The organism is Streptomyces sp. NPDC050528 (genome assembly GCF_044457795.1).
Lineage (GTDB): Bacteria > Actinomycetota > Actinomycetes > Streptomycetales > Streptomycetaceae > Streptomyces.
This window is the reverse complement of sequence record NZ_JBITHH010000001.1, coordinates 1-109,877: the sequence shown is the minus strand read 5'-3', so window position 1 is coordinate 109,877 and position 109,877 is coordinate 1. Positions and strand designations below refer to the sequence as shown.

Here is a 109,877-nt window from a genome sequence, read left to right as displayed (position 1 = left end):
TCTCGGTCAGGCCGTAGCCCTCGAAGATCTCGATGCCCGCGCCGGCGTAGAACGCGGCGAGCCGGCGGCCCAGCGGGGAGCCGCCGCAGATGACGTAACGGAGCTTGCCGCCAAGGGCGTTGCGGATCTTCCGGTAGACCAGCGGGTCGTAGAAGGCGCGGGCGGTCTTCAACGGGCGGGTCGGGCCCGGTCCCTTGCCGGACTGGCGGGCCTCCAGCGCCTCGCCGTAGCGGCGGGCGACGCTCGTCGCGCGGTCGAAGACCTTGCCCCGGCCGCCCTTCTCGGCCTTCGCCCGGGCGTTGTTGAAGACCTTCTCCAGCATGTACGGGATGGCCAGCAGGAAGGTCGGCTGGAAACTCGCCAAGTCGGCCAGCAGGTCTTCGGACTTGAGGCTCGCGGCATGGCCGAGGCGGACCCGGGCGCGGATGCAGGCGACCGCGACCATCCGGCCGAAGACGTGGGAGTACGGGAGGAAGAGGAGGGTGGAGGGCTCCTCGTCGGCCTTGTTCTTGAAGACGCCGTAGAGGAGTTCGATCGCGTTGTCGACCTCCGCCAGGAAGTTGCCGTGCGTGATCGCGCAGCCCTTGGGGCGGCCGGTGGTGCCCGAGGTGTAGATGACGGTGGCGAGCGTGTCGGGGAGCAACACCCCACGCCGTACGGCGACTTCGGAGTCCGGGACGGTCCGGCCCAGCTCGGCCAGCCGGTCCAGGTGGCCCTTCTCGAAGACCCACATGTGCCGCAGGTCGGGCAGCCGGGGCGTCTCCGGACCCAGCGCCGCCGCCTGGGCGACCGTCTCGGCGGCCATCGCCACCGCGCCCGAGTCCTGGAGGATCCACCGGATCTGGAAGAGCGACGAGGTCGGGTACACCGGCACGGTCACCAGCCCGGCGGCCCACGCGGCGAAGTCGAGGAGCGTCCACTCGTACGACGTCCGGGCCATGACCGCGATCCGGTCGCCCGGCGCGAGCCCCTCCGCGATCATCCCCTTGGCGACGGCCTGCACCTGCTCGGCGAACTCCACCGCCGTCACGTCATGCCAATTCCCGTCCTGGTCCTGCCTGCTGAGGACCCGGTGCTCGGGCGCCGCCGCCGCGTTCTCGAACGGCAGGTCGGCGAGCGAGCCGTGGGTCGCCGGCGGCACCAACGGCGGTACGGACACCTCCCGCACCACACCGTCCAGCCGCCGGATCTCGGGCTCGACGAGTACGGGCACGCCGTCGTAGTCGTAGCCGGGCGAGTAGGCGAGGGACATGGCAGCTCCTGTGGCGTGCAGCTTGTACCGCTCTGCTGCATTAGGTACGCATGGCGCGTACCGAGGCGTTCATCCCGGCCCGCGGCCGGGGTGTTACCTCGGGTTAGGTCGAAGATCGTACGGTGCCCTCGTGGGGGCTTCGTGCGGGTTCGGGGGTGGTACGGAGCCGGGCCTGTGCAACCTCGGCGGGTTCAGGACGCTTTGTCAGCCATACGTCGGCCGTGCGTCACCTCTGCGTCACCCATGCACCCGCCATGGACCGCCCGGCTCGCCCCACTTGGCCTTACCTGCGGTAACCTTACTGCGAAGTAAGCCGAAAAGAGCCGCCCAGGACGCCACCCGGGAGTGGGACATGGCCAACCCCTATCCGCCTCTCACCGACACCCCCGCGCTCACCCCGCTCCTCCTCCGCGGCGCCCTCCTCTCCCCCTTCAAACGGCCCCGCCCCGACGCCGAGTTCCCCCGCACCCGTCTGGTCCTGCCCGGCGTCCGCGTCGACCTGGCGAAACTCGCCGCCTACGAACGCGTCTGCGGCTTCGCCACCGGTGACGACGCCCTCCCGATCACGTATCCCCATGTCCTCGCCTTCCCGTTGGCCATGCGCCTGATGAGCTGCCGCGCCTTCCCGCTCCCGCTCCTCGGTCTGGTCCACACGTCGGTGGACATCACCCGGCACGCGGCGGTACCGGCCACAGGGGACCACGAACTCACCGTCTACGTCGAAGAGTTGGCCCCCCATCGGCGTGGCACGGAGGCGACGGTCACGACGGAGATGCGGGTGGGGGGTGAGGGCGTCGGCGGGGGTGGTGGCGGTGGCGGCAAGGTCGTATGGGAGTCACGGAGCACGTACCTCGCCCGGCACCCCCGCGCCGACATGCGGGAGGCGGGAGAAGCAGGGGAAGCGGGGGAAGCGGGCGAAGTACGGGAAGCGCGTAAGCCCTTGCCCACGATCGCCGAGTGGCGCCTCGCCGAGGACGTGGGCCGGCGCTACGGCTCCGCGTCCGGCGACCGCAACCCCATCCACCTCTCCCCGCTCACCGCCCGCCTCTTCGGCTTCCCCCGCGCGATCGCGCACGGCATGTGGACGGCGGCCCGGTGCCTGGCGGCGCGCGGTACGCCCGAATCGGCTTACGTACGGGCCGAGTTCAGGGCGCCGGTGCTGTTGCCCGGGGTGGTGGAGTACGCGGCGGAAGGCGACCGTTTCCAGCTGCGCAGCGGCAACCGCACACACGTGGACGGCGTCGTCCGACCGCTCCCTTTATGAACTCGATGAGCTGATGGGCGTTATGAGCTCGGTGAACCGATGAGCGCTACGGCGTCCACGGCCGCCCCTCCATCAACTGCCCCAGCCCCGCCCACGCGAAGTTCATCAGCGTCGCCGCCGCCTGCTTGGCGGTGACGCCCGGGGTGGCGTTCGACCAGGCGGCGAGGGACTCGGCGGCACCGACCAACGCCTCGACCAGACCGGCGACTTCATGCTCGGGGAGGTCGGGGTCACGATGCGCCTCGCGGGCGGCGACCGCGATCAACTCGGTGACGAACGCGACGAGTTCGGCGCGCATCGCGGCCACCTCGGCGGCGAAGGGCTCGCCGTGCGTACGGGCCTGGAGGTGCAACACGGCCCAGCCGTCCGGGTGTTGCGCGGTGTGCGTGAAGAACGCCCGCAGCCCGTCCCAGAGTTGGCGGTCGGCGGGCGCCCCCGTGTCCACGCCGGCCCGTACCGCCTCGGTGAGCGCCTGGCCCTCGCGCCGGATGCACGCGGTGAACAGGTCTTCCTTCGAGTTCAGGTAGAGATACACCAACGGCTTGGAGACACCGGCGAGTTCGGCTATCTCGTCCATCGACGCGGCCATGTAACCGCGCTGCCCGAAGGTCTGCACGGCGGCATCGAGCATCTGCTGCTCACGGACCGCCCGCGGCATGCGCTTGGTCTTCACGGCACCCATGGGGGCAAGGGTAGTTGGGCCCGGGGGTACCGCTGCCGACAGAACTTCTAGGAGGCCTGACCCTGCGGGTGGGACGTCGGCTGGGCAGCCGGCTGGGCGGCGTCCACCGTCTCGTCCTCCTGGTTGCGGTTGGCCTCCAGGTTGGCCTTCATCCGGTCGACCCGCTCGACGATCTGCACCGAGGCCCGGTCCCGCACCCCGCGCAGCACCACGAAGCTGATCGGCGCCGAGATCACCAGCGCCAGCAGCACGATCCACATGCCGTTGGACTCGCCGAAGCCGCGCGGGAAGACGCCGAGATAGACGAGGCCCCAGACGACGCCGAGGCAGCCCGCGAAGACTCCGAGGCGCCACAGTGTGTAGCGGAACATCTCAATCCACTCTTCCGTAACGAACAGACTTAACCGAACAGACGCAACCGAACAGTCCTACTCAGTGAAGCACGCGCCCCCACCGATCTTCGGGCGGGGTCGGCGGCTCACAGCAAGGGCAGCAACATGAAGATGTCGTCGCGATCGTCCCCGGGGGCGACCCGGATCGCGCCGGGCACCCGCCCGACCTCCTTGTAGCCGCAGGAGCCGTAGAACCGCTCCAGGCCGTGGCCGCCCCGGCAGGTGAGGCGGATCGCCTCGATGCCGTCGATGCCGCGGGCGGCCTGCTCGGCGGCGGCGAGGAGGTCGCGGCCGTAGCCCTTGCCCTGGTGGCGGGGGTGGACCATCACCGTGTAGAGCCACAGCCAGTGCAGCATCAGGCGGTGCGTGTTGAACGCGAGGAACACGGTCGCCGCGACCGTGCCCGTCTCGTCCCGGCCGACCAGGAGCCGGGTGCGGCCCTCCGCCATGGCGACGAAGTGCCGGACCAGTTCGGGCCGTATCTCGTCGACCGTGACCGGTGCGACGAAACCGACCGAGCCCCCCGCGTTGGAGACGTCCGCCCAGAGGGCGAGGATCTCCTCGCGCAGGGCGGGGGTTATCGCGGGGTCCAGTTCAAAAGTCAGTGACATGTCGGAAAGCCGTGATCGTTTCGGAAAGCCGTGATCGTTTCAGAAGGTGGTCGTCAGACCCGCATCGGCTGCGGGGACTCGCGCCGCGCCGGGTCCGGGCCGTCGTACTCGCGGATGATCTCGTACCGCGTGTTCCGCTCGACCGGCTGGAAACCGGCGTCGCGGATCAGGTCGAGGAGGTCGTCGCGGGTGAGCTTGTTCGGTGTGCCGTAGTTGTCGGCGTCGTGCGTGATCTTGTACTCGACGACCGAGCCGTCCATGTCGTCCGCGCCGTGCTGGAGGGCGAGTTGGGCGGTCTGGACACCGTGCATGACCCAGAAGACCTTGACGTGCGGGACGTTGTCGAAGAGGAGGCGCGAGACCGCGAAGGTCTTGAGAGCCTCGGCGCCCGTCGCCATCTGGGTCCGCGCCTGAAGGCGGTTGCGGACCTTCCCGTCCTTCATGTCCACGAAGTCGTGCTGGTAGCGCAGCGGGATGAAGACCTGGAAACCGCCGGTCTCGTCCTGGAGTTCGCGCAGCCGCAGCACGTGGTCCACGCGGTGGCGCGGCTCCTCGATGTGGCCGTAGAGCATGGTGCACGGGGTCTTCAGACCCTTCTCGTGCGCCAGCCGGTGGATGCGCGACCAGTCTTCCCAGTGCGTCCGGTGGTCCACGATGTGCTGGCGGACCTCCCAGTCGAAGATCTCCGCGCCGCCGCCGGTGAGGGATTCGAGCCCGGCGTCGATGAGCTCGTCGAGGATCTCGCTCGCGCTCAGCCCGGAGATGGTCTCGAAGTGGTGGATCTCCGTGGCCGTGAAGGCCTTGAGGGAGACCTCCGGGAGGGCCTTCTTCAGCTCGCTCAGCGACCGGGGGTAGTAGCGCCAGGGGAGGTTCGGGTGCAGGCCGTTGACGATGTGCAGCTCGGTGAGGTTCTCGCCCTGCATCGCCTTCGCGAGCCGGACGGCCTCCTCGATGCGCATCGTGTACGCGTCCTTCTCGCCCGGCTTGCGCTGGAACGAGCAGTAGGCGCAGGACGCGGTGCACACGTTGGTCATGTTCAGGTGGCGGTTGACGTTGAAGTGGACGACATCGCCGTTCTTCCGCGTCCGCACCTCGTGCGCGAGTCCGCCCAGCCAGGCCAGGTCGTCCGACTCGTACAGCGCGATGCCGTCCTCACGGGACAGCCGCTCACCGGAGCGGACCTTCTGCTCCAGCTCGCGCTTGAGCCCGACATCCATGCCCATACCTCTTCCTAAGACAGCTTGCTAAACGGTACGCCTATGCCGCTACGCCTCTTCGGGCAGCTCTCCGACCCGGTTCTCCCACTTCGTGGAGAGCACGATCGTGGTACGGGTCCTGGAGACTCCCTTGGTCCCGCTGAGCCGCCGGATGGTCTTCTCCAGGCCGTCCACGTCAGGTGCCCGCACCTTCAGCATGAACGAGTCCTCGCCCGCGATGAACCAGCAGTCCTCGATCTCGCCGAGGTCCTTCATGCGGCGCGCGACGTCCTCGTGGTCGGCGGCGTCGGAGAGCGAGATGCCGATCAGGGCGATGACGCCGAGGCCGAGCGAGGCCGAGTCGACGGTCGCGCGGTAACCGGTGATGACGCCGGCCGCCTCCAGCCGGTTGATGCGGTCGGTGACACTGGGTCCCGACAGGCCGACGAGGCGCCCCAGCTCCGCGTAGGAGGCCCGGCCGTTCTCTCTCAGGGCCTGGATGAGCTGCCTGTCCACCGCGTCCATGCGATCGATTGCCTTCCGGTGATGACGATGTCGATGAAGTTGCCGATGAAGCTGAATGAGTGGGTGCTGTAAGTCAGTCGGCGGTGCGGAAGCCGGCCCCGAGGTCGCCCTTCCACCGCCGGTACAGATCGTGTTCGACCCCCGCCGAGTCCAGGACCCGCCCGGCGACGAAGTCCACCAGGTCCTGGATGTGGGTGGCGCCGGCGTAGAACCCGGGCGAGGCGGGCACCACGGCCGCCCCCAGGTCGTCCAGGGTCACGAGGTGCCGCAGCGTCTGCCCGTTCAACGGCGTCTCGCGTACGGCGACCACCAGCTTGCGCCGCTCCTTGAGGGTGACGCTCGCCGCCCGCTGCAACAGGTCCTTGCTCAGCCCGAGGGCGATCCCGGCGACGCACGCGGTCGACGCGGGCACGACGATCATCCCCTTCGAGGGGTACGACCCCGAGGACGGCCCCGCCGCGAGGTCGCCCGCGCTCCAGTGCCGTACGCCATCGATGTCGGGATGGAAGGTGCCGGGCTTGCCGTCGGCGCCGCGGGCCAGCCATTCCCGCAGGTCGTCCTGCCAGTGCGCGTCCCTGAACGCGATCCCCGTCTCGTCGAGCAGCGTGAGCCGGGACGCGCGGGACACCACGAGGTCGACGCTCTCGCCGGCGTCGAGGAGCGCGCGCAGGACGGCAGCCGCGTATGGGGTGCCGGAAGCGCCGGACACCCCTACGATCCAAGGCGTACGCGGCGTCTCTCCTGGCTTGACTGGGTTCACGACACCGAGCCTAGCTGGCGTCGCGGGGCGGGAACCGGCCAAGGGTGCCGGGGCGTTCTTCTGTGAGGACGCGTGGACTGTGGGGGGTGCCATGTCCGGTACGGAGTTGGAGTGGTCGCAGGGCGACCGCGCGAAGGCCGCGGCCAAGCTGATGGTGGGCTGGGTCGCGCTGTTGTGGCTGCTCGAAGTGGTGGACGTGGTGTCCGGCCACGCCCTCGACAGCCTCGGAATCGTCCCGCGCGAGCCGTCCGAACTGATCGACGTCGTCCCGGCCGCGTTCATCCACTTCGGCTTCGCGCATGTCGCGGCGAACAGCGTCCCGCTGCTGGTGTTCGGCTTCCTGGCGGCACTGGGCGGCATCCGCCGCTTCGTGCTGATGTGCGCGCTGATCATCGTCGCGGACGGCCTCGGCGTGTGGCTCATATCCCCGGCCCACACGAACACGGCGGGCGCATCGGGCCTGATCTTCGGCCTCTTCGGCTTCCTCCTGGTGAGCGGCTTCGCGGAACGCCGCCCACTGGGCATCGTCGTAGGCCTGCTGCTCGGCGCGGTATGGGGCGGCTCGATCCTGTTCGGCCTGGCACCCACGCAGTCGGGGGTCAGCTGGCAGGCGCACCTGATCGGGTTGGCGGCGGGGGTGGGGGCGGCGTTCGTGTTCCGGCGGCGGCCCGTCGGACGTGGGGTGGTTCAGGCCTGACGGCGGGCTTTCGGGTCCACCGGGAGGTGAGCTGTGGGGATCGTCAGCTTGCCCAGGGGGGAGTCGACGGTCAGGTCGGGGCCGTAAGGGGCGATGTCACGACCCCGGTAGCCGTCAAGGCCTGGGTTCCACATCATGACCGCGTGGCCCTGCAAGGGGTCGAGAATCACGTAATTGGCGATGCCCCGGGAGGCGTACCAGCGGGGCTTGATCTCGTAGTCGCGACGGACGCTTTCCGGCGACACCACTTCAGCCACGAACTCGATCAGATCAGCCGGGTAGGAGCTGCGATTCTCGTCCTCCGCCTCGGCCGGGATGACTGCGATGTCCGGGCAGAACTCGTTGGCCTCGTCGAAGGGGAACGCCACATCGCTCACCAGCGCCCACTCCGGCGGAAGCTGTCCCTCAAGGCTCGCTGACACCCTCAGAATCGTTTTCCCGTGGAACGGCCTGACCGGGTTCATCACGATGCTGCCCTCGACAATCTCCGTCAGATAGCCGGGGAACATGTCCTCCAGCTTGCTGAGCTGCGAGTGCAGGCGGTCAAGGTCCGAGACGGTCACGGTGGCCTCCCTGGGGTCCTGCCCTCGATGGTAGGCCGCACGCTACTCACACGGTCAGACCCCGAACCAGAAGATCGAGAAGCGCGCACACGAACAGGGCAATCCCGATGAACCCGTTGACGCTGAAGAACGCCCGGTTCAACCGCGAGAGATCATGGGGCCGGACGATCGAGTGCTCGTACAGGAACGCGCCCGCGACGATCAGCAGGCCGAACCAGTAGAAGGCGCCGGCGCCGGTCGCCGCGCCGTACCAAGCCAGCAGGGCCGTCGTGATCGTGTGGCAGACGCGGGCGCCCCAGATCGACGCCGGGATGCCGAAGCGGGCCGGGACCGACATGACGCCGATCTCGCGGTCGGTCTCGATGTCCTGGCAGGCGTAGATCAGGTCGAAGCCGCCGATCCAGATGCCGACGGCGAGACCGAGGATCACCGCGTCCCAGGACCACTCGCCGGTGATCGCGAGCCAGCCGCCGATCGGGCCCATCGCCTGGGCGAGACCGAGGATGGCCTGGGGAAAGTTCGTGAACCGCTTGCCGTACGGATAGACCACCATCGGGATCACCGCGATGGGCGCCAGGGCCAGGCAGAGGGGGTTCAGGAGCGCCGCCGAGCCCAGGAAGACCACCAGGGCGACGAGCGCGCCCGTCCACGCGTGCTTCACCGACATCGCGCCGGTGACCAGCTCGCGGTGGGCGGTGCGCGGGTTACGGGCGTCGATCTCGCGGTCGATGATCCGGTTGACCGCCATCGCGAACGTCCGCAGGCCCACCATGCAGATGGTGACCAGCAGCAGCCGCCCCCAGTGGATGTTCCCGTCCAGCTCGAACATCGCGGTCAGCGCGGCGATGTAGGCGAAGGGCAGGGCGAAGACGGAGTGCTCGATCATGACGAGACGTAGGAACGCCTTGGTGCGCCCCGGCTGCGGGATCGCGGCAGACGCGCTGCTCACAGTCCGTACTCCTTCCACCGGCGGTCGACCTTCGCCGCCGTCTCCGGGTCGGACAGCACCATCTCGGGCCAGCCGCCGTCCCGCGTGTAGCCCTCCTCGGGCCACTTCCTCGTCGCGTCGATCCCCGCCTTGCCGCCCCAGAACTGCTGGTAGGAGGCATGGTCGAGATGATCGACGGGTCCTTCCACGACCGAGAGATCGCGGGCGTAGTCCGTGTTGCCGAGGGCCCGCCACGCGACCTCGTGCAGATCGTGGACGTCGCAGTCGGCGTCGACGACCACGATCAGCTTGGTCAGGGACATCATGTGCGCACCCCAGACCGCGTGCATCACCTTCTGCGCGTGCTTCGGGTACTTCTTGTCGATGGAGACGATCGCGCAGTTGTGGAATCCGCCCGCTTCGGGCAGGTGGTAGTCCACGATGTCCGGCACGATGATCTTCAGCAGGGGGAGGAAGAAGCGCTCCGTCGCCCGCCCCAGCGGTCCGTCCTCCGTCGGAGGCCGGCCTACGACGATCGACTGAAGCAACGGCCGCTTCCGCATCGTGACGCAGTCGATGGTGAGGGCCGGGAAGGGCTCCTGCGGCGTATAGAACCCGGTGTGGTCCCCGAACGGCCCCTCCGGCAGCATCTCGCCGGGCTCCAGCCACCCCTCGATGACGACCTCGGCCTGCGCCGGCACCTGCAACGGCACGGTCTTGCAGTCGACCATCTCGATCCGCTTGCCCGCGATGAACCCGGCGAAGAGGTACTCGTCGATGTCACCGGGAAGGGGCGCCGTCGAGGCGTACGTCACGGCGGGCGGACACCCGAAGGCGATCGCGACCGGCAGCCGCTCCCCCCGCCTCGCGGCCACCTGGTAGTGATTCCGGCTGTCCTTGTGGATCTGCCAGTGCATGCCGATCGTGCGCTTGTCGTGCCGCTGGAGCCGGTACAGCCCGAGATTCCGGACCCCGCTCTCCGGGTCCTTCGTATGCGTGAGCCCGAGATTGAAGAAGGACCCGCCGTCCTGCGGCCAGGTGAAGAGCGCGGGCAGGTCGTCGAGGTCGACGTCGTCACCCGTGAGCACCACCTCCTGCACCGGCGCGTCCTTGACCTTCTTCGGCGGTACGTGGGTCATCGACCCGAGCTTCCCGAAGGCGTCCCGCACGCCCACGAACCCCTGCGGCAGTTCGGGCCGCAGCAGCCCGCCGATCTTGTCGGAGATGTCGCCGTACGACTTCAGCCCGAGGGCCTTCAGCAGCCGCCGGTCGGTCCCGAACACATTCATGGCGAGGGGCATCGACGACCCCTTCACCTTCTCGAAGAGAAGCGCGGGTCCGCCGGCCTTCTGCACCCGGTCGACGATCTCCCCGACCTCCAGATAGGGGTCCACCTCGGCCTTGATGCGCTTGAGGTCTCCCTCGCGCTCCAGTGCCCTGAGCAGGGAGCGAAGATCGTCGTAAGCCATGTGTCCAAGTATCTGCCACCCGCTAACCTGACCCCGTCACCGGGGCCGTCTCACCCATCAGGAGAATCTCGCCGCCATGCTCAGGTATCTGCCCTTCCTGCTGGTCCTGGCCCTGTGGATCTACGCCTTCGTGGACTGCCTGAACACGCCCGAGGAGGACGTGCGGGGCATGCCGAAGCTCGCGTGGGTGTTCGTGATCCTGCTCTTCGGCGAGGTGCTGGTCGGCCCGATCGCATGGCTGATCGCGGGCCGGGCGCGCCGCACCGGGGCCGAGGCGACGGCCGCGCCGGGCCGGTGGATCGCGCCGGACGACAACCCCGAGTTCCTGAAGTCCCTGAACAAGGACGACCTCAAGGACGACCCGAAGGCCGAGTGACGCGAGGCGATACGTGCAGGTTGTACGCCGGTGAGCGGCCCGGTACGGACAATGCGCCTCTGGGCCCGGACCGGCAGGAACCGGACACTTACCTCGCATGACGACTGCTCCCGCCGAATCGACCGGCACCCTCGCCCCCGAATACGGTGACAAGGTCATCGCCGTAGAGACGGCCGGTGCCGAGCCCATCCCCGACGCCGAACGCCACGGCAGCCCGCTCCAGCTGCTCTGGACCTGGGCCTCCCCGAACATCGAGTTCGCGACCGTCTACATCGGCGTGATCTCGGTCCTCTTCTTCGGCCTGTCCTTCTGGCAGGCGACCGCGGCGATCGTCCTGGGCACGGCCCTCGGCGCGATCACGCAGGGCTTCCTCTCCCTGGACGGCCCCCGCTTCGGCGTCCCGCAGATGGTGATCGGCCGCTTCTCCTTCGGCTTCCGCGGCAACATCCTCCCGTCGGCGGCCAACGGCCTTGTGGCGGGCGTCGGTTGGTTCGCGGTGAACAGCGTGAGCGCGGCGTTCGCACTGAACACACTGACGGGTCTACGTCCCCTGCCGTCGCTGTTGCTCGTAGTAGTCGCGGAGATCCTGATCGGCTTCATCGGCCACAACTTCGTGCACACCTTCGAGAAGTACGCGTTCCCGGCGCTCGCGCTGATCTTCGTGCTGGCCGGCATCTGGACGTTCAAGGACGCACACCTGGGCGGAGGCGGCACGGGCGGCGGCGTAGGCGGCTTCCTCCTCGCGCTCAGCGCGGCGTGGGGCTACGCGGCGGGCTGGAACCCGTACGCCACGGACTACTCGCGCTATCTCCCCCGCACGGCGAACAAGTTCAGGACGATCCTGTACCCAGCGCTGGGCCTGTTTGTGTCGGTGACGTTCGTGGCGGTGATGGGAGCGGCCTCGGCAACACTCCTGGCCCCCAAGGACGCGACGCCCACGGCGGCCTTCACCGGCCATCTCCCGTCCTGGCTCGGCAACTTGGTGCTGATCGCGATCATCCTCGGCGCGATCTCGGCGAACGCGCTGAACGTCTACTCCGGCGCGATCTCCCTCACGGCGCTCGGCCTGAAGCTCCCGGCATGGCTGAACCGCAGCGTCCTGGTCGTGGTGTCCGGGGTCGCCGGTACGGCGGCGGCGTGGGCGTCCCTGTCCGACGCGGGTTCGGCGTACGAGGCGTTCCTGCTGGTGATCGCGTACTGGGTGGCGCCGTGGCTGGGCGTGGTGCTGGTGGAGCGCTGGTACCAGTCCCGCGGCACGACGACGACGGAGCAGCTGGCCCCTCGCCTGACCGACCCCACCTTCACCAACTGGCCCGGCCTGGCAGCCCTGTTGATCGGCATCGGGGTATCGGTCCCGCTCTTCTCCAACCAGGAGGACTACGTCGGCTACGTCCCGAAGCACTGGCCGTCGTTCGGGGACAGCACGCCGATCGTGGGGTTCGTGCTGAGCGCGGTGCTGTACGTGGCGTTCACGCGCATCGCCGGCCGGACCGCTCAAGCCAACGAGGCCTGACGGTTGTAGAACGCGACGGTCCGGTCCCACTCCTCGCGCAGGTTCTTCTCCATGGAGCTCTCCAGCAGGCCGCCTACGCCGAAGATCTTCGCCTCATAGGTGAGTTCGACGCGGAGGCGGCTGCGGACGGCGTCGCTGTCCTCGGCCGTCAGATGGCCCTCGTGGCGAATCTTGTCCGCCAGACTGCTCGGCGTGACCTTCCAGGTCCACAGCCGGTCGGCCTTCTCGAAAGTCCCGTCCTCGGCCTCACTGAAGTTGGCGCCGAGCAACTTGGCGACGGGGGGCGGCAGTTGCAGTGACCGCTGGAACACGGTGCGCCGGACCACCCGCTCCTCACTCTCACGCCGCCCCGACATCGAGTAGCCCTTGTACGCCAACTCGCCCTTGTACAAGTCCTCTTCACGCGCCGAATCAAGAAACCAGGCGAAGAACCCGTCGGGAGCACCGGCCACGTCATAGGTCAGGGTGAACTTCATACACGCAAAGTATCAGCCTGGCCACTCCCTGTAATCACCCTTCAACGTACGCCAGAACAACCGAAGTTGACGCCGGAGCAGGGGCGGTGACGCCGGAGCGGGCAAACGGGTTCAGGCCCGGCCGTCCTTCCGCAGCACAAGGTCCAGCAGCCCGGGAAACCGACCCTCGAACTCCGCCCTTCGCAGCCGGTTGACCCGCCTCGGCCCTTCGTCACGCTGCTCCACGATCCCCGCGCCGCGCAACACGGCGAAGTGATGACTCAGCGCGGCCTTGCCGACGGGCACGTCGAAGCTGCCGCAGGTACGGGTCCAGTCGGCGGACCCCGCCAACTCCCTTACGAGGGTGAGGCGTACGGGGTCGGCGAGCGCGGCGAGGGCGAGCTGGACGGGGACGTCGTCGGGGTGGGCGTGCTCGGGCGCGGCCCGATGACTTCCGGTGGTGCCGTCTCGCTGCGCCATGCCGACCTCCGCTCCCTCTTACCCGCTTACTCGTTCTCGCGCGATCCCACTCGATCCCACTCGCTCCCGCTTGCGGGGTGTTCGATGAAAACCATACACTCGCGAGTGTTCGCTTTTCATTGAACAGTCGAGCGGGGAGTCCGGCATGCGCGCGGTCGAGATCCAGGAATACGGCGGCCCCGAGGTCCTGAAGGTCGTGGAGACGGAGACACCGCGCCCCGGCCCCGGCCAGGTGAGCGTGGACGTGGCGTACAGCGGGGTGAACTTCGCCGACCTCAAGGCGCGGGGCGAGGGATACCGGGTGCCAAGTCTCCCTTTCGTACCGGGACTTGAGGTATCGGGCCGGGTACGGGAGATCGGCCCCGGCGTCGAAGGTCTCACCGTGGGCCAGGAGGTGGCGGCCCTGACGGCGGGCGGCGCGTACGCGGAAGTGACCGTCACCGACGCGACGACCGTCTTCCCGCTCCCCGAGGGCGTGGACCTCCGCACGGCGGCCACACTCCCCACGGTCCTCCCGACCGCGTACGCCCTCGTCCACACCGTCGGCCGCCTCCAGCCCGGCGAGACGCTGCTCGTGCAGGGCGCGGCGGGCGGAATCGGCACGGTGGTGGGGCAGTTGGCGCGGGCGGCGGGGGCCGGGGCGGTGTACGGGGTCGTATCGAGCGCGGGGAAGGCGGAGTTCGCGCGGCGGTACGGCTACGACGCGGTGTTCGTGGGCGAGTTCGAGACGCCGGTGCGGGCGGCGACGGCGGGGCGCGGGGTGGACCTGGCCCTGGACCCGGTCGGCGGCGAGACGTTCCGCGCCGGTCTGGCCTCCCTCGCGACCTACGGCCGCCTGGTCTCCTTCGGCAACGCGAGCGCGGCGAGGCCGTGGCAGGTGGACCAACCTCAGCTGTACGCCGGCGCCCTGTCCGTCTCCGGCTTCTCGATCCTGACCCTGGCCCAGAACGACCCGGCAGCCCTACGAGCCCTGACCGAGCGGGCGTTCGCGACGGTGGTCGCGGGCACGGTGTCCTTGCCGGTGACGGCGGAGTTCGGGTTGGAGGAGGCGGCGAAGGCGCATCGGGTGATGGGGGCGCGGACGAGTACGGGGAAGTTGTTGATCAGGGTGGCGGATTGAGGGTTGTCCGTCTGCGGGCTGGTGGGGGCTGGTCGCGCCCGCGCGGCGGAGCCGCAAATGTCTCAGCCCCGCGCCCCTAGAGGGTGCCTCACTGACCCCACTCAGCAGCCGAACCCGTTGTCACGGACGGTCGACACAAAAGCCGACCAGGCGGAACGGGTGATCGTCAGCACGGGGCCGTCTACGACCTTGCTGTCACGTACGGGTACGACGGGGAGAGCGGGGGCGATTTCCACGCAGTTGCCGCCGTTGTCGTCGCTGTAGCTGCTCTTGACCCAAGTCACCGGAGCGTCTCCGTGAACGCGGACCAAGCAGCGCGAGTGACGACCAGCACCGGGCCCTCGACGACCTTGCTGTCACGCACCGGCACCACGGCGGGGAAAGCGGGGGCGATTTCGACGCAGTTGCCGCCGTTGTCGCCGCTGTAGCTGCTCTTGATCCAGGTCGCCGCGCCGAGTTCGTGCGTGTTCATGGTGCTCGTAACCCTCCATCACGTCGCTGATCAGAGCGGCGGATTCGCGGGCTGACGGGATGTCCGCCCTGAGCACATCATAGGCCTGACTGTGGCGCGCGAAGATGGCCGGATCATTGTTGAAGTGGCCGCTATCCAGGGACTCCGAGTACACCCAGCGCCCATCCGGCAGCTCGATCAGCGACATCGAGTTGCGGGGGCGGATGATCCCAAATAGACCCGCCGGAGCCACCTGGATACGGATGTTGGGGCGCTGTCCGACAGTCAGCAGATGAGCGCACTGGTCCCGCATGGCCTCCGGACTGCCCACGACGTTACGCAAGCAACTCTCGTCCAGAACCGCGACGTAGAGCGGCCCGTCGTCGGCCAGGAAGCGCGGCTGACGACTCAACCGGGCCCGGACCCGCGACTCGACCTCATCAACGTCCGTACCGCTACGGCTGAACAGCGCATGCGCATAGCCCGGCGTCTGCAACAGGCCCGGGATGACCTGGTCCTGATACTCCCTCAGGGCGACAGCCTTCGCGTCCATCTCAGCGCGCCGCTCGAACCAATCCGGATGCTGAACCTCGGGGTACCAGTCGATCTGGCGCCACATCCGCCGCAACGCCCCACCCGTGCGCAGGATTTCGTCGCAGTTCTTCGCGAACGACTCCTGCGGGACCCGCGTCCCCGCCTCGATCTTGGCCACATGCGAACGGTCGCAGTGGAGTTGGCGGGCCAGCGCCTCCTGCGTGAGCAACTCGGTCTCTCGATAGAACCGGAGTAAGTCACCGAACAGCACCGCGTTACTGACCCCGCCCGTGGCCTCCGCATTGCGATAGGTCACCGAACTCGCCTCCCCTCCGTGGCAATAGCCCAATGGCACGCGCCAGGCATTGATACGGACCGTTCCCCTAGGCGACTCTCAATACACCCAGAGTGATGAAGTGGCCCCGGAGTGAACATGGTTGAGCCGATCCCGAACCAGATCGAACAAGGAACGCTCGTCTACGACATCAGTACGAACAGGGTGGGTGAGTACCGAGGCAAGGCAGGCCCCTACGCGATGCTGCGCCCCCTCGGCGGTGGCCGCGAATGGGAAGCCGCCCCGCAAGCCGTACGCCCGGCAACACCCCAGGAACGCCTGATCGCCAACGTGAAGGCCGCCAACTCCCGCTCCTGGGTGGGCAATTCCGTCCCGTACGACATCACCACACCCCCCTCCCCCATCCCCGACTGCCAGCCCTGTGCCCACCTCGCCGACCTCCGGGACGACGCCCGCGCCCGCAACGACGGCACCGCCGAAACCGACGCGAACGTCCTGCTCCGCCGACACCAGCACCGCGACCACGAGGTCCAACACCGCCGCGTCTTCCGCTACGTCCCGTACGCGATCGTCCAAGACCCCACGGCTGAACCGGAATACGAGGCCCGCTGCGTCTCCGGCGACGACTCCGACTGCGACGCCACGTCTGGGCCGTACGGCAACCCGGGCGACGTAGAGGAATGGCAACGCAAGCACACGCAGGAGACCCGGCATACGCGTTACCGCCGCAGCTTCGCGGATTACGCGGTGTTGGAGCCGCAGGGCTAGAAGTGGGCGCCTATTGGTACGTGGACGTTGGACCACTCGCTTCTTTGCCAGTGTCGGGCTTCCACGGCCCGAAAGAACGGGTGCCCAGGTGTGAACTCCCTTGCCTGTATTGCGTTCTGGGCCGGTGTGAGGGGTGCGGGGGCGGGCCGCCGCCGTCGGGGATCATCGGGGTCGTCTCCGTAAAGGGTCAGTCGGGTGGGCCGGGTGAGCCGCGCGGACCGGTGAGCCGGATGGGCCGGGTGGGCGTCAGGCGTCTGCCGTGATGACGATCTTGCCGCTGGGCAGTGCGCCCGCTGCGGCCTCGGCGTGCACGGTCGGCAGCTCGGCCAGGGGCACTCGCCGGGCTACCTCGACACGCAGCTCGCCGCCGTCGACCAACTCCACCAAGCGCGACAGTTGCTCCGCGTCGCTGCGGACGAACAGGTCGATGCCGCGTACGCCGCGCTCCTCGTCGGTGGGCGCGGGCATCCACACCGTGGTGTTGACCAGGACACCGCCGGGGCGGATCAGGCCGAGGAGTGCGGCCAGTTGGGCCGGTTCGACCGGGGCGAGGTTGAGTACGACGTCGACCGGATCGCTCACCGCCGTGACGACGTCGGCGGTGGTCGTGTGGTCGATGACCTCGTCCGCGCCCGCGGCCGTGACGCGCAGGCTGCTGCGCGGGCCGGCCGTGGCGATCACGTGGGCGCCCGCCTGCTTGGCCAGCTGCATGGCGTAGCCGCCGACCGCTCCGCCCGCGCCGTTGATCAGCACGCGCTGCCCGCTCGTCAGCTCGGCGTGCTCGAACAGTGCCTGCCACGCGGTCAGGCCCACCAGCGGCAGCGCGGCCGCGTCGGACAGCGCGACACTCTTGGGCGCCGGCGTCAGGGCCTCGGCCGGTGCCACGACGTACTCCGCGGCGGCGCCCGGTCCCGCCATCGGCAGGAAGCCGACGACCTGGTCCCCGACCTGGATGCCGGTCACGCCCTCGCCGAGCTCGTCGACCGTGCCGGCGACGTCGATGCCGGGGGTGTGCGGCAGCGTCACGGGGATCGGCCCCTGCATGAAACCCGCGCGGATGTTGGCGTCGACCGGGTTGAACGACGTCCCCGCGACACGGACCCGCACCTGCCCGGTGCCGGGGACCGGCTGCTCCACGTCCTCGAAACGCAGGACATCCGGGTCGCCGTACTGGTGGAAACGCACTGCCTTCATAGTTAGTTCTTCTCACTTTCGCCCGCGGGGGCACGGTCGGCAGGCGGTAGATCGTTGCGGAGGTCGAAGCGCCACCCAGCGTAGGAACAGGCGTACGAGGAGCGGGTGTACCTTCGCGACGCGGAATGGGATTCCGGCGACATCCTCATCGGGCGGAGGACACATGACGAGCAGGCCGAGTTTCCGTGGCCCGGGCGGCAAGGTGGGCACGTTCAGTGTCGACGCCGACTCCACGGGCCCCGGCCGGGGAACGTGGGAGCCGTTCATCGAGACCTGGAACGACCGGATGGGAGACCAGTACCCGCTGCCGGAATTCAGCGCCTCCACGGTCGACGGCTTCCAGGGAACGATGCGCTCGGTGGCCCTGGAGGACACCGCCGTCAACGAAATGTGGGCATCCTCAGCCGTCAGCACCCGGGCGGTCGGAACGCACGAGCACGACGAGATCAGGCTGTACGTCGGACTGCGCGGCGCGGTGGCCTTGCAGGACCCGCACGATCAGGGCGGTGACGCGTACGTCTCGGCCGGCACCTACTTCATGCACCACGTCGTGACGGAGAACCACTTCCACACCACCCCCGTGATCGGCACCCGCATCTTCATCTTCCCCGGCGACGCCCTGCGCTCCCTGGTCGCCGGGAACCCGCGCACCGGCCGCGCCACCTCCCCCGCCGCCCAGATCCTCATGGCACACACCAGCGCGGTGCAGCGGACGGTGGGCGACCTGGGCCCGGCGGCCGCGCACGCATCCCGCAACGCCCTGCTCGAACTCGCCAAAGGCCTGATCCTCGACCACTTCGACGACCACGAGCCCACCTTCACCCCGGCCCTCGCCCAAGCGGCCAAGGACCTCGCCGACGCCCAACTCACCAACGCCGACTTGTCGCCGCCCGCGATAGCCGCACAACTACACGTCTCCGTACGCACCTTGCAGCGAGCCTTCGCAAGCCTGGACGAGTCGTTCAGCACCTACATCCGCCGCCGACGCCTGGAAGCAGCGGCCGAGGCACTCACCACCCCCGGATCACAGCTCACCATCTCCGAGGCCGCCGCACGCTGGCACTTCACCGACAGCAGCCACTTCATCCGCGCGTTCAAGAACCAGTACGCCGCAACCCCAGCCCAATTCGCACGCCACCGCCGGGCGTAACAGCCCAGGGACCTCCTGGCCAGGGCGCCTCCTGGCGAGTGCCCCTCTCTGGAAGCCGGGGTCATTTCTAACCGGTCAACGGTCGCGACGGCGGTTAGTTTCACCCCCAGCTTCCAGCAACTACCCACCCAGGGTTGGCCGCTGAGCCGACCCGGCGTGCTGGCGAGACGCGACCGCAGGGAGCGCCCTTTACTCGGGCCGCGGAAGCCCGACACTGCCAAAGAAGCGAGTGGCCCAACGCCCACGCCTCCAACCACCGTGACACCAACAAGCCCCCGAGTCAGGGCAGAGAACCAGCAAGGACGCAGAACTCGTGCCCTTCCGGATCGACCAGACACGTCCACGGAACATCACCCTGCCCGAGATCGAGATCCCTCGCCCCAAGCCCCTTCAACCGCTCCACCTCCGCCGCCTTGTCGTCACCGGGATACGGCATCAGATCAAGATGGACGCGATCAGCCACGGCTTTGACACCAGGCACGCGAAGGAACTCCAGATACGGCCCGACCCCCGCGGCGGAACGCAACGAGGCCTGGTCGTCGGAGACTTCAAGAACATCCCAGTCCATCGCCTCGCCCCAGAACCGCGCCATGCCCCGAGGATCCACACAGTCGACGACCACCGCAGCGATCGGCCCGGTGTCCCGATAGATCTCCCGAGGCTCCAGCACACAGAACTCGTTGCCTTCCGGATCACCGAGCACGGTCCACGGCACATCCCCCTGCCCCACATCGACGGGCGTCGCGCCGAGGGACCGTAGACGCGCGATCAAGTCCGCCTGGTGCGTGGCGGACGTGGTGGCGAGATCGAGGTGCAGCCGATTCTTCGTAGAGGTCTTGGACTCCGGAACCGGCACGACGTCGATACCAAGGCCGACCGGCTCGGGCCAGACACGACCGCCACCGGGCCCGACGTAGGTGGTCACACCGGGGCTGAAGACACTCCAGCCGAGCGCCTCCCCCCAGAACCGCCCAACCGCCAAGCCGTCAACTGCCTTGATATTCACCTGAACCGGACGCAACGCCATGCCGCCGATCCTATGCACCCCCACACAAAACCCACCGCACAAAGCCCACCGGACCCACGGCCATCCGTATCCCCCGAGACGGACGGACGCGGGCCCGGCTACCACCAAGTCTGGACCGCCGGATGACCAGACCGGAAGAGGATTCCAGAAATCTGCTCTAGAAATTCACTCTAGAACCGAGTTCCCAATAAGCTGCCCCGCATGAGCCCCAAGCAACAACGCGGCGAGGTCACCGCAGACCTGCTCCTCGACGCCGCGCTGCGCCTGTTCGCGGAGCAGGGCGAGCAGGGCCTGACCGTGAACGCCGTGACCAAGGCCAGCGGTGTCAGCCTCGGCAGCCTGTACCACCACTTCGGCAGCCTGGACGGCCTGTACGACGCGCTGGCGCAGCGCTGGCTGACCGTGCTGCTGGGCGAGTTGGTCACCGCGCTGAAGGCAACCCGCACCGCCCGCACCGGCATCCGCGCGATCGTACGGACGCATATCGCCTTCGTCCGCGAACACCGCGACGCCGCCCTGCTGTTGCACTCCGCCAGAACCGACCAACGGAACATGACCCAGGCCAGAGAACTCCGCGACTCCCAGGAAGCCAGGCTCTCGGTGTTCGCCCTCTGGATCCAATCCCACGTCGATTCAGGCGAGTTGGCCCCGCTCCCACCGCCCCTGATCGAGTCCCTCGTCCTGGGCCCGCTGGTCGGCGTCGTCCGCCGCTGGCTCTCCCAGGTCGACGACATCGAACTCGACCTGGACGAAGCCGCCCGCATCCTCCCGGACCGCATCTGGCGCTCGGTCGCCGCAGACCCGAAGTGACTCCCACGGCCACATCCACCAGGGAGGCTTCACCAAAACGATATCGCTACACCATTGATAATGGTATCGTTCTTCCGGTTGGGATCGTCGACGAAAGGACCTTCCACATGGCCAGAACCGTCATCGACCTCGACGAAGAGATGGTCGCCGAGGCCATGCGCATCTTCGGGACCAAAACGAAGGCCAAGGCCGTACGCCTCGCCATGGAGGACGCCGTCAAACGACACCTGCGGCAGGAGTTCTTCGACGCGATGGACGCCGGCGAACTCGACTTCAGCGAGATCGTCGAGAACACCGGCCCACGCAACACCGACGGCTCCCTCACGCGCCACAGCGACCGCGACGGAGGCCGCGCCGCCTGATGCAGGACCGCTACGTGATCGACAAGTCCGCCCTCGCCCGCTGGACGAAACCGAGCGTCAAGGAAGTCCTCAAACCGCTCCACGAGCGCTACCTGCTCGCGGTGTGCCGGCCCACCGAGTACGAGATGATCCATTCGGCACGGGACGGTTCAGAGGCCACACGGATCAGCACCTGGCTCCACGCCTTCGACTACCTCAGCACGGACGACGACGCCTTCGCCCGCGCCCTTGAGGTCCAGCGCCATGCCCTCAATGCCGGCTTCCACCGCGCCCTGTCCCTGCCCGACCTGCTGATCGCAGCCACAGCAGAGCTGAACCGGCGGACGGTTCTCCACTACGACGGCGATTTCGACATGATCGCTTCCCTGACGGGACAGCCCGCCGAATGGGTCGTACCGCCCGGCAGCGCCGACCGGTGAGCACACCGCCCCCGGCCGGACCTCCTCACGCCACCGTCCGCAGCCCCCGCACCTGCGCCGCCCCCATCCCCCGCACCACCCGATGCGCGCACACCGCCGCCAGCAGTTCGCCCAGCAGGTCCGGGTCGTCTATCTCCAGGCCGAGCAACGACTCGATGCGTTCCAGGCGCTGGTAGAGCGACTGGCGGCCGATGTGCAGCAGGGCCGCCGTCCGCGTCGGCGAGCAGCCGTGCCGTAGGTGCACCTCAAGGGTCCGGACCAGGTCGCTCGGGTGCGCCGCCTCCCATGCGAGCAGCGGGCCCAGCGCGTGCTGGACCAGCCGCGCCAAGCGGTCCCGGTTCGCGTCGATGCCGCCGCGCGTCAGCTCCCGTTCCAGGGCCAGCGCACGTGCCGAGGTCACCAACGGGCCCTCAGGGGTGGCGGGTTCGGCCGCCGGGACCGTCAGGGCGAGCTCCAGTGTCGTACGGGCCGCCCTCAACGTGTCGCTCCAGCGCAGCCACCCGCTCCCGGCCTCGACCGCGTGCCCCACCGCCACCGTCAGGCCGGGGTCCGCGGCCGTACGGAACGCCTCCTGGACCGCGCGGATGGGGTCGCCCGAGACGGACCCCGGAAGCGCGAGCAGGGCCAGGACGTCGCCCGGGAAGGCCGCGCGCAGCACACTCGCGCCGCCCAGCAGCCGTACCGCCCGGTCCACGGCCGTCACGTCGCGCGCGCCATGCACGGAGACCCCGATCAGGCGGGCGCCGGGGCCGGGATGGAAGCCGGCGAGGGCGGACCGCGCCTCGACCTCCGGCTGGTTCAGCGCGGCCCGGTCCGCGAGATCCGCCAGGAGCGCTGCCGTGTGGTCGTCGCCCCACGGTCGTACGACGGAACGGCCGGACAGGCCCCGGGCCACGATCGCCCGGTTGGCCGCCTCGGTGATCCGTACGAAGGGGACCACCCGGTGGAGGGCCAGCAGCGGAAGGCCCAGGCGGCGGGCCTCGTCCGTGACCTCCGGCGGCATCGTGGGGAGCGAGCGGCCGATCTCCACCGCCAGGCCGGACGCGCCCCGGGCCGCCAGTTCGCGGACGTACCGGCGGCGGATCTCCGCGTCCGTGTCGGTGAGGCCGAAGCCGTTGGTGAGGAGGAGTTCGCCGCCGTCGAGGAAGTTCGCGCCCTCGTAGACCTCGCTGGAGTGGACCCAGCGCACGGGGCGGTCGAGCGCGGCCTCGCCGGCCAGCAGCTCGGGCTCGGTGGCGCGCACCGGGTCGAGGGCCAGGACCTCACGGAGGGTGAGTGCGGGCACGGGCACCTCCAGGGGCGCTGACAGTTCGTCCGGGTACGGGTTGCGGGGAGAGTACTTTCCGCACGTTGCCCTCGTGTTTCGGCCACAGGAGAGTGGGACCCATGAACCGCATCGATCAGGCACAGGCACGGACCTGGCTGGCCACCGCCGTCGAGGAGGCCCGCGCCGGACTCGCCGAGGGCGGCATCCCGATCGGCGCCGCGCTCTACGGCGCCGACGGCACCCTGCTGGGGCGCGGGCACAACCGGCGCGTCCAGGACGACGACCCCTCGATGCACGCGGAGACGGCCGCGTTCAGGGCGGCGGGGCGGCAGCGGTCGTACCGAGGGACGACCATGGTCACGACCCTCTCCCCCTGCTGGTACTGCTCCGGGCTGGTGCGGCAGTTCGGGATCTCGCGGGTCGTCGTCGGCGAGGCGGCGACCTTCCACGGCGGGCACGACTGGCTCGCCGAGCACGGTGTGGAGATCGTCCTCCTCGACGACCCCGAGTGCACCTCGCTGATGCGCGACTTCATCAAGAACAACCCGGCACTCTGGAACGAGGACATCGGTGACTGAGCCCCGCATCCCCACGATCGACCTGAAGCCCTGGATCTTGGGGGACGAGGAGACGCGCAAGGACATCGCCCGTACCGTCGACGACGCCCTCCAGACGGCCGGGTTTCTGCTGGTCACCGGGCATGGGGTGGACCCGGGTCTGCGGTCACGGATCCGGGAGGCCTCCCGCGCCTTCTTCGCCCTGCCCGTCGAGGTGAAAGAGGCCTACTCCGCCAAGGTCGGCGGGCGCGGCTGGCTCGGGCCCGGGGCCGAGGCCAACGGGTACTCGGAGGGGACCGAGACCCCGCCCGATCTGAAGGAGTCGCTGACCTTCGCCACGCACAAGCCCTTCGAGGACCCGGTGATCAACGCCGAGTGGTACGCGCCCAACGTGTGGCCGACGGAGATCCCCGAACTGCAGGCGCTCTGCGAGGAGTACCTGGACCGGATGGGCGAGTTGGAGAAGCAGTTGCTGTCGCTGCTCGGGGTCGCGCTCGGGCTCGAACCCGACTTCTTCTCCAAGCACATGGACCATCCGACGTACGGGTTCAACATCAACTGGTACCCGGGGGTGGAGGTGGTCGGGGAGCCGGAGCCGGGGCAGTTCCGGATCGGGCCGCACACCGACTTCGGGACGGTGACGATCCTCGACCGGCAGGCCGGGAAGGGGGGACTTCAGGTCTTCACCGATGAGGGGGGATGGGAGGACGCGCCGTTCGATCCCGAGGCGTTCACCATCAACATCGGGGATCTGATGGCCCGTTGGACCGGTGACCGGTGGCGGTCCGGGCGGCACCGCGTGCTGCCGCCGCCCGCCGACGCGCCCGCCGAGGAGCTGATGTCGCTCGTGTACTTCGGCGAGTGCACCCCGGGCACGCGCGTGGAGTCCGTGCCCGCGCCGGTCGGGCGGGTGGCCTACGAAGCCGTCGACTCGCATGTCTATCTGCGGGAGAAGCTGGACTCGATCACCGTCGACTGAGGCTGCCGCAATCACCTGTCGCTTATGTCCATGGTTCCGATATTTTCGTAACCCAACGGACACCACGCGATCTGGTCCGAAACAACTCCCCCTATTTACCCTGGTGTTGATAGACAGGTTCCGGTGCCAGGCGACCGCTCAGGGGGAGATGCGGTGGGGAGAGGGCTGCATGGACGCGGGGCGCTGTTCGAGGCACAGCCGCCCGGTCTCGCCTCGCGCCTGATCGGCCTGCGGCCGTACGAGCTGCTCACCTCGCCGTACGAACACCCGGAACCACCCTTCGTGGTGCTCGCGGGCGCGCGCGGACTCGGCAAGAGCATGGCGCTGGCCGAGCTGCGGACCGCGTACCGCGGGCACACGCCGGTCGCGCTGATCGACTGCGAGGCCGACCGGCTCACCCGGCGGCCGGACGGGCGCCCCGCCGCGACCTGGTCGCCGGTGTGGCAGGCGCTGGCGACCGTCGCGGAGCAGCTGCGGGAGCCGGTGGTGCGCGGCGCCGGGAGCATCGACTTCCCGCGGCTGGAGGCCGGGTTGCTGGCCGTGTGCGCCACCGGCTGGGGTTCGCGGGACGAGGACAGCGCCCGCGAGGAGGCCCGGCGCATCCTGCTGCTGAGCGACCCGGCGCGGCGCTGGGCGGTGATCGCGCAGGGGTGGGCGGGCAAGGTCGCGTCCCGGCTGATCGCGAATCTGTCGGGTACGGGGCCGGTCGGCCAGGCCGTCATCGAGGCGACCCTCGACACCCTCTTCGACCTGGTGTGGACTCCGAACGGGCTACTGAAGGCGGGCGCCGAGTGGTACAGCGCCTACCCGGGCGCGAGCGGTGATGCCAAGCGCGGGCTGATCGAGATCGCCCGCGACTTCCGCGCCGACGGCACCTCCCGCGCGGACGCCGAACGCTGGTTGCTGCGCGCCCTGTTGGCCGATCTGACGGACACCTACGGGCGCCGGTGGGAGCGGATGCGCCGGGTGGGGCGGCCGGTCGTGCTGGTCGACAATGTCCAGTCGGGGCCGGGGCCCGGGCTGATGAAGGCCGTCCTGCGAGAGCGTGCCGACGGCAACAGTGACCAGGTGGTCTTCTTCGCCGGTCTGCGCGGCCGTCGTCACCCCGAACTGCCGGACGCCGTACGGCATCCGCTGCCGGAGGTGGCTCGCGGGAGCGGGTGGGTGCCGGGGGCCTCGCCCTCGTCCCGGGCCCTGGTGGTGACCTTGCCGGCGCTGACTCCCGAGGAGGCGCGGCGCGTCATCGCCGACGTGTGCGCCGCCGACACCGCCGGCTCTACGCGTGTCGAGGTGCCGCCCCAACTGCCGTACGCCATCCACCGGTTGACGGCCGGCAATCCACTGGGGGCCGCGGTGCTCGGGCAGGCCGTACGGCAGAACCGGCCCGCGGGAGCCGTCAGTCCGGGCGAGCTGCTGACCGCCGGGCTGAAGCCGGACGGGGACGTGGAGCACGAACGGCGGCCCGTGTACCGGGAGTTGCTCGACCGGCTGGTGCCGCCGGGGCTCGCGGAGGAGCTGGCCGTGCTCGCCACCGCGCACGACGGGGACTCGGCGCGGGCGCTGGCGGAGGCACGGCTCGGGGACAGTTTCGGGGCGGCCGGGGTGAACCGGCTGCGCACCCAGCTCACGGCGGAGGGACTCCCCCCGGCCGAGGGCTACTTCGTCGGCGACCCCTTCCTGCGCACCCTGCTCCTCCTCCGCCTCCACCTCGACGACGCCGACCACGGCCGCTGGCGCGCCGTCCACCGCTCCCTGCTCTCGCACTACGACGGCCTGCCCGGCAACCCGGACACCCCGGCCCGCGCCCGCTACCGCCTGCACCACGAACTCGCCCTGGGCGACACGGCGGACGCGGTCGCATACCTGCGCACCACCTTCCGCACGATCACGCCGTACGCCTGGCTGGAGACGCTGCTGTTCGTCACCGCCGCGCCCTACTACCACGCGCACGACCCGCACGGCCGGGACATCGGCGCCCCCGGCGACCACCGCAAGGCCGTCGCGCTGGCCCGCACGGACGCGGCCGAGGATCCCCCGGCCGGCGTGGACCCGTCCCTGCATCTGACGGTACGGCGGCTGCTGCACGCGGTGTGGCAGGTGACCGATCCGCTGGTGCTGCCGGACGAGGAGGTCGCGGGGCGGATGCACTTCGATCTGGAGCAGCTGTCGAACATCTGGCCCGCGGGCAGCGAACCGCTCTGGCGGGCCGCCCAGCAGTGGCCCGAACTGGCCCTGGCCGGACGCCCGTTGCGGGTGCCGGCTGGCGACGACCGAGACGGGGGCGGGCGATGAGAGCGTGGCTGCACGAGGTGTTCCAGCGGATCCGGACGATCCCGATCTACCGCTACACGGCCCTCGTGGTCGCCGGCGCGCTGGTCTTCGGGCTGGTCCAGCTGACCCGCACCCTGCTGCACGACGACCGTTCCTGCGCGGCCGGGGTGGCCCGGCCCGAGGACAGCGGCGAGTGCGTGGGGGTGTCGACCTCGTCCTTCGACTTCGGGCAGCGTCAATTCGCCGACACCATCAGGGCGGTGGCCCGCGAGAACCGCTCGCTGAAGGCGGGCACGTATGTCACCGTCGCGCTCTTCGAGCCGTTCACCGCGACCGACGCCGACACCGTGAACGACGTGCGGCACGAGTTGCAGGGCTCCTATCTCGCCCAGTACCAGGCCAACCACGACGACAACGGCGAGACCCCGTACATCCGGCTGGTGCTCGCCAACCCCGGTGCCACGGGCGCCTATTGGGAGCGGACGGTCGACCGGATAGTGACGATGACGACCTCGTCCGACCGGCTGCGCGCGGTCACCGGGATAGGGACCAGCACCGACAACAACAAGAAGGCCGTGGCGAAACTGACCCGGCTCGGCGTCCCGGTCATCGGCACCTCCATCACCGCCGACGACCTCGCCAACGGCCAGCAGGGCAAGGACCCTTACCCCGGCCTGGCCCGCGTCTCCCCCACCAACACGGACGAGGCCCGCGCCCTCGCGTCCTTCGCCAAGGTGACCGCCGACCGGGCGCTCCTGGTCTACGACAAGCCCGGCGACCCGTACACGAAGACGCTCCAACAGGCCTTCTCCACCCTGCTGAAGGGCTCGCCGTACGGCTCCTGGCCGTTCACGCCGCCGGCCGACCGCAGCCAGGAAGGCAGCACGCCCAACACCTTCCGGCAGATCACCGACCTGATCTGCGACACGGACGTCAGGCTGAACACCGTGTTCTTCGCCGGCCGCCACACCCAACTCCGCCAGTTCATCAACGCGTTGGGCCGCCGCGGCTGCCAGTCCCGCTCCTTCACCGTGCTCACCGGCGACGAGGGCTCGTACCTCACCGGCGACAAGAAGCTCGACCGCACCGCCCTCCAACACGGCGTCGCCGTCCGCTACACCTCCCTCGCCCACCCGGCCGCCTGGGTCAACAAGCCCCCGGCGACGGGCGGTTCACCCCTGGACACCCAGGTCCTCACCAAACTCCTCACCACCGCCAAGACCTCCCCCGTCGGCCCGATCGGCCCGGTCTCCCTCGACGACGGCCAGACGATCATCGCCTACGACGCGATGCGCCTCGCGGTCCACGGCATCCGCGAGGCCACCCCGGACCAGCAGAAGATCCCGCCGCTGTCCGACGTCGGCCTCCAATGGCCCCAGGTGAAGGGCTCGTTGAGGGTGAACGGCGCGAGCGGCTGGATCTGCCTGGACGTCCACGGCAACCCGTACGACAAGGCCGTACCGATCGTCGAACTCACCCCACAGGGCGGCTCCCGCTTCGTGAGGATCGCCTGGCCGGAGGACAAGCCACCTGCGAAGGACTGCCTGCCGCCGGCCTAGAAGACGACGAAAGCCGGTTCCCATGACCTGGGTCACGGGAACCGGCTTCTGCCGTAAGGGAGTTGCGGCCTCGGGTTGCAGCTTCGGGTTGAGGCTTCGGGTTGCGGCTTACACGCCGGCGTAGGAGTGCTTGCCGCCGACGAAGATGTTGACGCCGTAGTAGTTGAAGATCCAGCAGCCGAAGGCGATCAGGGCCAGGTAGGCGGCCTTGCGGCCCTTCCAGCCGGCGGTGGCGCGGGCGTGCAGGTAGCAGGCGTAGGCGACCCAGGTGATGAACGCCCAGGTCTCCTTCGGGTCCCAGCCCCAGTAGCGGCCCCAGGCCGACTCGGCCCAGATCGAGCCCGCGATGATCGTGAACGTCCACAGCGGGAAGACGGCCGCGTTGACGCGGTAGGAGAACTTGTCGAGGTTCGCCGAGGCGGGCAGCCGCTCCATCACGGAGGTGGCGAAGGCGCCGGGCTTGCCGCCGTTCGCGAGCTTGTTCTCGTAGCTGTCCTTGAAGAGGTAGAGCAGCGTGCCGACGGCGCCCACGTAGAAGACCGCGCCGCAGATGATCGCCGTCGAGACGTGGATGTACAGCCAGTACGAGTGGAGGGCGGGAACCAATTGATCGCTGGCGGTGTACAAGACAGTGACGGCGATGCCGAGATCGAGGAGGACCGTCGTGACCAGGAACAGGCCGAGCCAGCGCACGTTCTTCTTGAGCAGCAGCAGCGTGAGGTACACACCGACGGCGACCGTGGAGAAGGTGATGTTGAACTCGTACATGTTGCCCCAGGGCGCCCGCTCCACGGAGGCCGCGCGGGCGAGAACACCGCTGAGCTCCACGAGGAACGCGAGCACGGTGAGGGACACGGCGATACGGCCGTAGAGGTCGCCCTGTTCGTCCCCGCCGTGCGCACCGGGACCGTCCGGCACGTCACGCGAGCCGGACGCGGCCCGGACGACGACCTTCGGCCGCTCCAGGACGGTGGTACCGCCGGCGTTCTTGACGGCGACGGCGGGCGCGCCGGCCTTCTTCGTCTCGTTACCGGTCAGCGCGGCGGCCGTACGGCCGATCTTGCTGCGGCTGCCGAAGGTCCATTCGGCGATGTACGCGAAGAAGGCCAGCGTGTAGACGGCCATCGAGGAGTAGATCAGCGTGTTGCTGAGGTTGGCCAGGTGCTCGTTGGTCGCGGCGGCCAGATTGGTCACGGAGGCGATGTCGGTTGCGGCGGCGAGAGTCACTTCTCAGCCCCTTCGGCGGGTACGGGCGGTTCGACGCCGGAGTCGGAGTCGTGTGTGTCGGCGTCGGAGGTGGTGGGGGTCTTCGGGTCGTCGTTGGACTTCGGGGCGTCTGCGGTCTTCGGGGCGTCTGCAGTCTTCGTCGAGCCGGTGCTGGGCGTGGGCGAGCCGGGCTTGGACTTCACCGAGGCCTCGTCGGACCTCGCCGAGCCGGCGGCGGGCGTGGGCGAGCCGGTCTCGGACTTGGTCGAGCCCGCATCCGGCTTCACCGGGGCCCCGTCGGACTTCGCCGAACCCCGGTCGGACTTGGTCGAGCCGGTGTCGGACTTGGTCGAGCCCTCGTCGGTCTTCGCCGGAGCCTCGTCGGTCTTCGCCGGAGCCTCGTCCGTCTTCGTCGGGGCCCGGTCGTGCACCAGCGCTGCCAAGTCGCCGAGTTCCTCGGGGAGTTTCGCGGACTCGCTGCGGCCGAGGCCGGCCATCTCGACGACCGTCACCCCGTCGGCGCCGCGCGTAGCCCGCACCCAGACGCGGCGGCGCTGGATGAACAGGGAGCCGGCCAGGCCGACGATCGCGGTGAGGGCTCCGGCCAGGGCCCAGGTGGTGCCGGGCTGTTGGACGACCTGGAAGCCCGCCCACTCCTTGATCTGCTTGTCGAAGGTGATCGACCCGGCGCCGTTCGGCAGGGTCATCGTCTCGCCGGGCAGCAACTGCGACTTGAGGATGGCACCCTTGGCGGTCTTGAACTGCTTCAGGTTCTTCGTGTCCAGCTGGTACACGTTCTGCGGGATGCCCGAGTTGACGCCGAGGTCGCCGTGGTAGCCGGTCACGTTGAGCACCGGGTAGTCGAGCCCGGGGTACTGGGAGAACATCGTGCCGCTGCCCTTGGCGTAGGTCGGCACGAACAGGGCGGCGAAACCGAGCTGTTCGGAGACGCCCTGGGCGTTCTTGTAGCCGTCGAGGACCTTGATCGCGCCCTGCGAGGTGACGTTGGAGTCGATCGGCAGCATCGGCACGGCCTGGTGGAAGACCACGTTGCCCTTGCCGTCCCGGACGGTGACGACCGGGGCGTAGCCGTGGCTGACGAGGTAGACCTTCGAGTCGCCGATCTCCAGCGGCTCGTTGACCTTGATCGTGTGCTTCTCGGACTTGCCGTACGCGCCGAGGCTGTAGGTGATGTCGGCCTGGAAGGTGCTCGGGGTGCCGCGGTTGGGGCCGGTGCGCTCGTACGTGCCGATGAAGTTCTTCAGGTTGAAGCTGAACGGCACGAGGTCGTCGTCGCTGAAGAGGTTCCCAGACTTGAAGTCGTCGTACTGCGTGAGGGTGTTGGAGAAGCCGTCACCCTCGACGATCAGCTTGTCGCCCTCGGACTTGAAGAGCTGGCCCCACGCGAAGGCGATCAGCATCACGATCAGGGCGAGGTGGAAGAGGAGGTTGCCCGTCTCGCGGAGGTAGCCCTTCTCGGCGGCGACCGCGTCCCCGGCGACGTGGGCGCGGAAGCGGCGCTTCTTGAGCGCCTGGAGGGCGACTTCGCGGACCTCGTCCGGCTCGGCGGCGGTGCGCCAAGTGGCGTACGCGGGAAGGCGGTTGAGCCGCTTGGGCGCACCCGGCGGGCGGCCGCGGAGCTGGCCGACGAACTGCCAGGTGCGCGGGATGATGCAGCCGATGAGGGAGACGAAGAGGAGGACGTAGATCGCGCCGAACCAGGCCGAGCCGTAGACGTGGAAGAGGCCGAGCTTCTGGTAGATCGGCCCGAGCGTCTTGTGCGCGTCCTGGAACTCGGAGACCTTCAGCGCGTCGGTGCCGGACTGCGGGATCAGCGAGCCGGGGACCGCGCCGAGCGACAGCAGGAACAGCAGCATCAGCGCGACCCGCATCGAGGTCAGCTGGCGCCAGAACCAGCGCGCCCAGCCGAGCACTTCACGGCCGGTCCAGGCGAGCCAGCCGGTGAGGCCGGGCCTGCGGCTGCCGCCGAAGGAGCCGGGCATCGCCGTCTCGACGGGGGCCGTGGAGAGCTGGGAGCCGGCGGCGCCGAGGTCCTGGTCGTCGCCGGCGGGGTCGGCCCGGGGCGTCTCGGCGGGCGAGTCGGCGGTCGTCTTGCTCATCGATCAGATCCCTACAGTGAAGCCGTCGGACCAGCTCTGCATGTCCTGCACCAGCGCGTCCCAGGCGCCGGTGAGCAGCAGCACGCCGGTCACGATCATCATGGTGCCGCCGACGCGCATCACCCAGACATAGTGGCGCTTGACCCAGCCGAAGGCACCGAGCGCCTTGCGGAACGCGACCGCGGTGAGGACGAAGGGGACACCCAGGCCGAGACAGTACGCGACGGTCAGTATGGCGCCGCGACCGGCACCCGCCTGGGTCATGGAGAGCGCCTGCACGGACGCGAGTGTCGGGCCGACGCAGGGGGTCCAGCCGATGCCGAACAGCGCGCCCAGCAGCGGAGCCCCGATCAGCCCGGTCGTCGGCCGCTTGTGGAACCGGAACTCACGCTGGGTCAGCCAGGGCATCATCCCCATGAAGAACACGCCCATGAGGATCATGAGCACGCCCAGTGTCTTGGAGAGGACGTCCTGGTTCTCCTGCAGCGTCTGCCCGAAGTACCCGAACAGCGCCCCGCCGGACACGAACACGACGGTGAAACCGAGGACGAACAGGGAGGCACCCGCGACCATCCGGCCGCGCCGGGCCTCGCCCAGGTCGGTGCCGCTGACGCCGGTGACGTAGGAGAGATAACCGGGGACGAGCGGCAGGACGCACGGGGAGAAGAAGGAGACGAGTCCGCCGAGCACGGCGATCGGCAGGGCGAGCAGCAGGGCCCCGTCGTAGACCGTGTGGTTCAGGCCCGTGGATGCGGCGGCAAGCAGCACGTCAGCTCACTTCTCCGCGATGACCGGGTCGAGCATCTCGCGGAGCTTGTCCTCGCTGAGTGCCTGGAGTGCGCGGGCCGCGATCTTCCCGTCCCGGTCGATGACGATCGTGGAGGGGATGGCCTGCGGGTTCAGCGTGCCCTTCTTGAAGCGGAGCATCAGCCGGCCCGTCGGGTCGTAGAGACTCGGGTACGGGACCTCGTACTTCTTCTCGAAGGCGACGGCCGGTTCGGTGCTGGTGTCACGGGTGTTGAGGCCGACGAACTGGACGTCTTTGTTCGCGGTGGCCTTGGCGACCTGGACCAGGTTGTCCGCCTCGGCGCGGCACGGGGAGCACCAGGAGCCCCACACGTTGACGACGAGGACCTTGCCCTTGTAGTCGGCGGTGTTCAGGGTCTTGCCGTCGATGGTCTTGCCGGACAGGTCGGGGGCGGCCTGGCGGTCGCCCTTCTTGACGGTCGCGATGCCGTCGGAGCCGGTGATGAAGTTGGTGTTGCCCGAACCTCCGGAGGTGCCTCCGGAGCTGCACGCGGACAGCACCAACGCGGCGACGGCAACGCCGGCGGTCGACAGGACGGCGCGGCTACGGGCGCGACTGGCGGCACTCATGTGAAAAGTTTCGCATGCCCGTTCTGGGGATCTTGCGCGCCCCCCTCAAGGGCGCCCAGCGGGCGGAAAACCGCATTTCAGGCGATGTTTCAGGCAGCGCTTCCGGTGGCCGACGAGGAAGAGCTCGGGCTCGCGGCCAGGAAGGACTTCCAGCCGCCGGCCGGGGCCTGGCCGACGTCGAGGGTGCGCAGCTGGGCCAGCACCTCGGGCTTCTGCACGTCGATCCAGTCGGTGAACTGCTTGAAGGAGACGAGCCGTACGTCCTCGCCCTTCTCCTTCAGCTGGGCGATGTGCTTGAAGGCCTGCTCGACGGCGTCCATGTAGATGCCGCCGTTCCAGTGCTCGAAGTGGTTGCCGATGAAGAAGGGGGCGCGGTTCGACTCGTACGCACGCTGGAAGCCGGAGATGTAGGCCTGCGCGGCCTGGGTACGCCAGCCCGGGTAGTTGTAGGCGGGCGCGTTGGTGGAGTTGACCGACTGGTTGGCCAGCATGTTGTAGTCCATCGAGAGGACCTCGAAGCTGTGCCCGGGGAAGGGGACGGCCTGGAGGGGGTAGTCCCAGACGCCGTTGCGCTTCACGGGCCAGACCTGGCGGCCGCCGGGCGAGGAGGCGTCGTAGCGCCAGCCGAGGGAGCGGGCGGTGGGCAGCAGGTTGTCCTGGCCCAGCAGGCAGGGGGTGCGGCCGCCGACGAGCTCCTTCTCGTAGTCGAAGGGCAGGGACGGCAGGTCGTGCCAGCCGGTGTTGGTGCGCCACTCCTTGACGAAGGACTTGGCCTGGTCGATCTCGCTGCGCCACTGCTGGGGCGTCCAGTTGGCGACCGTGCCGTAGCCGGAGCAGAAGTGGCCGTTGAAGTGGGTGCCTATCTCGTGGCCTTCGAGCCAGGCGCGGCGGACGTTGGTCAGGGTCGCCTTGACGTGTTCGTCGGTGAGGTAGCCGATGTCGGATGCGCCGCGGGCGTTGTTCGGCGGGTTATACAGGCGCTTCTTCGACTCGGGGAGGAGATAGAGGCCGGAGAGGAAGAAGGTCATGCTCGCGCCGTGCTGCTTGGCGAGGTCGAGGAAGCGGGGGAACAGTCCGTTGCCGACCTCGCCGGCGCCGTCCCAGGAGAAGATCACGAACTGCGGCGGGGTCTGCCCCGGCTCCAGCGGAACGGGCTTGGTGGGCTGCTTGGGCTGGGCTCCGGTGAAGGAGGTGGAGCCGTCACCGATGGGCTTGGCCCGGGGTTCCATGGACTTGGTGGGGCCGCCGGAGGAGCCCTTCCCGGAACCGCCCGAGGAGGACTTCGAACCGTCCGAGCCGAGCGTCCCGCACCCCGCGAGTCCTACGGCCGCCGCGGCGCCCGCACCGACTCCGAGCGCGCCCCGTCGAGTGAGACTCCGCATTGCTTCCCCATCCGTCGCGTCCTCTGTGGTCTACCTGTGAGAGGACGCGACGGACGAGAAAGTTCACGAAGAACGATGTGGGTTGCGAAACAAATGTCACAGAGCTGTCACGAGCCCTGCCCCTGACGAGTGGTCACCCCGTGTTTGTCAGGCGCCGAACGCTTTGTCCTTGCCCTTGACGGGCTTCGCGCCGGCGAGGAGATGGGCCGGGACGAGATCGCGGGCCGGTTCGGTGTAGCCGACGGACACGATCTTGTCGCCGCGGTAGGTGAAGGTCGTCAGGGAGGCGAGGGTGCACTGCCGCTTGCGCGGGTCGTGCCACAGCCGGCGCCGCTCGACGTACGACCGCACGATCCAGATCGGCAGCTGATGACTGACCAGCACCGCCTCGTGACCGCGCGCGGCGTCCTTGGCGGCGTCCAGCGCCGCCACCATGCGGACGACCTGGTCGACGTAGGGCTCGCCCCAGGACGGCTTGAACGGGTTGACCAGGTACTTCCAGTTGTCGGGCTTCTTCAACGCCCCGTCACCGACCCCGAAGGTCTTGCCCTGGAAGACGTTGTCGGCCTCGATGAGCCGCCCGTCGGTCGCGAGGTCGAGCCCGTGCGCCTTGGCGATCGGCGTGGCGGTCTCCTGCGCGCGCTCCAGCGGGGAGGCGACGACGTGCGTGACATCACGCGAGGAGAGGTGCTCGGCGACCCGGTCGGCCATCTGCCGGCCCAGCTCGGAGAGGTGGTAGCCGGGGAGCCGGCCGTACAACACCCCTTCCGGGTTGGCGACTTCGCCGTGCCGCATGACGTGGACAACGGTGATGTCACCGGTGTCCTTGATGGGGTTGTCGCTCATGCTGCCGTGGCCTCCGCCGCCGCTCGGGCCGCCGCCGGGAGGGCGTCGGCGATCCGCTGGATGGCCCGTTCGTCGTGGGCCGTGGAAACGAACCAGGACTCGAAGGACGAGGGCGGCAGATAGACCCCGCTCGCGAGCATCGAGTGGAAGAACGCGGTGAAGCGGTACGACTCCTGCGCCTTGGCGTCCTCGTAGTTGCGCACGCTCCGGTCGGTGAAGAACACGGAGAACATGTTGGAGGCGTTCTGGATCCGGTGCGCGACACCTTCCTTGGTGAGCGCCTCGGTGACGAGCGACTGGATCTGCGTCGATACGGCGTCGATCGTGTCGTAGGCCGCGTCGTCGAGGAGTCGCAGCTGGGCGAGGCCGGCGGCGGTCGCGACGGGGTTACCGGAGAGGGTGCCGGCCTGGTAGACGGGCCCGGCGGGGGCGAGGTGCGCCATGATGTCGGCGCGTCCGCCGAACGCGGCGGCGGGGAACCCGCCGCCCATGACCTTCCCGAAGGTCATGAGATCGGGAGTGACCCCGTCGATCCCGAACCACCCGGCCCTGCTGGTGCGGAACCCGGTCATGACCTCGTCGGAGATGAAGAGGGCGCCGTTCTTGGAGCAGGCGTCCTTGAGCCCCTGGTTGAACCCGGCGACGGGCGGCACGACGCCCATGTTCCCGGGCGAAGCCTCGGTAATGACGCACGCGATCTCACCGGGATGCCGATGGAAGGCCTCGTTGACGGCTTCGAGGTCGTTGTACGGCAGGACGATCGTGTCGCCGGCCTGGGCGCCGGTGACGCCGGGGGTGTCGGGCAGCGCGAAGGTGGCGACGCCACTGCCCGCGGCGGCGAGAAGGGCGTCGACGTGACCGTGGTAACACCCGGCGAACTTGATGACCTTGGGCCGGCCCGTGAACCCACGAGCCAGCCGGATGGCGGACATGGTCGCCTCGGTCCCACTGCTCACGAGCCGCACCTGCTGCACGGGCTCGACGCGGGCGACGATCTCCTCGGCGAGCGCGACCTCGCCCTCGCCGGGGGTGCCGAAGGAGGTGCCGCGCGAGACGGCGTCGTGGACGGCGGCGATCACGTCGGGCTGGGAGTGCCCGAGGATCATGGGTCCCCAGGAGCAGACGAGGTCGACGTACTCACGCCCGTCGGCGTCGGTCAGGTAGGGACCGGTGCCGGACACCATGAACCGGGGTGTGCCGCCGACGGCGCGGAAGGCGCGCACCGGGGAGTTCACGCCGCCCGGTGTGACGACCGACGCACGGTCGAAGAGAGCCTGCGAGACGGGTGCGTCGTAGGGATAGGGCAGGGCAGGCGGCACTCCGCTCGCCCCGCCGCTGGACGTTCCGCTGGGCGTTCCGCTTGACGTTTCGGTCATGACCTGCGACTTCTCCGGCTTCTCGGACTTCTCGGATGTACTGGGGCTCCGGTGACTCAGTGACCTCCTCAGGGTAGGCGGCGGGAGACCGGGCAGGGGCCCCCACCCGTCTGCGAGACTGGGACCTGATACATACAGAGACACACAGCTCATGCGGGCGCCGGTGTTCAGGGGTTGCGCAGATCCTGCGGACAGGTGTTTCAGCGCACGTTTCGGCGGGCGGCCGTGGGGGAGGTCACTGACACGATGATCGGGTTGCGCGGCGAGGGCCACGCGTCCTGGAAAAGCAGTCGGGTGGAGATATGCATCGCGGTGGCGGACTGGGCGAGGGGACTGACGACCTGGGTCCTCGGCGTGCCCGGCGGGGGAAGCACCGGCGCGACGCGGAGGAGGCCGCGGAGGCGGCACGGCAGAGTGGTCCCGGGTCCGGTGGGCCGGGTGCATCCGGTGGATCTGGTGGGTCCGGTGGATCCCATGTGGGTTCGGATGAGACGGATCGCGACGAGCGCCGTATCGAACGTCGGATCGATCAGTTGCGGGCGGGGAGCAGGAATGGTGGTCGGGTGGGGGTGACGTACAAATACTTCGGCGCGCCCGACGGCGCGACCGCGGCCCGCGTCCCGATCTCGATGCGCCCCGAGGAACTCGGCGGCGACGAGCTCGGGATGAACGGCATGTTCACCAAGATCAAGCCGGAGACGATGGCCGCGATGGTCCTCACCGGCATCGAGGGCGTCCCGCTCAACAAGGTGCCCCCGCTGGAACTGGTGGTCCTCCACCCCGACTACGCGGTCGTCAAACTCCCGATGACGGTCGTCGACCCCCTCCGCGGAATCGGCGAGGAGGCGGTGGGCGCGGCGGCGTTCATCTGGTCGACGGTGCCGGATCGGGGCGGGCCTCGGGATGCGTTCAATGTGTATCAACTGCTGCACGAATGGCAGGACTTCAGCCATCGGTTGCATGAGGCGGGGCATCAGCCGTATTGCCTTGTGTGGCCGTGAGTTGAAGGTTCGTGGGTGATGGGCGAGGTCTTCGGGCCTCGCCTTTTTCATGTTTGATACGTGACCCCGAAACGGAATCCCCGCTGCCCGCCGGGCTCCAGGGACAAGGCGTTGGCGTGTTCCGGACGGTTGTAGGCGTCCGTGGGGACCTCGACGGGTTCCAGGGCGATGGAGGCGCGGCGGTCGCGGGCCAGGGTGTCGCCGGTGAAGACGTGCAGGTAGCCGCCGTACTGCCACACCCGGAGTTCGGATCCGGTCGCGGGGTCGCTCAGTACCGTCTCGGTGCGGCCGTCGGGTCCGGGGGTCAAGTCCGCGAAGCAGGCGTCGATGACCGCGTCGCCGAGCCTCCTGGGCGTACGGAAGTCCAGGTCGGGGCAGCGGTCCAGGGGCAGCAGGGCCTCCGTTCCGGGCAGGGGGATGAGGGAGGCGTCCGTGCGGATCAGGGTGTGGGCGGGGATCTGCAGGACCAGGTCGTCGACGGGACGGGGGCGGGACAGGGTGAAGTACGGGTGCCAGCCCGATGCGTAGGGGGCTGTCGTCTCCCCTACGTTCGTCGCCCGGACCTCGATGCCCAGCTCGCGGCGGCCGATCGTGTACTCCACGTCGAGGTCGAGCGCGAACGGGTAACCGGGGTGCCTGTCCGGTCTGATGCTCGTGGTGCGCAGCAGCAGCCGTGCGGAGTCGGCCGTCGTAACGACCCCGATGAGCTTGAACGGCGCCTCGCGTGCGAAGCCGTGGTAGACCGTGCGGTCCGCGGTGCGGCCGGGCAGGAGGTCGTGATCGTGGCCGCCGTAGTGGTAGCGGCCGTCGGCGACGCGGTTGGAGAACGGGGCGAGCAGGCCTGCCCGTACCCCGTCCTGTGCGAGCAGTTCCGCCTCGTCGCGGTAGCCGTCCGTGAGTTCGGTCAGTTCGGTCAGTTCGGTTGGCTGGCCGGCCGCTCCGCGTGCGACCCGCCAGCTCAGCAGCGTCGCCCCGCGCAGGGCGAGGACGACGCGCACGGCACCGTCCGGTGCGGAGACGGTCACGGTGGGTTCGTCGCCGAGGCGGCCCTCGGCGATCCGGTACGTGTCCGCCGTATCGCCCCTGTCTGTCACCCGGCTTCCGGGACCAGCCCCTTCGCCCGCGTCATGGTCCGTCACCCGGCCTCCGGGACCAGCCCCTTCGCCTACGTCACGCCCCGTCGCCCCGCCCCCACCACGCCCCGCCATCCCGCCTCCGGAACAAGCCTCTTCGCCCCCGTCACGACCAGTCACCCGGCGTCCGCAACAAGCTTCTTCGCCCCCGTCATGATGGCCACCGCGTCCTCCATCGAGTGGGACTGCGGGGTGATGACCCCGGCGCGGCCGCCGAGGCGTTGGATGTGGATGCGGTCGGCGACGTCGAAGACGTTGGGCATGTTGTGGCTGATCAGGATGACGCCGAGGCCCTGGTCGCGCAGGTCGCGGACGAGTTTGAGGACCTGGCCGGTCTCGCGGACGCCCAGCGCGGCGGTGGGTTCGTCGAGGATGACGACCCGGCCGCCGAAGGCACCCGCCCGGGCGACGGCCACCGACTGCCGCTGGCCGCCGGAGAGCGTCTCCACGGCCTGGTTGATGTTCTGCAGGGTGCTGATGCCCAACCGCTTGATGTGGTCGGCCGCCTGACGCTTCATCTCGCCGGTGTCGAGCATGCGGAACACCGAGCCGAGCACACCCTTGCGGCGGATCTCGCGGGCGAGGAACAGATTGCTCGCGATGTCCAGCGCCGGGGCCACCGCGAGGGTCTGGTAGACCGTCTCGATGCCGGCCTCGCGGGCGTCCTGCGGGCGTTTGAAGTTCACCTCGGAGCCGTCGACCAGGATGCTGCCCTGGTCCGGGACGAGCGCCCCGGAGAGGCACTTGATCAGGGTGGACTTGCCGGCGCCGTTGTCGCCGATGACGGCGAGGACCTCGCCGGGGTAGAGGGTGAGGTCGACGTCGTTCAGGCCGACGACCCGGCCGAAGACCTTGACCAGGCCCTTCGCCTCAAGAACAGGGGCGGGGGTGGAGGCAGGGGTGGTGGCGGGGGTGGGCGCAGTCGTCATGACTTCACACTCCTTATCCACTGGTCGACGGAGACAGCCGCGATCACCAGCACGCCGACCGTCAGGACCTGGTAGTTGGGGTCGATCCCGGCCAGTGCCAGACCGTTGACGAAGACCTGGACGATGAGCGCGCCGATCAGCGAGCCGAGCACCACGCCCCGTCCGCCGAACAGACTGGTGCCGCCGATGACGACCGCGGTGATGGACTGCAGGTTGGCGTTGAGGCCGCTGTTCGGGTCGCCGCCGCCGACCCGGCCGACCAGGATCCAGGCGCCCACCGCGATGGCGAACCCGCCGACCACATACGCGCTCAGCAGCACCCGGTTGACGGAGATACCGGCGAGCCGGGCGGCCTCGATGTCGTCGCCCACGGCGTACAGGTGCCGGCCCCAGGCGGTGTAGCGCAGCGCGTAGCCGATCACCGCGTACAGGGCGATCATGAGCAGGACGCCGGTGGTCAGGTTCAACTGCCCGATGGAGACGGTGTCCGCGCTCCACATGAGGATGTTGCCGGGCTGGAGAGAGACGGTCTGGCCCTTGGCGTAGATGAGCGTGATCGCGGTGAAGATGCTGAGGGTGCCGAGCGTGACGATGAACGGCGGCAGCTTGATCTTCGTCACCAGCAGCCCGTTGACGGCCTGCGCGGCGATGGCTACGGCCGCTCCCGCGAGCAGGGCCAGCACGCCCGGCACGCCGTTGTCCGCGACGAGCTTCGACATCAGCAGCGAGGCCAGCACCATGACCGCGCCGATGGACAGGTCGATGCCGGCCGTGAGGATGATGACGGTCTGGCCGACGGCCAACGAGCCGATGACGGCCACCTGTTGGGCGACGAGCGACAGGTTCTGCAACGCGTAGAAGCGGTCGTTGACGAGGGAGAACACGATGGCGGCGAGCACCAGGACGATCGCCGGGCTGAGTGCCGGCTGACGGTGCAGCACCGACTGGATGCGCTGGGCCGGCGTGGCGGGCCGGTTGAGGAAGTCCTCCGCCGGCGCCGGTGTGGCTTCACTGTCCACGTGGGTGGTCACAGGGGGTCCTTCCGGTTCTGTCCCTCGTGCGGGCCTTCATACGACTGGTGGGCTCGTGTGGTGCGCGTGGGCTGCCGGTACTTGTACGGGGCAGCCCACGCGGCCGACCGGATCAGCTCCCCCAGCAGGCGGAAGCGGCCTGCGTCGGCGACTGGACCGTCAGCCCGCCGAGGGCCTTCGCGGCGACCAGCGCCGTGCCGGTGTCGTAGAACGACTTGCCGTTGGTGACGCTGGGCTTGCTGCCGCCGCGGGCCAGTTTCGCGATGGAGCTGACGCCGAGGGCCGCCATCTTCCCCGGGTACTGCACGGCGTCGGCCGCGAACTTGCCGCTGGTGACGTTCTTCAGGCCCGAGCAGCTGCCGTCGATCGCGTAGATCGCGACGCTCTTCTCCTTGTTCGCCGCCTTCAGCGCGTTGTACGCGCCCTCGCCCGCCGGCTCGTTGATCGCGTAGACCACGTTGATGTCCGGGTTGGCCGACAGACAGTTCTCCATCGCGGTGCGTCCGCCGTCGATGGCGCCCTGGGTCGGCTGGTGACAGGCGATCTTGTACGTGCCGCCCGAACCGCCGGTGTACTTCCCGGACTTGGCCTCCTTGCCGTTCTCGGTCTTGCTGCCCGGGTCGATGCCCATGCCCTCCAGGAAGCCGTGGTCGCGGTCGATGTCCACCGAGACGACCTGGTTGTTGAACAGGTCGAGCATGGCGATGACCGCGGGCTTGCCGTTCAGGGCCGCCGCCGCGTACTGGCCGTCGAGCTTGCCCGCCTGCTCGTTGTCGGTGGCGTAGGTGATGTCCGCGACGTTCGCCGGGTTGGGTGCGGTGTCCAGGGCGATCACGAAGAGGCCGGCCTGCTTGGCGCGCTTCAGCGCGGTGTTCACCGCGTCGCCGTTGGTGGTGATCAGGATGCCCTTGTCGCCGCGCGAGACGGCGTTGTCGATGGCGGTGATCTGGGTCTGGGTGTCGCCGTCCGACGTTCCCGCCGCCACCGTGAGGCTCACCTTGTCCTTGGTGGCCTGCGTCTTGGCGTCCTTCTCCATGCTCACGAAGTACGGGTTGCTCAGCGTCTTCAGGATCAGCGACACACCCACCTTCCCGCTGCCGGACGACGATGAGCCCGAGTCGGAGGAACCGCAGGCCGCGAGGGTGGCGCCGAGGCAGAGGGTGACGCCGACGGCTGCCGCGCGGGTGCGCCGACTGCGGAGGCCGGATATCTGGGTGGAGGAGAGGTTCATGGCGTGATCCCTTTCGAGCCGGCCCTTGGTCGACGCTGAGACAACGTTGACTCGACGGGATAGTGGTCCCGTATGGACGAGCGCGTCAAGACACTGGTAAACATGCGTCGGCAACGAGTCGGTAACGCGGAATCAGTTGGAGACAACGATGACCCTGGGCGAGCCGCCGTCGCCGTCCCCGCGCAGCCGCCCCACCATGCGCGAGGTGGCGGCACTGGCAGGCGTCGCCATCAAGACGGTCTCCCGCGTGGTCAACGAGGTGCCCACCGTCGATCCGGCCATCGCCGCCCGGGTGCGTGAGGCGGCCGACAAACTGGGCTACCGGCCGAACCTGACCGCCAGCAGCCTGCGCCGCGGGGACGGCCGTACGGCCACGATCGGGATGCTCGTCGAGGACTCGGCGAACCCCTTCTCGGCGGCCCTGAGCCGTACCGTCGAGAACGTGGCGCGTGAGCGCGGAGTGCTCGTGTTGGTCGGCAGCCTCGACGAAGACCCGGCCCGGGAACGGGAGTTGGCCCGTGCTCTTGTCGACCGGCGGGTCGACGGCCTGGTGATCGTGCCGGCCGGCCGCGACCACAGCTATCTGATCAGCGAGCAGCGTTCGGGCACCTGCCTGGTCTTCGTCGACCGCGAGCCGAGCCTGTTGGACGCGGACACCGTCGTCTCCGACAACCGGCAGGGCGCCCTCACCGCCGTCAACCACCTGCTGAAGGCCGGCCACCGCCGCATCGCCTACCTCGGCGACCGCGCGACCATCTCCACCGCCGCCCAGCGTTTCGACGGCTACCGGCACGCCCTGGAAGTCGCGCATATCGCGTACGACGACGAGATCGTCCGGCACACCGGGGCCAGCGAGGAATCCGCGATCGCCGCGACCGAGCGGCTCCTGGCGCTGCCGAACCCGCCCACCGCCCTGTTCACCAGCCAGAACCTCGTCACCATAGGGGCCGTGCGAGCCCTGCGCGCACTCGGCCTCCAGGACACCGTCGCCCACGTGGGCTTCGACGACTTCCCCCTGGCCGACCTCCTGAGCCCGGGGATCTCCGTCATCGCCCAGGACGTCGAGCAGTTGGGCAGGACGGCCGCCGAGATGCTCTTCCGCAGACTGGACGGCGACCGGTCACCCACTCGCGCCGTCACCATTCCGACCCGGCTGATCGAGCGGGGGTCCGGCGAGATCACGGCCCTCGCGTCACCGCCGAGCGCGTCGAACTGACCGTCCCCCAGAAGGCGTTCTACGGCCGGAAGCCGTCGATCGCGAGTTCCATCAGGCGGTCGGCCTGGGCCACGCCCTCGGGGTTGTCGGGCGTACGCCACAGGCAGCTCAGGAGCATGATCACGTCGGTGGGGTCGAGGCCGGGCCGTACCGCGCCCGCGTGTTCACACGCGTCGAGGAGCCGGCCGACCGCCGCGGTGACGGCGACCGACGTCGTGCTGACGACCTCCTGCGCGGCGGCCGTGTTCAGGGCGTCGCCGAGGCCGTGCTTGAGGCGGACGTAGGCCGCGAGGGTGGTGAACCACTGCCGTAGCGCGTCCAGCGGGGTGTGGGCGGCGAGGACCTCCGGCACGGAGCCGACGAGGCGGTCTACATCGAGGCGGTAGACCTCCAGGATCAGCGCCTCCCGCGTGGGGAAATGCCGGTAGAGCGTGCCGGTGCCGACCCCCGCGCGCTTGGCGATCGAGTTGAGCGAGACGCCGGGGGACTCGGCGAACGCGTCGTGGGCGACCTGGAGGATCGCCTCCCGGTTCTTCAGCGCGTCGGAGCGCTGCGGCGCGGCGTCGGTCATGGGTCCTCCTGGCATACGTCCCCCTGGCGGGCGGTCGCCCGATTGCTAACCGGAGAGTTCTCCGTTAACGTCACAAGGGTCAACCGGAGAGTTCTCCGTTTGCTCTCGTTCCCCATTGTAGGAGCTCCCTCGTGCGTTACATCAAACTCGGCCGCACCGGCCTCGACGTCTCCCCGGTCGCCATCGGCGCCATGACCTACGGCGCACCCGACCGCGGCCACCCCGTGTGGTCCCTCGACGAGGAGACCAGCCGCCCCCTGATCAAGCACGCCCTCGAAGCCGGCATCAACTTCTTCGACACCGCCAACCTGTACTCGAACGGCTCCAGCGAGGAGATCCTCGGCCGCGCCCTCAAGGACTTCGCCGACCGCAACGACGTGGTGATCGCGACCAAGCTCCGGCACCCGATGCGCCCGGGGCCCAACGGCCGCGGCCTGTCCCGCAAGGCGGTCATGACCGAGGTCGACCACTCGCTGCGCCGCCTGGGCACCGACTACATCGACCTCTACCAGGTGCACCGCAACGACCACGCGACCCCGCTGGAGGAGACCCTCGAAGCCCTCAGCGACCTCGTCAGGGCGGGCAAGGTCCGCTACCTCGGAGCCTCGTCCATGCACGCCTGGGAGTTCGCGAAGGCGCTGCACCTCCAGGAGCGGCACGGCTGGGCGCGGTTCGTGTCGATGCAGGACCACTACAACCTGCTCGCCCGTGAGGAGGAGCGGGAGATGATCCCGCTGTGCCTGGACGAGGGCGTCGGCACGGTCATCTGGAGCCCGCTGGCCCGTGGCCGACTGGCCCGCGCCTGGGACGACGCGCGGTCCACGAGCCGTTCCGCCACCGACGGCGCCTACGCCGACCTGCTCTACTCGCCCGCCGAGGAGGCGTCCAACCACGCGATCGTCGACGCCGTCGGGAAGGTCGCCGCCGCACACGGCGTGAGCCGCGCGCAGATCGCCCTGGCCTGGCTGCGCCACCAGCCCGTCGTCACCGCACCCCTGGTCGGGGCCGGCTCGATCCGGCAGATCGACGATGCGGTGGCCTCCCTCGACGTCGAGCTGACCGGCGACGAGGTACGTGAGCTGGAGGCCCCGTACACGCCTCGCCACGACTGGCAGGGCGTGTCCGACGAGGCCGAACTCGAAGCGATCCGGGCCCGCATCCCCGGTATGGCGCTGTCGTGACGCCGGGGGACGAGTCCCCGCTCATGCCCAACTCGCCTACGCGTCACGCCTCAAGGAGACATCGATGACACAGGTACTGGTGACCGGAGGATCCGGATTCATCGGGAGCTGGTGCGTGCTCGCGCTGCTGCGCGCCGGGTACGACGTCCGCACCACCGTGCGTGATCCGGGGCGGGAGCCCACGCTCCGCGCGCACCTGCACGCCGCGGCCGAGTTCGACGACACGAGGCTGACCGTCGTACGGGCCGATCTGCGCGGTGACGACGGGTGGGTGGAGGCGGTCGCCGGTTGCGCGTACGTGCTGCACGTCGCCTCGCCGACACTGCGGAACGCGCCGGAGAGCGAGGAGGCGATGGTCGACGCCGCTCGCGAGGGCGTTCTACGGGTGCTGCGGGCGGCCCGCGACGCCCGCGTCCGCCGGGTGGTGCTGACCAGCGCGTTCGGCGCCGTCGGCTACGGGCATCCGCCGCGCTCGACGCCGTTCACCGAGGACGACTGGACGAACGTCGACGCCGACATCCCGCCGTACCAGAGGTCCAAGACGCTCGCCGAGCGCGCGGCCTGGCGGTTCGTCCAGGACGAGGGCGACGGGCTCGAACTCGCCGCCGTGCACCCGGTCGGTGTGCTCGGACCCGTCCTCGGGCCCGACGATCCGCCGTCGCTGCGGATCATCCGCGGCATGCTCGACGGCGAGATGGCCATCTGCCCACCGTTCGGATCGAGTTGGGTCGACGTGCGGGACGTCGCGGACCTTCATCTGCGCGCCATGACCGACCCCGCCGCGGCCGGTGAGCGCTGGCTCGCCTCCGCCGGCGGCAGCCTGCGCACCGTCGAGATCTCCCGCATCCTGCGCGGGCGGCTCGGCGACCGCGCCGCGAAGGCGCCCACGCGCGAACTCCCCCTGTCCCTGGCCCGCTTGCTCGGCCGGTTCGACCCCCGACTGCGCGCGCTGCGTCCGCAACTCGGCCAGGACTTCGACGCCACGGGCGCGAAGGCGCGGCGACTCCTCGGCTGGACGCCCCGCCCCGTCGCCGACACCATCGCCGACACCGCCGAGAGCCTCCTCGCGCACGGCCTGGCCACGGGGGCGTGAGAACACCCCGACCGCCGACGGAACTTCGGGAACCGTATTGCCCGGTGTGGCCCTGACCCCGACGGCAGGCGTGTCAGGATGATGATCTGACAGCGACTCTTCAAGACGGAGCCTGGCCTCATGACCTCTCCCAGCGGGGACGGCAGTGGCGCGCAGCCACTGATCATCGACACCAGCAAGCCCCACCCGGCCCGGATGTACGACTACTTCCTCGGCGGCAAGGACAACTACGAGGTCGACCGGGAGGCCGCCGAGCAGTTCATCAAGGCGGCGCCCGAGGTGCGGGAGGGGGTTCGGGCCAACCGGCGGTTCATGCACCAGGCCGTCCGGCACGTCGTGGAAGAGGGCGGGGTACGGCAGATCCTCGACATCGGGACCGGCCTGCCCACCGAGCCGAACGTGCACCAGATCGCGCACGCCGTCGCCCCGGACACGCGGATCGTCTACGTCGACAACGACCCGATCGTCAGCACCCACTCCATGGCCCTCATGGAGGACACCGACACCTCCGTCATCCTGGCCGACCTGCGCGATCCCCGCTCGATCCTCGACCACCCCGAGGTCCGCAAGGCCATCGACTTCGACCAACCGGTGGCCGTACTGCTGGTCGCCGTCGTGCACTTCCTGCCCGACGACGGGGACCCGTACGGCATCGTCGCCACCCTGCGCGACGCGCTGCCGGACGGTTCCTATCTCGTCCTGTCGCACGCAACCGGCGACATCCACGAGGACGGGCGGCACGACGCGGCCTCCGTCTACAACCGGGCCACCGCCACCCTCAACCTCCGCGGCCATACCCAAGTCCTGGACTTCTTCGGCGACTTCACCCTCGTCGACCCGGGTCTGGTCCGCGTCACCCACTGGCGGCCGGACGAGACTCCCGCCCCCGGCGCCGCACCGATCGGCATCTACGGCGGGGTGGCGCGCAAGGGCAACTGACCTCCCGACCAAGGGAGTTCATCCCGTCGGCATCCTCCAGCCGGCGGCCGGGAGTGTCTCGCGCAGGAAGTCGATCAGCACGGCCGTCACCTCAACCGGCCTTTCCAGGCTGGGGAGATGACCGGCCCAGGGCAGTTCGACGTGCCGGGTGTCGACGAACAGGTCCGGCAGCCGGGCCGCGATCTGTCGGAAGTCGGGCAGGTCGCGGCCGCCGGAAAGCGCCAGACACGGCGCCTTGACCGCCGCCAGATCGACCTCCACCTTGTTCCGGCCGGCCCCCTCGGGAGCCGCCAACTGCACCTCGAACGCGTGCCGTTGCATCGCGCGCACCGCCTCCCGGACCGCCTCGTCGGCCTCCGGCCCGAGCCAGGTGTCCACGTTCAGTTCTACGGCCCCGTCGACATCCCCCGCCTCCAGCAACTCGTCCTCGCGCTCGCCGAACGCCCGTAGTTCATCGGTGGGTTGGTGCCCTGGCAGCCCGCTGCACAACAGCGCCATGGCGGCCACCCGGTCCGGGCGGCGCGCGGCGATCTCCACGGCGACCTCTCCGCCGTACGAGGAGGCGATCAGGGTTGCTTGTTCGATGCCCAGGGTGTCCAGCAGGGCCAGTACGTCCTCGGCGTCGTTGTGCCGCCGGTCGGGCAACGGGGTGTCGCCGAAGCCCCGGAAGTCGGGGCGCACCACCCGGTAACCGGCATCGACCAGGGCCTGCCACTGCGGGTCCCACATCCTTCGGTCGCACACCCCGGAGTGCAGGAGGACCAGCGCGGGGCCGTGTCCGGGCACCTCATGGTCGTAGTCGTCGTTGTAGTCGTAAGCGAGAGTCATGCGGGCGACCCTAGGCGGCGGGTGGTCGAAGCACCCGCCAATTTCGCGGCCTCCGGCAACGGCGGGGCAGCGGCGGGACGTCAGTCGCCGAGCGTGATGGTGGTGCCGGCTGTACCCCCGACTGGGCAGCTCGCCCCCTCGTGGCGGCGGCCCGGCGACGGCATCGTTGATCTCACAAGGTCAAGGCCGAAGGCCGAGGCCGAAGTCGACGACTCGCCGGAAGGAAACCGCCATGCCTCACACCGCCGTCTCCCTCACGAAGGACGCCCGCACCGCCCAGCCGTCCCCCTCCCGGCGGACCCCTCGCACCACCCCCCGCGTGATGCCCCTCTGGCAGGCGATGGCCCACCTGTTCGCCCCGGCGGACGGCACGCCGCGGCCGTGAACCCCTCATGTTTCTAACCGGTCACCCGGATGCTCAGGGGTTAGATTTACCCCCAGCCTCCACCGACCCCCCGCACAGTCGACAAGCGCCGGCAAAGCACCGCCAAGCACCGCCAAGCACCGCCAAAACGCCGCGAAAGCCAGGCCCTCAGAGTCACCCCCAGTGCACCCGCCGTTCACATCCCCCACGAACGATGCGCCTCATGAGACGTGTCACTCCCGCCCTGGTCCTCGGCGTCACCGCGCTGCTGGCCACCCCGTTCGCCGCCCAGGCCGCCCCCGGCAACGGCAACGCCCACACCGACAGCTACGGCACGAAGGCCGTGTACGCGCCGGAGCAGAACTCCCGCTCGTACCAGAAGGTCCCCGCCGGCTTCACCCCCGTCTTCACCGAGAACGTGTCCCGGCACGGGTCCCGTTCCGCGACCGACAGCGAGGACGGCGACCTGATCCTCGCGCTCCTCGACAAGGCGCAGGCCGAGGGTCAACTCACCCCCAAGGGCCGGGAGTTCGGGCCGAAGGCGCAGGCCCTCGAAGCCGCCATGAGCACCGTCGGCTACGGCAACCTCAGCGCGCGCGGCAAGGAGGAGATCCACGACACCGCCGTACGGATGGCGAAGCGGCTGCCGACCCTCTTCGCGTCGATCGCGAAGAACAAGGAGCCCATCGACGTCGTCAGTTCGGGGCAGGGGCGTGCGGTCGACAGCGCCAACCTCTACGGCGCCGCGCTCGCCCAGACCGACCCCGACCTGACCTCCCTCATCGGCGCGACCCGCACCGACAAGGACCTCCTCTACTTCCACAAGGCCGACGGCGGGGCCGCCTACCGCGACTACATCGCCAACGACAAGCGCCTCGCGGACACCCTGAAGTCCGTCACCGACCAGCCGAAGACCCACCGCGCCGCCCGCGACGTACTGAGGAAGCTGTTCAAGCCGGCGTTCGTGGACCGGATCACGGCGGGCGAGTTCGCGTCGATCGGCACGGACGTCGAGGCCGCCACCGCCGTCTACAACCTGTACGCCATCGCCCCCGCGATGAGCGAGGAGAGCCCGGGCGGCAAGGGCTGGGGCATGGACCGGTACATCTCGGCGGCCGACGCCGACTGGTTCGGGTACATCTCCGACGCCGAGGACTTCTACGAGAAGGGGCCGGGCTTCGCGGACAGCGACATCACGTACAAGATGGCGAACGTCCTGCTCGACGACTTCTTCAAGAAGGCCGAGGCCAAGCGCGACGGCACGAGCGACCTCGGCGCCGAACTCCGCTTCACGCACGCCGAGGAGATCATCCCGCTGGCCGCGCTGATGGGCCTGCCCGGCAGCACGAAGGGCGTCACCACCGCCAAGCCGTACACCTACGGCAGCAACCCGTGGCGGGGCGCGGCCGTCGCGCCGCTCGGCTCGAACATCCAGTGGGACGTGTTCCGCAAGGGCAACACCTACCTCGTCCGCATGCTCTACAACGAGAAGGAGACGGCGTTCAAGACCGGCTGCCGTCCCGTCTCCAAGGGCAGCAAGTTCTACGACCTGAACGAACTGGAGCGCTGCTTCGGCCGCACGACCTCCAACGGCTGACCCAACTGGCCCGATCAACCCGGCAGTTGATCAACTCCCGCCACCGACACGGGCGTTACGACGGCTCCGCGCTCCCCCGGGCGCGGACCGCCGCCGCCCCGAACACCCGCCCGCTCATCCCGGCCCGCCGATACGCGGCGACCGCGGCCGAGTTGTCCGCGTCCACCATCAACGCGGCGCGCCCGTACTCCCGTACAAGAGCGTCCACGACGAACCGTGAGACGGCCGCACCCAGCCCCCGCCCCCGCGCCTCCGGACGCGTCACGACCCCGGCCACGAATCCGCACCCCGCCCCGGACCACGCGTCCCCGGCCACCGCGAGCAACTCGCCGTCGCCGTCGGGGTCGTAGGCACCGGCCCAACGGTGCGTGCCGGGGCGGCCGGGCTGGGCGTAGGAGTCGGGGAAGCAGGCGTCGAAGAGCGTGGCCGCTTCCTTCTCGCCACGACCGTCGAGCCACGCCACGCCCTCCGGTACATCGGGCGGCGGGGCCGTCGTCTCCATCCACAGGAACGCGGGTCCGTCGGCGGGCACCAGTGCGGGGATTCCGCGTACCAGCCTCGCTATCAACTCCGCGTCCCCGAACGGGCGGTAGCCCGGTCCGGTCGCCGGCAGCACTTCGTCGCGTACGAGGACGAGGGCGTCCTCCGTCGTACCGGCGACCGCGATGCGGTTCCGGCCGGAGAGGGCGGGGCTGGCCACGGCGGTTGCCGAGCCGTGGTGGAAGACCCGTACGCCGGGGGCGAGTTGGCCGTCGGGGCGGAGTTGCGCGGCCCAGAGCAGATGGCCCGCGACTCCTGCGGTGCCGAGTTCGTCAGCCTCGGCCACGTACGCCCGCCCCCGGTTCCACCACGCCGCCCACCGTGAACCCGATAACCGCCCCGCCACCCTCCCGCCGCAGCGCGAACGGTGCTCCGCCGTGGGCCAGGGCGACCTCGCGGACGATCGAGAGGCCGAGGCCCGAGCCGGGAAGGGAACGGGCGTCGGCCGCGCGGTAGAAGCGGTCGAAGATGCGGATGAGGTCGGTTTCCGAGACTCCGGGGCCTCGGTCCAGGACCTCCACCCGGACCGTGCCGGGGCGGGCCGGCCCCGAGACCGCGATCTCGATCGGGGTCTGGCCCGCGCGGTCGAACTTGGCCGCGTTCTCGACGAGGTTGGAGATCGCGCGCTGGAGCATGCCGGGGCGGCCGTCGGTCGTCGTGTCGCCGCTCGCGCGGACCGTGATGTCGCGTCCGGTACGGCGACGGGCGAGGCCCGCCACGTCCTCCGCGATGTCGGCGAGGTCGACCTGTTGGGGTGGCTCCGTGTCGGACTGGCCTGCCGCCAGGTCCACCAACTCGTTGACCAGGTCCGTGAGTTCACGGGCCTCCTGCGAGAGGTCGGCGACCAGTTCCTCGCGCGTGGAGGGCGGCAACTCGTCGATCCGCCGTAGGAGCGAGATGTTCGTACGGAGGGAGGTCAGCGGGGTGCGGAGTTCGTGGCCCGCGTCCTGGATCAGGCGACGCTGATCCTCCTCCGACTGCGCGAGGCGGCCGAGCATCCGGTCGAAGGCGCGGCCCAGGCGGCCCACCTCGTCGTAACCGGTGACCGGGACCTGGACGCCGAGGCGGCGCGTGCGGGCCACGTCCTCCGCGGCGGCGGTGAGGACGATGAGGCGCCGGGTGATGCGCCGCGCCAGCCACCAGCCGCACAGCCCGGCCAGCACCACCACGGCCGCCATCAGCACGAACGTCCGCTGCTGCAACGCCCGCAGCAGATCCTCCGTGTCGCTGAACTCCTGCGCGACCTGCACCGCGCCCCGCCCGGCGCCGAGCGAGACGGTCGCGATGCGGTACACGTCCTCGCCGACGGTGACGTCCTTGTGCTCCACCGTCTTCCCGGCGATCCGGTCGCCCGCGATCGCCCGGTCGTCGCCGGTGACGGGCAGCGCCGGGCTCCCGCTGTCGAGGACTCCGCCGTCCCGCCCGAGCACCTGCACGTCCGTACGGGCCGGCCGCACGATGTCGTGGCCGGGCGCGGAGGAGGAGAAGTCGTCGGTGGTCATCTGGTGCGTGCGCACCTCGTCCTGCAGATCCTGCACGACCTGGTCGAACACGGACTCCTGGTCGACCCGGACCAGCCGGGCCGCCGCGCCGTACGACAGCACGCCGACGAGCAGGGTGACGGCCGCGGTCACCGCAGCGAAGGACACCACGAACGTGGTGCGGAGCGAGACGAGTCTGGGGCGCCGGGTGGCCACGAACCGCCGGAGGCGGCCCACTCAGTCCTCCCGCAGCACGTAACCCACGCCACGCACCGTGTGGATCAGCTGCGGCGCGCCGGGCTCGTCGAGCTTGCGGCGCAGGTAGCCGACGTAGACGGCGAGGTTCTTGGAGCCGGGGCCGAAGTCGTAGCCCCAGATGCGGTCGTAGATCGTGGAGTGGTCCAGGACGATGCCCGCGTTGCGCACGAGCAGTTCGAGGAGCTCGAACTCGGTCCGGGTCAGCTCCAGTTCGCGCTCGTCGCGCCAGACGCGGCGGGCCTGGAGGTCCATGCGGAGACCGGCCGCGGTGATCTGCTTGTCGGAGGCGGGGGAAGCGGAAGAAGAGAACGCCGAGTGCGACTGCGGGTCGTCCCGCAGTACGTCGGCGGAGGTGCCGGATGCGCCGGACGTGCCGGGGACTCCGTTCGCCGGGACCGGGCTCGTGCGGCGGAGCAGGGCGCGCAGCCTCGCGAAGACCTCTTCCACGTCGAAGGGCTTCACGACGTAGTCGTCGGCGCCCGCGTCCAGGCCCGCGATCCGGTCCGCCGTCTCGACCAGGGCGGTCAGCATGAGGATCGGGGTGCGGTCGCCCTCCGCGCGCAGGACGCGGCAGACCTGGAGGCCGTCGATGCCGGGCATCATGACGTCGAGAAGCAGCACGTCCGGTGGGGTGCGGTGGGCCTGTGCGAGCGCCTCTACGCCGTCGGCGACCGCGGTCACCTGGTAGCCCTCCAGGGTCAGGGCCCGCTCCAGGGCATGACGGATGGCACGGTCGTCTTCGGCGAGCAGCACAGTCTGGGGCACGTCACCCAGTGTGCCAAGGCCTCCGGCGGTTGACCGGTGGGGGCAGGTCTACGATCACCCTTTTTACCTGGCTCTCACCGAGGTGGGCGCAACCCGGGTTTGGCTCCTACCGTCTTCTCACGGTCGGGTGCGTCGGGGCGACCGTCCCTGGGGGCTGCGCCCCCAGACCCCCATCGGCCCTGAAGGGGCCTCGTCCTCAAACGCCGGACGGGCTGAAAAATGCCGGCCGGGGTGTAGAGGATCGGGATGGCATGCGCTCGGGATCAAACGCCGGACGGGCTGATATTCAGTGCCGCCAGTTGGTCCGTGAACGGTACGACCCTCGGTGTGCTCGCCGATCGTGCTGTCGACAGGCCCTGCATCAGAGCCGCCAGCTCCCCCGCCGCCCGGTCGATCCGCTCCGGCAATCCCTCCGCGCCCCAGTCCTCCGAGGCGGCATAGACCCCGGTCGGGACGACCACGGCTCGGAGGTGGGCGAAGAGGGGACGGAGGGCGTGTTCCAGGACCAGGGAGTGCCTCGCGCTGCCGCCCGTCGCCGCGATGAGTACCGGCTTGCCGACCAGCGCGTCCCTCTCCAGCACATCGAAGAAGGACTTGAACAGTCCGCTGTACGACGCCGAGAACACCGGCGTGACGGCGATCAGGCCGTCGGCCTCGGCGACCGCGTCGAGGGCGACCGCGAGCTTCTTGCCGGGGAAGCCGTTGGTGAGGTTGTGGGCTATCTCGACGGCGAGGTCGCGCAGCTCCACGACCTGTATCTCCGCCGGCGCGACGCCCGCCGTGGCGTTCGCCAGCCGGTCGGCCAGCAACCTCGTGGACGACGGGACACTCAGCCCCGCCGAGACGACTACGAGCTTCATGCGACGTTCACCTCCTGAGCGGACTTGGCGGACTTGAGGGACTCGTGGGTCGGCGCGTCCGGCACATCCGCCGGGCGGTTCGCCGCGAACTCCTTGCGGAGCACCGGTACGACCTCCTCGCCCAGCAGGTCGAGCTGCTCCAGGACCGTCTTGAGCGGCAGCCCGGCGTGGTCCAGCAGGAACAGCTGGCGCTGGTAGTCACCGGCGTAGTCCCGGAACGCGAGGGTCTTCTCGATGACCTCCTCCGGGGAACCGACGGTCAGCGGGGTCTGGTCGGTGAAGTCCTCCAGGGAGGGCCCGTGGCCGTAGACCGGAGCGTTGTCGAAGTACGGGCGGAACTCGCGGATCGCGTCCTGGGAGTTCTTGCGCATGAAGACCTGGCCGCCGAGCCCGACGATCGCCTGCTCCGGCGTGCCGTGGCCGTAGTGCGCGTACCGCTCCCGGTACAGCTCGACCATGCGCTTGGTGTGGTCGGCCGGCCAGAAGATGTTGTTGTGGAAGAAGCCGTCGCCGTAGAAGGCCGCCTGCTCGGCGATCTCGGGGCTGCGGATCGAACCGTGCCAGACGAACGGCGGTACGTCGTCCAGCGGGCGGGGCGTGGACGTGAAGCCCTGGAGCGGGGAGCGGAACTTGCCCTCCCAGTCCACTACGTCCTCGCGCCACAGCCGGCGGAGCAGGGCGTAGTTCTCGATGGCGAGGTTGATGCCCTGGCGGATGTCCTGGCCGAACCACGGATACACCGGGCCGGTGTTGCCGCGGCCCATCATCAGGTCGACCCGGCCGTCGGCCAGGTGCTGGAGCATCGCGAAGTCCTCCGCGATCTTCACCGGGTCGTTGGTGGTGATGAGGGTGGTGGAGGTGGAGAGGATCAGCTTCTCGGTCCGCGCGGCGATGAAGCCGAGCATCGTGGTGGGCGACGAGGGCACGAACGGCGGGTTGTGGTGCTCACCGGTCGCGAAGACGTCGAGCCCGACCTCCTCGGCCTTCAGCGCGATGGCGACCATGGCCTTGATGCGCTCACGCTCGGTCGGCGTCCGTCCGGTGGTCGGGTCCGGTGTGACGTCGCCGACGCTGAAGATCCCGAACTGCATGGTCGTTCACCCTCCAGGTTGTTGATTATTCAACTATACCCTCCAACGGCCACCCCCTCACACATATTCCGCGCACTGTCAGTGGGCGGTTCTACGATCCGTACATGGCCGTCCCGCACCGCGACACCCGAGGAATCGTCGACCCCGCCGAACTCCTCGCCCGCGTGCGCTTCCGCCGCCCCGAAGCCGCCGAGCCGCTGCGCCCGTACGTCGAGCACTACTGGTTCATCGACTGGGACCTGACCGAGCCCTACGTCTCCCACGTCGTCCCGCACCCGGCCGTGCACATCGTCTTCCAGCGCCTCGCGGGCGAGGACGCCTTCGTCGAGGTCGCGGGCATCCCGCACGGCCTCTTCGCGCAGAAACTGGAGGGGCGGGGGCGGGTCTGCGGCATCAAGTTCCGGCCGGGCGCCTTCCGTTCCGTCGTCCCGGACCGCCCGGTGTCGGAGTGGACGGGACTGCGGGTCCGGCAACCCGAGGTGTTCCCCGACACCGACCCCGCCACGGTCCTCGACCTCCCCGACGAGACCGCCCGCGTCGCCGCGCTCGACGCCTTCCTCCTCGCCCTCTCCCCCCGCCCCGACCCACAGGCCGACCTCGCGGCCACCCTGGTCGACCGCATCCGCACCGACCGCACGATCCGCCGCGTGACCGACTTCGCCCACGCGGAGGGCCTGTCCGTACGGCTGCTGCAACGCCTCTTCGCCGCGTACGTCGGTGTCGGCCCGAAGTGGGTCATCCTCCGCTACCGCATCCACGAGGCCCTGGAGCGGGCGGGAGCCGACGACCCCGTGGACTGGGCGGGACTGGCCGCCGACCTGGGCTACGCCGACCAGGCCCACCTGGTCCGGGACTTCACCGCGACGGTCGGGGTGACTCCGACGACGTACGCACAGGGCGTGCAGGGTGTACAGGGAGTGCAGGGCGTGCGGGGCTCGCGCTGACCACACCGCGGCGCCATTCCCGCCAGCCCCGCCGGTCCCCCGGCGCCGGTGGACCATGGGCGCCGAGCACCGGCGTCGGCGGGGGTGGACCCGCGCGCTGGTAGCTTTCGCAGCGGCCGGACGACAGCGGGAAGAGAGCACGGTGAACCGAACCCAGACCCTGACCCGGTGGTTCGCGGCGGACAACAACCCCATCCAGGTCTTCGGGACCGTCGTCGCCATCGTGGTCGGCGCTGTCGCGGTGCGCCCGATCGGGACCTCCGGTACCGGGCTCGCGGTGCTGTGTCTGCTGGTCCTGGTGTCGCTGTTGCTGTGCACGCGGCTCATCCCCGAGGGAGTGCTCTCGCCCCGCGTGCAGCTCACGGTGTTGTGCGTCTGGTCGGCCGGGGCCGCCGCACTGCTGGCGCTGGACCGGTCCGGGGCGTCGGCCCTGTTCGCATACTTCGTCACCGGGCATGCCGGATACCGCCTCGACAGCCGGCGCTCGCTGCCCTTCGCCGCGTGCACCAGCGTCCTGTGCGCGGGGGTGCTGCTCCTGCCGTGGGGCGGCCACCACACCTCGTGGATCGTGGGCGCCTTCACCGGGGTCAGCGTGCTGGTCGGCATCTCCAACCGCGCCCACACCGAGGCGCTGCGCTCCGCGCGGGCCGCCGCCGAGCAGGCTGAGCTGGCCTCGCGGGCCGAGGCGCGGGCCGAGGCGCTCGCCGAGCGGGCCCGGATCGCCCGCGACGTGCACGACGTACTGGCCCACTCGCTGGCCGGGGTGAACATGCAACTGGAGGTCACCGACGCCCTGTTGGAGTCCGGTGACATCGAACGGGCCCGGGAGGCGGCCCAGCGGGCACAGAGCCTGGTGCGGTCGGGGCTGACCGAGGTGCAGCGCACGGTCGGGGACCTGCGTGAGGACGCGCTGCCGCTGGTGGAGACCTTGCGGTCCATGCTCGCGTCCCTCTCCGACGCCGGTACGCTGACCGTCGACGGGCCGGAGCGTGAACTGCCCGTCCGCCTCGCCCAGGTGATCGTGCGCTGTGCCCAGGAGGCGCTGACCAACGCGCACAAGTACGCGCCCGGCGCCCCGGTCCGCATGCGCCTGGAGTACCGGGAGCGAGCAGAACAACGGGAGCGGCTTCCGGAGGAGACCGTCTTCGAGGTGGTCAACTCCGCGCCGCCGGACGGCTCGCGGCCCCTCGCCGGTGCGGGGAGCGGGATGGGGCTGGTCGGGATGCGCGAGCGCCTCGACCTGGTGGGCGGCACGGTCACGGCCGGGCCGATCGTGGACGGCGACGACGCAGGAGGATGGCGAGTGCGCGTGGTGATCCAGGGATGAGCGACGAGCGACAGGGCGAGCGGGGACCTTCCGTACCGGGCGAGCAACAGGCCGTCGTGCGGGTGGTCGTGGCCGACGACCAGACCGCCGTCCGCGAGGCGCTGGCGACCGTACTGGATCTGCAGCCCGGCGTGGAGGTCGTGGCGACGGCGAAGGACGGCGGGGAGGCCGTGCTGGCCGCCGAGGTGCACGAGCCCGATGTGATCCTGATGGATCTCAACATGCCGCGCGTGGACGGGGTCGAGGCCACCCGGCTGCTCACCGAGCGCTTCCCCAAGGTCGCCGTCGTCGTGCTCACCACCTTCGCCGACGAGGAGTACATCCTCGCCGCGCTCGGTGCCGGGGCCCGCGGCTACCTCACCAAGGAGTCCGGCCGGCAGGACATCACCCGCGCGGTGCGGGCCGCGGCGGCCGGGCAGTCCGTGCTCGACCCCGCCGTACGGGACCGGCTCGTCGCCGCCGCCGCGCGGGGCGGCGCCCCCGTCGAGCGGCCGGGCACCGGACTCGCCCCGGACCTCACGCCCCGGGAGGTCGAGGTCCTCACGCTGATCGGCGAGGGGCTGACCAACCGGGGTATCGCGGAGCGGCTGGTGGTGAGCGAGGCCACGGTGAAGACGCATATCAACAACCTCTTCTCCAAAGCTCATCTGCGGGACCGGGCGCATGCCGTGAAGTACGCGTTCATCCACGGACTGGTGAAGACCCCTGGCTGAGGGCGGCCCCGGCCGGTGCCAGGAACCGCACGCGGGCCAGCAGCAGGAACACCCGGGTGAGGACCATGGCCAGCGCCATGATGACGAAGAACGGTGCGATGGCGTCCTGCACTATCTGGTGCTCCGCCATGAACGTGCCCAGGTGGTCGCGGAACCAGGTGTTGTGCTCGGCGGCGTAGATGAACGCGACGCGCAGCGCGACCACCGCCGTCCAGATGGCCACGAACCCCACGCCGCACCGGGTGTGCACGTGGCCCGAGGCCGGGTCGCGCTCCACGCCCGTGGTGAACGTGGCGACGACTCCGCAGGCCAGTCCGATCGCGGCGCCCACCAGATAGACGATCACGTCGACGTGCTGGGTGGGCATGCCCTTCAGATAGAAGTAGCCGATCGCGGACACCGTGGCGATCGGCATCAGCACCTTGTGCAGGTCGTACTTCCGGCGCCCGTACTGCGTCAGCATCATCACCGCGAAGATGCCCCCGCTGATCGTCAGCGCCTGCTCCATGTCCGTCATGACGTCGCACTCCTCGGTCTCCGGCGGGTGCTCCCGCCTCGCGTTTTCCTGAGACCGACTCTCCCGCCGATGCCGGAAAAGCTCCCGGACCCACGGGTGGATTTCCGGGTGGAGACGCGAGGTGGAGCCTGCCCCTAGGGGTCCCTCGGGGCAGGCCCCCGCTCACGAGAGGCGCTGAGCTCTCAGCGCTTGAGCGTGAACGTGAAGTCGCCGGTGACCCTGGCGTCCAGCCGGACCCCCGACACGAGACTCCCCTCCACGATCAGCCTCCCGACCTCGGCCCGCGACAGACCGCACCCTTCGGCGATCAGCCGCACCGGCCGGACCGGTATTCGCGCCCCGAAACGCACCGATACGTCGATCACCTCGCGGTCCGGGCAGTCCGTTCCGCCGGTGTCGAGACGCCAGGCGCCGGCCCAGTCGAGGGCGATGCGATTACGGCGCCGCAGGACCGGATCCTGAAGCAACTCGGCTGCCAGGACAGGGTCGTTGGCGTGCAGCCGGTCCAGCAGTTCGGGTGGTACGGAGCGCACGTTCGCCCGCTCCAGAACCGTCAGCTTCGTGGTGGCCCCGCAGCCGGCGCAGAGCGCGAGGAGCCAGGCGTCGATGAGTTTGTGATGGGCGTTGACGCGGAACTTGCCGTGCGCCCGGAAGCGTTCGGACGCGCACGCGTGGCAACGGCGGAGGACGAGCGGAAGGCGTGTGGGCATGACAAACCAGGTCGCGAGCACAGAAGTACACCGGTTCCAGTGAGAAGACCGCAGCAGAAAGGAGCGCGGCGCACAGACGCGACGCGCGACAGATCAGCACTCGGGAGGTCTCACACGGTGTACAACGAAACGTCCTTGCCCAGACGACGGGGATTCCGCAGCACGCTAACGCCGCACGACGGCTCCGCTCAACGGGTTTTCGGCGCTCCCGGCGCTACACGTCCCCCGCGCGCAACCGCGCGATCTGCTGCCCGCTGAACTCCACCGTCCGCCTCATGTGCCCGACGATCACGGCGAGTTCGGCGTCGCCCAGCTCGTCGAAGAGGGTGAACCAGCCGCCGCCGAGCCGGTTCCACATGCGCCCGAACTCGGTGATCTTCTCCGGCACGGTCGCCACCAGCACCCGCCGCCGGTCCTCCGCGTCCCGCTCCCGGACGACGTACCCGGCCCGCTCCAGCCGGTCCACCAGCCGCGTCGCCGACCCGGTCGTCAGCCCGGTCAGCTCGGCGACCCGGCCCGTGGTCACGGGCCCGGCCTCCAGCGTGAGCAGGTTCAGACACTGCAGATCGGTGGGGTGCAGCCCCAGCCGGTCGGCGACGGCCTGGTTGAAGAGGGCGTACGACGCCATGTACCGGCGCGATACGGAGGACAACTCGTCCAGCAGCCGCGCCCGCGCGTTCCCGGACATGTCGTACCCCTCGTCGCCTGTGCCGTTCCGCACGTGCCGTGGGTGCCGTGCGGAGATCGAGATCGTACGACGTGGTCGCGGGCGTGGCTCCGTGGTCCTACGGGCGTGGCTCAGAAGTAGTAGGTGTCACCGGTGTCCAGGACGAGCACCCGCTGCTGGTCGTTGGCCCGGTTTCCGTCCACCGCGCCGCCGCCCCACACCGTGTCCAGCTCCAGCAGCACCTCGGAGGACGCGTCCCGCAGCCCTACCCGCACCTCGATCCGCTCGCCCACCTCGTCCGCGGCCAGCGCCCCCGTCCGGCACACCACCACCCGCTCCCCCGACCGCGCACACCCCGCCGGCAACGTCTGCGCGTCCGCGAGCGGCTTCGACCAGCGCAGCCGTACGGTCGCGTCGGGCACCGCGGCCGGACCGTGGTTGCGCGGGGTGAACCGCACGTCGACCCGGCCGCCGGTCATGGTGGCGGAGCCGTGATATGCGAGATCCGCCTCCGGGCCGGGGATGTCCGGGTGCCTGGGGAGCCCCGGAGCCGCGCCCATCACCGCCAGCGCGGCACCCCCTACAGCGAGAGTCCGTAGTACCCCTAGTACCCGCATGCGATCCGCTCCTCAGTACGCCGCGCCCTTGCACCACGCCACCGTGGTCGTACGGATGTATCCCACGCGGAGCGGGCGACAGGCGCCGTCCATCAGGTGACACCCGCGTGATGTGATGGCCGACATGCTCGTGCTCCGCTCCGCAGCCCTCTTCGTCGTCGCCGCCGTCTTCGAGATCGGCGGCGCCTGGCTGGTCTGGCAGGGGGTCCGCGAACACCGCGGCTGGCTCTGGATCGGCGGCGGGATCATGGCCCTCGGCGTCTACGGCTTCGTCGCCACCTTCCAGCCCGACGCCCACTTCGGCCGCATCCTCGCGGCCTACGGCGGGATCTTCGTCGCCGGTTCACTGGCCTGGGGCGCCATCGCGGACGGCTACCGGCCCGACCGCTGGGACATCACCGGCGCCCTGATCTGCCTGGCCGGGATGGCCGTGATCATGTGGGCGCCGCGCGGAAACTGAGCCCGCCTATCCTGGACGGAGTCGTACGTACGATCCCGTCGAGCCGTCCCCAGGAGCAGCCCATGGCCACCGCCGCACCGTCCGCCGCCTCCCGTATCGCGGTCGTCACCGGGGCGAGCGGCGGCATCGGCGCCGCCACGGCCCGCCAACTCGCCGCCGCCGGCTACCGCGTCGTCGTCACCGCCCGCCGCAAGGACCGGATCGAGGCGCTCGCCGAGGAGATCAACAAGGCGGGCCACAAGGCGACGGCGTACGAACTCGACATCACCGACCGCGCTGCCGTCGACGAGTTCGCGACGGCCTTCAAGACCATCGGCGTCCTGGTCAACAACGCCGGCGGCGCGCTCGGCGCCGACCCGGTCGCGACCGGCGACCCCGCCGACTGGCGCACGATGTACGAGACGAACGTCCTCGGCACCCTGAACATCACCCAGGCCCTCCTCCCCGCCCTCACCGCGAGCGGCGACGGCACGGTCGTGGTCGTCTCCTCCACGGCGGGCCACGGCACGTACGAGGGCGGCGCGGGCTATGTCGCCGCCAAGCACGGCGCCCACGTCCTCGCCGAGACCCTGCGCCTGGAGATCGTCGGCACCCCGGTCCGCGTCATCGAGGTCGCGCCCGGCATGGTCAAGACGGACGAGTTCGCGCTGACCCGCTTCGGCGGCGACGCGGAGAAGGCGGCGAAGGTCTACGCGGGCGTCGCCGAACCGCTCACGGCGGACGACGTGGCCGACACCATCACCTGGGCGGTCACCCGCCCCAGCCACGTCAACATCGACCTCCTCGTCGTCCGCCCCCGAGCCCAGGCCTCGAACACCAAGGTCCACCGGGAGCTGTGATGCCCGACGAGGCGGGCCGCCCGGACGACACCCCGGGCGGCCCCGACAACTCCCAAGAGGCCCTGGACAAGCGCCGGTTGGCCGAGGAGACCAGGAACGAACGCAAGGTCTGGTACTTCCTCGGCTACTTCCTCTTCGGCATCCACGTCGTCGCGTTCGTGATGATCTACGCGGTGACGCACGCGCCGAACAAGTAGGCGCGGACGGCTAGTTGGTCTTCCGCTGCGCGAAAATCCACTCCCGGATGCCCTCGATGGTGTAGGCGATCGGCCACGTCGAGTTGTGCTCGACGCCGTGCGCGTTCGCCAGACCCCCGGCCAGGGTCGAACCCTTCTTGAACGTGGCGTAGTTGACCGTCGTGCCCTTGGCCGCCATGGCCTTGACGTCCGCGGCGAACTCCGTCGCACTGGACTGCCCGTCCCAGACCGCGCGGCTGACCTTCGTCCCGGCCTTCTCGATGACGGCCATGATGGCGTTCTCACCGGGATAGGCCTTGGTGTCGCCCTGCGAGACGGTGACCCAGAGGTTCTTCTTCGCCAGCGGCGCGGCCGGCGCGGAGGGCCACTGACCGGCGACGACCCAGGAGGCCGCGAAGAGGTCGGGGTACTTGATGTTCAGCCCGAGGGTCATCATCGCGCCCATGGACTGGCCGGTGGAGTACAGGCGATCGGTGTCGATGCTGTACTTGCCGGTCAGCGACTTGACCAGGTCGACCGTGGTGTCGAAGAGCGCCGTCGGCTTGTAGTCGTCACCGACGACCACCTCCGGGTACTGCGGCGCCAGCACGAACGCCGGGCGCTTCGCCTGGTCCTCGGGGGATGCCCAGCACACCGCACCCAGGCCCTGCACCAGCGTCGCCCGCACCGTGGTGGTGATCAGGCTCGCGTCGTGCATGAAGAGGACGAGCGGATAGGACTTGGTCCGGTCGTAGTCCTTGGGGATGTAGAGGTTGTACGGCAGCGACCTGCCCGTCTTCGCGTCCTTGTACGTGAACTGCTGGAAGTCGTCGACGATCAGGTTGACCGTCTTGCTCGTGCCGACCTTGGCATCGCCGCCGGAGTAACCGGTGCCGCCGCTGGTCGTGACGGTGCCGGCCTGGGTGACGGTGCCCTTCGCCGCCTTGATGGTGGCCGGCCCGCCCGTCGAACCGACCTGCGGACCGGGAATGACGTAGGGGCTGCTTGAGGACGACGAGGGCTCACTCGAAGCGGAAGCCGAAGCGGAAGCCGAATCGGAGATTGAGCCCGAGGCCGAGGCCGACGGCTGGGCGGCCCCCGGCGCACCCCCGCCCGACCCCACCCCTCCCCACAGCAGCGCGCTCTTGTCGTCGGGAGACAGTTCGACGATGACGTACTTGCCGTCGGTGCCCTGATCGGCCATCGCCGCGCTGGAGTTGGCGTAGACCTTGGTGACGGTCCGGCCCTCGACCTTGAAGGACGAGGCCGAGAGCTTGGACGTGTCGATCTCGGTGTCGTACTCGACGGCGACCGCGACGAATTTCTGGCCATCGCCGTAGACCTGGGTGATCGCGGTGGCGCTTTTCATATGGCCGGTACCGTTCCCCGAGCCCGAATCCGAACCCGAATCCGAGCCTGAATCAGAATCGCAGGCGGCAAGGCCCGTCGTGGCCACCGCCGCCACCCCCAGAACCCGCCCTAAAAAGGCACGCCTTGTGGTCATGATCCGCATCTCCATTCGCCTCGCCTGGATTCAGTTCAGGGACTTGATGATGCGATCGATTCGCGCCACGGCCTTCTCAGCCGTGCCCTCGATGTAGAAACCGTCGACCGCCGCATAGGTGACATGGTCGAAATTCCATTTGTCGGGCATGTTCTTGGCGCCGCCCTCGAACATCGACATGACGAACGTGCTGGAGAAGGACGAGTTCTCGCGGATCGCGTTCGCGGTCGAGGTGGACAACTCCGGCTCCACGCCCGCGAAGACGCCCTTGCCGACCTGGAAGACCCAGAGCGGCACCTGGGCGGTGCCGGTCGGGGTGAAGGTGACGGACTTAGTGGGCGCGCTGGCCTGCGGCCCGGTGACCTGGGTCGTGGTGATGTCGTCGGTCACGAGCCGCACCACAACGTGCTTGCCGCTCTCGTACTTGCCGATCCCCTGCGCGACCCGCACGATCTCGTTCCCGAGCCGCTCGCCCTGCGCGGTCAGCAGCGCGAATCCGGCGTCGTGCAGATCGACGCCGTAGGTCCAGCCCTTGTCCTTGTCGATCGTGTACCGCTTCGACCGGTACGCCGGGAACTGGTCACCGCAAGCGCCCACCAGCCAGAAGCCGACGGCGCCGGGGTACTGCGTCTCGACATGCGCTACGGCCGCGCCGGCGAGGTCGGCGGAGATCGGCAGGGTGCCGTCCGCCATGACCGAGTCCTGCATCACGCAGGACTGCACGTTGTAGTTGGTGAGCACGGCGATCGGGTTGCCGTCGAGGTCGTTGAAACGGGCCACGTACACGCCCTTGTCCGAGGGCAGTTGCTCGTTCACGCCGAGCCAATAGCCGTCGGCGGTAAGGACGTTGCGGTTCACGTTGACGTCAACTCGACCGGAGCCGTAGCCGACCTCGGCGTCCTGGAGGCCGGCCACGGCATCGGCGACGGCGGACTTGGTGGCGGCGACGATGTTCTGGACGTACGCGGCGGCTCCGGCCGAGGACGAACTCGCCTGCACATGCGGCGCGGAGAAGCAGTGCGTGACGGTGACCATGATGTTCGCGGCCGTCACCCCCGAGGCCGCGGTGATGGCGTCCCGCATCAACCCGATCGCCTCCGCGCTGATCGAGGTCAGATCCAGCACGGCCAGCGCGATACGCCGCGAACCGGACTCCACCAGCAGCACACGGACGTTGAGGTCGTCGTGCACGGCGGTGAAGTTGTCCAACGGCAGCAACGAGGCGGCAGGCGTGAACGCGGCCTTCCCGACACCGACCTTCAGCCCACCGGAGGCCTTCGCCGCGGCCTGCGCGGAAGTGGCGGTACCGAGAGCGGTCGCCGCGAGCGCGGTGACCGCCCCGGCGGCCACGACGGTCCGCCGACTCAACTCGCCCTGATTCTGCTGCTGTTCACGCATGTGCTGTCCTCCGAGAAGCTACGGGTGGGGGTCGGGCCAACTCCCGGGCAGCATCACAGCGAATTTCGAGGCCAGCAATAAGGGTCGCGCGCAATCAATGATTTCACGAATGGAGCATCCATGTGACGTGCACGGACGTCCTGAATTCACAGCGATCTCAGAGGACTTTCAGAGCTCCGCAGGAATTTCAAAGCTCCTGCGGAGTTCCGGAAATCACCCCTTCACACACACGACCTGCTTCAGCTTCGCGACGACCTCGACAAGATCCCGCTGCTGATCGATGACCTGCTCGATCGGCTTGTACGCGCCCGGGATCTCGTCCACGACGCCGGAGTCCTTACGGCACTCCACACCCCGTGTCTGCTCCTCCAGGTCCTTCGTCGAGAAACGACGCTTCGCCGCGTTACGGCTCATGCGCCGACCGGCGCCGTGCGAGGCCGAGTTGAAGGACTTCTCGTTGCCGAGGCCCTTCACGATGTACGAACCGGTGCCCATCGAGCCCGGGATGATCCCGTACTCGCCGGAGCCGGCGCGGATCGCTCCCTTACGGGTGACCAGCAGGTCGACACCCTCGTACCGCTCCTCGCTCACGTAGTTGTGATGGCACGAGATCTCCGCGTCGAACATCGGCTTCGCCTTCTTGAACTCCTTGCGGATCACGTCCTTCAGGAGCGCCATCATGATCGTGCGGTTGTACTTCGCGTACTCCTGCGCCCAGAACAGGTCGTTGCGGTACGCCGCCATCTGCGGGGTGTCCGCGATGAAGACGGCGAGGTCACGGTCGACCAGGCCCTGGTTGTGCGGGAGCTTCTGGGCCGTGCCGATGTGGTGCTCGGCCAGTTCCTTGCCGATGTTCCGGGATCCGGAGTGGAGCATGAGCCACACCGAACCGTCAGAATCCACACATACCTCGCAGAAGTGATTCCCTCCGCCGAGCGTCCCCATCTGCTTGGCAGCCCGGTCCTCCCGGAACTTCACCGCGTCCGCGACCCCGCCGAACCGCCCCCAGAAGTCGTCCCACCCCCCGGTGGCCAGCCCGTAGAACCGCCCCGGCTCGACCGGGCTGTCATGCATCCCCCGCCCCACCGGAATCGCCTGCTCGATCTTCGACCGCAGCCGCGACAGATCGCCGGGAAGATCGTTCGCCGTGAGTGATGTCTTCACCGCGGACATTCCGCAGCCGATGTCGACCCCCACCGCCGCCGGGCACACGGCGCCCCGCATCGCGATGACCGAGCCGACCGTCGCACCCTTGCCGTAGTGCACGTCCGGCATGACCGCCAGGCCCTTGATCCACGGGAGGGTCGCGACGTTGCGCAGCTGCTGGAGTGCGCCCTCCTCTACCGACGCCGGGTCGGTCCACATGCGGATCGGGACCTTCGCGCCCGGCATCTCCACGTACGACATATCGTCCTCATTCCCCCGAAAGCAATCCAAAAAAGTCAAAAGTCATACATCGCAAAACCGGCGCCAAGGTCAACGAAAGGGACAGCGGACCGGCGTCCACGGCTGTGCGTGCGATAGACATTGTCTCCAGGGGGTCCCCCCGTGCGGCAAGCGATTAACCAGCGGGGACACTGGCAGACCCTGGATCGTTCAAGGGGTCGAGGGGCAGAGAAGACGCCCGACACCTCCCTACCCGACACACCGTCGAGAGGAGCCCGACCGTGCAGCGGAAGGCGTACGTACCCGGCACCGCCGCACTCCTCGTGGCGCTGCTGGCCGGCTGCACGAGCGGCTCGGCCGACAGCGGTACGACGGACGACGCGAACCCGGGCGAGGCCGGTACGGCGACGGCGGTGGCCCAGCCGGGCAAGTACCGCACGCTTCCGGAACCCTGCGGGGCGGTCGGCCAGAGCACGCTGGACTCCCTGCTCCCCGGCATCAAGCAGATCACGGACGCGGAGCAGCGCGCGGCGGCGTACGCGGGCGAGGCGACGCTGACGTACGACACGGACCGCAAGGTCGGCTGCCGTTGGAAGGTCGAGTCCACGGACGCGACCGACCACCTCCTGGTCGACTTCGAGCGGGTGGTGTCCTACGACAACGCCGTGAGCGACGACAACCAGGCGCAGACGATCTTCGCGACGAAGGAGACGGCGGCGGATCTCCCGGAGCCGACGACGAGCGCCACGGCGTCAGCGTCCGATTCGGCATCTGACTCGGCGTCGGCGTCGGACTCCGTGACGCCCTCGTCCTCATCCTCGCCCTCCGCGACTGCCTCCGGCGCCGGCTCCGGCTCGACATCCGCCTCCGCCTCCACCTCCCCCTCCGTCACCGCCTCCCCCACCGGTCTCCAGCCCCGCACCCTCTCCGATCTCGGCGACGAGGCGTTCCTCGACGACGCGTTGAGCAGTTCCGGATCGACCGCTCAGCAGCGCACGGTGACTGTGGTGTTTCGCACGTCCAACGTCATTGTGACCATCGAGTACGAGGAGCAGCCGGCGACGGTCGGTGTCGTGCCGGACAGCCAGAAGATGCAGGACAGGGCGCGGAAACTGGCCGCGCAGCTGGCCGACTCGCTCAACGGTTAGGGCGTTCGGGAGGGCCGTTCGCGGGGTCGCGCAAAGGCCGTGAACGGAGACCGCACAGCTGACTCACCGCGTACCGTGGCCCCTCGGACCCGATCCGACGGCAGGAACCACGAGCGTCATGAGTGAAGGAACCATGCATCAACCAGCACTGCGAGACCAGCCGGACCACCAGCGAGCGAAGCGTCTCCACCGCGTCCTTGTCTGCGCGGCGGCCGTCCCGGTGATGCTGATCGCGGCCGGCTGCTCCTCGGACTCCGGCTCCGGCGACGCCGCGGGCAAGGACACCACCGGCCCGGGTGCGACGACGTCCGCCGACGCGACCGCCGCGCCGACGGTGCAGGCGGCGGCGTACCAGAAGCTGCCCGAGCCGTGTGCGGTGCTGTCGAAGAAGACGTTGACCGAGCTGGTGCCGGAGGGCGCCAAGTCGGGCAAGGAGGGCACCTCCAGCGACACGGCGTCGCGCGGCAGTTGCTCCTGGACGAGCCTGGACAACAACGGGGTCAAGGGTTCCCAATTCCGTTGGCTGAACGTGTCGTTGCTGCGGTTCGACTCCTCGCAGACGCAGGGCGAGGGCGACAAGCTGGCCGCGTCGTACTACGCGAAGCAGGTGCAGGAGGCGCAGTCCGTCACCGGCGCGAAGAACACCAAGTCGGAGCCGGTCGCGGGTGCGGGCGCCGAGGCGACGGCGGTGCGCTACGACCTGAAGAAGAAGGAAGGCGCCTTCAAGCAGCAGACGGTGGTGGCGCGGGTCGAGAACGTGGTCGTCACGATCGACTACAACGGCGCGGGCCTCGCGGGCGAGAAGGCACCGAACGCTGACACGCTGACGAAGGCGGCGGAGAAGGCCGTGAAGGAGGCGGTGGCGGCGGTCACGTCGGCCAACGGCACGGGTGGGGGCGCGGGTTCGGGCTCCGGCTCGGGCGGCGCGAGCAGCACGCCCTCGAAGTCCGCGTCCAAGTCACCCGCCAAGTCCGCCTCCCCGTCCGCCTCCAAGTCCGCGGCGAAGTCGGACGCGAAGGCCCCGGCGGCCACCGCCTCCTCCTCCGCCTCTTCCGCGGCAGACAAGAGCTGACCGCACATTTCACATCCGGTCCATTTGTTGGCCTCAACTCGCAGGTCAGCAAGGCCCTTTGACGGAGCCCGGCCCCTTCACGGACCGGGCTCCTGACAGTCCGGCACCCAGGACGCCGCACACATGTGCCACCCTGTTGCGCGCAACAACATGTAAGGGGAGGGGAGTCCGGGTGTCCGCACCCATTCAGCTCACACGTATGCACCGGGTGCTCATCGGCGTGGTCGTCTCCGGTGCGATGGTCATCGCCGGTATCGGCTTCGCCGGTTCGTACGCCGCGGTGCGCGAGCTCGCCCTGAAGAAGGGCTTCGGGAACTTCGCGTACGTCTTCCCGATCGGCATCGACGCGGGCATCTGTGTCCTGCTCGCCCTCGACCTGCTCCTGACCTGGATCAGGATCCCCTTCCCGCTGCTGCGCCAGACGGCGTGGCTGCTGACGGTCGCGACGATCGCGTTCAACGGCGCCGCGGCCTGGCCGGACCCGCTCGGGGTCGGCATGCACGCGGTGATCCCGATCCTGTTCGTGGTCTCGGTGGAGGCGGCCCGGCACGCGATCGGCCGGATCGCCGACATCACGGCCGACAAGCACATGGAGGGCGTCCGGCTCACCCGCTGGCTGCTCTCCCCCATCCCCACGTTCCTCCTCTGGCGCCGCATGAAGCTGTGGGAGCTGCGCTCCTACGAGCAGGTCATCAAGCTGGAGCAGGACCGCCTCGTCTACCAGGCCCGCCTCCACTCCCGCTTCGGCCGCGCATGGCGCCGCAAGGCTCCGGTGGAGTCGATGATGCCGCTGCGCCTGGCCCGCTACGGTGTCCCCCTCGCGGAGACGGCCCCCTCGGGCCTCGCGGCGGCGGGCATCGAACCCGTACTGCTGCCCCCGGCCCCGCAGTTGGAGCCGGCCCGCGAGCAGGAGCAGCAAGTCGCACCGGCCGCCGTCCAGAGCGCCCCGGCGCCGGTCCGCGAGCAGCTCCCGGCCGCCGAGGGCAACGAGCGGCACGAGCAGTCGCGGGACCAGGCCGAGCCGCAGAACCCGTGGCTGCACTCGCGGGACCCGCAGACGGTGGCGTACCAGGGCGGTTACGACCCGACGTACGACCCGGACGCGGCCTACCGCCAGTGGTACGCGGAGCAGCAGCAGGCCGAGCAGTTCCAGCAGTACGAGGAGGAGCAGCAGCGGTTCGAGCAGCAACAGCAGCAGTTCCCGCAGCAACAGGCGTTCCCCCAGCAGCAGTTCGAGGAACCGCCGGCCCCCCAGCCGGAGCCCTCGCCGGAGGACACCGGCACGTTCCCGATCCCGGCGGGCCCCGGCCGTACCCGTGAACTGGGCGCGGGGGGCGGCACGGAGCCGACCGAGGACGACTACTACCTCATCTTCAAGAAGTCGATAGACGGCAGCTACCCGACGGGCGGCCAGTTCCGGAACGACGTGGAGGCCACCTACGGCATCACGCTCCCGCACCGCGACGCCGACCGCATGGCCAAGCGCTTCACCAACCGCCACACGGCGGAACTCCAGGAGGACCACATCGCGTAAGCGGTCCCCCGCCGATCTCCTACGACGATGGGGGCGCCCCGAGCTCGACAGCTCGGGGCGCCCCCATCGTCGTAGAACGGCTTACTCCCCCAGCAGCCTCCGCACCCGCTCCTGCCCGACCGCCAGCAGCAGCGTGGGCAGGCGCGGGCCGGTGTCGCGGCCGACCAGCAGGTGGTAGAGGAGGGCGAAGAAGGTGCGCTGGGCGGTCTTGATCTCCGGGGGGAGTTCCTTGGGGGTCGCGTCGGCGGAGAAGCCGGCCTGGACCTTGGGGACGCCGTAGACGAGGTGGCTCAGGCCGTCCAGGGACCAGTGGTCGGCGAGGCCGTCGCGCAGGAGTCGTAGGGACTGCTGGGAGGGCTCGTCGAGGGACTTGAGGAGTTCGGTGTCGGGTTCGTCGCGCACGATGGTCCGCTGGTCGGCGGGGACGTGCGTGTTGATCCAGGCCTCGGCCTTGTCGAGCCGGGGGCGGACCTCGTCGAGGGTGGACAGGGGGTGGGCCGGGTCGAGTTCGCTGAGGATGCGCAGCGTCTGGTCCTCGGCTCCGGCGGTGATGTCGGCGACGGACGCGAGGGTCCGGTACGGCATCGGGCGGGGCGTGCGGGGCAGGTCACCGGCGGCGGTGCGGACGGCACGCGCGTGTGCGGCGAGGTCGGCGGGCAGGGCGGAGCCGTCCTCGACCTTGCCGTCCAGCTTGTCCCACTCGTCGTAGAGGCGCTGGATCTCCTGGTCGAAGGCGATCTTGAAGGACTGGTTGGGGCGGCGGCGGGCGTAGAGCCAGCGCAGGAGCTGCGGTTCCATGATCTGGAGCGCGTCGGCCGGGGTGGGGACACCGCCCTTGCTGCTGGACATCTTGGCCATGCCGCTGATGCCGACGAAGGCGTACATGGGCCCGATGGGCCGTTCGCCGCCGAAGATCCCGACGATCTGGCCGCCGACCTGGAAGGAGGATCCGGGGGAGGAGTGGTCGACACCGGAGGGCTCGAAGATCACACCCTCATACGCCCAGCGCATGGGCCAGTCGACCTTCCAGACCAGCTTGCCGCGGTTGAACTCACTCAGCAGGACGGTCTCGGTGAAGCCGTCCTCGGTGCAGACGTAGGTCAGCTCGGTGGTGTCGTCGTCGTACGCCGTGACGGTGGTGAGGTCCTTGCCGCAGCCGGCGCAGAACGGCTTGTACGGGAAGTAGCCGGCGGAGCCGGAGCTGCCGTCGTCCTCCTCGGCCGCGCCGGAACCGGCCTCGGCCTCCAGCTCGGCGGCGTCGACGGGCTTCTGCGACTGCTGCGGCTTCTTCGGCGGGGCCTTCTTGGTGCGGTACTGCTCCAGGATCGCGTCGATGTCGGCGCGGTGCTTCATGGCGTGCAGGATCTGCTCGCGGTACACGCCGGAGGTGTACTGCGCGGTCTGGCTGATCCCGTCGAACTCCACGCCGAGTTCGGCGAGGGAGGCGACCATGGCGGCCTTGAAGTGCTCGGCCCAGTTCGGGTAGGCGGAACCCTTCGGGGCCGGTACGGAGGTCAGCGGCTTGCCGATGTGCTCGGCCCAGCCGGCGTCGACCCCTTCGACGCCGTTGGGCACCTTGCGGTAGCGGTCGTAGTCGTCCCAGGAGATGAGGTGGCGGACCTCGTGGCCCCGGCGGCGGATCTCGTCGGCGACGAGGTGCGGGGTCATGACCTCGCGGAGGTTGCCGAGGTGGATGGGGCCGGAGGGGGACAGACCGGACGCGACGACGACAGGTTTGCCGGGGGCCCGACGCTCCGACTCCTCGATGACCTCATCCGCGAAACGGGAGACCCAGTCGGTGGTCTCGGTGCTCTGAGCCACGATCGGCACGTCCTCTTTTTCTGACAGTTCTGCACGGGCAGCCGGTACGGTCGCACGACTGACCGTTTCATTGTCCCAGGCGAGCCCATATCCACGAAAACGCCTTTTCCAAGCGCGTGACCCGGGGGTGGGGCCGGGTTGGGGGTGGGGGGCTTCGGTTGTGTGCGGGGTGCGGGTGCGTGGGGGCTGGTCGCGCAGTTCCCCGCGCCCCTTGAAGGCGGCTGCGCCGCCGTCCAAGGCTCGCGCCTCACCGCCCCAGCACTCCTTCACCCCGCGAACCCTGATGCCGTCAGGGGTGCGGGGAACTGCGCGACCAGCCCCCACCGGGCCCGCACCCGAAAAACTCGCTTTACCCCCCGTGGGATACTGACCGTGTCTACCAAACCCACGAGGAGAACGGCTCCCACCCCATGACCTCGGTCACGTCGCTCACCGACCTAGTCCATCAGCGCCTCGCGAACGCCCTCACGGCAACCCTGCCGGAGGCCGACGCGGACCCGTTGCTGCGACGTAGCGACCGGGCCGACTTCCAGGCGAACGGCATCCTCGCGCTGGCGAAGAAGGCCAAGGCCAACCCCCGGGAGCTGGCAACCCAGGTCGTGGCGAACGTGACGACCGGCGACGTGATCAAGGACATCGAGGTCTCCGGCCCCGGCTTCCTGAACGTGACGATCACCGACCGCGCGATCACCGAAACCCTCGCCGCCCGCTACGCCGACGACACGGCGCGGCTCGGCGTGCCCCTCGCCGCCCACCCGGGCACGACGGTCATCGACTACGCCCAGCCGAACGTGGCGAAGGAGATGCACGTCGGTCACCTCCGTTCCGCGGTGATCGGCGACGCGGTCGTCCAACTCCTGGAGTTCACCGGCGAGTCGGTGGTCCGCCGGCACCACATCGGCGACTGGGGAACGCAGTTCGGCATGCTGATCCAGTATCTGGACGAGCACCCGGGCGAGTTGGACCACGCCGACGCGAACATCACCGGCGAGGAGGCGATGTCGAACCTCGACCGCCTCTACAAGGCCGCGCGCAAACTCTTCGACTCCGACGAGGAGTTCAAGACGCGGGCGCGCCGCAGGGTCGTGGACCTCCAGGCGGGCGAGCCCCAGACCCTGGCCGCGTGGCAGAAGTTCGTGGACGAGTCGAAGATCTACTTCTTCTCCGTCTTCGAGAAGCTGGACATGGAGATCCGGGACGCGGACATCGTCGGCGAGTCGGGTTACAACGACATGCTGGACGAGACGTGCCGCCTGCTGGAGGAGTCCGGCGTCGCGGAGATCTCGGACGGCGCGCTGTGCGTGTTCTTCGACGACATCAAGGGCCCGGACGGCAACCGGACCCCGCTGATCGTCCGCAAGTCCGACGGCGGCTACGGCTACGCGGCCACCGACCTGTCCGCGATCCGCGACCGCGTCTTCAACCTCAAGGCGACGAACCTCCTCTACGTCGTCGACGTCCGCCAGTCCCTGCACTTCAAGATGGTCTTCGAGACCGCACGCCGGGCGGGTTGGCTGAACGACGACGTCACGGCGTACCAGCTGGCCTTCGGCACGATCCTCGGCAAGGACGGCAAGCCGTTCAAGACCCGTGAGGGCGTCTCGGTGAAGCTGGAGGACCTCCTCGACGAGGCGGTCCAGCGCGCCACGGCGGTCGTCCGGGACAAGGCGGACAAGGTCGGCCTGACGGAACAGGAGATCGTCGACAACGGCCGGTACGTAGGCATCGGCGCGGTGAAGTACGCCGACCTGTCGACGTCCGCGGTCCGCGACTACAAGTTCGACCTGGACCAGATGGTCTCCCTGAACGGCGACACGTCGGTCTACCTCCAGTACGCCTACGCCCGCATCCAGTCCATCCTCCGCAAGGCCGGCGAGGCCCGCCCCGCAGCCCACCCGGAGCTGGAACTGGCCCCGGCGGAGCGGTCGTTGGGCCTCCACCTGGACCAGTTCAGCGAGGTCGTGTCGGAGGCCGCCAAGGAGTACGCCCCCCACAAACTCACGGCGTACCTCTACCAACTGGCGTCCGCCCTGACGACGTTCTACGACCAGTGCCACGTACTGTCCCCGGACAACGCCCCCGAGGTAGTCGAAAACCGCCTGTTCCTGGTGGACTTGACGGCCCGGACGCTGCAGCGGGGCATGGCATTGCTGGGCATCAGGACACCCGAGAAACTCTGACCTGAGCGGCGTGATCAGAACTGCAGGAGGCCCTACGCGATGTGGTCCTCCTGCAGTTCGGCGTTGAAACGGTCAGTTCGGCGTTGAATCGGTGGATGAAGCGGTGGTGCAGGCACCCGGCTTCATCCGCCCCATGCTTTGACCGGCCCACGAGATAGCTGTGTAGGGTCCTTGAATGCCGAGAGTCAAAGTCAGCGTGATCGTTCCCGTGTACAACACCGGAAAGTACGTCGACGAGTGCGCGCCGTCCCTGCTGGGGCAGAGCCTGCCCGCCGACGAATACGAGGTCGTCTACGTCGACGACGGCTCGACCGACGACACGCTGAGCCGGCTGGAGAAGATCGCCGCCGGGCACCCGAACGTCCAGGTGCACACCCAGCCGAACTCGGGCTGGCCGGGCGCGCCGCGCAACCTGGGCATGCGGCACGCTCAGGGCGAGTACATCCAGTTCGTCGACCACGACGACAAGCTCGGGCCCGAGGCCCTGGAGCGGCTGTACGAGCACGCGAAGCGCAACGACGCGGACGTCGTCCTCGGCAAGATGTCCAGCACGATGGTGCGGCCCCGACGGCTGTTCCGGCACACGGTGGACGCCTGCACGATCGAGAACGACGAGCTGATGCAGAGCATGTCCCCGCACAAGATGTTCCGGCGGGCGTTCGTCGAGGAGCACGGGCTCCGGTTCCCCGAGGGCCCATGGATCCTGGAGGACCTGGCCTTCGTCAGCGCCGCCTATCTGAAGGCGGAGCGGATCGCGATCCTCGCCGACTATCCCGTCTACTACTGGATGAAGCGCGACGACGGCGGCAACAACACCCAGCACCGTTTCAACCCGCGCCACGGTTTCTGGTCCAACACCCGAACGATCATCGGCCAGTTGAAGGACGGCACGCCCGCGTCCGACGACATCGACGCCCTCCAGAACCGTCTCCTCCACCGCCTCTACCACGTGGAAATCCTCTCCCGCACGCGCGAGCCGGAGATCCTCCGCGAGGACCCGGCCGAGCAGCGGAAGCGTTTCGAGGCGGCGCGGGAAGTCGCCGTGGAGGAGTTCCCGGCGGCGGTACGGGAGGGCCTGCCCGCGGTGTCGCGCCTGCGCGCCGAACTCCTCGAACACGGCGATTTCGAGGGCGCGTTGGCGCTCGCGCAGCGCGTCAGCGAGGTCAAGGCCCGCAGCGAGGTGACCGACCTGCGCTGGGAGAACGGCCGCCTGGTGGCCGACGTGACACTTGGCCTCCTCCGCGGCGACGGCGAACCCCTGGTCCTGGTCGAGCGGGACGAAAAGCAGTACCTGGACCCGAAGTTGCTGTCCGGCGTCCCGGGAACGGAGGCCGGCTGGGAGGTCCCGGACCCCTTCCGGCTGGCGTACGCGGAGTTGGTGGTGAAGGACCGGGACCGCGAGGACTGGTGGTACCCGGAGGGCGATCTGGAGGTACGGCTGAAGCCCCTCGGGGACGGCCGTTCCCAGGTGATCGCCAGTGGGCAACTGGCCCTGGACCCCGAGCGGTTGGCGGGTGGCCGTCCGCTGGAGCGCGGGGTGCACGACGTGTGGGCGTACGTCCAACTCCTGGGCGTGGACCGGCTGGTACGCGTCACGGGCGAGGGCACCCCGGGCGCCCCGGCGACGGGCCCGGCGCTGACCGGCGGCCGGCTGTCGCTCCCGTACTGGACGGGCAGCGGCCAGCTCGCGCTGGACGTGGACCAACGCCAGCGCAAGCTGGGCCAGGAGGTTTCGGCGACCGCCGGGACCAACTCCGGGCGGGGTGAGGGGAGTTCGCTCCCCCTGCCGTACGTTGCGGCGACGCCGGACGGCCCTGCGGCCCGCGTCAAGGTCACGGTGGGCACGCTCGGCGTGACGGCGGAACTGCTCCCCGCCCCCGACACCACCACGGCCCAACTCCGGCTCCCCACCTGCCTGAAGCTTCCCAACGGCCGCCACCCGGTCAACCTCCCGAAGACGGCCAACCCCCTCGCGTACGCGATCGTCCGCGACGGCACGCTGCTGCGCCTGGAGGGCCCGGCGTACGAGGCCGGAGGCAGGCGAAGGTTCCTCGACTCCATCGCGGCCAACCGTCAAGTCCGGCGGCTGCGAAGGAAGTTGGGAAGCAGAAACTAGCAAGCCCCCTGGGAACTGCTTGGCCCTCGGGAAACTGCTTGACCCCCCGGGGTTCTGCTCAGTCCTGGTGTACGACGTTGCGGCCGGGCTCACCCCGAGAACTTGTCGTGGCCCGGGCCGCCGTACAGGTGGTCGTTGCCCGCGTCGCCGAAGACGGAGGCGTCGGTGCCGACGACGATGCTGTCGTTCCCGTCCTCGCCGTCGACCTCGTTGCCGTCGGCCTTGCCGATGTCCACGGCCTTGTCGTTTCCCGAAGCCAGCATCAGCAAGGCCGAGTTGTGGGCCTGGCCGGTGGCGTTGCAGGAGATCTTGGTGAGGTCCGAGGCGGTGGGGTGGGTGCAGGGCACGCCGCTCGCGATGCTCACCGGGACCACGTCGTCGATGACGTAGCCGATGCTGACGCCGTCCTTCGAACTCGCCTTCACACTCACCTTGTTGACCTGCCCCGGCGCAGCCTTGCAGACGAGCCGGTTGTCGGTCGTCATCGTCATCGTCGCTGCCCGGTTTGCGGAGTTCACGGTTCCGTTGAGCACTGTTCAGCACGGGCTTCACCCCTCCCGTCCGCCCCGTCCGATGCCCAGCCAGGCTCCGTACAGGCCGCCCATCGCGACGACGACGATCGCGAGGGAGTCCGGCGGTACGCCGATGAGCAGCAGGACGACGACCGTCAACAGGACGGCGACGAAGGCGAGCAGGTCGAGGGTGCGAGGGTGCGGGCGCTTGGGCCTGGGCATGGGTTGCTCCCCGTTTCTCCGTGGGTGGGCTGCGAACAGGGTGCGCAGGACGGCGATTTGTCCTCAACCGCGATGGGGAAGCGCCTGACCACGGGCCCTGCCGTGCCGGACAATGCCCTTTGTCCATGGACATATGGACATCGCGACCGGGGGACAGATGGCCGAGCAACATCCGCGTACGCAGCACTCGCCCGGCCGGCCGGGCCGGAAGTTCGGACCGGTGCGGGCGGACACGGAGGAGTACACGGCCCTCGCGACGTTCCTGCGGAAGCGTATGGAGGTCGCGGACGTGACGGTGAAGACGCTGGTCGAAGCGGGCGTGACCGGCCTGAGCAAGTCCGCGATCAGTGAGCGTCTGGCGGGGGCCAAGCTCGACGGCGACTTCGTCACAGCGGTCGTCGAGACGTGCACGGCCGCGCCGGAGCTACGGCCGAGCCGCGCACGCCTGCTCGCCGAAGGCCTCAACCTGCTGGCCAGAGCGGAGAACCGGCGTACTCCGGTACTCGACGCGACGAGGGAGAAGGACCCGGTCATCAGAAATGTGGCGGTGGCCGCCCAGGCGAGACTCCTCGAACTTCACGAGGAACTCCACGTCAAGAACGCCCAGTTGGAGTCCCTCAACCGAGTCCGGTACCAGTCCGAACTCGCGCTGCGTGACGCCAGCGACCTCGTGTCCGCGCTGTCCGTGTGGGTGGCCGTACTCGCCGACGAGGTGGAACACCTCACCCGTGAACGGGAGTTGACCATGGCGGCGGTCCCACCCGACTTGCTGCGTCTCCGGAGCATCGACTCGGAGCTGAACCGCACGATCGAACGCCACGACCGCACCAGCGCACGGCTGGCGCATACGGAGCATGACCGCCAACTGGCCACAGCCCTCCTCGCGGAGGCCATGACCCGAACCCGAAAGATCCGCCGCGAGCGGGGGCCCGCACAGCTTCCGGGGCCGGGTGCGGAGGAAATCGCCCCGCAGAGTGCCTACGGCGATGACGTGGATGCGGCCCTGGAGCGGGCCGAGGCGGTCAGCCGGACGATCGCGGACCGCCTCCGCGAGGCCGTGACCGAATTGGACGACGGCGCCGAGACGCTCCCGTTGTCCACCGCGGACAACGCGGACAATGGCCCGACCAGCACGGACACCACGGACAACTCGCTGTGGTGGGACATGTTGGGTGAGGTGCCGACGCGCTGGTTCACCTGGGCCGAGGAGGTTGCGGTCGCACTGCTGGCCACGCGGGACCCGGCGGATCCGATCTTCGAGGCGCTCGCATGGAACTGTTTGTCACCTGCCGTCATGCTGGTGGCGGATCGGCTCCAGGCGCATCGATGGCCGGAGGGATCCGTACGGCTGCGGGCCGCGCTGGCGCTCGCCTTGCCGCCGGCGGAACTCGCGCCGCTGGTTCTGGCGCTGACCACGTGGTCCGGCCCCGTGCGACGAGCCGAGCAGGGTGCGCAGATGCTGCTGGCAGCGGTGCTGCGGCGCCCCGCGGGCGATGTGCTCTCTCTGACCGTGCAACTGGCCGCTGTCGGTGACGAACTGCCGAGGCTGGTCCGATCGGGAATCGCCGCATTCGTCCAACGACCGCGAGCTGATGTCACGGACTACCTGCGGGAGCAACTCGACCAGGGCCACCGCCCAAGCGGGCACAACAGCCACATAATCCAGACCGTCGTCCGCGAGTGGCCGACCAAGGAGATCCTCGCCCTGGTCGACGAGCTGAGGGACGAGGACGAGCAGAACGATATCCGCCTGGACTGGCTTCTCTTTGAGGCGCTTCCCAAACCGCCCATCGCCCAGACCGAGTTGCTGCTGCACCTGTGGGCCAGGCTGCCTCGCATGTATCTCTTCGAAATGCTCCCCGTGATGTACAGAGGCGACTGGCAGGATCTGGCCGACGCGGTAACGGCCCTTCACCAAAAGTGGCCGCCGCCCCTCGACCGTGCCGCTCAGGAACTGGCCGCGAAAGTCATGCCTCTGATCATTCACAGAGAGTCAGCGACGAAACTAGACCGGATCGCCAGTGTGCTCGCCGAGCATCAGCTCTCCCCGGAGCGGATCTTCGAGCCCTACCGAGACCTGCTCATCCCGGAGTTCATGAACCGACCCGAGACCAAGACCTGAGGACCACCCGTCCTCACACCCGAACTCCGCCCACACCACCTTCCCGAACTCCCGTTCCCGCACCCCCCACTTGTCGGCAAGGGTCGACACAAGCAACAACCCCCGCCCACCCTCGTCGGTGACACGAGGATGCGTATCCACACGCGGAACACCACCCCCGCTGTCATGCACCTCGACCCGCAACGAGTACCCGTCACACCGCAGCAACAGCCGGAACTGACGCCCCGGCGGCACCCCGTGCACCAGCGCATTGGTAGCCAACTCGCTTACGCGCACCAGCACATCGGCGCCGCGCTCGGTCCCTGCGAGTCCCCACTCGGCCAAGTACGCGTGAGCGAACTGCCTCGCGGCGGGAACGGACCGGCGTTCGCGCCGGAAGAACTTCTCCCTCAGGTTCACGCAACAAGAGTTGCGCAGCGTCACTAGTGTTGACAGGGCGTGAGCCCTGGACTCCTTTTTGTACGGGCGGAGTACGGGTCCGTGCGGGGTCCGGAACGGGTGGATGTGGGGAGCACCACAGCATGAACTCCAAGAAGAACCGCTCGACGATGCGACTGCTGGGCGCACAGGTGAAAGCGGCCCGCATGGCCGCCGGGTTGACACAACGCCAGCTCGCCGAGCGGGCGTTGGTCGACGAGGAGACCATCGCGTCGGTCGAGCAGGGCAGGCGCCGCCTGATGCCGTCGCTCGCGAGGACACTGGACAGGATCCTCGATACGAAGGGGACGTTCGAGGCGGGCGTCGACAACTTGCCGGAGATCGACCAATTCCCGCTCTACGCCGAGGAGTACATGCTGCACGAGCGCGAGGCCATCTCCCTGTCCTGGTACGACAACGCGGTCATCCCTGGCCTACTCCAGACCACGGAGTACGCCCGCGCGGTCCTGTCGGAACGCATTCCGGCCTACGACGAGGACGAGATCGCGGCGAAGCTCGCGGGCCGTATCGAGCGGCAGGAGATCCTGCAGCGCAAGAACCCGCCGACGATGAGCTTCGTCATCTGGGAGCCGGTTTTACACCTCGGCATCGGTACGCCCGAGGCCCGCCGCGAGCAGCTCCGGTTTCTGCGCGAGTGCGCCGAACTCCCAGGCCTCTCACTGCAGTTCCTGCCGATGAACGCATCGTCGCATGCCGGGCTGAACGGCCCCTTCACACTCCTGGAGACACCGGACCACCAGCACCTGGCCTACACGGAAGGGCAACGCGGCAGCCAGTGGGTTTCCGACCTGGATGAGGTGTCCATCCTGGCCCGCAAATATGCGATGCTGCGGTCACCGGCCCTGTCACCCCAGGAGTCCAGGGGCCTGCTGGACCGTCTGCTAGGAGATCAATGAGCACCGCACTTGAGTGGTTCAAGTCGAGCTACAGCGGCAGCGAAGGCGGCCAGTGCCTCGAAGTCGCTTACGCCTGGCGGAAGTCGAGCTACAGCGGCGACGAGGGCGGCCAGTGCGTCGAGGTCGCCACGTGCCCCCACACCATCCACATCCGCGACTCCAAGAACCCCGAAGCCACCGGCCCCACCCTCCAACTCGGCCCCGCCGCCTGGGCCGCGTTCACCGTCGGCCGGTAGGCGGTTCGTTCACTCGTCGAGCGACACGGTGACGTACGGGCCGGCCACTTCGACCTTGAGGTCGTCGGCCGTCAGCCTTGAAACGAAGTCACCCGGCGATGCCGTACGGGAGACGAACGCGAAGTGCTGGGCGATGGCCGGCCGGTCCCACGGTTCGCCGTCGGAGTCCACCGCGCTGTTCGCACGCGCCGCCGCCTGGCACAACACCGAGACGAACAGGCGCAGATGACCCGCGTCCAGCAACAGGTCCGCGTCGCGGACGACGACCGCGACTCCTCTGCCGCCGTGCCAGGACCCGTGCAGATCGTCCAGGCAGTCGACCATCGCGTCCCAGTTGCGGCCGAAGTAGCCGGGAAACTCCAGCGTGCGGGCGAAGGCGGTGAACACGCCTTCCGGCGTGGTCAGTTCCTCGGCGGACAGGTGGAAGACGAGCCCGCCTCGCTCTTCCAGGGCGATCAACTGCCGCTCCAGCAGCGGGTCGTCCTGCGGAACGATGACGACCCACGGCTCCTCACGACGGGTGAGGTCGTAGACGGCCATCAGTCTCCGGTCAGGTGCAGGTAGGAACTCTCCGTGATCGCGACCTTGGAGAGTTCGGTCACCCGGTCCACCACGGGTGTTCGCCGGTCATCGGGTACCGCCTCCAACTCCTCGACCAAGCGCATGAGTTGGACACGGTTGAAGGTGGTCTCGCCATAGGTCATGACCCCTCGGCGGAGACTGTCCCAGGGTCCCGCCCGACATAGACGCCGGCTCATGCCCTTCCTCCACTGTCCGTGCCCGCCTCTACAGTTTCCGGCATGGCGACCCTTCCCAACCCGCTGCCGACCCTGGCGGCCGACCCGAGCGGCAAGTCGCTCGGGCTTGAACTCCCCGCCGGGAGTCTGATCGACGTGACCGCCGAAGGCCCGGCGGACGAACCGTTGTTGTGGTGTGCGGACGAGCCGGCGAAGGCCGGGGACTACGACGCGCTCCAGCACGCGCGCCGGGCCGCCGGGCTGCTCCCCGTGCTGTTGGACCTCGGCGGCGACCAAGGCCCCCTGGACGAGTGGCACTTGCTCCCCGACGAGGCGTCGTACCCCGGGGACCACGACGCCGAAGAGGTCCTGGAGGAGTTCTGGGAGGAGTACGCGGCGGACGAACTCGCCCCGGACACCGACCAACCCGGCACCGACTCCTTCGCCGAGCCCTCCCCCGATCAGGCCGCCCACGACGAGATGATCGCCCCGTACGGCCCCGAGTGGCCGGGGCTCGCGCCCGCCACGGAACCCGGGCAGGAACAGGCCGCCGACCCCGACGCCCGCGCCGCCGCGCTCGCCGACTCCCTTACGGAGAAAGGCAGTTGGCTCAAGGAACCGCACCTCGCCCTCGTCCCGGCCCGCCGCAGCGCCGACATCCCGGCGGCGATCGGCTGGACCGGGCAGATCAACTACGAGGGGGACGTGGCCCGGCTCTGTGCCGTCCTGCGCTCCTGGGAGGACCGCTTCGGCATACGCGTCGTGGCCCTCACCGCCGACCAGTTGGTGCTGTCGGTCGCGGCCCCGCCGACGACCCGGGAGGAGGCCGAGGCGGTCGCCGCCGAGCACTTCGCCTTCTGCTCGGACAACATCACCCAGGGCCGTCACGAGACCCTGCGCGCATACGCCCGGCACGACGTCCTCAACCAGCAGGTGTGGTCCTTCTGGTGGGACTGACCGGCCTGGGCGAGCTGAGCGACCTCAGCGAAGGCGCGTGACAGAAGGGCCGCTCGGCAGTTCGGGGTGCGAACCGGACGACTGCCGGGCGGCCCTCGTCGTGGTGCCGCGACCGTCGGCCGACCGTCTCCCGCGAGCACGCGCGGAACGCGGAACGAACACAAAGTTTGCACTTACGCACCCTCAAGTCCCACACCCGTCATAGGATTTCGCCGCTCTCCACTAAAACGATCCAGTAGCGTGACGGACACGACGCCGATGAAGGTGAGCCTCGTGAGCACGGCTGCGCATCAGGGCGGTACCGGTCCCGACATCCACGTCGCGCACGGCAGAAAGGCTCCCTTCGCATGCCCAGATCCAGCAGACCCGTTCTCACCGCCGTCTTAGGCCTTGCCCTCCTGGCCACCGGATGCTCCCTGGTCCCGGACAGCGGCGTTACCTCCAAGGGACCTACCGTCCTGGGGTTCATCAACGGGGGCACCGATCCCTACCACACCTGCCTGCAGACAGCGGTCACGACGACCACGCAGAACAACCTGTCAAAGGTGGTGACCGCCAACTCGAACGGGAGCAAGTCGGCGGAACTGCGCAATGTGCGGCGCATGATCGCGGACAAGGTCGACGCGATCATCCTGATCAGCGTGGACGCCAGCGCGCTGAACGCCGACATCGCCGCGGCGCAGAAGGCCCACGTACCCATCTTCCTGATCGCGTTGATGCCCGCGGACGACAGCAAGATCCTCGGCGCCGCCGTCGGCGACCTGACCGGGATAGGCAAGCTGGACGCCCAATGGGTCAGCGACGACGCCGCCGGCAAGTCCGTCAAGGCCGGTGTCATCTCGGGCGACGGGAGTACGTCGTCCGACATGATGGTCGCCGGATTCACCAAGAACCTGCCGGCGAACGTGCAGGTGGTGGGCGAAGAGCTGGGCATGTACAACCAGCTGAAGGCCAAGGCCGCCGCAGCGAAGCTGATCCAGGCCCACCCCGACATCCAGTACGCGTTCGTCGCCAACGAGGACATGGCCTTCGGCGTGCGTCAGGCCTTCGACGCGGCGGGCGCGCAGAGCGTGAAGATCGTGACCGTCAACGGGACGGATCCGGGGCTCGCCGCCCTCAAGAGCGGGAAGTTCGCGGCGACCGTGTCCAACTCGGTCCAGGACCTGGGCGCCCTGGCGGTGACACACACGCTCGGCCTCCTGCGCAAGGAGGACAAAAACAAGATCGCACGCGTCAGTACCCGCCTGGTGACCAAGGCCAACGCGGATACCGCACACATCTACTGCGACACGGACGGCTGACCGTCAGGACAGGACAGCACCCGTCACCGACGTAGACCACCCAGAACCCGGCGTCGACGGCCGACTCGTGGCGGCAGACGACTGCGGCAGCACACCATCCGAGCAACAAAGGGGCTTACCCGTCATGTGTGATTGCACGAACGAATCCAGCACCACCTCGACGTCGCGCAGGACTGTGCTCGCGGTCGCGGCCGCGGCCGCCGCCGCGACCGCCGCCGTGCCGCTGCTGGGCAGCTCGTCGGCTGTCGCGGCCACGTCGACGACTTCGACGACGGCCTCCTCGACGGGCCTGTCCGTGACCCTGCTCGGCACCAACGGCGGCCCGCCGCCCCTCGCGACCCGGTACGGCATATCGTCGGCACTGACGGTCAACGGCAAGACGTACGTGGTCGACTGCGGACGCGGAGCGGTGACCCAGTACCTGCGCGCTGGACTGTCGATGCCGGCCCTGTCCGGGATCTTCCTCACCCACCTGCACGCCGACCACATCGTCGACTACTACTCGTTCCCGATGCTGTCGGCGGGCGTCGCGGGCGTTCAGGGCTTCCAGACACCGATCGACGTCTACGGCCCCGGCTCCGCGGGTATCGCCTCGACGGTCACCGGCGCCCCCGGGCTCGTGCCGGGCACCGTCGAGATGACGAAGCTGGCCGGTCAGGCCTACGCGGCGTCGCCGACCTTCTTCATGACCGAGCACGCCGGCATCGACCCGGCGACCATGCTCAACGTCCACGACGTACTCCCGCCGTCCGGCGCCGGCGCCTCGGCGACGAACTCCGCGCCGGCCATGGCGCCGTTCACCGTCATGGAGAACGACGACATGAAGGTCACCGCCGTCCTCGTCCCGCACGGCGCGGTGTTCCCCGCCTACGCCTACCGCTTCGACACCGACCAGGGCAGCGTCGTCTTCTCCGGCGACACGGCACCGACCGCGAACATCATCACGCTCGCGGCAGGGGCGGACGTCCTCGTGCACGAAGCCCTGTACCCGGCGGGACTCGCGAGTCTCGGCCTGCCCCAGGCACTGATCGACCACATCCTCTCGGTCCACACGGATGTCGCCGACCTCGGCCGGATCGCCGCCGAAGCCGGAGTCCGGACCCTGCTCGCCACCCACATCAGCCCGGGCCAGTCGACCGCCGTCTCCGACACGACCTGGCGAAGCCTGCTCCGCGACAGCGCCCGCGCGGCGGGCTTCGGCGGACCGATGATGCTGGGCACGGACCTGCTGAACCTGCCGGTACGGCGACGCAAGACCACCTGAGCCGAGCGGCCGTCCCCCGACCGCCCCCCTCGTCCGCGTGCGATGCTCGTGGCAGTGGCCTCCGGGTCACTGCTGCGTCGCCGACTCCAACGCCTCCACCGCCGCGGCCGCCGCCGTCGAGTCCTGGCCGTAGAAGATGTCGATGTCGACCTCCTCGCCGCCCATCGTCAGGGTGTCCCACGCGCCGCTGAGGACGAGCATGCGCAGGGTCCGCGACTCCAGCGTCCGGAGCCTCTCCAGGATCGCCTCGTCGTCCGGCATGCCCGCCAGGCGGGGGGCGAGCCGGTCGCGGATGGCGCCCATGCGCGCCAACAGCGTGGCCGTGTCCGCCTCGCGGTCCGGTTCCTCCGCGATGCCGTCGATGCCGTGGTCGATGATGTCCTTGATCGCCCAGGTGACGCCCTGGTCGTCGGTGGTGACCATGGCCTTCCAGGCGCGGCTCTTGTGCCGGTACTGGAGCATCGACATGGCCGCTTCGTGCCGTAGGAAGTCCGCGTCGCGGAACGGACGGCCGTTCCAGGCGCTGTTGAGGGAGCGGGCCAGCGAAATCGCCGACGCCAGGCCGCTGTTGAGGCCCCGGCCCGGCCAGAAGTGGATCGCGTTGGCCGCGTCGCCGAGCAGGAAGCCGTACGTACCGGGCGAGTTGACGGTCGGCGGCAGCAACTCGGCCGAGAAGCGCGGGCGTTGGACCATGTCCAGCCGGAAGCTCGTGACCGCGGACAGATCCTGGTCCGAGACATCGAAGAGCCGTAGGCCCTCGTGCACCCGCTTCCACAAGGGGGAGCCCTTGATGAGCGCCGGCAGGAACAGCGTGCCGTGGGTGGCGCACTGGAAGTCGCCGTGGTCGTCGCGGTTCATCAGGCACGGCCGGGAGGCGATGCACTCCTCGAAGACCCGGCGGACCGGGTCGATGCCGATGACCTCCGCCAACTCGGTGTCGGTCAGGCGCATGTTCAGGAAGCCCTCGCCGCGCAACGAGTTGAGCAGGAACCGGTTCTGAGCGACCGTCAGGAGGATCGCCATCGGGTCGGGCAACTCCGACTTCACCCTCAGCCCGAGGACCACGTCCCGCAGATGGACGCCGTCGAGGGAGTAGATCGACTCGTCCGCCTTGCCGAACCGCGCCGCGAAGTGTTCCCGGGTGCGCGACCGCCCGCCGTCGCAGATCGCGAGCACATGCTGCGAGGCGAGTTCGTCGCGCTGCTCCGCCGGGTCGAACTTGGCCGGTATGAGGCGTATGCGGTCCCGCTTCTCGTTCGCCAACTCCAGCAGCCGGTCCTCGATGTAGGCGATCCGCATGTTGCGCGGGTGGTGGTCGCCGATCGAGTCCGGACCCGAGGGCCACATCTCGGTGTAGTGCTCGGGCTCGAAGAGCCGCTCCTGGACGTACTGCGGCCACGCGAGGTACTGCCGGCTCTGCACGGTCACCACCTGCTGGCGCCGCACATTGCCCTCGGCCTCGCTCTTCCAGACGACGCGACGGCCGTCCCTGCGCCACCGGCCCTCGTAGACGGTGATCTTCACCTGGGCGCCGAGGAAGTGCTCAAGGAGCAGGGCCATGGACAGCCCGACGGGGCCGCCGCCCACGACGGTGACCCGCAGCAGCGAGCCCTCTTCCTCCGGGTGGGTCACGGAGCGGGGGAGGTTGAGCGCCATGAGGGTCTGCATCGCGTCGGCGACCTCGAAGCGGAACTCCTGGTCCCCGATGGTGATTTCGTCCCCGGGCTGCAGCAGCCGGGCCTCCACCTCCTCCCCGTTGACCTGCGTGCCGTTGCTGCTGCCGCAGTCGCGCAGGACGTAGCCCTCGTCCTGGTCGAAGACGATCTCCGCGTGGAAACGGGACACGCTCGGGCTGGCGATGACGACCGTGTTCCCCGCGTTGCGACCGAACGTGACACGCGTGTCGACGATCGGGATGCGCTCTCCCGCCAGCAGGCCCTCACGTCCGACGAGCACCGGTGCCATGACACTTCCTTCCAGGGGTGATGACATCAGCAGCGCTGTGACGATCAACTCTATACTTGCGCCATCAAGTATTCCTAGCGGTCGCCCCGCTCAACTATGTGCTCAACGCCCCGCGCGGCCAAGGGGGTTCACCGCAGCCCCTCCCCCAGCCTCCTCAGCCCCTCCCGGATCTCCGCCGGCGTCTGCGTCACGAAGCACAGCCGCATCGTCGACCGGTCGGGCTCCCCCGCGTAGAAGGGCGCCCCCGGCACATAGGCCACGTCCTGCCGCACCACCCGTGACAGCAGTTCCGTCGTGTCGTACGACTCCGGGAGCCGCGCCCACAGGAACATGCCGCCCTCGGGACGCTCCCAACTGGACTCCTCGGGAAGGGCGTTGGCAAGACCCGCGAGCATGGCGTCCCGCCGCTCCCGGTACACACCGGCCACCCGTGCCACGTGCGCGTCGAGGTCGTTGTCCGCCAAGTACCGTGCGGCGGCAAGCTGGTTGACGGTCGGGGTGTGCAGGTCGGCGGCCTGCTTCGCGACAACACAGGCCCGCAGCAAGGCAGTCGGCGCGCGCAGCCAGCCCAGCCGCATGCCGGGGGCCATCACCTTGGAGAACGAACCGAGCAGAACCGTACGGTCCGCCGCGCCCTCCTGCGCCGCGATCCACGGCAACCGCTCGCCCTCGAAGCGGAGTTCGCCGTAGGGATCGTCCTCCACGATCCACAGCCCGCGCCGCACGGCGACCGCGGCGACGGCGGCCCGGCGGTCGGCGGGCAGGGTGCGGCCGGTGGGGTTCTGGAAGGTCGGCACGGTGTAGAACAGCTTGGGCCGCTCCCGCACCACAAGCTCCTCCAGCGCCTCGGGATCGACCCCCGCCTCGTCCCCCGGCACACCGACGACCCGCGCACCGGCGAACGCGAAGACCTGAAGTGCCGAGAGATAACAGGGCCGTTCGACGAGGACGACGTCCCCGGGTTCCAGCAGCGCGGTCGCGATGAGCGACAGCGCCTGCTGCGATCCGGTGGTGACGAGGAGGTCGTCGGGTTCGGTGGGCAGCCCGCGCGCGGCGTTCCGCGCGGCGAGCGCGCTACGGAGCGCCGGCTCGCCCTCGGTCGTCGCGTACTGCAACGCCCGCGCGGGCGTCTCCGCGAGCACCGCCTGGTACGCGGCGGCGATCCCGCTCGCGTCGAAGAGTTCGGGCGCCGGAAGCCCGCCCGCGAAGTTGATCACCTCGGGGCGGGCGGTCACGGCGAGAATGTCCCGCACCGCCGAACCCCCGATCGCACGGGCGCGCGCGGCGAGGGGCGGGAGGGCGGCGGAGGCAGGGGTGGGGGCGGAGACGGGCTCGATGACGGTCATGCCGGACAGCGTAGAAAGGTACGTGCCGCCTACAAGCAGGTTTCCGGGATTCGGACGCGCGCCCGCCCCTACCGGGCTCAGGCCTTCTTGCCGGTCGCCCCATAGACGTTGATGTCGTCGTCGGTCACGTCGTTGATGTCGCGGTAGGTGATCTTCTCGATGTCGTCGAGGCTGTCGAAGTACGCCTGCTCGACCACCGGCGGGGCGGGCGCAGGCCCGGGGTGCCACTGGTGGGCCGGAACCACACCGGGCTCGTCCAGGGTGACGCCCGGGGTCTCGGTGAAGAACCGCTCGACGTCGTCCTTGGACCGGAACACGAAGGTGAACCCCCGCTCCGTGTACGTCCGTTGGACCGCACGGGTCGGGATCGGGTGGATCTCGTCGGTGAGGTGGCTGAGCACCAGGTGGCTGCCGGACGGCAGCACGTCCACCAGCTCGCGCACCAACGGGTACGCCTCCTCGTCCTCGACGAAGTGCAGGATCGCCACCAGCAACAGGGCGATCGGCTCGTTGAAGTCGAGGGTCTTGGCGGCCTGTTCGAGGATGTCGGCCGGGCGGCGCAGGTCGGCGTCGATGTAGTCGGTACGGCCCTCGGGGCTGCTGGTGAGCAGCGCGCGGGCGTGCGCGAGCACCACCGGGTCGTTGTCGACGTAGACGATCCGCGCCTCGGGGTCGATGTCCTGGGCGATCTGGTGCACGTTCTCCGCGGTGGGCAGCCCGGTGCCGATGTCGAGGAACTGGCGCACCCCGTGCTCCTGCGACAGCCGGGTGACCGCGCGGCGCATGAAGTCGCGGTTGTGCCGTACGTCGAGGTAGCCGCGCGGGTTGGCGGCGAGCGCGGCGGCTGCGGCCTCGCGGTCGACGGGGTAGTTGTCCTTGCCGCCGAGGAAGACGTCGTAGACACGGGCCGGGTGGGCCTTGGTCGTGTCGATCCTCCTTCTCAGCTCGGCGGGATCCTGGCTGAGGGCGTCACCGGACATGGGCGTCTCCCAGAAGAGTGGGTCATTCAAAGGGCAACAAGAGCAGTGGCCAACAACCTAACTCCCGCCGGGACTTGATGGTGCCCAAGTCAAGGGGCCGCCCCGCGCCACCCTTCCCGGCGTCCCGCACCGTGCCCGGGAGGACCGGCATCCCCGCAGGTCAGGGCCGACGGGACGGTCCCGGCGTCCCGAATCCGGCAGCAGCCGTAGACCGGAGCCCGCGCGACCACCCAAGCTGCACCCGATGACGCTTCGCTTCCAAAGGGGGACCCCATGCCCGCCCGCACCACCCGCACCCGCGTCCGCGCCCGCACCCGAGTCCTGGCCGTCGCCACGACCGTGCTCGCCGCGGCGCTGCTGCTCTCGGGATGCAAGGACGGCATGGGCGTACGCGACGAGGGCCCGTCGGGCGTGAGCCCCACCTCGGTGGGGTCAACGCCCTGACGGGCCCTGGATACGTGCGCGTGCGTGATCAGGCGTGCGCCGGAACCCCGCCGACTTCCTTCGGGTTCGGGCCGTACGCGTTGGCGCCGGGCGCGCTGTCCAGGCAGGTGAAGACCAGCAGGATGATGCCGCCGACGAACGGGACGAGCCCGATGAAGATCCAGCCGCCCGAGCGGCCCGTGTCGTGCAGTCGGCGGACGCTGACGCCCAGGCCGGGAAGCAGGACCGCCAGGTAGAAGAGGATCACGAGGTACGGGAACTTGATCGCGACGCCGATGACGCCGAGAACGATCGCGATGATCCCCGCGAACAGGGCGAACATCCAGTACTCCTTGCGGCGCGCGCGCCCGCTGAATACCGCGTACTTCTTCAGTGCCTCGATGAAATAGCTCATGGTGTCCCCCAGGGATCGACGTTCGGACCATCCAGAACGGATCAGGCCAGGCGCAGAAGGTAAGGACAGTGATGCGGACGCGTCAAATCCACATAAGTGCGGGACGAGCAAGGCCAATTGGGTCCACAACCACCCACACCGACCGTCGATTTCACGCCAGCACCCGTCCGGGACACCGAACCGAGACAACCCCGACGCCGGAACGATCTCGAAGCGTTGCCTGGCCGACCGACACGGGGGGGGAGGCCGGTGATCAGCGGTGCGCGGGAATCCGCTTCGGGCACGGGCCGAACCGGTTCTCGCCGGGCTCGCTCTCCGTGCACAGGAAGATCAGCATGACGACGGTTCCGACGAACGGGACGAGTCCGATGAGCGACCACCAGCCCGAGTGGTCGGTGTCGTGCAGCCGCCGCACGGTGACGGCGACGGCCGGCAGCAGGCACATCACGGTGACGACGAACGCGGCGACGAGGAGAGCCGGGGACTTGGCCGAGGCGCCGAGGCCGCCCAGCACGACGTAGACGACGTAGACCGCCGCCACGAACGTCCAGTACTCACCGCGCCGCGCGCGCCCGCTGAACACCGCGTACTTCCGCAACGGTTCGACAACCCAGCCCACTGCGCCCGCCCCCCGACTACTCACGCACACTCCAACAACACACAACCGAAGGGTGTCAGTCGCGCAGCTTCTGCGCAGCCTCCACGGCCCAGTACGTGAGGATGTTCCGCGCCCCGGCCCGCTTGATCCCGGTGAGGGTCTCGAAGATCGCCTTGTCCCGGTCGATCCAGCCCTTCTCGGCGGCGGCCTCGATCATCGAGTACTCGCCGGAGATCTGATAGGCGGCGACGGGCACGTCCACGGCGTCGGCGACCTTGGCCAGGATGTCGAGGTAGGGCCCGGCCGGCTTGACCATCACCATGTCGGCCCCCTCCTCCAGGTCGAGCGCCAACTCCCGCATGGATTCCCGTACGTTGGCCGGGTCCTGCTGGTACGTCTTGCGGTCCCCCCGGAGCGAGGACCCGACGGCCTCACGGAAAGGCCCGTAGAAAGCGGACGAGTACTTGGCGGTATAAGCAAGGATGGCGACGTCCTCCCGCCCGATCTGATCGAGCGCGTCCCGGACGACCCCGATCTGCCCGTCCATCATCCCGCTGGGCCCCACGACATGAGCCCCGGCATCGGCCTGCACCTGAGCCATCTCGGCATACCGCTCAAGGGTGGCGTCATTGTCAACGCGCCCAAGCTCATCCAGCACGCCACAGTGCCCATGATCGGTGGTCTCGTCGAGACACAGATCGGACATGACGAGCAGCTCATCCCCAACTTCGGCCCGCACATCGCGCAGGGCGACCTGAAGAATCCCATCGGGATCGGTACCGGCCGTCCCAAGAGCATCCTTCTTGGACTCCTCAGGCACCCCGAACAACATGATCCCGGAGATCCCGGCCGCAACAGCCTCAGCAGCAGCCTTCTTAAGACTGTCCCGAGTGTGCTGCACAACTCCAGGCATGGCCCCGATCGGCACCGGCTCGGAAACCCCCTCGCGCACGAACGCCGGGAGGATGAAGTCGGCCGGGTGCAACCGGTTCTCAGCGACCATCCGCCGCATGACGGGGCTGGTCCGAAGCCGCCGGGGGCGAGAGCCGGGAAAGGATCCGTACGTCGTCATGCCTTCTACGCTACGCCCGCCCCAGGGGCACCTTTGCCGACGGTGAGTCGGCACACATTTCGACATACGTTGCGAGCACTTCGGCCCGCTTCACGCACTTTCCGGCGCCGTCTTTGGCTGCGCTCTTCGGTGCAGGTTTTGGTGCGGTGGCGGGCGCGGGCTTTGGTGCGCTGTCGGGCGCAGGCTTCGGTGCGCTGCCGGACGCACGCTTCGGTGTGGCGACGGGCGCAGACCTCGGTGCGCTGGCGTGCGCACGCCTCGGTGTACCGGCGGACACACTTCTCAACAGGCCGGCAGAATCCCGTCCGCCCGGTGCCTTTCAAACTCAGGCCGCAATTCTTCAGCCCGTCCGGCGTTTGAGGACAAGGCCGTTCAGGCCGAAGGGGGGTCTGGGGGCGCAGCCCCCAGGGATGGGACGGGTAGGGGCGGCGGGGGCGAAAAATCCCCGCGACCCCCGCCCCCACTCACCGCAACCGAAGCCGAAGCCTCAGGTCGTACGCCGCCGCCGCGCACCAGGCCGACGCTCACTGGGCCGAGTAACCGGATCCCCAGCCTCTTGAGCCGCCGCCCGCCTACGCAACCCGAAGTTCGCCAACGCCTCGGCCAACTTGTGCACAGACGGCTCCGGAGCCATCACATCCACCCGCAGCCCATGCTCCTCGGCAGTCTTCGCCGTAGCAGGACCAATACAGGCAATCACCGTCACGTTGTGCGGCTTACCCGCGATCCCCACCAGGTTCCGCACAGTGGACGACGACGTGAAGAGAACGGCATCAAAGCCACCCCCCTTGATCGCCTCCCGCGTATCGGCCGGCGGCGGCGACGCCCGCACGGTCCGGTACGCGGTCACGTCATCCACCTCCCACCCGAGCTCGATCAGCCCGGCGACCAGCGTCTCGGTGGCGATATCCGCACGCGGCAGGAAGACCCGGTCGATCGGATCGAACACCGGGTCGTACGGCGGCCAGTCCTCAAGCAAACCCGCCGCGGACTGCTCACCGCTCGGCACGAGATCCGGCTTCACCCCGAAGGCGATCAACGCGTTGGCGGTCTGCTCCCCCACCGCGGCGACCTTGATCCCGGCAAACGCCCGCGCATCGAGCCCGTACTCCTCGAACTTCTCCCGAACCGCCTTCACCGCGTTGACCGACGTGAAGGCGATCCACTCGTACCGCCCGGTGACGAGCCCCTTGACCGCCCGCTCCATCTGCTGCGGCGTCCGCGGCGGCTCGACGGCGATCGTAGGCACCTCGTGCGGAACAGCCCCGTACGACCTCAACTGGTCGGAGAGCGAAGCCGCCTGCTCCTTCGTACGCGGCACGAGCACCTTCCAGCCGAACAACGGCTTGGACTCGAACCACGACAACTGGTCGCGCTGCGCGGCGGCGGACCGCTCACCGACCACGGCTATCACCGGCCGGCCACCATCAGGGGACGGCAGCACCTTCGCCTGCTTCAGCGTCTGCGCGATCGTCCCGAGCGTCGCGGACCAGGTCCGCTGACGAGTGGTCGTACCAGCCACTGTGACGGTCATGGGCGTATCGGGCTTACGACCCGCAGCCACCAACTCACCGGCAGCGGAAGCGACCGAATCCAGGGACGTGGACACCACAACCGTGCCATCCGACGCCCCCACCTCCGTCCAGCACCGGTCCGACGCGGTACGGGCGTCCACGAACCGGACGTCCGCCCCCTGCGCGTCCCGCAGCGGGACACCGGCGTACGCGGGCACGCCGACGGCCGCCGCGACACCCGGGACGACCTCGAAAGGCACACCCGCGGCGACGCAGGCGAGCATTTCCTCGGCGGCGTACGTATCTAGTCCGGGGTCCCCGGACACCGCACGTACGACCCGCCTGCCGCCCCGCGCGGCCTCCATGACAAGATGTGCCGCATCCCGCACAGCGGGTAGGCCAACGGTTGTTGACGCACCGTCAACAACCGTTAGTTGAGGCGTGCCTGTGCCCGGGAACGAGTCCGAAGAAGGACCCGGATCCGGATGCACGACGGCTACGCCGGGTCGGGCGTGCGCACGTACGACGTCGAGCACCTCGTGCTCGGCGACGAGAACGTCCGCGCTCGCCAGCGCCTCGACGGCGCGCAGTGTGAGCAGTCCCGGATCTCCGGGTCCGGCACCCAGGAAGGTGACGTGCCCGTGTTCGGGACCAGCGGCAGCGGGAAGAGTGGTGGGGCTCACTTGGCTTGCTCCCCCATCAGACCGGCCGCGCCCTGCGCGAGCATCTCGGCGGCGAGTTCGCGACCGAGCGCCAGTGCTTGGTCGTGCGACTCGGGCACGGGACCGGTGGTGGACAGCTGCACCGTACGCGAACCGTCGGTCGTGCCGACTATTCCGCGCAGGCGCATTTCCTTGACAATCTGCCCGTCGGCCAGAAGGTCGGCCAGCGCGCCCACAGGGGCGGAGCAGCCGGCCTCCAGGGCGGCGAGCAGGGACCTTTCGGCAGTCACGGCGACCCGCGTGAACGGGTCGTCGAGCTCGCCGAGTGCCGCGATCAGGTCCGCGTTGTCCGCGGCACACTCGATCGCCAGGGCCCCCTGGCCGGGGGCGGGCAGAACCGTGTCGACCGACAGGAAGTCGGTCACGTCGTCGAGCCGGCCGATCCGGCTGAGTCCGGCGGCGGCCAGGACCACGGCGTCCAGCTCACCGTCCCGGACGAAGCCGACACGGGTGTCGATGTTCCCGCGGATCGGGACCGTCTCGATGTCGAGGCCGTGGCTGCGCGCGTACGCGTTCAGCTGGGCCGTGCGCCGCGGGGAGCCCGTACCGATGCGCGCCCCGCGGGGCAGGTCGGTGAACTTCAGGGCGTCCCGGGCGACGATCACGTCACGCGGGTCCTCGCGCTCGGGTACGGCGGCGAGCACCAGCTCGTCGGGCTGCGTGGTCGGCAGGTCCTTCAGCGAATGAACCGCGAAGTCGACCTCACCGCCGAGCAGCGCGTCCCGCAGCGCGGTCACGAAGACCCCGGTGCCGCCGATCTGGGCGAGGTGCTCGCGGGAGGTGTCGCCGTAGGTGGTGATCTCGACGAGCTCGACGGGCCGTCCGGTCACCTGGCTCACGGCGTCCGCCACCAACCCGGACTGGGCCAGGGCGAGTCTGCTCCGCCTGGTCCCCAGTCTCAGTGCCTTGCTACTCATGCTGGCCCTCGGTTCTTGCTGATCTCAGAGTCTTCTACAGCCCGGGAGACGGAGGCCACCGTCTCCTGGTCCAGGTCGAACAGGGTGCGCAGCGCGTCCGCGTACCCGGCGCCGCCGGGCTCGGCCGCGAGCTGCTTGACCCGTACGGTCGGCGCGTGCAGCAGCTTGTCGACGACGCGTCGCACGGTCTGGGTGATCTCCGCGCGGTGCTTGTCGTCGAGGCCGGGCAGCCGTCCGTCGAGCCGGGCGATCTCGCCGGCGACGACCTCGGCGGCCATGGCGCGCAGGGCGACCACGGTCGGCGTGATGTGCGCGGCCCGCTGGGCTGCCCCGAAGGCCGCGACCTCGTCGGAGACGATACGCCGGACCGCGTCCACGTCCGCCGCCATCGGAGCGTCCGCGGAGGCCTCGGCGAGCGACTCGATGTCCACGAGCCGGACCCCGGCCAGCCGGTGCACGGCCGCGTCGACGTCCCGCGGCATCGCGAGGTCGAGGAGCGACAACACCGGTGCGGGGCGCGGGATGTGGGCCACGGGTTCGGGCCTGCGCCGCTCGGGAATGCGTCCGACGGTGGCGGCCATGGTGGCGAGTTCGGTGATGAGCTCGGCCTCGGGCGTGCTCCGGGCCGCCTCACGCCGGTCCACGGCCGTGCCGCCGACCCAGGCCGCGTGCTGCTCCAGCGTCGCCGCGTCCATCCCGGCCACGGCGGCCTCCCCCATCACGGAGAAGCCACTCGCCCCCTGCACCGCGGACAGGTCCAGCGGACACCCGTCCTCGGTCCCGACGGACGTCGGCGGAAGCTCTTCACGTACGACATCCACCACGGCCGTACGACCGAACGTGACGTCCGGCGGCACCCGGCCCTCGACCGCGTCCGCGACCGCGTCGGCCGTCAGGACCAGGCCCGTCGCGCCCGTGCAGGACACGGCGAGGTCGGCACGTGTCAGCTCGAACGGCACCGAGTCCATCGGTACCGCGCGGGCGGACACGTCCGTTTCGGGGCTCTCCGTGATGATCTGGGCGAGCCGCTCGGCGCGGTCGGACGTGCGGTTGGCGACGACGATCTCGGCGACCCCGGCACGCGCGAGGGTCGCGGCGGCCAGCGACGACATGGAACCGGCGCCGATGACCAGGGCGCGTTTCCCCTTGGCCCAGGCTTCAACTGCCGTACCGGAAGAGAGCTGTTGAAGGCCGAAGGTGACCAGGGACTGGCCCGCGCGGTCGATGCCGGTCTCCGAGTGGGCGCGCTTGCCGACGCGGAGGGCCTGCTGGAACAGCTCGTTCAACAGCCGCCCGGCGGAGTGCAGTTCCTGTGCCTTGGCCAGGGAGTCCTTGATCTGGCCGAGGATCTGGCCCTCGCCGACGACCATCGAGTCGAGACCGCAGGCCACCGAGAAGAGATGGTGGACGGCCCGGTCCTCGTAGTGCACGTAGAGATAAGGAGTGAGCTCGTCCAGGCCGACGCCGCTGTGTTGCGCGAGCAGCGTGGACAACTCCGCGACGCCCGCGTGGAACTTGTCCACGTCGGCGTAGAGCTCGATGCGGTTGCAGGTGGCCAACACCGCGGCCTCGGCGGCCGGTTCGGCGGCGACGGTGTCCTGGAGGAGCTTGAACTGGGCGTCCGCGTTCAGCGTGGCCCGCTCCAGGAGACTGACCGGCGCGCTGCGGTGGCTCAGCCCGACGACGAGGAGACTCATGCCGGCATCACGGCGGGGACGTCCCCGTCAGGACCCTGCTCGGCGGAGTCGCCGCGGCGCTTGGCGGCCGGGTGCGCCGCCTCGTCGGCGGCCTCCTCGCCGGCCTTGCGCTGCTCGTGGAAGGCGAGGATCTGCAGCTCGATCGAGAGGTCGACCTTGCGGACGTCGACGCCGTCCGGGACGGTCAGCACGGTCGGCGCGAAGTTCAGGATGGACGTCACACCGGCGGCCACGAGTCGGTCGCAGACCGGCTGGGCGGCACCGGCGGGGGTCGCGATGACGCCGATGGAGACGCCGTTGTCGCTGATGATCTTTTCCAGCTCGTCCGAGTGCTGCACCGGGATGCCCGCGACGGGCTTGCCGGCCATCGCCGGGTCGGCGTCGATGAGCGCGGCGACGCGGAAGCCGCGGGAGGCGAACCCGCCGTAGTTGGCGAGGGCGGCGCCGAGGTTGCCGATACCGACGATCACGACCGGCCAGTCCTGGGTCAGGCCCAGCTCGCGGGAGATCTGGTAGACGAGGTACTCGACGTCGTAGCCCACACCGCGGGTGCCGTAGGAACCGAGGTACGAGAAGTCCTTGCGCAGCTTCGCGGAGTTGACCCCGGCGGCGGCCGCGAGCTCCTCGGAGGAGACCGTGGGCACCGAGCGCTCCGAGAGTCCGGTCAGCGCGCGGAGGTACAGCGGGAGACGGGCGACGGTGGCCTCGGGAATCCCTCGGCTACGGCTCGCCGGTCGGTGAGTTCGGCCAGTTGCCACGGTGCTCCTGCGGGTAGAGCGGGGCTGTGGGCGGTCACACGTACCCAGACCGCCCCGTCGGAAGCAGGCTATGTCTTTGTGAACGCGTGCACAAAGATGGTGTCCGATTTGCCCGGCCAACGTGACCGGGGTCACGCACACGCGTCCCAGCCGTATTCCAGGGGGCAAAACCGCCACACTCCTCGTAATTCCCGCCCCCGAGACCAAACCGCCGTCGATCCTAAGCGACGTTCGGGTGCGCGTTGAACTACTTGGTCAGTTCCCGGCGCAGGCGGGCCTCGTCCACCCGCCAGAAAGTGTGCTGTTTCCCATCGATGAGGACGACCGGAATCTGCTCCCAGTACGCGTCGTGCAGCCGCTGGTCCTCGGTGATGTCCTTCTCCTCCCAGGGGACCCCGAGGTCGGCGCAGACCTTCTCCACGACGAGCTGCGCGTCCTCGCACAGATGACAGCCAGGCTTGCGGATGAGGGTGACGAGATGACTCATGCACACCATTCTCGCGCCACCGGTGCACTTCTTTAACGGCCCGGTCGCGGAGAGTTCACAGCCTCCGAACCTCTCGGCTCCGGAACCACCGAACAAACTGGCTATGCTCACGACATGGCCGCTCTCGGATGGCTCACTCCCCGTAGGCGCTCCGCCACGGCGCGGAGCGTGTTGGCAGGCGAGGCCTCTGCGGAGGCAGCGCGCAAGTCGTCGCAGGACGCGCAGGACATACAGGACACCCGCGCGGACGAAAAAGCGTCGGAGGAGCCGGAGTTCCCGGTCCTCGGCGACGACAGAGCCGCGGCCTTCTTCGACCTGGACAACACCGTCATGCAGGGCGCGTCGATCTTCCACTTCGGCCGGGGCCTGTACAAGCGGAAGTTCTTCGAGACCCGCGACCTCGCCCGATTCGCCTGGCAGCAGGCCTGGTTCAGGCTCGCCGGCTTCGAGGACCCCGAGCACATGCAGGAGGCGCGCGACTCCGCGCTGTCCATCGTCAAGGGCCACCGCGTCGCCGAACTCCAGTCGATCGGCGAGGAGATCTACGACGAGTACATGGCCGAGCGCATCTGGCCCGGCACCCGCGCCCTCGCCGAGGCACACCTGGCCGCCGGTCAGAAGGTGTGGCTCGTCACCGCCGCCCCGGTGGAGATCGCCAATGTGATCGCCCGCCGCCTCGGCCTCACCGGCGCGCTCGGCACGGTCGCGGAGTCCGTCGACGGCGTCTACACCGGCAAGTTGGTCGGCGAACCCCTGCACGGCCCCGCGAAGGCGGAGGCGGTAAGGGCGTTGGCGGCGGCGGAGGGCCTGGACCTCTCGCGCTGCGCCGCGTACAGCGACTCGCACAACGACATCCCGATGCTCTCGCTGGTCGGGCACCCCTACGCCATCAACCCGGACTCCAAGCTGCGCAAGCACGCCCGGGAGTTGGACTGGCGGCTGCGCGACTACCGCACGGCCCGCCGCGCGGCCAAGGTCGGCATCCCGGCGGCGGCCGGCGTGGGCGCGGTGGCGGGCGGCACGGCCGCGGCGATCGCATTGCATCGCCGACGCCGGTGACGCGGTAAACACGGCCAATCCACGGGTCGTACCCGCGTAACCCCCTGTCCAGTCACGTTGGCTGCACACGGCCACAACACGCCCCGGTCCCTGACTGAATTCGGACCGTTCTGATCAACAACCGGTCACTCTGCGGTACTTGATCGGGCGCCAACCGGTTACAGAAGCGACGTAATCGATGATTTGAGCAACTGGGTGTAGCAGCGCCTGCACGAAGCGTTATTCTCCTCAGACGCAATCCGGTACCCCTCCGTCGCTACGACGGGTGAATGTTCCGGTACTGCACGTGATGGAAGCTCTGCCTCTGGGAGTCCCGTGTACCCACACGTCGGGGTTGACGCCTCGGGCCTGGCTACGCTGCGCGCAACGGTCCAAGACCTGTTGCGCGGCTTCGTCCCCACCGCGTACGCCGTCCCCGCCGCCTTCGCCACCACCGCACCCGTCGGTCCGTGCTACGCACTGGCCGACGGCGGCGCCACGGTGGGCAGACGAGGGCGCTCGGCCGGCGCCGCCACCGCACGCCGTCCGGCCGCTGACAGCGACAGCGCCCGGATGATGGACCTCGTGGAGCGTGCCCAGGCCGGCGAAGCCGACGCCTTCGGCCGCCTCTACGACCAGTACAGCGACACTGTGTACCGGTACATCTACTACCGAGTGGGAGGCAAAGCCACCGCCGAGGACCTCACCAGCGAGACCTTTCTGCGCGCCCTGCGCCGCATCGGCACGTTCACCTATCAGGGTCGTGACTTCGGCGCCTGGCTGGTGACGATCGCCCGCAACCTGGTAGCCGACCACTTCAAGTCGAGCCGCTTCCGGCTGGAAGTGACCACCGGCGAGATGCTCGACGCCAACGAGGTCGAGCGCTCCCCCGAGGACTCCGTCCTGGAGTCCCTCTCGAACGCCGCGCTGCTCGACGCCGTACGACGGCTCAACCCGCAGCAGCAGGAGTGCGTCACACTCCGCTTCCTCCAGGGCCTCTCCGTTGCGGAGACCGCCCGGGTGATGGGCAAGAACGAGGGCGCGATCAAGACCCTCCAGTACCGGGCCGTGCGCACGCTCGCCCGGCTCCTCCCGGACGACGCCCGCTGACGGCATACGCTCGGTAACGCCCAACTCGCGCTCAGTGAAAGTCCGTTGAGTTCGCGGTCGGATCATCCGTCGTCCGTAACCCAAGTGCCGCGCCACTCGTTGTGCGGGATACAGGCTCCCTGTGGTCACACCCTGGCCCTCTCCGATCACTCGATCGTGTGGATGCGGTCAGGCTGTGCAACCCTCAGGACCCCCTGGGGAGTCGACCGTCATGACGCGAGAGGAGGTGCCGCCAGTGATCGCGAACGTATCGGCGCACCGGCGGGCGAACGCCTTCGCCCAGGCCCTGGAAGAGGAGCAGTCCGACCAGGGCACGGCGGCCGAGCAGTCCGAAGGACCGGCCCCGGCCCCGGCTGCTGCGGAACAGACCGAGCAGGGCCGCATGCTGGCCTTCGCCACCGGTCTCGGCGAGCTGCCCAAACCCGTGCTGGACCCCGAGGTCAAGGTGGTCCAGCGGGCCCAGCTGGTCGCCGCGTTCGAGGCCATGCTGCAAGGCGAGGCACCCGAACCCTCGGTACCGGAGCAGCGCTCCCCCCGGTCCCGGGGTGCGCACCGGGCCACCGGTCTGGGCAAGCTGCGACCCCGGTCCCGGCTCACCAAGGGCCTCGCGGCCGGCGGACTGAGCGTCGGGGTCGCCGCGGGTGCCTTCGGCGGAGTGGCCGCGGCGAGCTCGGGCGCCCTGCCCGGTGACTCGCTCTACGGCCTGAAGCGCGGCATCGAGGACTTCAAGCTCAACTACCTGTCCGACGGCGACGACCAGCGCGGTGTGGCCTACCTCGACCAGGCGTCCAACCGCCTGAGCGAGGCACGCCGGCTGATCGAGCGGGACCGCAGCGGCCACCTCGACCACGAGCAGCTCGGCGAGATCCGCCGCACGCTCGCCGGGATGACCCACGACGCGTCCGAGGGCCACCGCCTGCTGCACGAGGCGTACGAGCAGGACCCGAACTCGCTGGGCCCCATCCAGGCCCTCTCCGCGTTCTCCCGCTCGCACCGCGAGGCCTGGGGCGCCCTGCGCGACCGCCTCCCCGTCCAGCTCGGCGACGTCAGCGACCAGGTCTCCTCGGTCTTCGACGCCATAGACGAAGAGGTCGCCCCGCTCCAGTCGCTGCTCCCCCAGCCTCCGGCGACAACCCCCGGCACCGGCAAACACCGCGCTCCGGACCGAACGTCCCCGGGCGGCTCCACGGACACCCACCGCTCGACGACACCGAGCACCACCGACGGCTCCGCCGAGTCCAGCCACTCCAGCACCCCGAGTTCGTCCGCCACCACCGGCGACGGCCTCCTCGGCGGCAACACGGGCGGCCTCCTGGACCCCCCGAAGTCCTCGGGCACGGCATCCCCGTCCACGAGCAAACCGTCGATCACAGAACCGGACGTCACGCTGCCACCACTGCTGCCGGGCTTGCTACCGGGCTTGGGCATCGACAGCGAAGACGCGAACTAGCCCAATGGGCGCCCCTCCAACGAGGGGCGCCCATCTGCTTTTAGGGGCGCGGGGAACTGCGCGACCAGCCCCCACCGGCCCGCAGCCAAAAAAACTGCGGAACCCAAAAAGCTAGAAGAACACCGACCTGCGCTGCACCAGCAACTTGTACAACGTGTGCTGGATCTGCTCCCTCACCTGGTCGGTCAGGTTGAACATCAGCATCGGATCCTCGGCAGCCTCCGGCGGATAGCCATCCGTAGGGATCGGCTCACCGAATTGGATCGTCCACTTCGTAGGCAACGGGATCGCACCCAGCGGCCCCAGCCAGGGGAACGTCGGAGTGATCGGGAAGTACGGGAACCCCAGAACCCGGGCCAGCGTCTTGGAGTTGCCGATCATCGGGTAGATCTCCTCGGCCCCGACGATCGAGCACGGAATGATCGGCGTGCCCTTGCGCAGCGCGGTGGAGACGAACCCGCCCCGACCGAACCGCTGGAGCTTGTACCGCTCACTGAACGGCTTGCCGATCCCCTTGAAGCCCTCCGGCATCACACCGACCAACTCACCCCGCCCCAGCAGCCGTTCGGCATCCTCCGCACAGGCCAGCGTGTGACCGGCCTTACGGGCGAGTTCGTTGACCACCGGGAGCATGAAGACGAGGTCCGCCGCGAGGAGCCGCAGGTGCCGCCCCGCCGGGTGGTTGTCGTGGACGGCGATCTGCATCATCACCCCGTCCAGCGGCAGCGTCCCGGAGTGGTTGGCGACGATCAGCGCACCGCCCTGAGCCGGGATGTTCTCGATGCCCTTGACCTCGACCCGGAAGTACTTCTCGTACAGCGGGCGCAGCGCCGGCATCAGGACCTCGTCGGTGAGCTCCTCGTCGTAGCCGAAGTCGTCGACCTCGTAGTCCCCGGTGAGCCGGCGACGCAGGAAGGACAGGCCGTGGGCGACCCGGCGTTCCAGGGCGCTCTGGAGGCTCTGGATCTCCTCGTCCTGCGGCTTCTCCGGCTCGTGTTCCTCACGCGTCACAGGAACATCATCCTGCGTGAAGTCCCGGCCCGGCAGGGGCTGGACCTCACGGACCAGCGCGGGCTCGCCGTTCTTGCGCCGGTTCCCCGTGCTCCGGCGTCGCTGCGGCCGCTGCACGCCGTTGGCGCGGGACCGGTCGTCGTCGAACGGAATGACCTTGGCATCCGCCATCGTTGATGCGCTCCTCAGTTGGCGCTCGGCGTCGGGGGGTGGCCACTGTCCGGCCCGGACAGCGCGGCGATCCGGTCGACGGCCCCCGCGAGGACCTCCGGCGGCAGGAGCCCCGGGCCCTGGCTGCGCGCGAAGTCCGCGAAGGTCTCGGCGGTCGTGTACTTCGGCTTGTACCCCAGCGTCTCGCGCATCTGCACCGTCGACACGACCCGGCCGTGGGTGAGCAGCCGGATCTGCTCCGGCGAGAAGTCCGTCATCCCCAGCGTGCGCACCAGGGAACCGGCCCAGGTGACCGCAGGAAGCAGCAGCGGCACGGTCGGGCGGCCCAGGCGCCGCGAGCACTGGGAGAGCAGCAGAACGCCGTCCCCGGCGATGTTGAAGGTGCCGCTGTTGAGCGTGCCCCGCTCCGGGTCGTGCGAGGCGATCCGCAGGACGTCGATCACGTCGTCCTCGTGCACGAACTGCAGCCGCGGGTCGTAGCCGAACACCGTCGGCAGCACCGGCAGCGAGAAGTACGACGCGAGCGGTGAATCCGCCGTAGGACCAAGGATGTTGGCGAAGCGGAGCACGCACACCGCGACGTCCGGCCGACGGCGGGCGAAGCCGCGGACGTACCCCTCGACCTCGACGGTGTCCTTGGCGAAGCCGCCGCTCGGGAGGGACTTCGGCGGGGTGCCCTCGGTGAAGACGGCCGGGTCGCGCGGGGCGGAGCCGTAGACGTTCGTGCTGGACTTCACCACCAGGCGCTTGACGACCGGCGACTTCTGGCAGGCGCCGAGCAGCTGCATGGTGCCGATGACGTTGGTCTCCTTGACCGTGGTCCGGCTGCCGCTGCCCAGGGCGGTGCCCGTCACGTCCATGTGGACGACCGTGTCGGCGCCCGACTCGGCGAGCACCCGCGCGATGGTGGGCTGCCGGATGTCGGCCTGGATGAACTCCGCGCCCCCGAGATGGTGCCCGGGCGCGACCGCGTCCACGGCGATCACCCGGTCGACCCGCGGATCCCGCTGGATCCGACGTACGAACCGGCCCCCCAGCTGACGGGCCACTCCGGTCACGAGCACGACCTTCCCCAAGATCAGCGCCTTCCTTCTGAGTTACCCGTGTGCGGCCAACCTAGCGGTTCGGTGTTGCGCTGTGATGACCGCCCGACCGACGAAAGTCCGGAACATAACTGTGGCCCCCCACCGAATTCGGTGGGGGGCCACAGGAGACGCTCTCGCGGCGCCGCGTCGCCTACTTCTTGTTACGACGCTGCACGCGCGTGCGCTTCAGCAGCTTGCGGTGCTTCTTCTTAGCCATCCGCTTGCGCCGCTTCTTGATAACAGAGCCCACGACTACCCTCGCTCACTTCTCATCACTCGGTGCTGGGCATCATGGGCCCATACGACCTACAAGGGGCCAGCCTACCCGTCCGAGCGCTGAGGTCGTAATCGAGGTATCGCCTCAGGCTGTCTCCACCCCCACATAACTCTCGCGAAGGTACTCGTGTACCGCTTGCTCGGGGACACGGAAGGACCGCCCCACCCGGATAGCGGGCAGATGACCGCTGTGCACCAACCGGTACACGGTCATCTTCGACACTCGCATCACCGAGGCGACCTCCGCCACGGTAAGGAACTGAACCTCGTTCAGAGGCCTCTCGCCAGCTGCAGCCATGACACACCTGAACCTTCCGCACTCGACGGTCACCGGCTTCCCCTTCCGGTGACTCTTCGTCGTTGCGTGCTCACTCCCCAATGTAGGGGCGTGTGATGCGAGTGGGGAAGAGGTGCACCCATCGGCGGCCTACTGTGACAGACACGCTCGATTGAGTACGTAGCGGGTAAGCGGCCGGTAGTAAGCGGACCGCACGGCGTCATCAAGTGGAACGACGACGGACACCGACCCCTCGGCCTCCCCCACGAAGAGCGCGGGGTCATCCGTATCCGCCAGCCCAATAGCCTCAAACCCCAGCTGACCTGCCCCGCAGACCCATCCGTGGTCCCCGATCACCAGCTCCGGAAGCGCCCCGCCGGCCTCCGCCGCCGCACCCAGCACGGTACGAACCGGGAGCGGTGAGTGCGTGTGTGCGCCGGGCTCACAACCGGTGCGTTCGGGGCCGGGTTCGCGGACCAGGCCGACCCCCTGGACGTAGTCAAGGTTGTACGTGCGTAGACCGAACCGGGTCGTTATGTCGACAGAGCGACCATGCGCAGGGGTGAGAACAGCACACCCCGCCGCCGACAAGGCGTCCGCCAACGCGGCGTAGAACCCGAGCAGTCGATGCGGATGCCCGGTCCCGAGAAGCACGGCACCGCTCCGCTCCGCTACCTCCCCCAACCGATCGGCGAAGGCATCCAAAGCACTCAACGTCCGCTCGGGATCGATCACATCATGCCCGGAAGTGTGCGCCGGGTCGGCCGAAACCCCACACTTGTCCGCCATCAACCCGATCAAGTCCCGCTCCCCCCAAGTCCATTCGGGATCGAGTCCGATCAGCACCCGGGGGTCCCGCGCGGCGAAGGCGCGATAACTCCGCAGACTCTCCTCCCGCGAGGTGGCCACGGGCCCGGCCAGCCGAGCGGCCAGCAGATGGGCGCGGAGGGCGCCGGTGCTCAACACGAGGGTGATGGTGACGGACGGCGCCCCCGGCTACGGCCGGAACCCCGGAAACACCGCGCGGTTGGCGTAACACCGGTGACAGGACAGTGACAAAGACGGCCACAACTGTCGTACGGCTTCCCGGGTCTCACCTTGCGTGGACGGAACGACCAACCGTCCCAAGCAAGTTGACCACCACGATCAAGGCAACAACATCAACTGGGGGAACACCATGATGAAGCTGTCCCGCCGCACGACAACCGCGGCCGCACTCACCGTCCTCGCCCTCGCCGGCACGGCGGCGGCCACGGCCCCGGCCTCGGCGGCCACCACGACCAAGGCAGCGGCCGTCGCCACGTACAACGGCGCCTGCGGCACCGGCTACAAGGTCATCGACTCCACGCCGGTCGGGAACGTCGGCAAGGTCTTCCTGACCTGGAACGAGTCCACCGGCAAGAACTGCGCCGTGACCATCCGCAACGCCCCCGGCGCCAAGATCTACATGGGCGTCGAACTCAACATCATCACCGACCACGAGAGCACCCCGGTCAGCGACACCGGCCAGTACACGTCCTACGCCGGCCCCGTCTACATGCCCGCCCGCGGCTACTGCGCCGAGTGGTACGGCGTCATCGGCACGGCCACGGGCGGAGACTCGGGCCACTGCGGCTGACGGAGGCATCGACGCGGGGGCGGATGCCGCACGAATGCCGGGGCGGATACCGCGTGAACGCCGGGGCGGATACCGCGTGAACGCCGGGGGCGGCTGACGCGTGAACGCCGGGGGCGGTTAGACCAGCCGTCCCCGGCGGCCACATCTCAGCGCCGCCCGGCGTGACTTGGCGCGGGCGGCCACTTTTCAACCCAGGCCGGCACGTCTCACCTCGTCCGGCGTTCGAGGACGAGCCCGCGCCATCCCGAACCCCCACCCACCCGCTAGGGGCGATGCCCGGAGTAACGGCACCTCTCCAGCACAGGCCGGCACCACTCAGCCCGTCCGGCGTTCGAGGACGAGCCCGCGCCATCCCGAACCCCCACCCACCCGCTGGGGGCAATGCCCGAAGTGCCGACACCTCTCCAGCACAGGCCGGCACCACTCAGCCCGTCCGGCGTTTGAGGACGAGGCCGTCCAGGCCGAAGGGGGGTCTGGGGGCGCAGCCCCCAGGCGGGGCGGAAGGGGCGGCAGCCCCTGGGGATGGGACGGGTAGGGGCGGCGGGGGCGAAAAATCCCCGCGACACCCACCCCCACCCCCACCCCCTCGCACACCCCCGGAGCCCTACGCCAACAACCCCCGCAACGGAAACACCGCCCGCCGAGTAGCCAACACCGCCTGGTCAAGCCGATCCGCAGGGTCGTACCCCGACTCCCAGCCAGCGTAAGAAACCGGCCACCGCCCATCAGTCATCCGCTGCGGCCCCAACTCCCGAGTCCGAGCGAACACTTCCTGCCGCCACCCCTCAGGAATCACCGCCTCCGGAGCGATCTCCCGCCCCGCAGCAATCGCAACGAGATGCGTCCAGGACCGCGGCACCACCTCCACCACGGCATAACCACCCCCACCGAGCGCAACCCACTTCCCGTCCGCGTACTCGTGCGCGAGCTCATGACAGGCAACCTGCACCGCCCGCTGCGCATCCAACGACACCGCGAGATGAGCAAGCGGATCCTCAAAATGCGTATCGGCCCCATGCTGAGAAACCAGCACCTGCGGCCGAAAGTCCGCGATCAACTCCGGCACGACAGCATGAAAGGCCCGCAACCACCCCGCGTCCCCGGTCCCCGCCGGCAACGCCACATTGACCGCGGAGCCCTCCCCCCGCCCCGCCCCGGTCTCCTCCGGCCACCCGGTCTGCGGAAACAACGTCCGAGGATGCTCATGCAGAGAGATCGTCAACACCCGGGGGTCCTCCCAGAACGCCGCCTGGACCCCGTCCCCGTGATGCACGTCCACATCGACATAGGCGACCCGCTCGGCCCCCAACTCCAACAGCCGGGCGATGGCAAGCGAGGCGTCGTTGTAAATACAGAACCCCGAGGCAGCCCCCGGCATGGCGTGATGCAACCCACCCGAGAAGTTCACGGCATGCAGAGCGTCCCCGCCCCACACAGCCTCGGCAGCCCCCACGGACTGCCCCGCGATCAGCGCGGACACCTCATGCATCCCGGCAAAGGCAGGATCATCCATGGTCCCGAGCCCATACGCCCCGTCAGCCGCCCCCGGATCAGCCGAAGCCGCCTTCACGGCCTCGACGTAGTCCTCCCGATGAACCAGCCGCAACGTCGAATCACCAGCGGGCTTCGCCGCTACGACCTCCACGTCCTTGTCGAGCCCAAAGGCATCGACAAGCCTCCGGGTCAGGGCAAGCCGAACCGGGTCCATCGGATGGTCCCGGCCGAAGTCATAGCCCGTTACTGCCTCGTCCCACATCAGCTGTGCGCGCCCGCTCATGCCCGTCACCGTATCGGTCCCCCTGCGGCGCGAACGAGCGGGCGTACACCAACGTCACCAGCACCAACACCATCGGCACGAGCATCGCCCCGCGATAACTCCAGGCATCACCCAGCGCCCCCACCAACGGCGAACCGATCAGAAACCCGACGTAATTGAACACATTGAGCCGCGCAATGGCCGTATCCGAAGCCCCCGGAAACAACCGCCCGGCGGCAGCAAAGGTCTGCGGCACCAACACACACAACCCAAGCCCCAACAAGGTGAACCCCAGCATCCCCACCCCGGCCCCCGGCGCCACAGCCACCACGGCAAACCCCACCGCGGCCACCACAGCCCCCAGCCGCACCACCGCCACGGCCCCGAACCGCCGCACACCCAGGTCCCCGATCCCCCGCCCGACCAGGCACATCACCATGTAGACGTTGTACGGAACGGTCGCCACCTGCTCCGAACTCCCCAGCACGTCCTTCAGATACTTCGCACTCCAGTTGGAGACGGTCGAGTCCCCGATATAGGCGAAGGTCATCACCAGACACAACGGCAGCAGCAACTTGAACACGAGCGGCCCGGCCTCGGCCCCCTCGCCCTCCTCACCGGGCGCACCCCCGTCGACGTACCACCGACTCCCCACCAGCGCGGCCGGCAACAACACGGCCACCACAGGCAGATACGACACCCACAGCGCGAGATGCCAGTGCGCCCCGGCCCAGGCCAACGAGGCCCCCACAATCCCGCCCAGGCTGTACGCGGCATGGAAGCTGAGCATGATGCTGCGTCCGTACGTCCGCTGCAGACTCACCCCGAGCATGTTCATCGAGGCATCCAGCGCACCCACCCCGAGCCCGAACGCCCCCAGGGCGACGGCCAGTTCGGCCATGCTGTCGCCCGCCCCGACCCCGAGCAGCGCCAGGAGCACGACGGGCTGGGACCAGCGCAACAGCACGCTGGGCCGTATTCGCTTCACGAGTTGCTCGGTGGTCACGCTCCCGACCCCGGCGAGGATCGGCACGGCGGCAAGGAAGACGGGCAGCAGCCCGTCCGAGACCCCGTAGCGGTCCTGGATCGCCGGGATGCGCGTCACGAGCAGCGCGAAGGTGGCGCCCTGAGCGAAGAAGCTGAACGCCAAAGAGGCCCTACCGCGCCGCAGCACATCTGTCATGGCGGCGAGCGTAAGGGCCCCGGCGTACTCGTGGGTAGATCCAGCCAAAGATGAATTCTGCTCAGCTTTACCGAGCGGCGACCAGCGAAGGCATCGCCGCAGGTACGGGGGCGTCCCCGGCCTTCAGCTCCGCGTCGATCATCTCCGCCATCGGCCCGACGGCGACACCACCACTGACCACGGACGTCACGGCGATCGTGCCGATCATCACGACCGTGCCGAGCCACACCATGGTGTCCACGGGCAGCGTGTACACCCCGACGACCCGCGCGACGCACTCCGCGAGCAGCATCACACCCCACACGAGCGAGAACCGCCGCTCGGCCCGCCGAAACGCCACCGACCCGCTGAGCAGCCGCTCGAACGCGGCCTCCCGCTCCGGATCCCCCTTCACCAGGAAGGGCTTCATCCCGGCGGTCATCATCGGCTTCCCCATCACCACGGACACAAGGATCCCGATCCCGACGACACTGCTGATCCCGCTGTCCTTGGCGAGCATCAGCCGCGGATCCCCGGCCACGAAACTCAGCAACAGCCCGACAACATTCACGAGGAGAATCAGCGCGGCAAAGGCATTGATCGTCCGCTCGGCGACAACCCCCCACACGGTCCGCACCGCCGGCACGACACTGCTCCACCCCAGCGCCGCCACCGTACTCATCCCGAACCCGCTCTTCAGCAGGTAGTACGACCCGATCGGCACCGCCACATCCATGAGGAGCGGCGCGAAGTTCTTCTTCAGGGAGCCCGTGTTCGTCGTCATGCCCTCAGCTTGCCGCGAGGCCCCGACCCGCCAGTAGAACCGATCGTCCGGACCTCGGCATGACAAATGTCAGCGCCCCGACACTGCCCGAGGTCATTCCAACAGGTCAGCCAACTGCCCCATGTCACCGAAGAGTTGCGTCACCCCGGAGAGCCGCTCCCCAGGAGTCATGGCAGTGAACCCATACACATCCATCCCAGCAGCAACACCCGCCCGCACCCCAAGCGGACTGTCCTCTACGACGACACACCGTTCCGGCGCGACGCCCATCCGCTCGGCCGCGTACAGGAAGAGATCCGGCGCGGGCTTCCCCCGCCCCACGTCCTCAGAACTGAAGACCCACTCCTCCTCGAACCACTCGTCCAGCCCCGTGGTCCGATGCCCCACCCGAATCCGCTCATGGCTCCCGGACGACGCCACGCAGTACGGCACCCCGTCCGCGACCAGCCTCTCCAGCACATCGACGGCCCCGGCGACCGGCTTCAACTCCCGCTCGAACGCGGCGAACACGCGAGCGTGGAAGACCTCGTCGAAGTCGTCCGGAAGCCGCTGCCCGGTCCGCTCCTCGACGAGATCGTGGACGCGGTGCATCGCGGCGCCCATGTAGTCACGGAGGGACTCCTCGTAGGAGGTCGGGTGCCCGAGCTCGGTGAGATAGCCGGCGAGGAGCCTGTTGGAGATCGGCTCACTGTCGACGAGAACACCGTCGTTGTCGAAGATCACGAGGTCATAGCGCATGCTACTGAGCCTAAACGCAGAAAACCCCCGTACCGATTTAACGGTACAGGGGTTTTCGCAATATTTGTTCGGCGGCGTCCTACTCTCCCACAGGGTCCCCCCTGCAGTACCATCGGCGCTGTAAGGCTTAGCTTCCGGGTTCGGAATGTAACCGGGCGTTTCCCTCACGCTATGACCACCGAAACACTATGAAACAGACAACCGCACCACACCCCGCATAACCCAGGAGTGTGGGGTTGTTCGTGGTTTCAGAACCAACACAGTGGACGCGAGCAACTGAGGACAAGCCCTCGGCCTATTAGTACCGGTCACCTCCACCCATTACTGGGCTTCCAGATCCGGCCTATCAAC

The 109,877-nt window shown here is 69.2% G+C and carries 111 protein-coding genes, 2 rRNA genes and 1 pseudogene (1 of these 114 running past the window's edge); 43 read left to right on the top strand and 71 right to left on the bottom strand.

The window, feature by feature from the left end:
* On the bottom strand, window positions 1–1,252 hold the 5' portion of the coding sequence (locus ACIBK4_RS00570; RefSeq protein ID WP_398990749.1) for an AMP-dependent synthetase/ligase. Its footprint begins 662 nt before the window's first position; the window shows 1,252 of its 1,914 coding nt (coding positions 1–1,252); its start codon is at window positions 1,250–1,252; the stop codon falls past the left edge of the window.
* Window positions 1,253–1,604: 352 nt separating this feature from the next.
* Between ACIBK4_RS00570 and ACIBK4_RS00565 the strand changes: the two genes are divergently transcribed.
* The gene (locus ACIBK4_RS00565) at window positions 1,605–2,516 is read left to right on the top strand and encodes a MaoC family dehydratase (RefSeq protein WP_398990747.1); all 912 of its coding nucleotides are present in this window, start codon (window positions 1,605–1,607) and stop codon (window positions 2,514–2,516) included.
* Window positions 2,517–2,562: 46 nt separating this feature from the next.
* Here the strand turns inward: ACIBK4_RS00565 and ACIBK4_RS00560 are convergent, their stop codons facing one another.
* From ACIBK4_RS00560 to ACIBK4_RS00535, 6 genes are all read right to left on the bottom strand, one after another.
* Complete coding sequence (locus tag ACIBK4_RS00560) at window positions 2,563–3,198, bottom strand: TetR/AcrR family transcriptional regulator (protein ID WP_398990745.1); 636 nt, start codon at window positions 3,196–3,198, stop codon at window positions 2,563–2,565.
* Window positions 3,199–3,245: 47 nt separating this feature from the next.
* Entirely contained in the window at window positions 3,246–3,569 is a 324-nt protein-coding gene (locus ACIBK4_RS00555; protein ID WP_398990743.1) for a DUF4229 domain-containing protein, read from the bottom strand.
* 107 nt (window positions 3,570–3,676) lie between these two features.
* The gene (locus ACIBK4_RS00550) at window positions 3,677–4,201 is read right to left on the bottom strand and encodes a GNAT family N-acetyltransferase (RefSeq protein WP_398990741.1); all 525 of its coding nucleotides are present in this window, start codon (window positions 4,199–4,201) and stop codon (window positions 3,677–3,679) included.
* Window positions 4,202–4,254: 53 nt separating this feature from the next.
* Window positions 4,255–5,418: an aminofutalosine synthase MqnE gene (gene mqnE, locus ACIBK4_RS00545; RefSeq protein WP_327407132.1), complete on the bottom strand. Its 1,164-nt coding sequence runs from the start codon at window positions 5,416–5,418 to the stop codon at window positions 4,255–4,257.
* Between the two features lie 48 nt (window positions 5,419–5,466).
* On the bottom strand, window positions 5,467–5,922 hold the full coding sequence (locus ACIBK4_RS00540; RefSeq protein ID WP_019061245.1) for an Lrp/AsnC family transcriptional regulator: 456 nt from the start codon (window positions 5,920–5,922) through the stop codon (window positions 5,467–5,469).
* A 73-nt stretch (window positions 5,923–5,995) separates the two neighbouring features.
* Window positions 5,996–6,631, bottom strand: a complete 636-nt coding sequence (locus ACIBK4_RS00535; RefSeq protein WP_398990739.1) for a UbiX family flavin prenyltransferase — start codon at window positions 6,629–6,631, stop codon at window positions 5,996–5,998.
* Between the two features lie 142 nt (window positions 6,632–6,773).
* On the opposite strand from ACIBK4_RS00535, the gene ACIBK4_RS00530 reads away from it, so the two are divergent.
* Window positions 6,774–7,379 (top strand): rhomboid family intramembrane serine protease, encoded by a 606-nt coding sequence (locus ACIBK4_RS00530; RefSeq protein ID WP_398990737.1) that lies wholly within the window; start codon window positions 6,774–6,776, stop codon window positions 7,377–7,379.
* On the opposite strand, the gene ACIBK4_RS00525 is transcribed toward ACIBK4_RS00530, so the two are convergent.
* Genes ACIBK4_RS00525 through ACIBK4_RS00515 form a run of 3 tightly spaced genes read right to left on the bottom strand, consistent with a single transcriptional unit; the run spans window position 7,370 to window position 10,339 of the window.
* On the bottom strand, window positions 7,370–7,942 hold the full coding sequence (locus ACIBK4_RS00525; protein WP_398990735.1) for a Uma2 family endonuclease: 573 nt from the start codon (window positions 7,940–7,942) through the stop codon (window positions 7,370–7,372). The genes ACIBK4_RS00530 and ACIBK4_RS00525 overlap by 10 nt on opposite strands.
* A gap of 46 nt (window positions 7,943–7,988) precedes the next feature.
* Window positions 7,989–8,891, bottom strand: a complete 903-nt coding sequence (gene mqnP / locus ACIBK4_RS00520) for a menaquinone biosynthesis prenyltransferase MqnP (RefSeq protein WP_398990733.1) — start codon at window positions 8,889–8,891, stop codon at window positions 7,989–7,991.
* A complete protein-coding gene (locus ACIBK4_RS00515) occupies window positions 8,888–10,339 on the bottom strand; it encodes a menaquinone biosynthesis decarboxylase (RefSeq protein ID WP_398990731.1) in 1,452 nt (483 codons plus the stop codon). Before ACIBK4_RS00515 ends, mqnP begins: the two co-directional genes overlap by 4 nt.
* Window positions 10,340–10,415: 76 nt before the next feature.
* Here ACIBK4_RS00515 and ACIBK4_RS00510 point away from each other — a divergent pair, with 76 nt between their 5' ends.
* Window positions 10,416–10,715 (top strand): PLD nuclease N-terminal domain-containing protein, encoded by a 300-nt coding sequence (locus ACIBK4_RS00510; RefSeq protein ID WP_366435926.1) that lies wholly within the window; start codon window positions 10,416–10,418, stop codon window positions 10,713–10,715.
* 97 nt (window positions 10,716–10,812) lie between these two features.
* Window positions 10,813–12,228, top strand: coding sequence for a purine-cytosine permease family protein (locus tag ACIBK4_RS00505; protein WP_398990729.1), 1,416 nt, complete (start codon window positions 10,813–10,815; stop codon window positions 12,226–12,228).
* Here ACIBK4_RS00505 and ACIBK4_RS00500 read toward each other — a convergent pair.
* Window positions 12,210–12,704 (bottom strand): DUF2505 family protein, encoded by a 495-nt coding sequence (locus ACIBK4_RS00500; protein ID WP_398990727.1) that lies wholly within the window; start codon window positions 12,702–12,704, stop codon window positions 12,210–12,212. The genes ACIBK4_RS00505 and ACIBK4_RS00500 overlap by 19 nt on opposite strands.
* A gap of 111 nt (window positions 12,705–12,815) precedes the next feature.
* Window positions 12,816–13,163 carry an ArsR/SmtB family transcription factor gene (locus ACIBK4_RS00495; RefSeq protein WP_398990725.1) on the bottom strand — a complete coding sequence of 116 codons (348 nt, stop codon included), beginning with the start codon at window positions 13,161–13,163 and terminating at the stop codon, window positions 12,816–12,818.
* 145 nt (window positions 13,164–13,308) lie between these two features.
* On the opposite strand from ACIBK4_RS00495, the gene ACIBK4_RS00490 reads away from it, so the two are divergent.
* Window positions 13,309–14,283, top strand: a complete 975-nt coding sequence (locus tag ACIBK4_RS00490) for a zinc-binding alcohol dehydrogenase family protein (protein WP_398990723.1) — start codon at window positions 13,309–13,311, stop codon at window positions 14,281–14,283.
* A gap of 101 nt (window positions 14,284–14,384) precedes the next feature.
* On the opposite strand, the gene ACIBK4_RS00485 is transcribed toward ACIBK4_RS00490, so the two are convergent.
* From ACIBK4_RS00485 to ACIBK4_RS00475, 3 genes are read right to left on the bottom strand one after another with little or no spacing between them, the layout of a single operon-like run.
* Window positions 14,385–14,567 carry a DUF397 domain-containing protein gene (locus ACIBK4_RS00485; protein WP_398990721.1) on the bottom strand — a complete coding sequence of 61 codons (183 nt, stop codon included), beginning with the start codon at window positions 14,565–14,567 and terminating at the stop codon, window positions 14,385–14,387.
* On the bottom strand, window positions 14,564–14,677 hold the full coding sequence (locus tag ACIBK4_RS00480) for a DUF397 domain-containing protein (protein WP_398992887.1): 114 nt from the start codon (window positions 14,675–14,677) through the stop codon (window positions 14,564–14,566). The genes ACIBK4_RS00485 and ACIBK4_RS00480 overlap by 4 nt, the downstream gene beginning before the upstream one ends.
* Window positions 14,640–15,584 (bottom strand): Scr1 family TA system antitoxin-like transcriptional regulator, encoded by a 945-nt coding sequence (locus ACIBK4_RS00475; RefSeq protein ID WP_398990719.1) that lies wholly within the window; start codon window positions 15,582–15,584, stop codon window positions 14,640–14,642. Before ACIBK4_RS00475 ends, ACIBK4_RS00480 begins: the two co-directional genes overlap by 38 nt.
* 117 nt (window positions 15,585–15,701) lie before the next feature.
* Between ACIBK4_RS00475 and ACIBK4_RS00470 the strand changes: the two genes are divergently transcribed.
* On the top strand, window positions 15,702–16,331 hold the full coding sequence (locus tag ACIBK4_RS00470) for a hypothetical protein (protein ID WP_398990717.1): 630 nt from the start codon (window positions 15,702–15,704) through the stop codon (window positions 16,329–16,331).
* 246 nt (window positions 16,332–16,577) lie between these two features.
* Here the strand turns inward: ACIBK4_RS00470 and ACIBK4_RS00465 are convergent, their stop codons facing one another.
* Entirely contained in the window at window positions 16,578–17,525 is a 948-nt protein-coding gene (locus tag ACIBK4_RS00465; RefSeq protein WP_398990715.1) for an NADP-dependent oxidoreductase, read from the bottom strand.
* Between the two features lie 163 nt (window positions 17,526–17,688).
* Between ACIBK4_RS00465 and ACIBK4_RS00460 the strand changes: the two genes are divergently transcribed.
* Entirely contained in the window at window positions 17,689–18,675 is a 987-nt protein-coding gene (locus ACIBK4_RS00460) for a helix-turn-helix domain-containing protein (RefSeq protein ID WP_398990713.1), read from the top strand.
* A 280-nt stretch (window positions 18,676–18,955) separates the two neighbouring features.
* On the opposite strand, the gene ACIBK4_RS00455 is transcribed toward ACIBK4_RS00460, so the two are convergent.
* Complete coding sequence (locus tag ACIBK4_RS00455; protein ID WP_398990710.1) at window positions 18,956–19,702, bottom strand: VOC family protein; 747 nt, start codon at window positions 19,700–19,702, stop codon at window positions 18,956–18,958.
* Window positions 19,703–19,903: 201 nt separating this feature from the next.
* On the opposite strand from ACIBK4_RS00455, the gene ACIBK4_RS00450 reads away from it, so the two are divergent.
* From ACIBK4_RS00450 to ACIBK4_RS00440, 3 genes are all read left to right on the top strand, one after another.
* Complete coding sequence (locus tag ACIBK4_RS00450) at window positions 19,904–20,512, top strand: TetR/AcrR family transcriptional regulator (protein WP_398990708.1); 609 nt, start codon at window positions 19,904–19,906, stop codon at window positions 20,510–20,512.
* Between the two features lie 107 nt (window positions 20,513–20,619).
* Window positions 20,620–20,874 (top strand): type II toxin-antitoxin system VapB family antitoxin, encoded by a 255-nt coding sequence (locus ACIBK4_RS00445; protein ID WP_398990706.1) that lies wholly within the window; start codon window positions 20,620–20,622, stop codon window positions 20,872–20,874.
* Window positions 20,874–21,293 (top strand): PIN domain nuclease, encoded by a 420-nt coding sequence (locus ACIBK4_RS00440; RefSeq protein WP_398990704.1) that lies wholly within the window; start codon window positions 20,874–20,876, stop codon window positions 21,291–21,293. The genes ACIBK4_RS00445 and ACIBK4_RS00440 overlap by 1 nt, the downstream gene beginning before the upstream one ends.
* 25 nt (window positions 21,294–21,318) lie before the next feature.
* Here the strand turns inward: ACIBK4_RS00440 and ACIBK4_RS00435 are convergent, their stop codons facing one another.
* Window positions 21,319–22,578: a PucR family transcriptional regulator gene (locus ACIBK4_RS00435; protein WP_398990702.1), complete on the bottom strand. Its 1,260-nt coding sequence runs from the start codon at window positions 22,576–22,578 to the stop codon at window positions 21,319–21,321.
* Between the two features lie 101 nt (window positions 22,579–22,679).
* On the opposite strand from ACIBK4_RS00435, the gene ACIBK4_RS00430 reads away from it, so the two are divergent.
* The 4 genes from ACIBK4_RS00430 (at window position 22,680) to ACIBK4_RS00415 (ending at window position 27,926) form a co-directional block, all read left to right on the top strand.
* Window positions 22,680–23,138, top strand: coding sequence for a nucleoside deaminase (locus ACIBK4_RS00430; RefSeq protein WP_398990700.1), 459 nt, complete (start codon window positions 22,680–22,682; stop codon window positions 23,136–23,138).
* The gene (locus ACIBK4_RS00425) at window positions 23,131–24,096 is read left to right on the top strand and encodes an isopenicillin N synthase family dioxygenase (protein ID WP_398990698.1); all 966 of its coding nucleotides are present in this window, start codon (window positions 23,131–23,133) and stop codon (window positions 24,094–24,096) included. Before ACIBK4_RS00430 ends, ACIBK4_RS00425 begins: the two co-directional genes overlap by 8 nt.
* A gap of 153 nt (window positions 24,097–24,249) precedes the next feature.
* Entirely contained in the window at window positions 24,250–26,388 is a 2,139-nt protein-coding gene (locus tag ACIBK4_RS00420; RefSeq protein ID WP_398990696.1) for a hypothetical protein, read from the top strand.
* Complete coding sequence (locus ACIBK4_RS00415; RefSeq protein WP_398990694.1) at window positions 26,385–27,926, top strand: hypothetical protein; 1,542 nt, start codon at window positions 26,385–26,387, stop codon at window positions 27,924–27,926. Before ACIBK4_RS00420 ends, ACIBK4_RS00415 begins: the two co-directional genes overlap by 4 nt.
* Before the next feature lie 108 nt (window positions 27,927–28,034).
* Here the strand turns inward: ACIBK4_RS00415 and ccsB are convergent, their stop codons facing one another.
* The 7 genes from ccsB to hemL all read right to left on the bottom strand — a co-directional run bounded on the left by ccsB (window position 28,035) and on the right by hemL (window position 36,164).
* Window positions 28,035–29,153, bottom strand: coding sequence for a c-type cytochrome biogenesis protein CcsB (gene ccsB / locus ACIBK4_RS00410; RefSeq protein WP_398990692.1), 1,119 nt, complete (start codon window positions 29,151–29,153; stop codon window positions 28,035–28,037).
* A complete protein-coding gene (locus ACIBK4_RS00405; RefSeq protein ID WP_398990690.1) occupies window positions 29,150–31,252 on the bottom strand; it encodes a cytochrome c biogenesis protein ResB in 2,103 nt (700 codons plus the stop codon). Before ACIBK4_RS00405 ends, ccsB begins: the two co-directional genes overlap by 4 nt.
* A gap of 3 nt (window positions 31,253–31,255) precedes the next feature.
* Window positions 31,256–32,017 carry a cytochrome c biogenesis CcdA family protein gene (locus ACIBK4_RS00400; RefSeq protein WP_398992885.1) on the bottom strand — a complete coding sequence of 254 codons (762 nt, stop codon included), beginning with the start codon at window positions 32,015–32,017 and terminating at the stop codon, window positions 31,256–31,258.
* A 9-nt stretch (window positions 32,018–32,026) separates the two neighbouring features.
* Complete coding sequence (locus ACIBK4_RS00395) at window positions 32,027–32,629, bottom strand: TlpA family protein disulfide reductase (RefSeq protein ID WP_398990688.1); 603 nt, start codon at window positions 32,627–32,629, stop codon at window positions 32,027–32,029.
* Between the two features lie 89 nt (window positions 32,630–32,718).
* On the bottom strand, window positions 32,719–34,011 hold the full coding sequence (locus tag ACIBK4_RS00390) for a hypothetical protein (protein ID WP_398990686.1): 1,293 nt from the start codon (window positions 34,009–34,011) through the stop codon (window positions 32,719–32,721).
* 147 nt (window positions 34,012–34,158) lie between these two features.
* Window positions 34,159–34,857 carry a histidine phosphatase family protein gene (locus tag ACIBK4_RS00385; protein ID WP_398990684.1) on the bottom strand — a complete coding sequence of 233 codons (699 nt, stop codon included), beginning with the start codon at window positions 34,855–34,857 and terminating at the stop codon, window positions 34,159–34,161.
* Window positions 34,854–36,164, bottom strand: coding sequence for a glutamate-1-semialdehyde 2,1-aminomutase (hemL, locus tag ACIBK4_RS00380; protein ID WP_398992883.1), 1,311 nt, complete (start codon window positions 36,162–36,164; stop codon window positions 34,854–34,856). Before hemL ends, ACIBK4_RS00385 begins: the two co-directional genes overlap by 4 nt.
* A gap of 371 nt (window positions 36,165–36,535) precedes the next feature.
* Here hemL and ACIBK4_RS00375 point away from each other — a divergent pair, with 371 nt between their 5' ends.
* Complete coding sequence (locus tag ACIBK4_RS00375) at window positions 36,536–37,234, top strand: hypothetical protein (protein WP_398990682.1); 699 nt, start codon at window positions 36,536–36,538, stop codon at window positions 37,232–37,234.
* Between the two features lie 47 nt (window positions 37,235–37,281).
* On the opposite strand, the gene ACIBK4_RS00370 is transcribed toward ACIBK4_RS00375, so the two are convergent.
* From ACIBK4_RS00370 to ACIBK4_RS00355, 4 genes are all read right to left on the bottom strand, one after another.
* Window positions 37,282–38,328, bottom strand: coding sequence for an aldose 1-epimerase (locus ACIBK4_RS00370; protein ID WP_398990680.1), 1,047 nt, complete (start codon window positions 38,326–38,328; stop codon window positions 37,282–37,284).
* A 155-nt stretch (window positions 38,329–38,483) separates the two neighbouring features.
* A complete protein-coding gene (locus tag ACIBK4_RS00365) occupies window positions 38,484–39,296 on the bottom strand; it encodes an ATP-binding cassette domain-containing protein (RefSeq protein ID WP_398990678.1) in 813 nt (270 codons plus the stop codon).
* The gene (locus ACIBK4_RS00360; protein ID WP_051801147.1) at window positions 39,293–40,327 is read right to left on the bottom strand and encodes an ABC transporter permease; all 1,035 of its coding nucleotides are present in this window, start codon (window positions 40,325–40,327) and stop codon (window positions 39,293–39,295) included. The genes ACIBK4_RS00365 and ACIBK4_RS00360 overlap by 4 nt, the downstream gene beginning before the upstream one ends.
* A 112-nt stretch (window positions 40,328–40,439) precedes the next feature.
* Window positions 40,440–41,558 carry a substrate-binding domain-containing protein gene (locus ACIBK4_RS00355; RefSeq protein WP_398990675.1) on the bottom strand — a complete coding sequence of 373 codons (1,119 nt, stop codon included), beginning with the start codon at window positions 41,556–41,558 and terminating at the stop codon, window positions 40,440–40,442.
* A gap of 148 nt (window positions 41,559–41,706) precedes the next feature.
* Between ACIBK4_RS00355 and ACIBK4_RS00350 the strand changes: the two genes are divergently transcribed.
* Window positions 41,707–42,774, top strand: coding sequence for a LacI family DNA-binding transcriptional regulator (locus tag ACIBK4_RS00350; protein WP_398990673.1), 1,068 nt, complete (start codon window positions 41,707–41,709; stop codon window positions 42,772–42,774).
* Between the two features lie 19 nt (window positions 42,775–42,793).
* Here ACIBK4_RS00350 and ACIBK4_RS00345 read toward each other — a convergent pair whose 3' ends face one another.
* Window positions 42,794–43,345: a TetR/AcrR family transcriptional regulator gene (locus ACIBK4_RS00345; protein WP_398990671.1), complete on the bottom strand. Its 552-nt coding sequence runs from the start codon at window positions 43,343–43,345 to the stop codon at window positions 42,794–42,796.
* Between the two features lie 131 nt (window positions 43,346–43,476).
* On the opposite strand from ACIBK4_RS00345, the gene ACIBK4_RS00340 reads away from it, so the two are divergent.
* From ACIBK4_RS00340 to ACIBK4_RS00330, 3 genes are all read left to right on the top strand, one after another.
* Entirely contained in the window at window positions 43,477–44,526 is a 1,050-nt protein-coding gene (locus ACIBK4_RS00340; protein ID WP_398990669.1) for an aldo/keto reductase, read from the top strand.
* Window positions 44,527–44,590: 64 nt separating this feature from the next.
* Window positions 44,591–45,619 (top strand): NAD-dependent epimerase/dehydratase family protein, encoded by a 1,029-nt coding sequence (locus tag ACIBK4_RS00335; RefSeq protein WP_398990667.1) that lies wholly within the window; start codon window positions 44,591–44,593, stop codon window positions 45,617–45,619.
* A 120-nt stretch (window positions 45,620–45,739) separates the two neighbouring features.
* The gene (locus tag ACIBK4_RS00330) at window positions 45,740–46,558 is read left to right on the top strand and encodes an SAM-dependent methyltransferase (RefSeq protein WP_398990665.1); all 819 of its coding nucleotides are present in this window, start codon (window positions 45,740–45,742) and stop codon (window positions 46,556–46,558) included.
* Window positions 46,559–46,576: 18 nt separating this feature from the next.
* On the opposite strand, the gene ACIBK4_RS00325 is transcribed toward ACIBK4_RS00330, so the two are convergent.
* Window positions 46,577–47,386: an alpha/beta fold hydrolase gene (locus tag ACIBK4_RS00325; protein WP_398990663.1), complete on the bottom strand. Its 810-nt coding sequence runs from the start codon at window positions 47,384–47,386 to the stop codon at window positions 46,577–46,579.
* A 232-nt stretch (window positions 47,387–47,618) separates the two neighbouring features.
* Here ACIBK4_RS00325 and ACIBK4_RS00320 point away from each other — a divergent pair, with 232 nt between their 5' ends.
* Both ACIBK4_RS00320 and ACIBK4_RS00315 read left to right on the top strand, forming a co-directional pair.
* Window positions 47,619–47,771 (top strand): hypothetical protein, encoded by a 153-nt coding sequence (locus tag ACIBK4_RS00320; protein WP_398990660.1) that lies wholly within the window; start codon window positions 47,619–47,621, stop codon window positions 47,769–47,771.
* Window positions 47,772–47,973: 202 nt separating this feature from the next.
* Window positions 47,974–49,347, top strand: a complete 1,374-nt coding sequence (locus tag ACIBK4_RS00315) for a histidine-type phosphatase (RefSeq protein WP_398990658.1) — start codon at window positions 47,974–47,976, stop codon at window positions 49,345–49,347.
* A 55-nt stretch (window positions 49,348–49,402) separates the two neighbouring features.
* On the opposite strand, the gene ACIBK4_RS00310 is transcribed toward ACIBK4_RS00315, so the two are convergent.
* From ACIBK4_RS00310 to ACIBK4_RS00290, 5 genes are all read right to left on the bottom strand, one after another.
* Window positions 49,403–50,173, bottom strand: a complete 771-nt coding sequence (locus ACIBK4_RS00310) for a GNAT family N-acetyltransferase (RefSeq protein ID WP_398990656.1) — start codon at window positions 50,171–50,173, stop codon at window positions 49,403–49,405.
* Window positions 50,160–51,605 (bottom strand): ATP-binding protein, encoded by a 1,446-nt coding sequence (locus tag ACIBK4_RS00305; protein WP_398990654.1) that lies wholly within the window; start codon window positions 51,603–51,605, stop codon window positions 50,160–50,162. Before ACIBK4_RS00305 ends, ACIBK4_RS00310 begins: the two co-directional genes overlap by 14 nt.
* Window positions 51,606–52,391, bottom strand: coding sequence for a response regulator transcription factor (locus ACIBK4_RS00300; RefSeq protein ID WP_398990652.1), 786 nt, complete (start codon window positions 52,389–52,391; stop codon window positions 51,606–51,608).
* Window positions 52,392–52,654: 263 nt separating this feature from the next.
* Window positions 52,655–53,251, bottom strand: a complete 597-nt coding sequence (locus ACIBK4_RS00295; protein WP_398990650.1) for an FMN reductase — start codon at window positions 53,249–53,251, stop codon at window positions 52,655–52,657.
* On the bottom strand, window positions 53,248–54,342 hold the full coding sequence (locus ACIBK4_RS00290) for an LLM class flavin-dependent oxidoreductase (protein WP_398990648.1): 1,095 nt from the start codon (window positions 54,340–54,342) through the stop codon (window positions 53,248–53,250). The genes ACIBK4_RS00295 and ACIBK4_RS00290 overlap by 4 nt, the downstream gene beginning before the upstream one ends.
* A gap of 104 nt (window positions 54,343–54,446) precedes the next feature.
* Between ACIBK4_RS00290 and ACIBK4_RS00285 the strand changes: the two genes are divergently transcribed.
* The 3 genes from ACIBK4_RS00285 (at window position 54,447) to ACIBK4_RS00275 (ending at window position 57,326) form a co-directional block, all read left to right on the top strand.
* Complete coding sequence (locus tag ACIBK4_RS00285; protein ID WP_398990646.1) at window positions 54,447–55,286, top strand: DUF6597 domain-containing transcriptional factor; 840 nt, start codon at window positions 54,447–54,449, stop codon at window positions 55,284–55,286.
* A 142-nt stretch (window positions 55,287–55,428) separates the two neighbouring features.
* The gene (locus ACIBK4_RS00280; RefSeq protein ID WP_398990644.1) at window positions 55,429–56,613 is read left to right on the top strand and encodes a sensor histidine kinase; all 1,185 of its coding nucleotides are present in this window, start codon (window positions 55,429–55,431) and stop codon (window positions 56,611–56,613) included.
* A complete protein-coding gene (locus tag ACIBK4_RS00275) occupies window positions 56,610–57,326 on the top strand; it encodes a response regulator (protein ID WP_398990642.1) in 717 nt (238 codons plus the stop codon). The genes ACIBK4_RS00280 and ACIBK4_RS00275 overlap by 4 nt, the downstream gene beginning before the upstream one ends.
* Here ACIBK4_RS00275 and ACIBK4_RS00270 read toward each other — a convergent pair.
* The 4 genes from ACIBK4_RS00270 to ACIBK4_RS00255 form a co-directional block, all read right to left on the bottom strand.
* The gene (locus ACIBK4_RS00270) at window positions 57,295–57,843 is read right to left on the bottom strand and encodes a hypothetical protein (protein WP_398990640.1); all 549 of its coding nucleotides are present in this window, start codon (window positions 57,841–57,843) and stop codon (window positions 57,295–57,297) included. The genes ACIBK4_RS00275 and ACIBK4_RS00270 overlap by 32 nt on opposite strands.
* A gap of 182 nt (window positions 57,844–58,025) precedes the next feature.
* On the bottom strand, window positions 58,026–58,553 hold the full coding sequence (locus ACIBK4_RS00265) for a DUF1062 domain-containing protein (RefSeq protein ID WP_398990638.1): 528 nt from the start codon (window positions 58,551–58,553) through the stop codon (window positions 58,026–58,028).
* Between the two features lie 214 nt (window positions 58,554–58,767).
* A complete protein-coding gene (locus ACIBK4_RS00260) occupies window positions 58,768–59,241 on the bottom strand; it encodes a MarR family winged helix-turn-helix transcriptional regulator (protein ID WP_033282572.1) in 474 nt (157 codons plus the stop codon).
* Between the two features lie 110 nt (window positions 59,242–59,351).
* Window positions 59,352–59,837, bottom strand: a complete 486-nt coding sequence (locus ACIBK4_RS00255; protein ID WP_398990636.1) for a hypothetical protein — start codon at window positions 59,835–59,837, stop codon at window positions 59,352–59,354.
* Window positions 59,838–59,961: 124 nt separating this feature from the next.
* On the opposite strand from ACIBK4_RS00255, the gene ACIBK4_RS00250 reads away from it, so the two are divergent.
* The 3 genes from ACIBK4_RS00250 to ACIBK4_RS00240 all read left to right on the top strand — a co-directional run bounded on the left by ACIBK4_RS00250 (window position 59,962) and on the right by ACIBK4_RS00240 (window position 61,333).
* Complete coding sequence (locus tag ACIBK4_RS00250; protein WP_366435880.1) at window positions 59,962–60,297, top strand: YnfA family protein; 336 nt, start codon at window positions 59,962–59,964, stop codon at window positions 60,295–60,297.
* Between the two features lie 62 nt (window positions 60,298–60,359).
* Window positions 60,360–61,136 carry an SDR family NAD(P)-dependent oxidoreductase gene (locus ACIBK4_RS00245; protein WP_366435879.1) on the top strand — a complete coding sequence of 259 codons (777 nt, stop codon included), beginning with the start codon at window positions 60,360–60,362 and terminating at the stop codon, window positions 61,134–61,136.
* Window positions 61,136–61,333: a hypothetical protein gene (locus tag ACIBK4_RS00240; protein ID WP_398990633.1), complete on the top strand. Its 198-nt coding sequence runs from the start codon at window positions 61,136–61,138 to the stop codon at window positions 61,331–61,333. The genes ACIBK4_RS00245 and ACIBK4_RS00240 overlap by 1 nt, the downstream gene beginning before the upstream one ends.
* Before the next feature lie 10 nt (window positions 61,334–61,343).
* Here the strand turns inward: ACIBK4_RS00240 and ACIBK4_RS00235 are convergent, their stop codons facing one another.
* The 3 genes from ACIBK4_RS00235 to ACIBK4_RS00225 form a co-directional block, all read right to left on the bottom strand.
* Window positions 61,344–62,681: a hypothetical protein gene (locus ACIBK4_RS00235; RefSeq protein ID WP_398990631.1), complete on the bottom strand. Its 1,338-nt coding sequence runs from the start codon at window positions 62,679–62,681 to the stop codon at window positions 61,344–61,346.
* Window positions 62,682–62,846: 165 nt separating this feature from the next.
* Window positions 62,847–64,214: a hypothetical protein gene (locus ACIBK4_RS00230; RefSeq protein WP_398990629.1), complete on the bottom strand. Its 1,368-nt coding sequence runs from the start codon at window positions 64,212–64,214 to the stop codon at window positions 62,847–62,849.
* Window positions 64,215–64,427: 213 nt separating this feature from the next.
* Window positions 64,428–65,621: an RtcB family protein gene (locus ACIBK4_RS00225; protein ID WP_398990627.1), complete on the bottom strand. Its 1,194-nt coding sequence runs from the start codon at window positions 65,619–65,621 to the stop codon at window positions 64,428–64,430.
* A gap of 260 nt (window positions 65,622–65,881) precedes the next feature.
* On the opposite strand from ACIBK4_RS00225, the gene ACIBK4_RS00220 reads away from it, so the two are divergent.
* From ACIBK4_RS00220 to ACIBK4_RS00210, 3 genes are all read left to right on the top strand, one after another.
* On the top strand, window positions 65,882–66,748 hold the full coding sequence (locus ACIBK4_RS00220; protein ID WP_398990625.1) for a DUF3558 domain-containing protein: 867 nt from the start codon (window positions 65,882–65,884) through the stop codon (window positions 66,746–66,748).
* A 118-nt stretch (window positions 66,749–66,866) separates the two neighbouring features.
* Entirely contained in the window at window positions 66,867–67,820 is a 954-nt protein-coding gene (locus ACIBK4_RS00215; protein WP_398990623.1) for a DUF3558 domain-containing protein, read from the top strand.
* A gap of 199 nt (window positions 67,821–68,019) precedes the next feature.
* On the top strand, window positions 68,020–69,354 hold the full coding sequence (locus tag ACIBK4_RS00210) for a DUF2637 domain-containing protein (protein ID WP_398992880.1): 1,335 nt from the start codon (window positions 68,020–68,022) through the stop codon (window positions 69,352–69,354).
* A gap of 81 nt (window positions 69,355–69,435) precedes the next feature.
* Here the strand turns inward: ACIBK4_RS00210 and lysS are convergent, their stop codons facing one another.
* Window positions 69,436–71,184 (bottom strand): lysine--tRNA ligase, encoded by a 1,749-nt coding sequence (gene lysS / locus ACIBK4_RS00205; protein ID WP_398990621.1) that lies wholly within the window; start codon window positions 71,182–71,184, stop codon window positions 69,436–69,438.
* A 401-nt stretch (window positions 71,185–71,585) separates the two neighbouring features.
* Here lysS and argS point away from each other — a divergent pair, with 401 nt between their 5' ends.
* Window positions 71,586–73,355, top strand: coding sequence for an arginine--tRNA ligase (gene argS, locus ACIBK4_RS00200; protein WP_398990619.1), 1,770 nt, complete (start codon window positions 71,586–71,588; stop codon window positions 73,353–73,355).
* A 175-nt stretch (window positions 73,356–73,530) separates the two neighbouring features.
* Window positions 73,531–75,471, top strand: coding sequence for a glycosyltransferase family 2 protein (locus ACIBK4_RS00195; protein ID WP_398990617.1), 1,941 nt, complete (start codon window positions 73,531–73,533; stop codon window positions 75,469–75,471).
* Between the two features lie 89 nt (window positions 75,472–75,560).
* Here the strand turns inward: ACIBK4_RS00195 and ACIBK4_RS00190 are convergent, their stop codons facing one another.
* Window positions 75,561–75,962 carry a hypothetical protein gene (locus ACIBK4_RS00190; protein ID WP_398990615.1) on the bottom strand — a complete coding sequence of 134 codons (402 nt, stop codon included), beginning with the start codon at window positions 75,960–75,962 and terminating at the stop codon, window positions 75,561–75,563.
* Between the two features lie 57 nt (window positions 75,963–76,019).
* A complete protein-coding gene (locus tag ACIBK4_RS00185) occupies window positions 76,020–76,205 on the bottom strand; it encodes a hypothetical protein (protein WP_398990613.1) in 186 nt (61 codons plus the stop codon).
* Between the two features lie 133 nt (window positions 76,206–76,338).
* Between ACIBK4_RS00185 and ACIBK4_RS00180 the strand changes: the two genes are divergently transcribed.
* Window positions 76,339–78,327 (top strand): hypothetical protein, encoded by a 1,989-nt coding sequence (locus ACIBK4_RS00180; protein WP_398990611.1) that lies wholly within the window; start codon window positions 76,339–76,341, stop codon window positions 78,325–78,327.
* Window positions 78,328–78,348: 21 nt separating this feature from the next.
* Here ACIBK4_RS00180 and ACIBK4_RS00175 read toward each other — a convergent pair.
* Window positions 78,349–78,726 (bottom strand): annotated as a pseudogene (locus tag ACIBK4_RS00175) (ATP-binding protein); the annotation flags it as partial.
* A gap of 122 nt (window positions 78,727–78,848) precedes the next feature.
* On the opposite strand from ACIBK4_RS00175, the gene ACIBK4_RS00170 reads away from it, so the two are divergent.
* Entirely contained in the window at window positions 78,849–79,661 is an 813-nt protein-coding gene (locus tag ACIBK4_RS00170; protein WP_398990609.1) for a Scr1 family TA system antitoxin-like transcriptional regulator, read from the top strand.
* Complete coding sequence (locus ACIBK4_RS00165; RefSeq protein ID WP_398990607.1) at window positions 79,658–79,897, top strand: DUF397 domain-containing protein; 240 nt, start codon at window positions 79,658–79,660, stop codon at window positions 79,895–79,897. The genes ACIBK4_RS00170 and ACIBK4_RS00165 overlap by 4 nt, the downstream gene beginning before the upstream one ends.
* A 9-nt stretch (window positions 79,898–79,906) precedes the next feature.
* On the opposite strand, the gene ACIBK4_RS00160 is transcribed toward ACIBK4_RS00165, so the two are convergent.
* Window positions 79,907–80,437: a barstar family protein gene (locus ACIBK4_RS00160; protein WP_398990605.1), complete on the bottom strand. Its 531-nt coding sequence runs from the start codon at window positions 80,435–80,437 to the stop codon at window positions 79,907–79,909.
* Window positions 80,437–80,601 carry a hypothetical protein gene (locus ACIBK4_RS00155; RefSeq protein ID WP_398990603.1) on the bottom strand — a complete coding sequence of 55 codons (165 nt, stop codon included), beginning with the start codon at window positions 80,599–80,601 and terminating at the stop codon, window positions 80,437–80,439. Before ACIBK4_RS00155 ends, ACIBK4_RS00160 begins: the two co-directional genes overlap by 1 nt.
* A 96-nt stretch (window positions 80,602–80,697) precedes the next feature.
* Here ACIBK4_RS00155 and ACIBK4_RS00150 point away from each other — a divergent pair, with 96 nt between their 5' ends.
* The 3 genes from ACIBK4_RS00150 (at window position 80,698) to ACIBK4_RS00140 (ending at window position 84,156) form a co-directional block, all read left to right on the top strand.
* On the top strand, window positions 80,698–81,591 hold the full coding sequence (locus ACIBK4_RS00150; RefSeq protein WP_398990601.1) for a DUF4253 domain-containing protein: 894 nt from the start codon (window positions 80,698–80,700) through the stop codon (window positions 81,589–81,591).
* 347 nt (window positions 81,592–81,938) lie between these two features.
* Entirely contained in the window at window positions 81,939–82,892 is a 954-nt protein-coding gene (locus ACIBK4_RS00145; RefSeq protein WP_398990599.1) for a sugar ABC transporter substrate-binding protein, read from the top strand.
* A gap of 124 nt (window positions 82,893–83,016) precedes the next feature.
* Complete coding sequence (locus ACIBK4_RS00140) at window positions 83,017–84,156, top strand: MBL fold metallo-hydrolase (RefSeq protein ID WP_398990597.1); 1,140 nt, start codon at window positions 83,017–83,019, stop codon at window positions 84,154–84,156.
* A gap of 66 nt (window positions 84,157–84,222) precedes the next feature.
* On the opposite strand, the gene ACIBK4_RS00135 is transcribed toward ACIBK4_RS00140, so the two are convergent.
* The 3 genes from ACIBK4_RS00135 to ACIBK4_RS00125 all read right to left on the bottom strand — a co-directional run bounded on the left by ACIBK4_RS00135 (window position 84,223) and on the right by ACIBK4_RS00125 (window position 88,447).
* Window positions 84,223–86,121, bottom strand: a complete 1,899-nt coding sequence (locus ACIBK4_RS00135; RefSeq protein ID WP_398990595.1) for an FHA domain-containing protein — start codon at window positions 86,119–86,121, stop codon at window positions 84,223–84,225.
* Between the two features lie 128 nt (window positions 86,122–86,249).
* The gene (locus ACIBK4_RS00130; protein ID WP_398990593.1) at window positions 86,250–87,467 is read right to left on the bottom strand and encodes a PLP-dependent aminotransferase family protein; all 1,218 of its coding nucleotides are present in this window, start codon (window positions 87,465–87,467) and stop codon (window positions 86,250–86,252) included.
* Window positions 87,468–87,544: 77 nt separating this feature from the next.
* Window positions 87,545–88,447, bottom strand: coding sequence for an SAM-dependent methyltransferase (locus ACIBK4_RS00125; RefSeq protein ID WP_398990591.1), 903 nt, complete (start codon window positions 88,445–88,447; stop codon window positions 87,545–87,547).
* A 273-nt stretch (window positions 88,448–88,720) separates the two neighbouring features.
* Between ACIBK4_RS00125 and ACIBK4_RS00120 the strand changes: the two genes are divergently transcribed.
* Complete coding sequence (locus ACIBK4_RS00120; RefSeq protein WP_398990589.1) at window positions 88,721–88,891, top strand: hypothetical protein; 171 nt, start codon at window positions 88,721–88,723, stop codon at window positions 88,889–88,891.
* A 28-nt stretch (window positions 88,892–88,919) separates the two neighbouring features.
* Here ACIBK4_RS00120 and ACIBK4_RS00115 read toward each other — a convergent pair whose 3' ends face one another.
* From ACIBK4_RS00115 to ACIBK4_RS00080, 8 genes are all read right to left on the bottom strand, one after another.
* On the bottom strand, window positions 88,920–89,285 hold the full coding sequence (locus ACIBK4_RS00115) for a DUF805 domain-containing protein (RefSeq protein ID WP_398990587.1): 366 nt from the start codon (window positions 89,283–89,285) through the stop codon (window positions 88,920–88,922).
* Window positions 89,286–89,538: 253 nt separating this feature from the next.
* Window positions 89,539–89,928, bottom strand: a complete 390-nt coding sequence (locus ACIBK4_RS00110; RefSeq protein WP_398990585.1) for a DUF805 domain-containing protein — start codon at window positions 89,926–89,928, stop codon at window positions 89,539–89,541.
* A gap of 31 nt (window positions 89,929–89,959) precedes the next feature.
* Entirely contained in the window at window positions 89,960–90,955 is a 996-nt protein-coding gene (gene hemB / locus ACIBK4_RS00105) for a porphobilinogen synthase (protein ID WP_398990583.1), read from the bottom strand.
* 487 nt (window positions 90,956–91,442) lie between these two features.
* Window positions 91,443–93,152 (bottom strand): uroporphyrinogen-III synthase, encoded by a 1,710-nt coding sequence (locus tag ACIBK4_RS00100; protein WP_398990581.1) that lies wholly within the window; start codon window positions 93,150–93,152, stop codon window positions 91,443–91,445.
* The gene (gene hemC, locus ACIBK4_RS00095; RefSeq protein ID WP_398990579.1) at window positions 93,149–94,108 is read right to left on the bottom strand and encodes a hydroxymethylbilane synthase; all 960 of its coding nucleotides are present in this window, start codon (window positions 94,106–94,108) and stop codon (window positions 93,149–93,151) included. Before hemC ends, ACIBK4_RS00100 begins: the two co-directional genes overlap by 4 nt.
* Window positions 94,105–95,805 carry a glutamyl-tRNA reductase gene (locus tag ACIBK4_RS00090; RefSeq protein WP_398990576.1) on the bottom strand — a complete coding sequence of 567 codons (1,701 nt, stop codon included), beginning with the start codon at window positions 95,803–95,805 and terminating at the stop codon, window positions 94,105–94,107. The genes hemC and ACIBK4_RS00090 overlap by 4 nt, the downstream gene beginning before the upstream one ends.
* On the bottom strand, window positions 95,802–96,563 hold the full coding sequence (locus ACIBK4_RS00085; protein ID WP_390158273.1) for a redox-sensing transcriptional repressor Rex: 762 nt from the start codon (window positions 96,561–96,563) through the stop codon (window positions 95,802–95,804). The genes ACIBK4_RS00090 and ACIBK4_RS00085 overlap by 4 nt, the downstream gene beginning before the upstream one ends.
* 247 nt (window positions 96,564–96,810) lie before the next feature.
* Window positions 96,811–97,059: a glutaredoxin family protein gene (locus ACIBK4_RS00080; protein ID WP_366435850.1), complete on the bottom strand. Its 249-nt coding sequence runs from the start codon at window positions 97,057–97,059 to the stop codon at window positions 96,811–96,813.
* A gap of 105 nt (window positions 97,060–97,164) precedes the next feature.
* Between ACIBK4_RS00080 and ACIBK4_RS00075 the strand changes: the two genes are divergently transcribed.
* The 3 genes from ACIBK4_RS00075 (at window position 97,165) to ACIBK4_RS00065 (ending at window position 100,648) form a co-directional block, all read left to right on the top strand.
* Window positions 97,165–98,109, top strand: coding sequence for an HAD family hydrolase (locus ACIBK4_RS00075; protein WP_398990573.1), 945 nt, complete (start codon window positions 97,165–97,167; stop codon window positions 98,107–98,109).
* A 315-nt stretch (window positions 98,110–98,424) separates the two neighbouring features.
* Window positions 98,425–99,198, top strand: a complete 774-nt coding sequence (locus tag ACIBK4_RS00070) for an ECF subfamily RNA polymerase sigma factor, BldN family (protein ID WP_366435848.1) — start codon at window positions 98,425–98,427, stop codon at window positions 99,196–99,198.
* A 235-nt stretch (window positions 99,199–99,433) separates the two neighbouring features.
* Window positions 99,434–100,648 carry a DUF5667 domain-containing protein gene (locus tag ACIBK4_RS00065; RefSeq protein ID WP_398990571.1) on the top strand — a complete coding sequence of 405 codons (1,215 nt, stop codon included), beginning with the start codon at window positions 99,434–99,436 and terminating at the stop codon, window positions 100,646–100,648.
* Between the two features lie 111 nt (window positions 100,649–100,759).
* Here the strand turns inward: ACIBK4_RS00065 and ACIBK4_RS00060 are convergent, their stop codons facing one another.
* The 5 genes from ACIBK4_RS00060 to ACIBK4_RS00040 form a co-directional block, all read right to left on the bottom strand.
* On the bottom strand, window positions 100,760–101,830 hold the full coding sequence (locus tag ACIBK4_RS00060) for a lysophospholipid acyltransferase family protein (protein WP_398990569.1): 1,071 nt from the start codon (window positions 101,828–101,830) through the stop codon (window positions 100,760–100,762).
* 14 nt (window positions 101,831–101,844) lie between these two features.
* A complete protein-coding gene (locus tag ACIBK4_RS00055; protein ID WP_398990567.1) occupies window positions 101,845–102,906 on the bottom strand; it encodes an NAD-dependent epimerase/dehydratase family protein in 1,062 nt (353 codons plus the stop codon).
* A 160-nt stretch (window positions 102,907–103,066) separates the two neighbouring features.
* Entirely contained in the window at window positions 103,067–103,165 is a 99-nt protein-coding gene (locus ACIBK4_RS00050; protein ID WP_003948845.1) for a 30S ribosomal protein bS22, read from the bottom strand.
* Window positions 103,166–103,276: 111 nt separating this feature from the next.
* Window positions 103,277–103,489 carry a helix-turn-helix domain-containing protein gene (locus tag ACIBK4_RS00045; protein ID WP_004984898.1) on the bottom strand — a complete coding sequence of 71 codons (213 nt, stop codon included), beginning with the start codon at window positions 103,487–103,489 and terminating at the stop codon, window positions 103,277–103,279.
* Window positions 103,490–103,618: 129 nt separating this feature from the next.
* A complete protein-coding gene (locus ACIBK4_RS00040) occupies window positions 103,619–104,434 on the bottom strand; it encodes a phosphatase (RefSeq protein WP_398990565.1) in 816 nt (271 codons plus the stop codon).
* Window positions 104,435–104,645: 211 nt separating this feature from the next.
* On the opposite strand from ACIBK4_RS00040, the gene ACIBK4_RS00035 reads away from it, so the two are divergent.
* A complete protein-coding gene (locus tag ACIBK4_RS00035) occupies window positions 104,646–105,086 on the top strand; it encodes a spore-associated protein A (protein WP_398990563.1) in 441 nt (146 codons plus the stop codon).
* 604 nt (window positions 105,087–105,690) lie between these two features.
* Here the strand turns inward: ACIBK4_RS00035 and ACIBK4_RS00030 are convergent.
* The 6 genes from ACIBK4_RS00030 to ACIBK4_RS00005 all read right to left on the bottom strand — a co-directional run.
* Window positions 105,691–106,863, bottom strand: coding sequence for an acetoin utilization protein AcuC (locus ACIBK4_RS00030; protein WP_398990560.1), 1,173 nt, complete (start codon window positions 106,861–106,863; stop codon window positions 105,691–105,693).
* Window positions 106,814–108,025, bottom strand: a complete 1,212-nt coding sequence (locus tag ACIBK4_RS00025; protein WP_398990558.1) for an MFS transporter — start codon at window positions 108,023–108,025, stop codon at window positions 106,814–106,816. Before ACIBK4_RS00025 ends, ACIBK4_RS00030 begins: the two co-directional genes overlap by 50 nt.
* Before the next feature lie 67 nt (window positions 108,026–108,092).
* Entirely contained in the window at window positions 108,093–108,788 is a 696-nt protein-coding gene (locus ACIBK4_RS00020; protein WP_398990556.1) for a VC0807 family protein, read from the bottom strand.
* A gap of 93 nt (window positions 108,789–108,881) precedes the next feature.
* On the bottom strand, window positions 108,882–109,526 hold the full coding sequence (locus ACIBK4_RS00015; protein WP_398990554.1) for an HAD family hydrolase: 645 nt from the start codon (window positions 109,524–109,526) through the stop codon (window positions 108,882–108,884).
* A 66-nt stretch (window positions 109,527–109,592) separates the two neighbouring features.
* Window positions 109,593–109,709 (bottom strand): 5S ribosomal RNA (gene rrf, locus ACIBK4_RS00010).
* Between the two features lie 95 nt (window positions 109,710–109,804).
* A 23S ribosomal RNA gene (locus ACIBK4_RS00005) occupies window positions 109,805–109,877 on the bottom strand; the annotation flags it as partial.

Coding starts and splice junctions, on each gene's coding strand:
- ACIBK4_RS00565 (WP_398990747.1), top strand. CDS start 1,605: ATGGCCAACCCCTATCCGCCTCTCACCGACACCCCCGCGCTCACCCCG.
- ACIBK4_RS00560 (WP_398990745.1), bottom strand. CDS start 3,198: ATGGGTGCCGTGAAGACCAAGCGCATGCCGCGGGCGGTCCGTGAGCAG.
- ACIBK4_RS00555 (WP_398990743.1), bottom strand. CDS start 3,569: ATGTTCCGCTACACACTGTGGCGCCTCGGAGTCTTCGCGGGCTGCCTC.
- ACIBK4_RS00550 (WP_398990741.1), bottom strand. CDS start 4,201: ATGTCACTGACTTTTGAACTGGACCCCGCGATAACCCCCGCCCTGCGC.
- mqnE (WP_327407132.1), bottom strand. CDS start 5,418: ATGGATGTCGGGCTCAAGCGCGAGCTGGAGCAGAAGGTCCGCTCCGGT.
- ACIBK4_RS00540 (WP_019061245.1), bottom strand. CDS start 5,922: ATGGACGCGGTGGACAGGCAGCTCATCCAGGCCCTGAGAGAGAACGGC.
- ACIBK4_RS00530 (WP_398990737.1), top strand. CDS start 6,774: ATGTCCGGTACGGAGTTGGAGTGGTCGCAGGGCGACCGCGCGAAGGCC.
- ACIBK4_RS00515 (WP_398990731.1), bottom strand. CDS start 10,339: ATGGCTTACGACGATCTTCGCTCCCTGCTCAGGGCACTGGAGCGCGAG.
- ACIBK4_RS00510 (WP_366435926.1), top strand. CDS start 10,416: ATGCTCAGGTATCTGCCCTTCCTGCTGGTCCTGGCCCTGTGGATCTAC.
- ACIBK4_RS00505 (WP_398990729.1), top strand. CDS start 10,813: ATGACGACTGCTCCCGCCGAATCGACCGGCACCCTCGCCCCCGAATAC.
- ACIBK4_RS00500 (WP_398990727.1), bottom strand. CDS start 12,704: ATGAAGTTCACCCTGACCTATGACGTGGCCGGTGCTCCCGACGGGTTC.
- ACIBK4_RS00495 (WP_398990725.1), bottom strand. CDS start 13,163: ATGGCGCAGCGAGACGGCACCACCGGAAGTCATCGGGCCGCGCCCGAG.
- ACIBK4_RS00490 (WP_398990723.1), top strand. CDS start 13,309: ATGCGCGCGGTCGAGATCCAGGAATACGGCGGCCCCGAGGTCCTGAAG.
- ACIBK4_RS00470 (WP_398990717.1), top strand. CDS start 15,702: ATGGTTGAGCCGATCCCGAACCAGATCGAACAAGGAACGCTCGTCTAC.
- ACIBK4_RS00465 (WP_398990715.1), bottom strand. CDS start 17,525: ATGAAGGCAGTGCGTTTCCACCAGTACGGCGACCCGGATGTCCTGCGT.
- ACIBK4_RS00460 (WP_398990713.1), top strand. CDS start 17,689: ATGACGAGCAGGCCGAGTTTCCGTGGCCCGGGCGGCAAGGTGGGCACG.
- ACIBK4_RS00455 (WP_398990710.1), bottom strand. CDS start 19,702: ATGGCGTTGCGTCCGGTTCAGGTGAATATCAAGGCAGTTGACGGCTTG.
- ACIBK4_RS00450 (WP_398990708.1), top strand. CDS start 19,904: ATGAGCCCCAAGCAACAACGCGGCGAGGTCACCGCAGACCTGCTCCTC.
- ACIBK4_RS00445 (WP_398990706.1), top strand. CDS start 20,620: ATGGCCAGAACCGTCATCGACCTCGACGAAGAGATGGTCGCCGAGGCC.
- ACIBK4_RS00440 (WP_398990704.1), top strand. CDS start 20,874: ATGCAGGACCGCTACGTGATCGACAAGTCCGCCCTCGCCCGCTGGACG.
- ACIBK4_RS00430 (WP_398990700.1), top strand. CDS start 22,680: ATGAACCGCATCGATCAGGCACAGGCACGGACCTGGCTGGCCACCGCC.
- ACIBK4_RS00415 (WP_398990694.1), top strand. CDS start 26,385: ATGAGAGCGTGGCTGCACGAGGTGTTCCAGCGGATCCGGACGATCCCG.
- ACIBK4_RS00405 (WP_398990690.1), bottom strand. CDS start 31,252: ATGAGCAAGACGACCGCCGACTCGCCCGCCGAGACGCCCCGGGCCGAC.
- ACIBK4_RS00395 (WP_398990688.1), bottom strand. CDS start 32,629: ATGAGTGCCGCCAGTCGCGCCCGTAGCCGCGCCGTCCTGTCGACCGCC.
- ACIBK4_RS00390 (WP_398990686.1), bottom strand. CDS start 34,011: ATGCGGAGTCTCACTCGACGGGGCGCGCTCGGAGTCGGTGCGGGCGCC.
- ACIBK4_RS00385 (WP_398990684.1), bottom strand. CDS start 34,857: ATGAGCGACAACCCCATCAAGGACACCGGTGACATCACCGTTGTCCAC.
- ACIBK4_RS00375 (WP_398990682.1), top strand. CDS start 36,536: ATGCATCGCGGTGGCGGACTGGGCGAGGGGACTGACGACCTGGGTCCT.
- ACIBK4_RS00365 (WP_398990678.1), bottom strand. CDS start 39,296: ATGACGACTGCGCCCACCCCCGCCACCACCCCTGCCTCCACCCCCGCC.
- ACIBK4_RS00355 (WP_398990675.1), bottom strand. CDS start 41,558: ATGAACCTCTCCTCCACCCAGATATCCGGCCTCCGCAGTCGGCGCACC.
- ACIBK4_RS00350 (WP_398990673.1), top strand. CDS start 41,707: ATGACCCTGGGCGAGCCGCCGTCGCCGTCCCCGCGCAGCCGCCCCACC.
- ACIBK4_RS00345 (WP_398990671.1), bottom strand. CDS start 43,345: ATGACCGACGCCGCGCCGCAGCGCTCCGACGCGCTGAAGAACCGGGAG.
- ACIBK4_RS00335 (WP_398990667.1), top strand. CDS start 44,591: ATGACACAGGTACTGGTGACCGGAGGATCCGGATTCATCGGGAGCTGG.
- ACIBK4_RS00330 (WP_398990665.1), top strand. CDS start 45,740: ATGACCTCTCCCAGCGGGGACGGCAGTGGCGCGCAGCCACTGATCATC.
- ACIBK4_RS00325 (WP_398990663.1), bottom strand. CDS start 47,386: ATGACTCTCGCTTACGACTACAACGACGACTACGACCATGAGGTGCCC.
- ACIBK4_RS00320 (WP_398990660.1), top strand. CDS start 47,619: ATGCCTCACACCGCCGTCTCCCTCACGAAGGACGCCCGCACCGCCCAG.
- ACIBK4_RS00315 (WP_398990658.1), top strand. CDS start 47,974: ATGAGACGTGTCACTCCCGCCCTGGTCCTCGGCGTCACCGCGCTGCTG.
- ACIBK4_RS00295 (WP_398990650.1), bottom strand. CDS start 53,251: ATGAAGCTCGTAGTCGTCTCGGCGGGGCTGAGTGTCCCGTCGTCCACG.
- ACIBK4_RS00290 (WP_398990648.1), bottom strand. CDS start 54,342: ATGCAGTTCGGGATCTTCAGCGTCGGCGACGTCACACCGGACCCGACC.
- ACIBK4_RS00285 (WP_398990646.1), top strand. CDS start 54,447: ATGGCCGTCCCGCACCGCGACACCCGAGGAATCGTCGACCCCGCCGAA.
- ACIBK4_RS00275 (WP_398990642.1), top strand. CDS start 56,610: ATGAGCGACGAGCGACAGGGCGAGCGGGGACCTTCCGTACCGGGCGAG.
- ACIBK4_RS00270 (WP_398990640.1), bottom strand. CDS start 57,843: ATGACGGACATGGAGCAGGCGCTGACGATCAGCGGGGGCATCTTCGCG.
- ACIBK4_RS00265 (WP_398990638.1), bottom strand. CDS start 58,553: ATGCCCACACGCCTTCCGCTCGTCCTCCGCCGTTGCCACGCGTGCGCG.
- ACIBK4_RS00260 (WP_033282572.1), bottom strand. CDS start 59,241: ATGTCCGGGAACGCGCGGGCGCGGCTGCTGGACGAGTTGTCCTCCGTA.
- ACIBK4_RS00255 (WP_398990636.1), bottom strand. CDS start 59,837: ATGCGGGTACTAGGGGTACTACGGACTCTCGCTGTAGGGGGTGCCGCG.
- ACIBK4_RS00250 (WP_366435880.1), top strand. CDS start 59,962: ATGCTCGTGCTCCGCTCCGCAGCCCTCTTCGTCGTCGCCGCCGTCTTC.
- ACIBK4_RS00245 (WP_366435879.1), top strand. CDS start 60,360: ATGGCCACCGCCGCACCGTCCGCCGCCTCCCGTATCGCGGTCGTCACC.
- ACIBK4_RS00240 (WP_398990633.1), top strand. CDS start 61,136: ATGCCCGACGAGGCGGGCCGCCCGGACGACACCCCGGGCGGCCCCGAC.
- ACIBK4_RS00235 (WP_398990631.1), bottom strand. CDS start 62,681: ATGAAAAGCGCCACCGCGATCACCCAGGTCTACGGCGATGGCCAGAAA.
- ACIBK4_RS00230 (WP_398990629.1), bottom strand. CDS start 64,214: ATGCGTGAACAGCAGCAGAATCAGGGCGAGTTGAGTCGGCGGACCGTC.
- ACIBK4_RS00225 (WP_398990627.1), bottom strand. CDS start 65,621: ATGTCGTACGTGGAGATGCCGGGCGCGAAGGTCCCGATCCGCATGTGG.
- ACIBK4_RS00215 (WP_398990623.1), top strand. CDS start 66,867: ATGAGTGAAGGAACCATGCATCAACCAGCACTGCGAGACCAGCCGGAC.
- ACIBK4_RS00210 (WP_398992880.1), top strand. CDS start 68,020: ATGCACCGGGTGCTCATCGGCGTGGTCGTCTCCGGTGCGATGGTCATC.
- argS (WP_398990619.1), top strand. CDS start 71,586: ATGACCTCGGTCACGTCGCTCACCGACCTAGTCCATCAGCGCCTCGCG.
- ACIBK4_RS00195 (WP_398990617.1), top strand. CDS start 73,531: ATGCCGAGAGTCAAAGTCAGCGTGATCGTTCCCGTGTACAACACCGGA.
- ACIBK4_RS00190 (WP_398990615.1), bottom strand. CDS start 75,962: ATGACGATGACGACCGACAACCGGCTCGTCTGCAAGGCTGCGCCGGGG.
- ACIBK4_RS00185 (WP_398990613.1), bottom strand. CDS start 76,205: ATGCCCAGGCCCAAGCGCCCGCACCCTCGCACCCTCGACCTGCTCGCC.
- ACIBK4_RS00180 (WP_398990611.1), top strand. CDS start 76,339: ATGGACATCGCGACCGGGGGACAGATGGCCGAGCAACATCCGCGTACG.
- ACIBK4_RS00170 (WP_398990609.1), top strand. CDS start 78,849: ATGAACTCCAAGAAGAACCGCTCGACGATGCGACTGCTGGGCGCACAG.
- ACIBK4_RS00165 (WP_398990607.1), top strand. CDS start 79,658: ATGAGCACCGCACTTGAGTGGTTCAAGTCGAGCTACAGCGGCAGCGAA.
- ACIBK4_RS00160 (WP_398990605.1), bottom strand. CDS start 80,437: ATGGCCGTCTACGACCTCACCCGTCGTGAGGAGCCGTGGGTCGTCATC.
- ACIBK4_RS00155 (WP_398990603.1), bottom strand. CDS start 80,601: ATGACCTATGGCGAGACCACCTTCAACCGTGTCCAACTCATGCGCTTG.
- ACIBK4_RS00150 (WP_398990601.1), top strand. CDS start 80,698: ATGGCGACCCTTCCCAACCCGCTGCCGACCCTGGCGGCCGACCCGAGC.
- ACIBK4_RS00145 (WP_398990599.1), top strand. CDS start 81,939: ATGCCCAGATCCAGCAGACCCGTTCTCACCGCCGTCTTAGGCCTTGCC.
- ACIBK4_RS00140 (WP_398990597.1), top strand. CDS start 83,017: ATGTGTGATTGCACGAACGAATCCAGCACCACCTCGACGTCGCGCAGG.
- ACIBK4_RS00135 (WP_398990595.1), bottom strand. CDS start 86,121: ATGGCACCGGTGCTCGTCGGACGTGAGGGCCTGCTGGCGGGAGAGCGC.
- ACIBK4_RS00130 (WP_398990593.1), bottom strand. CDS start 87,467: ATGACCGTCATCGAGCCCGTCTCCGCCCCCACCCCTGCCTCCGCCGCC.
- ACIBK4_RS00125 (WP_398990591.1), bottom strand. CDS start 88,447: ATGTCCGGTGACGCCCTCAGCCAGGATCCCGCCGAGCTGAGAAGGAGG.
- ACIBK4_RS00120 (WP_398990589.1), top strand. CDS start 88,721: ATGCCCGCCCGCACCACCCGCACCCGCGTCCGCGCCCGCACCCGAGTC.
- ACIBK4_RS00115 (WP_398990587.1), bottom strand. CDS start 89,285: ATGAGCTATTTCATCGAGGCACTGAAGAAGTACGCGGTATTCAGCGGG.
- hemB (WP_398990583.1), bottom strand. CDS start 90,955: ATGACGACGTACGGATCCTTTCCCGGCTCTCGCCCCCGGCGGCTTCGG.
- hemC (WP_398990579.1), bottom strand. CDS start 94,108: ATGAGTAGCAAGGCACTGAGACTGGGGACCAGGCGGAGCAGACTCGCC.
- ACIBK4_RS00090 (WP_398990576.1), bottom strand. CDS start 95,805: ATGAGTCTCCTCGTCGTCGGGCTGAGCCACCGCAGCGCGCCGGTCAGT.
- ACIBK4_RS00080 (WP_366435850.1), bottom strand. CDS start 97,059: ATGGTGTGCATGAGTCATCTCGTCACCCTCATCCGCAAGCCTGGCTGT.
- ACIBK4_RS00075 (WP_398990573.1), top strand. CDS start 97,165: ATGGCCGCTCTCGGATGGCTCACTCCCCGTAGGCGCTCCGCCACGGCG.
- ACIBK4_RS00060 (WP_398990569.1), bottom strand. CDS start 101,830: ATGGCGGATGCCAAGGTCATTCCGTTCGACGACGACCGGTCCCGCGCC.
- ACIBK4_RS00045 (WP_004984898.1), bottom strand. CDS start 103,489: ATGGCTGCAGCTGGCGAGAGGCCTCTGAACGAGGTTCAGTTCCTTACC.
- ACIBK4_RS00035 (WP_398990563.1), top strand. CDS start 104,646: ATGATGAAGCTGTCCCGCCGCACGACAACCGCGGCCGCACTCACCGTC.
- ACIBK4_RS00030 (WP_398990560.1), bottom strand. CDS start 106,863: ATGAGCGGGCGCGCACAGCTGATGTGGGACGAGGCAGTAACGGGCTAT.
- ACIBK4_RS00025 (WP_398990558.1), bottom strand. CDS start 108,025: ATGACAGATGTGCTGCGGCGCGGTAGGGCCTCTTTGGCGTTCAGCTTC.
- ACIBK4_RS00020 (WP_398990556.1), bottom strand. CDS start 108,788: ATGACGACGAACACGGGCTCCCTGAAGAAGAACTTCGCGCCGCTCCTC.
- ACIBK4_RS00015 (WP_398990554.1), bottom strand. CDS start 109,526: ATGCGCTATGACCTCGTGATCTTCGACAACGACGGTGTTCTCGTCGAC.